At 56.0% G+C, this 115,343-nt stretch carries 98 protein-coding genes, 8 tRNA genes, 3 rRNA genes, 1 pseudogene and 1 riboswitch (2 of these 111 only partly in view); of the genes and pseudogenes, 75 read left to right on the top strand and 35 right to left on the bottom strand.

Going from position 1 to position 115,343, the window contains the following annotated elements:
- The 5 genes from hslU to priA form a co-directional block, all read right to left on the bottom strand.
- Nucleotides 1-798 carry the 5' portion of an HslU--HslV peptidase ATPase subunit gene (gene hslU, locus Electrica_RS24650; RefSeq protein WP_100685418.1) on the bottom strand. It extends 537 nt beyond the left edge of the window, so 798 of the gene's 1,335 nt are visible here — the first part of the coding sequence; it begins with the start codon at nucleotides 796-798; the stop codon falls past the left edge of the window.
- Nucleotides 799-807: 9 nt separating this feature from the next.
- Nucleotides 808-1,338, bottom strand: a complete 531-nt coding sequence (hslV, locus tag Electrica_RS24645) for an ATP-dependent protease subunit HslV (protein WP_100685417.1) — start codon at nucleotides 1,336-1,338, stop codon at nucleotides 808-810.
- 91 nt (nucleotides 1,339-1,429) lie between these two features.
- A complete protein-coding gene (ftsN, locus tag Electrica_RS24640) occupies nucleotides 1,430-2,422 on the bottom strand; it encodes a cell division protein FtsN (RefSeq protein WP_100685416.1) in 993 nt (330 codons plus the stop codon).
- 91 nt (nucleotides 2,423-2,513) lie between these two features.
- Nucleotides 2,514-3,542, bottom strand: a complete 1,029-nt coding sequence (gene cytR / locus Electrica_RS24635; protein WP_100685415.1) for a DNA-binding transcriptional regulator CytR — start codon at nucleotides 3,540-3,542, stop codon at nucleotides 2,514-2,516.
- Between the two features lie 151 nt (nucleotides 3,543-3,693).
- Nucleotides 3,694-5,889 carry a primosomal protein N' gene (gene priA / locus Electrica_RS24630; protein WP_142255793.1) on the bottom strand — a complete coding sequence of 732 codons (2,196 nt, stop codon included), beginning with the start codon at nucleotides 5,887-5,889 and terminating at the stop codon, nucleotides 3,694-3,696.
- 241 nt (nucleotides 5,890-6,130) lie between these two features.
- On the opposite strand from priA, the gene rpmE reads away from it, so the two are divergent.
- Nucleotides 6,131-6,346, top strand: coding sequence for a 50S ribosomal protein L31 (rpmE, locus tag Electrica_RS24625; protein ID WP_004869403.1), 216 nt, complete (start codon nucleotides 6,131-6,133; stop codon nucleotides 6,344-6,346).
- Nucleotides 6,347-6,471: 125 nt separating this feature from the next.
- Here the strand turns inward: rpmE and metJ are convergent, their stop codons facing one another.
- Complete coding sequence (gene metJ / locus Electrica_RS24620; RefSeq protein WP_004869405.1) at nucleotides 6,472-6,789, bottom strand: met regulon transcriptional regulator MetJ; 318 nt, start codon at nucleotides 6,787-6,789, stop codon at nucleotides 6,472-6,474.
- Nucleotides 6,790-7,056: 267 nt separating this feature from the next.
- Between metJ and metB the strand changes: the two genes are divergently transcribed.
- Nucleotides 7,057-8,217 (top strand): cystathionine gamma-synthase, encoded by a 1,161-nt coding sequence (metB, locus tag Electrica_RS24615; RefSeq protein ID WP_100685413.1) that lies wholly within the window; start codon nucleotides 7,057-7,059, stop codon nucleotides 8,215-8,217.
- A gap of 2 nt (nucleotides 8,218-8,219) precedes the next feature.
- On the top strand, nucleotides 8,220-10,652 hold the full coding sequence (locus Electrica_RS24610; RefSeq protein WP_100685412.1) for a bifunctional aspartate kinase/homoserine dehydrogenase II: 2,433 nt from the start codon (nucleotides 8,220-8,222) through the stop codon (nucleotides 10,650-10,652).
- 44 nt (nucleotides 10,653-10,696) lie between these two features.
- On the opposite strand, the pseudogene Electrica_RS24605 reads toward Electrica_RS24610, so the two are convergent.
- A pseudogene (locus tag Electrica_RS24605) lies at nucleotides 10,697-11,068 on the bottom strand (carboxymuconolactone decarboxylase family protein).
- Between the two features lie 90 nt (nucleotides 11,069-11,158).
- Between Electrica_RS24605 and Electrica_RS24600 the strand changes: the two are divergent.
- Nucleotides 11,159-12,058, top strand: coding sequence for a LysR family transcriptional regulator (locus Electrica_RS24600; RefSeq protein ID WP_142255792.1), 900 nt, complete (start codon nucleotides 11,159-11,161; stop codon nucleotides 12,056-12,058).
- Between the two features lie 167 nt (nucleotides 12,059-12,225).
- Nucleotides 12,226-13,116, top strand: coding sequence for a methylenetetrahydrofolate reductase (metF, locus tag Electrica_RS24595; protein WP_131050443.1), 891 nt, complete (start codon nucleotides 12,226-12,228; stop codon nucleotides 13,114-13,116).
- 30 nt (nucleotides 13,117-13,146) lie between these two features.
- Here metF and gldA read toward each other — a convergent pair whose 3' ends face one another.
- The 3 genes from gldA to Electrica_RS24580 form a co-directional block, all read right to left on the bottom strand.
- The gene (gene gldA, locus Electrica_RS24590) at nucleotides 13,147-14,250 is read right to left on the bottom strand and encodes a bifunctional L-1,2-propanediol dehydrogenase/glycerol dehydrogenase (protein ID WP_131050444.1); all 1,104 of its coding nucleotides are present in this window, start codon (nucleotides 14,248-14,250) and stop codon (nucleotides 13,147-13,149) included.
- 54 nt (nucleotides 14,251-14,304) lie between these two features.
- A complete protein-coding gene (fsa, locus tag Electrica_RS24585) occupies nucleotides 14,305-14,967 on the bottom strand; it encodes a fructose-6-phosphate aldolase (RefSeq protein ID WP_100685408.1) in 663 nt (220 codons plus the stop codon).
- Nucleotides 14,968-15,167: 200 nt separating this feature from the next.
- Nucleotides 15,168-16,019: a helix-turn-helix domain-containing protein gene (locus Electrica_RS24580; RefSeq protein WP_100685407.1), complete on the bottom strand. Its 852-nt coding sequence runs from the start codon at nucleotides 16,017-16,019 to the stop codon at nucleotides 15,168-15,170.
- Between the two features lie 151 nt (nucleotides 16,020-16,170).
- Here Electrica_RS24580 and zinT point away from each other — a divergent pair, with 151 nt between their 5' ends.
- On the top strand, nucleotides 16,171-16,821 hold the full coding sequence (gene zinT / locus Electrica_RS24575; RefSeq protein ID WP_142255791.1) for a metal-binding protein ZinT: 651 nt from the start codon (nucleotides 16,171-16,173) through the stop codon (nucleotides 16,819-16,821).
- A 104-nt stretch (nucleotides 16,822-16,925) separates the two neighbouring features.
- On the opposite strand, the gene ppc is transcribed toward zinT, so the two are convergent.
- The gene (gene ppc, locus Electrica_RS24570; protein ID WP_100685405.1) at nucleotides 16,926-19,577 is read right to left on the bottom strand and encodes a phosphoenolpyruvate carboxylase; all 2,652 of its coding nucleotides are present in this window, start codon (nucleotides 19,575-19,577) and stop codon (nucleotides 16,926-16,928) included.
- Between the two features lie 255 nt (nucleotides 19,578-19,832).
- A complete protein-coding gene (gene argE, locus Electrica_RS24565) occupies nucleotides 19,833-20,984 on the bottom strand; it encodes an acetylornithine deacetylase (protein ID WP_131050448.1) in 1,152 nt (383 codons plus the stop codon).
- Between the two features lie 178 nt (nucleotides 20,985-21,162).
- Between argE and argC the strand changes: the two genes are divergently transcribed.
- From argC to oxyR, 4 genes are all read left to right on the top strand, one after another.
- Nucleotides 21,163-22,167: an N-acetyl-gamma-glutamyl-phosphate reductase gene (argC, locus tag Electrica_RS24560; RefSeq protein WP_100685403.1), complete on the top strand. Its 1,005-nt coding sequence runs from the start codon at nucleotides 21,163-21,165 to the stop codon at nucleotides 22,165-22,167.
- Between the two features lie 6 nt (nucleotides 22,168-22,173).
- Nucleotides 22,174-22,950, top strand: coding sequence for an acetylglutamate kinase (argB, locus tag Electrica_RS24555; protein ID WP_100685402.1), 777 nt, complete (start codon nucleotides 22,174-22,176; stop codon nucleotides 22,948-22,950).
- 102 nt (nucleotides 22,951-23,052) lie between these two features.
- The gene (gene argH, locus Electrica_RS24550) at nucleotides 23,053-24,426 is read left to right on the top strand and encodes an argininosuccinate lyase (RefSeq protein WP_100685401.1); all 1,374 of its coding nucleotides are present in this window, start codon (nucleotides 23,053-23,055) and stop codon (nucleotides 24,424-24,426) included.
- Between the two features lie 277 nt (nucleotides 24,427-24,703).
- Nucleotides 24,704-25,621, top strand: coding sequence for a DNA-binding transcriptional regulator OxyR (gene oxyR / locus Electrica_RS24545; protein WP_004869452.1), 918 nt, complete (start codon nucleotides 24,704-24,706; stop codon nucleotides 25,619-25,621).
- On the opposite strand, the gene sthA is transcribed toward oxyR, so the two are convergent.
- Nucleotides 25,604-27,004: a Si-specific NAD(P)(+) transhydrogenase gene (gene sthA / locus Electrica_RS24540; protein ID WP_100685400.1), complete on the bottom strand. Its 1,401-nt coding sequence runs from the start codon at nucleotides 27,002-27,004 to the stop codon at nucleotides 25,604-25,606. The two genes, oxyR and sthA, sit on opposite strands and share 18 nt — an antisense overlap.
- Before the next feature lie 196 nt (nucleotides 27,005-27,200).
- On the opposite strand from sthA, the gene fabR reads away from it, so the two are divergent.
- Nucleotides 27,201-27,836: an HTH-type transcriptional repressor FabR gene (fabR, locus tag Electrica_RS24535; RefSeq protein ID WP_100685399.1), complete on the top strand. Its 636-nt coding sequence runs from the start codon at nucleotides 27,201-27,203 to the stop codon at nucleotides 27,834-27,836.
- Between the two features lie 15 nt (nucleotides 27,837-27,851).
- Entirely contained in the window at nucleotides 27,852-28,211 is a 360-nt protein-coding gene (locus tag Electrica_RS24530; RefSeq protein WP_100685398.1) for a YijD family membrane protein, read from the top strand.
- Between the two features lie 40 nt (nucleotides 28,212-28,251).
- Here Electrica_RS24530 and trmA read toward each other — a convergent pair whose 3' ends face one another.
- The gene (trmA, locus tag Electrica_RS24525) at nucleotides 28,252-29,352 is read right to left on the bottom strand and encodes a tRNA (uridine(54)-C5)-methyltransferase TrmA (RefSeq protein WP_100685397.1); all 1,101 of its coding nucleotides are present in this window, start codon (nucleotides 29,350-29,352) and stop codon (nucleotides 28,252-28,254) included.
- Nucleotides 29,353-29,467: 115 nt separating this feature from the next.
- A riboswitch (cobalamin riboswitch) is annotated at nucleotides 29,468-29,647 on the top strand.
- A 67-nt stretch (nucleotides 29,648-29,714) separates the two neighbouring features.
- On the opposite strand from trmA, the gene btuB reads away from it, so the two are divergent.
- The 9 genes from btuB (at nucleotide 29,715) to Electrica_RS24480 (ending at nucleotide 38,342) form a co-directional block, all read left to right on the top strand.
- Nucleotides 29,715-31,583: a TonB-dependent vitamin B12 receptor BtuB gene (gene btuB, locus Electrica_RS24520; protein WP_131050450.1), complete on the top strand. Its 1,869-nt coding sequence runs from the start codon at nucleotides 29,715-29,717 to the stop codon at nucleotides 31,581-31,583.
- Nucleotides 31,528-32,379, top strand: a complete 852-nt coding sequence (gene murI / locus Electrica_RS24515) for a glutamate racemase (protein ID WP_142255790.1) — start codon at nucleotides 31,528-31,530, stop codon at nucleotides 32,377-32,379. Before btuB ends, murI begins: the two co-directional genes overlap by 56 nt.
- Nucleotides 32,380-32,762: 383 nt before the next feature.
- Nucleotides 32,763-34,302, top strand: a 16S ribosomal RNA gene (locus tag Electrica_RS24510).
- 70 nt (nucleotides 34,303-34,372) lie between these two features.
- Nucleotides 34,373-34,449 (top strand) — tRNA-Ile (locus Electrica_RS24505).
- A 109-nt stretch (nucleotides 34,450-34,558) separates the two neighbouring features.
- A tRNA-Ala gene (locus Electrica_RS24500) sits at nucleotides 34,559-34,634 on the top strand.
- A 179-nt stretch (nucleotides 34,635-34,813) separates the two neighbouring features.
- Nucleotides 34,814-37,720, top strand: a 23S ribosomal RNA gene (locus Electrica_RS24495).
- A gap of 200 nt (nucleotides 37,721-37,920) precedes the next feature.
- A 5S ribosomal RNA gene (rrf, locus tag Electrica_RS24490) occupies nucleotides 37,921-38,036 on the top strand.
- The 16S, 23S and 5S rRNA genes sit together here with 4 tRNA genes alongside, the layout of an rRNA operon.
- 98 nt (nucleotides 38,037-38,134) lie before the next feature.
- Nucleotides 38,135-38,211, top strand: a tRNA-Asp gene (locus Electrica_RS24485).
- A 55-nt stretch (nucleotides 38,212-38,266) separates the two neighbouring features.
- A tRNA-Trp gene (locus Electrica_RS24480) sits at nucleotides 38,267-38,342 on the top strand.
- Between the two features lie 92 nt (nucleotides 38,343-38,434).
- Here Electrica_RS24480 and hdfR read toward each other — a convergent pair.
- Entirely contained in the window at nucleotides 38,435-39,256 is an 822-nt protein-coding gene (hdfR, locus tag Electrica_RS24475; protein ID WP_100686165.1) for an HTH-type transcriptional regulator HdfR, read from the bottom strand.
- 118 nt (nucleotides 39,257-39,374) lie between these two features.
- Here hdfR and Electrica_RS24470 point away from each other — a divergent pair, with 118 nt between their 5' ends.
- The gene (locus tag Electrica_RS24470; RefSeq protein ID WP_100686166.1) at nucleotides 39,375-39,713 is read left to right on the top strand and encodes a DUF413 domain-containing protein; all 339 of its coding nucleotides are present in this window, start codon (nucleotides 39,375-39,377) and stop codon (nucleotides 39,711-39,713) included.
- A 23-nt stretch (nucleotides 39,714-39,736) separates the two neighbouring features.
- On the opposite strand, the gene Electrica_RS24465 is transcribed toward Electrica_RS24470, so the two are convergent.
- Both Electrica_RS24465 and Electrica_RS24460 read right to left on the bottom strand, forming a co-directional pair.
- Nucleotides 39,737-41,257, bottom strand: coding sequence for a YifB family Mg chelatase-like AAA ATPase (locus tag Electrica_RS24465; RefSeq protein ID WP_142255789.1), 1,521 nt, complete (start codon nucleotides 41,255-41,257; stop codon nucleotides 39,737-39,739).
- Between the two features lie 21 nt (nucleotides 41,258-41,278).
- Entirely contained in the window at nucleotides 41,279-41,473 is a 195-nt protein-coding gene (locus Electrica_RS24460) for a hypothetical protein (protein WP_131050020.1), read from the bottom strand.
- Between the two features lie 148 nt (nucleotides 41,474-41,621).
- Between Electrica_RS24460 and ilvL the strand changes: the two genes are divergently transcribed.
- From ilvL to ilvA, 6 genes are all read left to right on the top strand, one after another.
- Nucleotides 41,622-41,720: an ilv operon leader peptide gene (gene ilvL, locus Electrica_RS24455; protein ID WP_071996002.1), complete on the top strand. Its 99-nt coding sequence runs from the start codon at nucleotides 41,622-41,624 to the stop codon at nucleotides 41,718-41,720.
- Between the two features lie 140 nt (nucleotides 41,721-41,860).
- A complete protein-coding gene (gene ilvG, locus Electrica_RS24450) occupies nucleotides 41,861-43,507 on the top strand; it encodes an acetolactate synthase 2 catalytic subunit (RefSeq protein WP_100686168.1) in 1,647 nt (548 codons plus the stop codon).
- Nucleotides 43,504-43,761 carry an acetolactate synthase 2 small subunit gene (ilvM, locus tag Electrica_RS24445; RefSeq protein ID WP_100686169.1) on the top strand — a complete coding sequence of 86 codons (258 nt, stop codon included), beginning with the start codon at nucleotides 43,504-43,506 and terminating at the stop codon, nucleotides 43,759-43,761. The genes ilvG and ilvM overlap by 4 nt, the downstream gene beginning before the upstream one ends.
- 16 nt (nucleotides 43,762-43,777) lie before the next feature.
- The gene (gene ilvE, locus Electrica_RS24440) at nucleotides 43,778-44,707 is read left to right on the top strand and encodes a branched-chain-amino-acid transaminase (RefSeq protein ID WP_100686170.1); all 930 of its coding nucleotides are present in this window, start codon (nucleotides 43,778-43,780) and stop codon (nucleotides 44,705-44,707) included.
- Between the two features lie 77 nt (nucleotides 44,708-44,784).
- Nucleotides 44,785-46,635 carry a dihydroxy-acid dehydratase gene (gene ilvD, locus Electrica_RS24435; protein ID WP_100686171.1) on the top strand — a complete coding sequence of 617 codons (1,851 nt, stop codon included), beginning with the start codon at nucleotides 44,785-44,787 and terminating at the stop codon, nucleotides 46,633-46,635.
- Between the two features lie 2 nt (nucleotides 46,636-46,637).
- Nucleotides 46,638-48,182 (top strand): threonine ammonia-lyase, biosynthetic, encoded by a 1,545-nt coding sequence (gene ilvA / locus Electrica_RS24430; protein ID WP_100686190.1) that lies wholly within the window; start codon nucleotides 46,638-46,640, stop codon nucleotides 48,180-48,182.
- A gap of 82 nt (nucleotides 48,183-48,264) precedes the next feature.
- Here ilvA and ilvY read toward each other — a convergent pair whose 3' ends face one another.
- Nucleotides 48,265-49,155, bottom strand: a complete 891-nt coding sequence (gene ilvY, locus Electrica_RS24425; protein WP_004869503.1) for an HTH-type transcriptional activator IlvY — start codon at nucleotides 49,153-49,155, stop codon at nucleotides 48,265-48,267.
- A 150-nt stretch (nucleotides 49,156-49,305) separates the two neighbouring features.
- On the opposite strand from ilvY, the gene ilvC reads away from it, so the two are divergent.
- Nucleotides 49,306-50,781 (top strand): ketol-acid reductoisomerase, encoded by a 1,476-nt coding sequence (ilvC, locus tag Electrica_RS24420; protein ID WP_100686172.1) that lies wholly within the window; start codon nucleotides 49,306-49,308, stop codon nucleotides 50,779-50,781.
- 125 nt (nucleotides 50,782-50,906) lie between these two features.
- Here the strand turns inward: ilvC and ppiC (Electrica_RS24415) are convergent, their stop codons facing one another.
- Nucleotides 50,907-51,188 carry a peptidylprolyl isomerase PpiC gene (gene ppiC, locus Electrica_RS24415; RefSeq protein WP_004869510.1) on the bottom strand — a complete coding sequence of 94 codons (282 nt, stop codon included), beginning with the start codon at nucleotides 51,186-51,188 and terminating at the stop codon, nucleotides 50,907-50,909.
- 50 nt (nucleotides 51,189-51,238) lie between these two features.
- The gene (ppiC, locus tag Electrica_RS24410) at nucleotides 51,239-51,520 is read right to left on the bottom strand and encodes a peptidylprolyl isomerase PpiC (protein WP_100686173.1); all 282 of its coding nucleotides are present in this window, start codon (nucleotides 51,518-51,520) and stop codon (nucleotides 51,239-51,241) included.
- A 112-nt stretch (nucleotides 51,521-51,632) separates the two neighbouring features.
- On the opposite strand from ppiC (Electrica_RS24410), the gene rep reads away from it, so the two are divergent.
- Nucleotides 51,633-53,654, top strand: coding sequence for a DNA helicase Rep (rep, locus tag Electrica_RS24405; protein ID WP_142255788.1), 2,022 nt, complete (start codon nucleotides 51,633-51,635; stop codon nucleotides 53,652-53,654).
- Between the two features lie 59 nt (nucleotides 53,655-53,713).
- Here rep and gppA read toward each other — a convergent pair whose 3' ends face one another.
- Nucleotides 53,714-55,198, bottom strand: a complete 1,485-nt coding sequence (gppA, locus tag Electrica_RS24400) for a guanosine-5'-triphosphate,3'-diphosphate diphosphatase (protein ID WP_100686175.1) — start codon at nucleotides 55,196-55,198, stop codon at nucleotides 53,714-53,716.
- Between the two features lie 8 nt (nucleotides 55,199-55,206).
- Nucleotides 55,207-56,472 (bottom strand): ATP-dependent RNA helicase RhlB, encoded by a 1,266-nt coding sequence (gene rhlB, locus Electrica_RS24395; protein WP_100686176.1) that lies wholly within the window; start codon nucleotides 56,470-56,472, stop codon nucleotides 55,207-55,209.
- 374 nt (nucleotides 56,473-56,846) lie between these two features.
- Between rhlB and trxA the strand changes: the two genes are divergently transcribed.
- The 17 genes from trxA to Electrica_RS24305 all read left to right on the top strand — a co-directional run bounded on the left by trxA (nucleotide 56,847) and on the right by Electrica_RS24305 (nucleotide 72,207).
- Nucleotides 56,847-57,176 (top strand): thioredoxin TrxA, encoded by a 330-nt coding sequence (gene trxA, locus Electrica_RS24390; protein WP_004869525.1) that lies wholly within the window; start codon nucleotides 56,847-56,849, stop codon nucleotides 57,174-57,176.
- 333 nt (nucleotides 57,177-57,509) lie between these two features.
- The gene (gene rho, locus Electrica_RS24380) at nucleotides 57,510-58,769 is read left to right on the top strand and encodes a transcription termination factor Rho (protein WP_002883293.1); all 1,260 of its coding nucleotides are present in this window, start codon (nucleotides 57,510-57,512) and stop codon (nucleotides 58,767-58,769) included.
- Nucleotides 58,770-59,009: 240 nt separating this feature from the next.
- The gene (gene wecA / locus Electrica_RS24375; RefSeq protein WP_100686178.1) at nucleotides 59,010-60,113 is read left to right on the top strand and encodes a UDP-N-acetylglucosamine--undecaprenyl-phosphate N-acetylglucosaminephosphotransferase; all 1,104 of its coding nucleotides are present in this window, start codon (nucleotides 59,010-59,012) and stop codon (nucleotides 60,111-60,113) included.
- 13 nt (nucleotides 60,114-60,126) lie between these two features.
- Complete coding sequence (gene wzzE, locus Electrica_RS24370) at nucleotides 60,127-61,173, top strand: ECA polysaccharide chain length modulation protein (RefSeq protein ID WP_142255787.1); 1,047 nt, start codon at nucleotides 60,127-60,129, stop codon at nucleotides 61,171-61,173.
- 56 nt (nucleotides 61,174-61,229) lie between these two features.
- Nucleotides 61,230-62,360, top strand: a complete 1,131-nt coding sequence (gene wecB, locus Electrica_RS24365; protein ID WP_100686180.1) for a non-hydrolyzing UDP-N-acetylglucosamine 2-epimerase — start codon at nucleotides 61,230-61,232, stop codon at nucleotides 62,358-62,360.
- On the top strand, nucleotides 62,357-63,619 hold the full coding sequence (wecC, locus tag Electrica_RS24360) for a UDP-N-acetyl-D-mannosamine dehydrogenase (RefSeq protein ID WP_142255786.1): 1,263 nt from the start codon (nucleotides 62,357-62,359) through the stop codon (nucleotides 63,617-63,619). The genes wecB and wecC overlap by 4 nt, the downstream gene beginning before the upstream one ends.
- A gap of 78 nt (nucleotides 63,620-63,697) precedes the next feature.
- Nucleotides 63,698-64,372 carry a dTDP-4-amino-4,6-dideoxy-D-galactose acyltransferase gene (rffC, locus tag Electrica_RS24355; protein WP_142255785.1) on the top strand — a complete coding sequence of 225 codons (675 nt, stop codon included), beginning with the start codon at nucleotides 63,698-63,700 and terminating at the stop codon, nucleotides 64,370-64,372.
- Nucleotides 64,373-64,376: 4 nt separating this feature from the next.
- On the top strand, nucleotides 64,377-65,507 hold the full coding sequence (gene rffA, locus Electrica_RS24350; protein ID WP_142255940.1) for a dTDP-4-amino-4,6-dideoxygalactose transaminase: 1,131 nt from the start codon (nucleotides 64,377-64,379) through the stop codon (nucleotides 65,505-65,507).
- A 1-nt stretch (nucleotide 65,508) separates the two neighbouring features.
- A complete protein-coding gene (gene wzxE / locus Electrica_RS24345) occupies nucleotides 65,509-66,759 on the top strand; it encodes a lipid III flippase WzxE (RefSeq protein WP_142255784.1) in 1,251 nt (416 codons plus the stop codon).
- On the top strand, nucleotides 66,756-67,835 hold the full coding sequence (locus tag Electrica_RS24340) for a TDP-N-acetylfucosamine:lipid II N-acetylfucosaminyltransferase (protein WP_142255783.1): 1,080 nt from the start codon (nucleotides 66,756-66,758) through the stop codon (nucleotides 67,833-67,835). Before wzxE ends, Electrica_RS24340 begins: the two co-directional genes overlap by 4 nt.
- On the top strand, nucleotides 67,832-69,178 hold the full coding sequence (wzyE, locus tag Electrica_RS24335) for an ECA oligosaccharide polymerase (RefSeq protein ID WP_142255782.1): 1,347 nt from the start codon (nucleotides 67,832-67,834) through the stop codon (nucleotides 69,176-69,178). Before Electrica_RS24340 ends, wzyE begins: the two co-directional genes overlap by 4 nt.
- Before the next feature lie 11 nt (nucleotides 69,179-69,189).
- Nucleotides 69,190-69,930 (top strand): lipopolysaccharide N-acetylmannosaminouronosyltransferase, encoded by a 741-nt coding sequence (gene wecG / locus Electrica_RS24330; protein WP_131050029.1) that lies wholly within the window; start codon nucleotides 69,190-69,192, stop codon nucleotides 69,928-69,930.
- Nucleotides 69,931-70,270: 340 nt separating this feature from the next.
- Nucleotides 70,271-71,656 carry a bifunctional threonine/serine APC transporter ThrP gene (thrP, locus tag Electrica_RS24325; RefSeq protein ID WP_142255781.1) on the top strand — a complete coding sequence of 462 codons (1,386 nt, stop codon included), beginning with the start codon at nucleotides 70,271-70,273 and terminating at the stop codon, nucleotides 71,654-71,656.
- A 102-nt stretch (nucleotides 71,657-71,758) separates the two neighbouring features.
- Nucleotides 71,759-71,835 (top strand) — tRNA-Arg (locus Electrica_RS24320).
- 67 nt (nucleotides 71,836-71,902) lie between these two features.
- Nucleotides 71,903-71,978, top strand: a tRNA-His gene (locus Electrica_RS24315).
- A gap of 21 nt (nucleotides 71,979-71,999) precedes the next feature.
- Nucleotides 72,000-72,085 (top strand) — tRNA-Leu (locus tag Electrica_RS24310).
- A 45-nt stretch (nucleotides 72,086-72,130) separates the two neighbouring features.
- Nucleotides 72,131-72,207, top strand: a tRNA-Pro gene (locus Electrica_RS24305).
- Nucleotides 72,208-72,735: 528 nt separating this feature from the next.
- On the opposite strand, the gene hemY is transcribed toward Electrica_RS24305, so the two are convergent.
- The 4 genes from hemY to hemC are packed head-to-tail and all read right to left on the bottom strand — an operon-like array spanning nucleotide 72,736 to nucleotide 76,829.
- A complete protein-coding gene (gene hemY / locus Electrica_RS24300) occupies nucleotides 72,736-73,932 on the bottom strand; it encodes a protoheme IX biogenesis protein HemY (RefSeq protein ID WP_100685948.1) in 1,197 nt (398 codons plus the stop codon).
- 3 nt (nucleotides 73,933-73,935) lie between these two features.
- Complete coding sequence (hemX, locus tag Electrica_RS24295) at nucleotides 73,936-75,129, bottom strand: uroporphyrinogen-III C-methyltransferase (RefSeq protein ID WP_142255780.1); 1,194 nt, start codon at nucleotides 75,127-75,129, stop codon at nucleotides 73,936-73,938.
- A 21-nt stretch (nucleotides 75,130-75,150) separates the two neighbouring features.
- Nucleotides 75,151-75,891, bottom strand: coding sequence for a uroporphyrinogen-III synthase (hemD, locus tag Electrica_RS24290; RefSeq protein ID WP_142255779.1), 741 nt, complete (start codon nucleotides 75,889-75,891; stop codon nucleotides 75,151-75,153).
- Nucleotides 75,888-76,829, bottom strand: a complete 942-nt coding sequence (gene hemC, locus Electrica_RS24285; protein WP_100685951.1) for a hydroxymethylbilane synthase — start codon at nucleotides 76,827-76,829, stop codon at nucleotides 75,888-75,890. Before hemC ends, hemD begins: the two co-directional genes overlap by 4 nt.
- A gap of 347 nt (nucleotides 76,830-77,176) precedes the next feature.
- Between hemC and cyaA the strand changes: the two genes are divergently transcribed.
- Nucleotides 77,177-79,729: a class I adenylate cyclase gene (gene cyaA, locus Electrica_RS24280; protein WP_142255778.1), complete on the top strand. Its 2,553-nt coding sequence runs from the start codon at nucleotides 77,177-77,179 to the stop codon at nucleotides 79,727-79,729.
- Nucleotides 79,730-79,805: 76 nt separating this feature from the next.
- Here cyaA and cyaY read toward each other — a convergent pair whose 3' ends face one another.
- Nucleotides 79,806-80,126 carry an iron donor protein CyaY gene (cyaY, locus tag Electrica_RS24275; protein WP_004869588.1) on the bottom strand — a complete coding sequence of 107 codons (321 nt, stop codon included), beginning with the start codon at nucleotides 80,124-80,126 and terminating at the stop codon, nucleotides 79,806-79,808.
- A 138-nt stretch (nucleotides 80,127-80,264) separates the two neighbouring features.
- Here cyaY and lptM point away from each other — a divergent pair, with 138 nt between their 5' ends.
- The 8 genes from lptM to corA all read left to right on the top strand — a co-directional run bounded on the left by lptM (nucleotide 80,265) and on the right by corA (nucleotide 87,192).
- Nucleotides 80,265-80,468 carry an LPS translocon maturation chaperone LptM gene (gene lptM, locus Electrica_RS24270; protein WP_100685954.1) on the top strand — a complete coding sequence of 68 codons (204 nt, stop codon included), beginning with the start codon at nucleotides 80,265-80,267 and terminating at the stop codon, nucleotides 80,466-80,468.
- Nucleotides 80,469-80,503: 35 nt separating this feature from the next.
- Nucleotides 80,504-81,328, top strand: coding sequence for a diaminopimelate epimerase (gene dapF, locus Electrica_RS24265; protein ID WP_100685955.1), 825 nt, complete (start codon nucleotides 80,504-80,506; stop codon nucleotides 81,326-81,328).
- Nucleotides 81,325-82,032, top strand: a complete 708-nt coding sequence (locus tag Electrica_RS24260; protein ID WP_142255777.1) for a DUF484 domain-containing protein — start codon at nucleotides 81,325-81,327, stop codon at nucleotides 82,030-82,032. The genes dapF and Electrica_RS24260 overlap by 4 nt, the downstream gene beginning before the upstream one ends.
- Nucleotides 82,029-82,931, top strand: coding sequence for a tyrosine recombinase XerC (gene xerC / locus Electrica_RS24255; protein WP_142255776.1), 903 nt, complete (start codon nucleotides 82,029-82,031; stop codon nucleotides 82,929-82,931). The genes Electrica_RS24260 and xerC overlap by 4 nt, the downstream gene beginning before the upstream one ends.
- A complete protein-coding gene (yigB, locus tag Electrica_RS24250; RefSeq protein WP_142255775.1) occupies nucleotides 82,931-83,647 on the top strand; it encodes a 5-amino-6-(5-phospho-D-ribitylamino)uracil phosphatase YigB in 717 nt (238 codons plus the stop codon). The genes xerC and yigB overlap by 1 nt, the downstream gene beginning before the upstream one ends.
- Before the next feature lie 78 nt (nucleotides 83,648-83,725).
- Nucleotides 83,726-85,888 (top strand): DNA helicase II, encoded by a 2,163-nt coding sequence (gene uvrD, locus Electrica_RS24245; RefSeq protein WP_131050035.1) that lies wholly within the window; start codon nucleotides 83,726-83,728, stop codon nucleotides 85,886-85,888.
- 148 nt (nucleotides 85,889-86,036) lie between these two features.
- On the top strand, nucleotides 86,037-86,093 hold the full coding sequence (gene ysgD, locus Electrica_RS29410; protein WP_407081267.1) for a YsgD/CorL family protein: 57 nt from the start codon (nucleotides 86,037-86,039) through the stop codon (nucleotides 86,091-86,093).
- A 148-nt stretch (nucleotides 86,094-86,241) separates the two neighbouring features.
- A complete protein-coding gene (corA, locus tag Electrica_RS24240; protein WP_100685959.1) occupies nucleotides 86,242-87,192 on the top strand; it encodes a magnesium/cobalt transporter CorA in 951 nt (316 codons plus the stop codon).
- 218 nt (nucleotides 87,193-87,410) lie between these two features.
- Here the strand turns inward: corA and rarD are convergent, their stop codons facing one another.
- Nucleotides 87,411-88,304: an EamA family transporter RarD gene (gene rarD / locus Electrica_RS24235; RefSeq protein WP_100685960.1), complete on the bottom strand. Its 894-nt coding sequence runs from the start codon at nucleotides 88,302-88,304 to the stop codon at nucleotides 87,411-87,413.
- Between the two features lie 49 nt (nucleotides 88,305-88,353).
- A complete protein-coding gene (gene yigI, locus Electrica_RS24230; protein WP_100685961.1) occupies nucleotides 88,354-88,818 on the bottom strand; it encodes an acyl-CoA thioesterase YigI in 465 nt (154 codons plus the stop codon).
- Nucleotides 88,819-88,974: 156 nt separating this feature from the next.
- On the opposite strand from yigI, the gene pldA reads away from it, so the two are divergent.
- From pldA to rhtC, 3 genes are all read left to right on the top strand, one after another.
- A complete protein-coding gene (gene pldA, locus Electrica_RS24225) occupies nucleotides 88,975-89,847 on the top strand; it encodes a phospholipase A (protein WP_142255774.1) in 873 nt (290 codons plus the stop codon).
- Nucleotides 89,848-89,914: 67 nt separating this feature from the next.
- Complete coding sequence (gene recQ / locus Electrica_RS24220) at nucleotides 89,915-91,741, top strand: ATP-dependent DNA helicase RecQ (protein ID WP_100685963.1); 1,827 nt, start codon at nucleotides 89,915-89,917, stop codon at nucleotides 91,739-91,741.
- A gap of 82 nt (nucleotides 91,742-91,823) precedes the next feature.
- A complete protein-coding gene (rhtC, locus tag Electrica_RS24215) occupies nucleotides 91,824-92,444 on the top strand; it encodes a threonine export protein RhtC (protein ID WP_141965670.1) in 621 nt (206 codons plus the stop codon).
- A 45-nt stretch (nucleotides 92,445-92,489) separates the two neighbouring features.
- On the opposite strand, the gene rhtB is transcribed toward rhtC, so the two are convergent.
- Nucleotides 92,490-93,110, bottom strand: a complete 621-nt coding sequence (gene rhtB, locus Electrica_RS24210) for a homoserine/homoserine lactone efflux protein (RefSeq protein WP_100685965.1) — start codon at nucleotides 93,108-93,110, stop codon at nucleotides 92,490-92,492.
- Between the two features lie 109 nt (nucleotides 93,111-93,219).
- Between rhtB and pldB the strand changes: the two genes are divergently transcribed.
- From pldB to Electrica_RS24195, 3 genes are all read left to right on the top strand, one after another.
- Nucleotides 93,220-94,212: a lysophospholipase L2 gene (pldB, locus tag Electrica_RS24205; RefSeq protein WP_131050038.1), complete on the top strand. Its 993-nt coding sequence runs from the start codon at nucleotides 93,220-93,222 to the stop codon at nucleotides 94,210-94,212.
- A gap of 66 nt (nucleotides 94,213-94,278) precedes the next feature.
- Entirely contained in the window at nucleotides 94,279-95,079 is an 801-nt protein-coding gene (gene yigL / locus Electrica_RS24200; RefSeq protein ID WP_100685967.1) for a sugar/pyridoxal phosphate phosphatase YigL, read from the top strand.
- Nucleotides 95,080-95,167: 88 nt separating this feature from the next.
- On the top strand, nucleotides 95,168-96,067 hold the full coding sequence (locus tag Electrica_RS24195) for a carboxylate/amino acid/amine transporter (protein ID WP_100685968.1): 900 nt from the start codon (nucleotides 95,168-95,170) through the stop codon (nucleotides 96,065-96,067).
- Here Electrica_RS24195 and metR read toward each other — a convergent pair.
- The gene (metR, locus tag Electrica_RS24190; RefSeq protein WP_141965668.1) at nucleotides 95,955-96,908 is read right to left on the bottom strand and encodes an HTH-type transcriptional regulator MetR; all 954 of its coding nucleotides are present in this window, start codon (nucleotides 96,906-96,908) and stop codon (nucleotides 95,955-95,957) included. The genes Electrica_RS24195 and metR overlap by 113 nt on opposite strands.
- Nucleotides 96,909-97,141: 233 nt before the next feature.
- On the opposite strand from metR, the gene metE reads away from it, so the two are divergent.
- Complete coding sequence (gene metE, locus Electrica_RS24185; RefSeq protein ID WP_141965666.1) at nucleotides 97,142-99,403, top strand: 5-methyltetrahydropteroyltriglutamate--homocysteine S-methyltransferase; 2,262 nt, start codon at nucleotides 97,142-97,144, stop codon at nucleotides 99,401-99,403.
- A gap of 154 nt (nucleotides 99,404-99,557) precedes the next feature.
- A complete protein-coding gene (locus Electrica_RS24180; RefSeq protein ID WP_131050044.1) occupies nucleotides 99,558-100,247 on the top strand; it encodes a transporter substrate-binding domain-containing protein in 690 nt (229 codons plus the stop codon).
- A gap of 4 nt (nucleotides 100,248-100,251) precedes the next feature.
- Here Electrica_RS24180 and Electrica_RS24175 read toward each other — a convergent pair whose 3' ends face one another.
- Complete coding sequence (locus Electrica_RS24175) at nucleotides 100,252-101,064, bottom strand: dienelactone hydrolase family protein (protein WP_100685972.1); 813 nt, start codon at nucleotides 101,062-101,064, stop codon at nucleotides 100,252-100,254.
- A gap of 266 nt (nucleotides 101,065-101,330) precedes the next feature.
- Here Electrica_RS24175 and udp point away from each other — a divergent pair, with 266 nt between their 5' ends.
- From udp to tatD, 9 genes are all read left to right on the top strand, one after another.
- Complete coding sequence (gene udp, locus Electrica_RS24170) at nucleotides 101,331-102,092, top strand: uridine phosphorylase (RefSeq protein WP_004869655.1); 762 nt, start codon at nucleotides 101,331-101,333, stop codon at nucleotides 102,090-102,092.
- A 139-nt stretch (nucleotides 102,093-102,231) separates the two neighbouring features.
- On the top strand, nucleotides 102,232-103,680 hold the full coding sequence (rmuC, locus tag Electrica_RS24165; protein WP_131050045.1) for a DNA recombination protein RmuC: 1,449 nt from the start codon (nucleotides 102,232-102,234) through the stop codon (nucleotides 103,678-103,680).
- A gap of 66 nt (nucleotides 103,681-103,746) precedes the next feature.
- Complete coding sequence (gene ubiE / locus Electrica_RS24160; RefSeq protein WP_100685974.1) at nucleotides 103,747-104,502, top strand: bifunctional demethylmenaquinone methyltransferase/2-methoxy-6-polyprenyl-1,4-benzoquinol methylase UbiE; 756 nt, start codon at nucleotides 103,747-103,749, stop codon at nucleotides 104,500-104,502.
- Nucleotides 104,503-104,515: 13 nt separating this feature from the next.
- Complete coding sequence (gene ubiJ / locus Electrica_RS24155) at nucleotides 104,516-105,121, top strand: ubiquinone biosynthesis protein UbiJ (protein WP_141965664.1); 606 nt, start codon at nucleotides 104,516-104,518, stop codon at nucleotides 105,119-105,121.
- Complete coding sequence (gene ubiB / locus Electrica_RS24150; protein ID WP_100685976.1) at nucleotides 105,118-106,758, top strand: ubiquinone biosynthesis regulatory protein kinase UbiB; 1,641 nt, start codon at nucleotides 105,118-105,120, stop codon at nucleotides 106,756-106,758. The genes ubiJ and ubiB overlap by 4 nt, the downstream gene beginning before the upstream one ends.
- 131 nt (nucleotides 106,759-106,889) lie before the next feature.
- Nucleotides 106,890-107,141: a Sec-independent protein translocase subunit TatA gene (tatA, locus tag Electrica_RS24145; RefSeq protein ID WP_100685977.1), complete on the top strand. Its 252-nt coding sequence runs from the start codon at nucleotides 106,890-106,892 to the stop codon at nucleotides 107,139-107,141.
- Between the two features lie 3 nt (nucleotides 107,142-107,144).
- Entirely contained in the window at nucleotides 107,145-107,687 is a 543-nt protein-coding gene (gene tatB, locus Electrica_RS24140) for a Sec-independent protein translocase protein TatB (RefSeq protein WP_131050047.1), read from the top strand.
- A 2-nt stretch (nucleotides 107,688-107,689) separates the two neighbouring features.
- Nucleotides 107,690-108,463: a Sec-independent protein translocase subunit TatC gene (gene tatC / locus Electrica_RS24135; protein ID WP_100685979.1), complete on the top strand. Its 774-nt coding sequence runs from the start codon at nucleotides 107,690-107,692 to the stop codon at nucleotides 108,461-108,463.
- Nucleotides 108,464-108,490: 27 nt separating this feature from the next.
- On the top strand, nucleotides 108,491-109,285 hold the full coding sequence (gene tatD, locus Electrica_RS24130; protein WP_167686287.1) for a 3'-5' ssDNA/RNA exonuclease TatD: 795 nt from the start codon (nucleotides 108,491-108,493) through the stop codon (nucleotides 109,283-109,285).
- An 8-nt stretch (nucleotides 109,286-109,293) separates the two neighbouring features.
- Here tatD and rfaH read toward each other — a convergent pair whose 3' ends face one another.
- The gene (gene rfaH, locus Electrica_RS24125) at nucleotides 109,294-109,782 is read right to left on the bottom strand and encodes a transcription/translation regulatory transformer protein RfaH (protein ID WP_131050049.1); all 489 of its coding nucleotides are present in this window, start codon (nucleotides 109,780-109,782) and stop codon (nucleotides 109,294-109,296) included.
- A gap of 177 nt (nucleotides 109,783-109,959) precedes the next feature.
- Here rfaH and ubiD point away from each other — a divergent pair, with 177 nt between their 5' ends.
- Together ubiD and fre are read left to right on the top strand one after the other, a co-directional pair.
- On the top strand, nucleotides 109,960-111,429 hold the full coding sequence (ubiD, locus tag Electrica_RS24120) for a 4-hydroxy-3-polyprenylbenzoate decarboxylase (protein ID WP_100685982.1): 1,470 nt from the start codon (nucleotides 109,960-109,962) through the stop codon (nucleotides 111,427-111,429).
- Nucleotides 111,430-111,484: 55 nt separating this feature from the next.
- Nucleotides 111,485-112,186 (top strand): NAD(P)H-flavin reductase, encoded by a 702-nt coding sequence (gene fre, locus Electrica_RS24115; RefSeq protein ID WP_004869682.1) that lies wholly within the window; start codon nucleotides 111,485-111,487, stop codon nucleotides 112,184-112,186.
- A gap of 205 nt (nucleotides 112,187-112,391) precedes the next feature.
- On the opposite strand, the gene fadA is transcribed toward fre, so the two are convergent.
- Entirely contained in the window at nucleotides 112,392-113,555 is a 1,164-nt protein-coding gene (gene fadA / locus Electrica_RS24110; protein WP_141965660.1) for an acetyl-CoA C-acyltransferase FadA, read from the bottom strand.
- A gap of 9 nt (nucleotides 113,556-113,564) precedes the next feature.
- Nucleotides 113,565-115,343 carry the 3' portion of a fatty acid oxidation complex subunit alpha FadB gene (gene fadB, locus Electrica_RS24105; protein WP_141965658.1) on the bottom strand. It continues 411 nt past the right edge of the window, so 1,779 of the gene's 2,190 nt are visible here — the last part of the coding sequence; its start codon lies beyond the right edge, outside the window — the gene reads right to left on this strand; the stop codon is at nucleotides 113,565-113,567.

Genomic DNA, 115,343 nt, shown 5'->3' with positions numbered 1-115,343 from the left:
GCCGCCGCGCTTACAGATTTTGTCGATCTCGTCGATAAACACGATACCGTGCTGTTCTACGGCGTCGATGGCATCTTGTTTGAGCTCTTCCGGGTTGACCAGCTTCGCCGCTTCTTCTTCAATCAGCAGCTTCATTGCGTCTTTGATTTTCAACTTGCGCGGTTTTTGCTTCTGGCCGCCCAGGTTCTGGAACATCGACTGCAGCTGGCTGGTCATCTCTTCCATGCCCGGAGGGGACATGATTTCCACGCCCATCGGCGCGGCGGCGAGATCGATCTCGATTTCTTTATCGTCGAGCTGGCCTTCACGCAATTTTTTGCGGAATGCCTGACGCGCAGCGGACGGTTCCTGAGTCTGTTCAGCCTGGCCCCAGTTGTTTTTTGCCGGCGGGATCAGCACATCAAGAATGCGCTCTTCCGCCAGTTCTTCCGCACGATAGCGATTTTTATCGATCGACTGCATGCGGACCATTTTGATCGCCGCATCGGTCAGGTCGCGGATAATCGAATCCACTTCTTTCCCGACATAGCCCACTTCGGTGAATTTTGTGGCTTCTACTTTGATGAACGGCGCGTTGGCCAGCTTCGCCAGACGACGGGCAATTTCCGTTTTACCCACACCGGTCGGACCGATCATCAGAATGTTTTTCGGCGTGACTTCGTGGCGCAGCTCTTCGTTCAGCTGCATACGGCGCCAGCGGTTACGCAGCGCGATAGCGACAGAACGCTTCGCCGCGTCCTGACCGATAATATGTTTGTCGAGTTCGCTGACAATTTCGCGTGGGGTCATTTCAGACATGGGAGATCCTTACGCTTTAGAGGATAATTCTTCGATGGTGTGGAAATGGTTGGTATAAATGCAGATATCACCTGCAATATTCAACGCCTTCTCTGCGATATCGCGTGCGCTCATCTCGGTATTTTCCAGCAGAGCGCGGGCAGCAGCCTGAGCGTAGGGACCACCGGAGCCAATAGCAATCAGGTCGTTTTCTGGCTGCACCACGTCACCGTTGCCGGTGATGATCAGCGAAGCGTTTTCGTCCGCCACGGCCAGCAGAGCTTCCAGTTTGCGCAGCATACGATCGGTACGCCAGTCCTTCGCCAGTTCCACGGCAGCTTTGACCAGGTGGCCCTGATGCATTTCCAGTTTACGTTCAAACAGTTCAAACAGCGTGAAGGCGTCGGCGGTGCCGCCGGCGAAGCCCGCGATCACTTTGTCGTTGTAGAGACGACGCACTTTTTTCACGTTACCTTTCATGACGGTATTGCCAAGCGTGGCCTGGCCATCACCGGCAATAACCACATGGCCGTTACGGCGAACACTAACTATTGTTGTCACGAGCAGACCCCTTGGTTACAAAAACGAAATAGGGGCCCCGCGCTTCACGCGGGGCAGAATGCAATTATAGATGGGGGGGATTTTTAGGGTTTCAACCCCTGGCGGCGAGACGAATGCAGTTTGCGTGTCCGGCCATCTTCAGGCGAGTGATCATATCGTTGGCGCTCTCTTTGCCTTTCAGCGGCCCAATCACCACGCGATTCCAGCCATTGTTGGTGGTAATGCGTGAGGAGAACCCTTCAAACGCCAGCTGGGCCCGCACGGTTTCCGCCTGTTCTGCGCCTTTAAAGGAGCCGCACTGAATCATCCAGCTACGATCGTCTTTCTTTTCCGCCGCCGCTTTCGGCGCCTCTTCAACGCGAGTGACCGGCGCAGCCGCCTGGGCTTTAGGCTGCGCGGCGGTGTGCGCAGGCGTCTGCAGCAGATCCTGGTACGGTTGCTGCGTCGAGGCGGTTTGTTTCGGCTGCTGTACCGGCTTTGGCTGCGGGGACGGCTGTTCAGCAACGCGCTGCTGCGCGCGCGGCTGTTGTTGCACCGGCGCCTGCTGCTGGGTTTGCGCCCACTGTTGTTGAGCCTGCTGCTGTTGTACCTGCTGTTGCGCCAGACGCTGACGCTGCAGCGTTTGCTGGCGCTGAGCCGGGGTTTGTTCGTTCCACGGCACCTCGGTCAACTGGGTCGGCTGCTGGCGCATATCCGCCTGCATTTGTGCCAGCAGCTGGCGCTGTTCATTGGTTAACTGCTCGGGTTTCATCACTTCCCCGCCAGCCGTCGGTTCAGTCGGCGCGCGTACACCTGGCTGGCGACTTTCCAGCTCTTTAATGTAGCGCCAGCGTTCTTCCGGTTTCGGCGGGAGGCCATTGCCTGCCGCCTGACGGTTTTGCAGCGCTTCCGCTTCTTCTTTTTTATGGTGCGTGATGAAGTACAGCCCACCGATAAAGGCCACCAGCACTGCCGCCGCGATCGCAACCATAGTGGGTGAAACCGCCGGAAGGCTGCTCTGTTTATTCCTTGAGCTTCGGGTATTACCCTTTTTGCGCCGCGAAGAAGCCGGTTGGCTGCGGCGTACATAATCTCGTTGTGCCACTATCGTTTCGCTGTTTTATTCGTTCGTCAGTCCGCCATGTTACTTAAGCGGCGGGCCTTTGACCAGAAGAGCAGGCCCGAAAGCCTGATGGTTATGCTCTGATTTTGCGTGTACTGCCGCGAACGATCAGTTCGCAGTCCAGCAATCGTGAACCGCTGTTCACATTATGACCATGTAGCTGATCCAAGAGCAGGAGCATTGCTTCGCGGCCAATATCAAAGCGCGGTTGCGCAACGGTCGTCAATGGCGGATCGCAAAATTCGGACAAAGAGATATTATCGAAACCGACAATCGACAGGTCGTCAGGTATCTTCAGGCCCCGGCGTTTTGCCAGCGACAGCGCACCCAGCGCCATGATATCGCTATGGCAGAAGACCGCGGTCGGCGGCACCGGCAGCGCCAGAAGCTGCTCCAGCGCGTTGGCCCCCGCTTCATAGGTAAAGTTACCGCGAGCGATATAGTGCGGATCGATGGTGATCCCGCTACGGCGCAGCGCCTGCACGTAGCCCTGGAGGCGATAGTGGCAGAGCGGCATCTCTTCCGGACCAGCGATACAGCCAATACGCTGGTGGCCCAGCTCGTGCAGATAATTCACGGCATTAAAGGCGGCAGTGAGGTTATCGATGTGCACCGTGGGCAGCTCCAGCTCCGGCGCAAATTCATTCGCCATCACCATCGGCGGCAGATTACGCTGTTCTTCCACCCCCGCGTCAAACGGCAGGCGGGAGCCCAGCAACAACATACCGTCGATCTGCTTGGTAATGATCAGGTCGATAAAGGTCTTTTCCTGCCGGTTCTGGTGGGCGCAGTCGCCGATCAGCACCAGATATCCCTGTTCCGCAGCGGTAATCTCAATGCCGCGGATAATCTCGCTGAAAAAGGGATCGCAAATATCCGGTACGATGACCAGAATTGTACGCGACTCGTTACGTTTCATATTGCGTCCGAGCGACTGCGGCAAATAGCCGACTTCAAGCGCCGCCTGCTCCACCCGGTTACGGGTAGTCTGAGAAACCTTATCGGGATTCATTAACGCTCGGGACACGGTTGCCGTTGAAACGTTAGCCTTCAGGGCGACATCTTTCATTGTGGCGGCAACCACCTGTTTTTTGGGCTTCACCTGTTTTCTCCTCGCTCACTGGCGCAGGCACTTCCTTTGTGTACTGACATCAGCAACATTTTTAGCAGATAGTCGATGTAGAGAGTTACAGAATTTTCATGAAAAACGTGATGGTTGTTAAATTTTTTCGATCCGTTTCGCAAGAGAAGGCTTAACCTTCAATAGGATCGACGTCCAGAACCCATTTTACCTTGCGCGCTTCCGGCAGCGTATTGATCAAGGCGAGCGTACCGCTGACGATATGCTGCAAGCGAACGCGCGAAGGGTGCTGGAGCAGAATTTGCCAGCGCCAGCGGCCCCCGCGCTTGGGCGCCAGCGCCGGAACCGGGCCCAGCACCCACAGTTTGTCATCGGTCAGCGGACTGGCCTGCAGTAAATTCCGCAACTGCTGCAGGAACAACGGCGCCTGCTGGTTGTTATGATCTTCGGCACGAATCAGGACATGGCTGGTCCACGGCGGCAGCTGCATGGTCTGCCGCTCTGCCAGCGCCTGTTCGGCAAAGGCGTCGTAGCCTTTATACAACAACGTTTGCAGCAGAGGATGTTCCGGGTGGTGGGTCTGCAAAATCACCTCGCCCTGTTTACCCGCGCGCCCTGCGCGGCCAGAGACCTGGGTATAGAGCTGAGCGAAGCGTTCGGCCGAGCGGAAATCGGCGGAAAACAGCGCGCCATCGACATCCAGCAGCGACACCAGGGTAACGTCCGGGAAATGATGACCTTTGGCCAGCATTTGGGTGCCGATCAGGATGCGTGCGCCGCCGCGATGGATATCGGAGAGGTGCTGTTCGAGCGCGCCTTTACGGCTGGTGGTATCCCGGTCGACGCGAGAAACCGGCACGCCGGGAAACAGCGGCGCCAGCGCCTGCTCCAGCTGCTCGGTGCCCAGCCCGACCGGCACCAGATGCGTTGAGCCGCAGGAGGGGCACTGGCGCGGGATCGGACGCTGGCTGTCGCAGTGGTGGCAGCGTAAATGATGCTGTGCCTGATGCAGGGTGTAGTAGCTGTCGCAGCGCGGACACTCTGCTATCCAGCCGCAGTCATGGCACAGCAGCGCCGGGGCGAAACCGCGGCGGTTTAAAAACAGAATCACCTGATTATCGGCCTGCAAATGCTGACGCATGCGGCCAATCAGCGCCGGGGAGAGTCCCGCCTGCAATTGCTGTCCTTTCAGGTCCAGAACATGCTGTTGCGCCGGACGGGCGTTACCCGCGCGCTTTGTCAGCTTCAGCTGGCGATATTTCCCCTGGCGGACATTGTATAACGTCTCCAGCGCCGGGGTTGCCGAGCCAAGAATAATCGGGATTTGCTCGCTATGGGCGCGCCACACCGCCAGATCGCGGGCGTGATAGCGCCAGCCTTCCTGTTGCTTATAGGAGCTGTCGTGTTCTTCATCGATGACGATCACGCCCAGGTTTTTGAATGGCGTGAACAGCGCGGAACGCGTGCCGATGACGATGGCTGCTTCGCCGTTTTTGGCCTTCAGCCACGCGGAAAGCCGTTCGCTGTCGTTGAGGCCGGAGTGCAGGACTTCAACCGGCGCGTTAAAACGCTGACGGAAACGGGCGATAGTTTGCGGCGTCAGGCCTATTTCCGGCACCATCACCAGCGCCTGTCGGCCTTGTGCCAGCACATTTTCCAGCACGCTGAGGTAAACTTCCGTTTTCCCGGAGCCGGTAATCCCCGCTAGCAGCCAGGTTGAAAAACGGTCCGATGCGCTGTGAATCGCCCCGACGGCAGTGGCCTGTTCGGTGTTGAGGCGCAGCCGTTCGCCGGGTACAGCAAAGTGGGTTCGCCAGTCGGTGAGGGCGGGCGCTTCGCTTGCCAGCTCGCAAAGCCCTTTCCCACGCAGAGCCTGCAGCGCCGCGTCGTTAAACGCCAGCTCCGCAACCTGGTGACGCCAGATCTTCCCCTGACGCAGCGCGGCCAGAGCCTGCTGCTGCTTCGGCGAGCGTTTGAGGCTGTTGATATCGACGGCCTGGCCCTGCTCGGTAGCGAACCAGTACCACTGCGGCGCCGCGCTGGCCGGTTTCCCCTGGCGAAGCATGATCGGCAGGGCGTGGAACAGCACATCGCCGATGGGATGGTGATAGTAGTCGGCTGCCCACAGCAGCAGTCGCCAGACGGTGGAAGAGAATACCGGCTCGGCATCCAGCGTGTCGATGACCGGCTTGAGCTCATCCAGCGGCAGCTCGCTGCGTTCGCTGACGGCGGTTACAATCCCGATACGCTCTTGCTTACCGAACGGCACGCGCACGCGGCAGCCCGCTTTGACCGGCATTCCCTCAGGTAGCAGGTAGTCAAAGGTACGGGGCAGCGGGACGGGCAGGGCAACGTGGGCGACGGGCATGTCATCTTCCTGACTTGAAATCTGGCCGGTTAGTATACACATTGTGATAAGGGCTCGCGGATCAGTTTGCATATGCTGGTCAAATTCTGTATGATTCGCCGCCTTTGGTGCGCTTCGTGCAGCATCAGAATCTATTACCCGGGGATTGCGTTTAGCGGAATTGCGCCGGGAAATTATTAACATCGCGTGGTGTCTGGCGTTAGGGCTGGAAGAGCGACGCGGCCTTAACTGAGGTTCTCCCATGAAAAAAGATATTCACCCGAAATACGAAGAAATTACTGCTTCTTGCTCTTGCGGTAATGTCATGAAAATCCGTTCTACCGTAGGTCACGACCTGAACCTCGACGTGTGCGGTAAATGCCACCCGTTCTACACTGGCAAGCAGCGTGATGTTGCGACCGGTGGCCGCGTTGACCGCTTCAACAAGCGCTTCAGCGTTCCAGGCACCAGCAAGTAAGTTGCCGGAAGAAAAAGCCGCCCACGGGCGGCTTTTTTTGTTTTTGTCGTTATGCCCGGTATGCAGATTCAGGGTGGGCAGAGACGAAAAAAAGGCGGAACATCGCTTCCGCCTTTTTTATTGTCTCAGTATTCCCACGTATCCGGGTCGATACCCATCTCGCGCATAATCTGTTTCGCCGCTTCCGGGATCTCATCGCTGCGCTCTTTACGCAGGTCTTCATCGTTGGGTAACGGTTGACCGGTAAATGCATGCAGGAACGCTTCACACAGCAGTTCGCTATTGGTGGCGTGGCGCAGGTTGTTGACCTGACGACGCGTGCGTTCATCGGTGAGGATCTTCAACACCTTCAGAGGAATGGATACCGTAATTTTTTTTACTTGCTCACTCTTCTTACCGTGCTCAGCGTATGGGCTGATATATTCGCCGCTCCATTCAGCCATGAGATACCTTTAATCCTCTAGTCATAAGTTAAGGGCCAGAACCCTGGGTCCAGGCCATAATTGCGCGTAGTTTACCGTAGCGGGGGCGTTCTGACATCCGATAAGCCCCAGCAGAGATGCGCTAATGCATATAATTTTAACGGCTATTCTCTATTTGCTCAATCTATACGCAAAGAAGTTTAGATGTCCAGATGTATTGACGTCTATTGTGACAATGATTACTCTGGTGCCTGACTTTTCACCGACTCAGCCCAGGAACTGCCCAACATGACGCGTAAACAGGCCACCATCGCAGTGCGTAGCGGTTTAAATGACGACGAACAATACGGTTGCGTTGTCCCGCCGATTCACCTTTCCAGTACCTACAACTTCATCGACTTTAATGAACCTCGTGCCCACGACTACTCCCGCCGCGGTAACCCTACCCGCGATGTGGTGCAGCGCGCGCTGGCGGAGCTGGAAGGGGGAGCGGGCGCCGTTCTGACCAATACCGGCATGTCGGCGATTCTGCTGGTGACGACCGTATTCCTGAAGCCTGGCGATCTGCTGGTGGCGCCTCACGACTGCTACGGCGGCAGCTATCGCCTGTTTGATAGCCTCGCGAAGCGCGGCTGCTACCGGGTACTGTTTGTCGATCAGAACGATGAGCAGGCGCTGAGCGCGGCCCTGGCAGAAAAACCGAAGCTGGTGTTAGTCGAAAGTCCAAGTAATCCATTGCTGCGCGTGGTGGATATTGCGAAAATCTGCACGCTGGCTCGTGAAGCGGGTGCGGTGAGCGTGGTGGATAACACCTTCCTGAGCCCGGCGTTGCAAAATCCGCTGGCGTTGGGAGCCGATCTGGTGCTGCATTCGTGCACAAAATACCTGAACGGACATTCTGACGTGGTGGCCGGTGTGGTGATTGCGAAAGATCCGGCTCTTGTCACCGAACTGGCATGGTGGGCGAATAATATCGGCGTGACCGGCAGCGCATTTGATAGCTACCTGCTGCTGCGTGGTTTACGTACGCTCTCTCCGCGTATGGAAGTCGCACAGCGCAATGCGCTGGCGATTGTCGACTATCTGAAAACCCAGCCGCTGGTGAAAAAACTGTATCATCCGTCTCTGCCGGAAAATCAGGGGCATGAGATTGCTGCCCGTCAGCAAAAAGGTTTTGGCGCGATGTTAAGCTTTGAGCTGAAGGGCGATGAGCAGACGTTGCGTCGTTTTCTGAGCGGATTATCGCTGTTTACGCTGGCCGAATCGCTGGGGGGCGTAGAAAGTCTGATTTCGCACGCTGCGACGATGACCCATGCAGGTATGGCGCCTGAGGCGCGCGCGGCGGCGGGGATTTCAGAAACGCTTCTGCGTATTTCGACCGGTATTGAAGATGGTGAAGATTTAATTGCCGACCTGGAAAATGGCTTCCGGGCGGCAAACGAGGAATAAACATGAGTGTGAATGCGCAGGCAGGGACGAAGGGTCGTCAGCTGCACAAATTTGGTGGGAGTAGTTTAGCGGATGCGAAATGTTACCTGCGCGTCGCGGGGATCATGACGGAATACTCGCAGGCCGGCGACATGATGGTTGTCTCCGCCGCGGGCAGCACCACCAACCAGCTGATTAGCTGGCTGAAGCTCAGCCAGACCGATCGCCTTTCTGCGCATCAGGTACAGCAGTCGCTGCGCCGTTATCATCAGGAGCTAATCGCCAGCCTGCTGTCGGCAGAAGCGGCGGATACGCTGATCGCGTCGTTTATTCACGATCTTGAGCGTCTCGCCGGCTTGCTGGATAGCGGTGTGACCGATGCGGTATACGCTGAAGTGGTCGGCCACGGCGAAGTGTGGTCCGCACGTCTGATGGCCGCAGTGCTTAACCAGCTGGGACTGGAAGCGGCATGGCTTGACGCGCGCAGCTTCCTGCGCGCCGAGCGCGCTGCGCAGCCGCAGGTGGATGAAGGTCTGTCTTATCCGCTGCTGCAACAGCTGATGGCGCAACATCCCAACAAACGTCTGGTGGTGACCGGCTTCATCTCGCGCAACAACGCCGGGGAAACCGTCCTGCTGGGGCGTAATGGTTCTGACTATTCCGCTACCCAGATTGGCGCCCTGGCCGGGGCGTCTCGCGTCACTATCTGGAGCGACGTGGCCGGGGTTTACAGCGCGGACCCGCGTAAGGTGAAGGATGCGTGCCTGCTGCCGCTGCTGCGCCTGGATGAAGCCAGCGAGCTGGCGCGTCTGGCGGCCCCGGTTCTGCACGCCCGTACCCTTCAGCCGGTCTCCGGTAGCGATATCGATCTGCAGCTCCGCTGTAGCTATACGCCTGAGCAAGGCTCCACGCGCATTGAGCGCGTGCTGGCGTCCGGTACCGGCGCACGTATTGTGACCAGCCATGATGATGTCTGCCTGATTGAGTTCCAGGTGCCCGCCGGGCAGGATTTCAAGCTGGCGCACAAGGAACTGGATCTTATCTTTAAACGCGCCCAGCTGCGCCCGCTGGCGGTGGGTGTGCATGCTGACCGTAAGCTGCTGCAGTTCTGCTACACCTCGGAAGTGGCCGACAGCGCGCTGCGCCTGCTCGATGAAGCCGGTCTGCCGGGCGAGCTGCGCCTGCGCCAGAAGCTGGCGCTGGTGGCGATGGTCGGGGCGGGCGTCAGCCGTAACCCGCTGCACTGCCACCGTTTCTGGCAGCAGCTGAAAGGGCAGCCGGTGGAATTTACCTGGCAGTCCGAAGAGGGAATTAGCCTGGTGGCGGTGCTGCGCGCAGGGCCGACGGAAAGCCTGATTCAGGGCCTGCATCAGTCCCTGTTTCGGGCAGAAAAGCGTATTGGCCTGGTCCTTTTTGGTAAAGGCAATATCGGTTCGCGCTGGCTGGAGCTGTTTGCCCGCGAACAGAGCACGCTCTCAGCCCGCACCGGCTTTGAGTTTGTCCTCGCCGGGGTGGTGGACAGCCGCCGCAGCCTGCTTAACTACGAGGGGCTGGATGCCAGCCGCGCGTTGGCCTTCTTCAACGATGAAGCCGTTGAGCAGGATGAAGAGTCGCTATTCCTGTGGATGCGCGCTCATCCCTATGATGATTTGGTGGTGTTGGACGTGACCGCCAGCGAGCAGCTGGCCGATCAGTACCTCGATTTTGCCAGCCATGGTTTCCACGTCATCAGCGCGAATAAGCTGGCCGGCGCCAGCAGCAGCGACAAATACCGTCAGATTCACGACGCGTTCGAGAAAACGGGTCGTCACTGGCTGTACAACGCCACCGTTGGTGCGGGTCTGCCGGTGAACCATACCGTGCGCGACCTGATTGACAGCGGCGATACCATTCTGGCGTTGAGCGGTATTTTCTCCGGCACCCTCTCCTGGCTGTTCCTGCAGTTTGACGGCACCGTACCGTTTACCGATCTGGTCGATCAGGCCTGGCAACAGGGGCTGACGGAGCCGGACCCGCGCGTTGATCTGGCGGGAAAAGATGTGATGCGTAAGCTGGTTATCCTTGCGCGCGAAGCCGGTTATGACATCGAGCCCGATCAGGTGCGCGTGGAATCGCTGGTGCCTGCGCACTGTGAAGAGGGCTCTGTGGATCACTTCTTTGAGAATGGCGAAGAGCTGAACGAACAGATGCTGCAGCGCCTGGAAGCCGCCCGCGAGCTGGGGCTGGTTCTGCGCTATGTGGCGCGTTTTGATGCCAACGGAAAAGCGCGGGTTGGCGTTGAAGCCGTCCGCGAGGAGCATCCGCTGGCGGCCCTGCTGCCGTGCGATAACGTTTTTGCCATCGAGAGCCGCTGGTACCGCGATAACCCGCTGGTCATCCGTGGACCGGGTGCCGGTCGCGATGTGACCGCTGGCGCCATTCAGTCGGATATTAACCGTCTGGCGCAACTGCTGTAACCCTGCCTCTGCCCGAGACCAGACCGGCGTCTGGTCTCGGAGTCTCACTGCGCCGCAAAAACTTCTTTGGCGGCGAACAGGCCATTTAAGGCCGCCGGGAATCCGGCATACACCGCCATCTGCATGATAACTTCGATAATCTCCTCCTACGACAGGCCGACGTGCAACCCGGCGGCAATATGCACTTTTAGCTGTGGCGCGGCGTTGCCCAGCGCCGTTAAGGCGGCAATGGTGGCGATTTCACGGCTGCGTAAATCGAGCCCCGGTCGGGCGTAAATATCGCCAAACGGGAATTCAATCAGGTAGCGGGCAAAGTCCGGGGCGATGGCCTGCAGGCTTTTAACGACGGCATCGCCGCCTTTGCCGTCAACGCGCTGCAACATGTCGAGGCCGGTGGTATAACGCTCTGATGTCATGATCTTTCCTCATAATGATGGTGTATTGGCAGGAAGGTTAGAGGCGTTAACCGGACTTGAGTAATACCCTTTTCGTGATACCTTTCAGGTATGACAAATTTACGTTTACAGACTCTTGATATCCGCCTGCTGCGCTATTTTGCCGTGGTGGCGGAAGAGAATAATATCAGTCGGGCGGCGCAGCGGTTGTTCATCTCGCAGCCGCCGCTGAGTCGCCATATCCGCCATCTGGAAACGCTGCTGGGCGTGACGCTCTTTGTCCGTCATACCAAAGGGCTGATTCTTACCGCAGAGGGTGAGCGGGTGCTGGAGCTTATTCGTCCGCTTCTGGCGCTGCAGGAGACGACGCTGAGCGCGCTAGGTCAGCTGTCCGACGATCGCCAGCAGCCTTTACGTCTGGGGCTGACGACCGCTTTTGAGCAGGGTATCTTTGCATCTCTGGAATCGGCGTTGAGCCGCAAGGTCAGTGCGCTCTCCCTCCTTCGCCGCGCTTCGCCCGCCCTGGCTCAGCAGGTGCGCAAAGGCAAGCTAAACGCCGCGCTGGTTGCGCTGCCGCTGAATGTCGATGGATTAACGCTTTCTCCTTTGCCCTGTCATGAATCGTTGATTGCGGCGCTACCCGCGTCATGGCCGGAATCTACGATTCCCCGGCTGGCTTTAGAAACCCTGAATCACCGACCGCTGTTTTGGTTCCGGCGCGAACGTAATCCGGCCTTTTTTGACGCAACCCGGCGTATTTTTGATCGTATTGGCTACGTGCCGGCGTATGTGGAGGAGCCCGCTGAGCATGACGTTCTGCTGGCGCGCATCGCACGCGGAGAAGGGATGATTTTGCTGCCAGCGTCATTTGCCGCAATACAGCGCCAGGGGGTGGTATTTCATCCGCTGGAGGGGACTCGCTTGCGTTTGTCGCTGGGATTAGTGACGCGGCCGGAAGATGACGCTTTGCGCGCGTGGTTGCTGCCGTTTATTGAGGAATCATTATCTTAGCGTGGAGTGAGATGAAATCATCTCATCTTCACTGAATATTCCTCACTCTTTACGCTGATTTTTCTATTGACGCCCGGGCACTTTTCCGTCATTTTTACATCTGGACGTCTAAACGTATAGAAGTTCGCAACACAACAAACAATAAAATGCGATTGATGAGGTAAGGTATGAGCTTTTTTCACGCCAATCAGCGGGAAGCCCTGAATCAGAGCCTGGCAGAAGTACAGGGCCAGATTAACGTGTCCTTTGAATTCTTCCCGCCGCGCACCAGTGAAATGGAGCAAACCTTGTGGAAGTCCATCGATCGCTTAAGCAGCCTGAAGCCAAAGTTTGTCTCGGTGACCTATGGCGCCAACTCCGGCGAGCGCGATCGCACCCATAGCATCATTAAGGGCATCAAGGAACGTACTGGTCTGGAAGCGGCGCCGCATCTGACCTGTATTGACGCCAGCCGCGATGAACTGCGCACGATCGCCGAAGACTACTGGAACAACGGTATTCGCCACATCGTTGCCCTGCGCGGCGACCTGCCGCCGGGCAGCGGTAAGCCCGATATGTATGCAGCGGACCTGGTGACGCTGTTGAAGGAGGTCGGAGATTTTGATATTTCCGTTGCGGCCTATCCTGAAGTTCACCCGGAAGCCAAAAGCGCGCAGGCCGATCTGCTGAACCTGAAGCGGAAAGTCGAAGCCGGCGCGAACCGCGCGATTACCCAGTTTTTCTTTGACGTCGAAAGCTATTTGCGTTTTCGCGATCGTTGCGTGTCTGCCGGGATCGATGTTGAAATTATTCCGGGCATCCTGCCGGTTTCTAACTTCAAACAGGCGAAAAAGTTTGCCGACATGACCAACGTGCGTATTCCAACGTGGATGTCAAAAATGTTTGAGGGTCTGGATAACGATGCGGAAACTCGCCAGCTGGTCGGTGCCAATATTGCGATGGACATGGTGAAAATTTTAAGCCGCGAAGGCGTGAAGGATTTCCACTTCTACACGCTGAACCGCGCCGAGATGAGCTACGCTATCTGCCACACCCTGGGCGTGCGCCCGGCGGTATAAAAAATGGCCCTCATCGAGGGCCATTATGCTTTATTCCCATTCATGCAGAAAACGCTGGCCGTACTGGTCAGCGACCCGTAATGCCGCGTAGACCTGGTCTGGCGTCGCGCCGCCGGGCATGTTGTGGATAGTTTCCCCTTCCGCGCAGGCCGCTTCGGCGACAATGCGCATTTTTTCGGCAATATCCCCTTTAATATCCAGCTGCGCCAGGGTGATCGGCAGGCCCACGCTGTGACATAACGCGGCGACGGTTTCTATCTCTTCCACCGGGGCATTTTCCAGCACCAGTTGCGTCAGCGTCCCGAAAGCGACTTTTTCACCGTGATAGTAGTGATGCGCGTCGGCAATGGCGGTGAGGCCGTTATGGATCGCATGCGCTGCCGCCAGACCGCCGCTTTCAAAGCCGACGCCGCTCAGATAGGTGTTGGCTTCGATAACCTTCTCCAGCGCCGGTGTGACGACGTGTTGCTCCGCCGCCAGCATCGCTTTTTCACCTTCTTCAAGCAGCGTGTTGTAGCACAGTTCAGCCAGCGCCAGCGCCGCCTGAGTGCATTTGCCTCCGGCCATGGTCGTAGCGCCGCTGCGTGAACAGGCGCGGGCTTCAAACCAGGTGGCGAGCGCATCGCCGATACCCGCTGCCAGCAGACGTGGCGGCGCGCCGGCGACGATTTGCGTATCGACAATCACCATGTTCGGGTTGTGCGGCAGCATCAGATAGCTGTCAAACTCTCCCTCGTCGGTATAGATAACCGAGAGCGCGCTGCAGGGGGCGTCCGTTGAGGCAATTGTCGGGGCAATCACCACCGGAAGATTCATAAAGTGGGCTAATGCTTTTGCGGTATCCAGCGTTTTTCCTCCGCCGATTCCCAGCACGGCATTGCAGCGAGCAGCGCCAGCGATATCGCGCAAGCGATTGATTTCATTATGCGAGCATTCACCGCCAAACGGCACGATTTCCGCAACCAGACCCGCATCGGTCAGGCTTTTACGCAGCTTTTCTGCGGCAAAACCCAGCACAAACTTGTCGCCAACAATGAGCCAGCGTTCGGCCAGCGGTTTGAGATAGTGGCCAAGGCGGGTGATAGCATTTGCGCCCTGAATATATTTGCCTGGGGATTGAATAATGCGATCCATTTCTATTCCTCCTGGTTGATCGTGGCGCCGTCCTCTGGCGACGCGATAATCGGGTTACAGGTTCAGATTGCCAAAAGCGTTATTCCAGTCTTGTTCAAATTTCTCTATGGCTGACTCTACCGCAGGGGTGCCGAGCATGTGTTGCGCGACGTCTAAGGGGAGGGTGATTGCTTCGCAGCCGGTCAGCAGGCAATCCAGCGCCTGACGCGGGGTTTTAAAGCTGGCGGCCAGCACTTTGCTTCCTGGCGCATGCTGCTCCAGCAGGGATTGCAGCTCCTGCACCATGCGAATCCCGTCTCCCCCCTGGGCATCGACGCGGTTGACGTAAGGGGCAACATATTTTGCGCCCGCCAGCGCTGCCAGCAGCCCCTGTGCGGCGCTATAGACCGCGGTACCCAGCGTCGGGATGCCTTCTTTTTTCAGTAATTTGATAGCGGCGAGGCCTTCAGCGGTGACCGGGATTTTAACCACGATGCCCGGAACGGCGTTACTCAGTCGTTTGGCTTCCGCCACCATGCCCTCAGCATCGCGGCTCATGGTCTGAGCAAACAGCGTTCCATCGGGTCCAATGGCCTTTTGCAGGCGCGGGAGAACATCCCAGACAGGCGTTTTGCCTGCGGCGATAATGCTCGGGTTGGTGGTCACGCCGGCCAGCGGATAGATGCGCGCCAGACGTTCAACTTCTGCGACGTTCGCGGTGTCCAGATAGAGTTCCATAGCCTTTCCTCAATGCTCAATTCAGTGATGTTGAGGTAAGGATACGGCTTCTCGTCGGCGGGTCGCCAGATGACAAATTTGCCAAAAACTGGATAAATGTACGCATTGCGGGTAAGGATGATTTAGATCACATTTTCCAGCTATATCTGGCAAAGCCGGGCAGGATTATCGTAAAAAAATTACAAAAATCTAGTTTCCGCTTAGCGCGGCTTCTCCGTCAACTGGCTGTGATACTGGCGGCGATACTCGGAGGGAGAACGCTCGGTATTCTTGCGAAACAGACGGCAGAAATAGTTGCTGTCGACAAAACCACAGGCGTGAGCGACATCTTTAATTTTCATGTCGTGGCCTTTTAACAGCATGCGGGCCTGCTCAAGGCGGATGTGATTCAGATACTCGTTGAACCCCATAGGCCCGCATTTCTGGAACAGATGGGAGAGATAGTTTGGCGAGAGATAAAATTCCTGCGCCACCGATTCGCGGGTTAACGGTTCGGCAAAACGAGCGTCGATATATTTGCGGATCGCCTCAAACAGCGCCTGGCTTCGGGAGGCGGTGTGCACCTGGCTGCCAAGCAGATCGGCGCAGTGGCTCAACAGGCTGATAACGATGTATCGCGCGGTGTGTTGTTCCTGCGGTTGCATCTGCATCTCACTGAGCGCCTGGAGCAGGAAGGAGCCCGTCCGGGGGCCGCGGCGCGGTACCTGAAGCTTATCCTCAACATTCAACGTACTGCCGTTCCAGCGCGTCAGGGTGAGCTCTAACTGTTGCTTGCCAAACACAATACTCAGGACGGTACAGGGCGACTGCCAACGGGGTGAATGCCATCCGCCGGCGGGAATAAACAGCACGTCGTGCCGGGACAGTACGGGCGGATCGGCTTTGATGCCGGCATCGTGAAGCTGCCCTTCAAGCATGACTTCGAGGCGTGGGAAATCAACCTTCTGCACGTGACCGGAAGCCGGGCGATGGTCACTGGCAAATCGGATCTGCCGGATCGTTGCCGGGATTTTGATTAACGCGTCGATGTGTTGGTTGAGATCGGTATCCATTCTTGCTCCGTAGAAGGCGCCACGTTTTTATCATACCGGACAGCGTGGAAAGGGTAAAAGTCAGAGGGCAGTGAGGGGGACGGTGTTGCAGATTGTGTGTGATATGTTATATCGTAACATATCATTGCAAATGATAACTCAGGAGAGAGTGATGACCAAAAAGATTTCTGCCCTTGCGCTGGGTGTTGGCATGCTGTTAGCCAGCGCTCAGACCTTTGCCCACGGCCACCATAGCCATGGCCCCGCGTTAACGGAAGCGGAGGTTAAGGCCAGCGAGGGTATTTTTGCCGATGCAGACGTTAAAGATCGGGCGCTAAGCGACTGGGACGGGATCTGGCAGTCGGTAAATCCGTATCTGCTGAATGGCGATTTGGATCCGGTACTGGAACAAAAAGCCAAAAAGGCGGGCGGCAAGAGCGTGACGGAATATCGGGAATATTATAAGAAGGGGTATGCCACCGACGTAGACCAGATTGGGATCGAAGATAACGTGATGGAGTTCCACGTTGGCAAGGCCGTTAATGCCTGTAAATACACCTATTCCGGCTATAAGATCCTGACCTATACTTCCGGCAAGAAGGGGGTGCGTTACCTGTTCGAATGCCAGCAGGCGGAGTCAAAAGCGCCGAAATTTGTTCAGTTCAGCGATCATACGATTGGACCGCGCAAATCACAGCATTTCCACATCTTTATGGGGAATGACTCGCAGGAGGCGCTGCTGAAAGAGATGGATAACTGGCCGACCTATTATCCTTATGCGCTGCATAAAGAGCAGATTGTCGACGAAATGCTGCACCATTAATAAAAATCCCCGGTCGCGTGACGCGGACCGGGGAAAGTGTAACCGGATAAAACGCTAACCGGTTTTTCCCGGCAAATATCGTCTTGCCGGGAACGGCTGATAAATTAGCCCGTGTTGCGCATCCCGGCGGCAACGCCCGCAATCGTGACCATCAGCGCTTGTTCAACGCGCGGATCCGGCTCTTTACCTTCGGCTTCCGCCAGACGCGAACGGTGCAGCAGTTCTGCCTGCAGGACGTTCAGCGGGTCGGTATAGATGTTACGCAGCTGGATAGACTCGGCTATCCACGGCAGATCGGCCATCAGATGCGAGTCGTTAGCAATCGCCAGCACGACGTTGATGTCGGCAGCCAGCAGCTTGCGCAGCTCCGTGCCCAGCGTCCACAGCTCCGGTTTCACCAGGCGCTGATCGTAGTACTCCGCCAGCCACAGGTCGGCTTTCGAGTAGACCATTTCCAGCATGCCGAGGCGGGTGGAGAAGAACGGCCAGTCGCGGCACATGGCTTCCAGTTCACTCTGCTTACCGCCCTCGACCACTTTCTGCAGCGCCGCGCCAGCGCCCAACCAGGCGGGCAGCATCAGGCGGTTTTGCGTCCAGGCGAAGATCCACGGAATCGCGCGCAGCGATTCGACGCCGCCGGTTGGACGACGTTTTGCCGGGCGTGAACCTAACGGCAGTTTACCCAGCTCCTGCTCCGGGGTTGCGGAGCGGAAGTAAGGTACGAAATCTTTATTTTCACGCACATAGCCACGGTACATTTTGCACGAGACATCGGACAGCTCGGCCATGATATCGCGCCACTCTGCTTTTGGCTCCGGCGGCGGCAGCAGGTTGGCTTCCAGAATTGCGCTGGTATAGAGCGACAGGCTGCTGATAGTGACTTCCGGCAAACCGTACTTAAAGCGAATCATCTCGCCCTGTTCGGTTACGCGCAGGCCACCTTTCAGGCTTCCCGGAGGCTGCGAAAGCAGCGCCGCGTGCGCCGGGGCGCCGCCACGACCGATAGAACCCCCGCGGCCGTGGAACAGCGTGAGTTCAATACCGGCTTTTTCGCAGGTTTTGATCAACGCATCCTGCGCCTGGTATTGCGCCCAGGAAGCGGCCATTACGCCGGCATCTTTTGCTGAGTCAGAATAGCCAATCATGACCATCTGTTTGCCCTGGATAAAGCCGCGATACCAGTCGATATTCAGCAACTGGGTCATGACGTCGTTGGCGTTGTTCAGGTCATCCAGGGTTTCGAACAGCGGCGCCACCGGCAGGGCGAAGCCGATACCGGCCTCTTTCAGCAGCAGATGCACCGCCAGCACGTCGGATGGCGTCTTCGCCATGGAGATCACGTAGGCGGCGATAGATCCGCGCGGCGCTTCGGCGATCACTTTGCAGGTATCGAGCACTTCGCGGGTTTCATTGCTTGGCTCCCAGTGACGCGGCAGCAGCGGACGTTTGGAGTTCAGCTCGCGGATCAGGAATGCCTGTTTGTCGGCTTCTGACCAGCTTTCGTAATCGCCAATACCAAGATAACGGGTCATCTCACCCAGCGCTTCGGTATGGCGGGTGCTTTCCTGGCGGATATCGATACGCACCAGCGGTACGCCAAACGATTTCACGCGGCGCAGGGTATCGAGCAGTTCGCCGTTGGCAATAATGCCCATGCCGCAGGCCTGCAGCGATTTATAGCAGGCGTAAAGCGGCTCCCACAGCTGTTCGTTCTGGGTAAGCAGGCCGGCAGGTTTTGGCAGCTTCTGCCCTTTCAGGCGAGCTTCGAGCCAGGCCTGCGTTTCCATCAGCTGGGTACGCATCTTTTTCATCAGATAGCGATACGGTTCCTGCTCGCCTTCCTTGCCAGCCAGCTCCCGCACCTCGTCGGTACACTCGACCATCGACAGTTCGGAAATCAGCAGTTGAATATCTTTCAGGAACAGGTCGGTTGCTTTCCAGCGGCTCAGCAGCAGCACGTGGCGGGTAATATCGGCGGTGACATTCGGGTTGCCGTCGCGGTCGCCGCCCATCCAGGAGGTGAAGCGTACCGGGACGAAGTCCACCGGCAGCTGATAACCGAGGTTCTCTTCCAACTGTTCGTTCAGCTCGCGCAGGTAGTTTGGTACACCTTCCCACAGGCTGTTTTCAACAACGGCAAAACCCCATTTTGCTTCGTCTACCGGCGTCGGGCGGTATTTGCGGATCTCATCCGTATGCCATGACTGGGCAATCAGCTGGCGCAGACGGCGCATCAGCTGGTGGTGCTCGTAGTCAGCGATATCTTTGTTATCAAGCTGCTTCAGGCAGTTGTTCACTTCCACCATTTTGTGGATAAGCGTACGACGGGTGATCTCGGTGGGGTGAGCGGTGAGTACCAGCTCCAGAGAGAGGGATTCCACCGCTTTTTTAATGGTGTCTTCGTTGAGATGAGGCTGTTCTTTAAGCTTTCTCAGGGTGCGGGCAATCACTTCCGGATTGCTGGCCGCTTCGCCGTTTGGCGAAATACTGTGGTATTGCTCAGCGGTGTTGGCCAGGTTCAGAAACTGACTGAAGGCGCGCGCGACCGGCAGCAGCTCGTCATTGGACAAGTTTTGCAGCGTGGTGAGCAATTCCTGGCGATTGGCTTCATTGCCGGCGCGAGAAGACTTTGACAATTTACGGATAGTTTCGACACGATCAAGAATGTTCTCTCCCAGAGCATCCTTGATGGTATCGCCTAGCACCTTACCGAGCATACTGACATTACTACGCAAAGCGGAATATTGTTCGTTCATGTTACCCCAGACACCCCATCTCATTTTATTTTGTTATACCCGGCACTCTGCAACGTTGAGCGGCGGATAAGCAGCCGTCTTTTATAAAGCCACGTAAAAACCCCCACGTCAATTGTTGCGAAATCGCTTCAGCAAACGAATAAATGGCGGCAATTTGCGAAATTTAACTCAGACGTCTTCTGATAAGTGTTGCTTATGGAAATGTGGGAAGAATCACCGTCCCGCCTCAGGAAAAGAGGCGGGATCCGCAGGCTTTCAATGCCAGCAGAAATGGTGGACAACCTGTGTAATCAGCTCCCGGGTCGGCTTGATAAAGCGGGTTTCCAGATATTCATCCGGCTGGTGGGCCTGATTAATGGAGCCAGGACCTAAAACCAGCGTCGGGCAGATTGTCTGGATAAACGGGGCTTCGGTGCAGTAGTTCACGACTTCAGTTTGTGCGCCGAGTAGCTTTTCCACGACCTGAACCAGCCGGTGGTCCGGCGGGCATTCATAACCCGGAATCGGCGGATGCAGCTCGGAGACGGTCAGGCGGCCCGGCCAGCGCTCGCTAACCGGCGCCAGCGCTTCATCCAGCAGTCCGTTGAGGTCGTTGAGCGTCATACCCGGAAGCGGGCGAATGTCCATATGCAGCTCGCAGCAGGCGCAGATGCGGTTTGACGCGTCGCCGCCATGGATAGCCCCGAGGTTGAGCGTCGGATACGGTACGGTGAAGGCAGCGTAGTGATAACGCTCTTTGAGCGAGTCGCGCAGCTGCATGATACGACCAATGGCATCGTGCATCAGCTCAATGGCGTTGACGCCGCGCGCCGGATCGCTGGAGTGGCCGGACTGCCCCTGGATACGAATGGCGTTGGACATATGGCCTTTGTGCGCGCGTACCGGCTGCAGAGAGGTCGGTTCGCCGATGATGGCGCAATCCGGGCGTAGCAGGGTCGTTTCGGCAAAGTAACGGGCGCCGGCCATGCTGGTCTCTTCATCGGCGGTCGCCAGGATGTAGAGCGGTTTTTTCAGCTTACTGACATCAACATCGCGCAGGGCATCCAGAATAAAGGCAAAAAAGCCTTTCATGTCGGCGGTGCCGAGGCCGTACAGCTTGTTTTCGTGCTCGGTGAGGGTAAAAGGATCGCGGGTCCAGCGGCCGTCATCAAAGGGAACGGTATCGGTATGTCCGGCAAGGAGCAGGCCGCCAGCGCCGTGGCCGGTACTGGCCAGCATATTAAATTTGTTGCGCGTATCCGGCACCGGCTGTACTTCGACATTGAAGCCAATTTCGCGGAACCAGCCGGCGAGTAAATTGATTAAAGTCTCATTACTTTGATCCAGCGCCTCTTCGGTCGCGCTGATGGAAGGTGTGGCGATCAATGCGCGGTAAATCTCGATAAAGGGCGGTAAATTGTTTTTCATTGTTGACACACCTCGGGTCGTGATAGTATCAATATTCATGCAGTATTTGTGAATAAAAATACATTATCGTTGAGCGTAAGAAAACCCATAAAATGTAGGGAAAGTGCTTACGGCTTAACAGGGTGAGGAAGAGAGATGCTTCCTGGGCAAATATGACGTAAGAAGGTGAAGAGCCCCGATGTTGAAGACGCTGATTGTGGGTGCCAGCGGTTATGCCGGCGCAGAGCTAGTGACCTATGTAAATCGCCATCCTCATATGACCATAACCGCTTTGACGGTCTCCGCGCAAAGCAATGATGCAGGGAAATTAATTTCCGATTTGCATCCGCAGCTGAAAGGCATTGTGGATTTACCGCTGCAGCCGATGTCAGATATCAGCGAATTTAGCGCCGGGGTGGATGTCGTCTTCCTCGCGACCGCCCATGAAGTGAGCCACGACCTGGCGCCGCAGTTCCTGGCCGCAGGCTGCGTGGTGTTCGACTTATCCGGCGCCTTCCGCGTCAACGACGGTGCGTTCTACGAAAAATATTACGGCTTTACGCATCAGCATCCGGCCCTGCTCGAGCAGGCGGTGTATGGCCTGGCGGAGTGGAGCGTCGACAAACTGAAAGAGGCGAATCTGGTTGCCGTACCGGGCTGCTATCCGACGGCGGCTCAGCTGTCGCTGAAGCCGTTGATCGATGCGGACCTGCTGGATCTTACCCAGTGGCCGGTGATCAACGCGACCAGCGGCGTCAGCGGTGCGGGTCGTAAGGCGGCCATCGGCAATAGCTTCTGTGAAGTCAGCCTGCAGCCGTATGGCGTGTTCAACCATCGCCACCACCCGGAAATCTCGACCCATCTTGGCGCAGAGGTGATTTTTACGCCTCATCTTGGCAACTTTAAACGTGGGATTCTGGAAACCATTACCTGCCGCCTGAAGCCAGGCGTCAGCAAAGAGCAGGTTGCCGGAGTGTTCCAGCAGGCGTATGCCGATAAGCCATTGGTCCGTTTATACGATAAAAGCGTGCCCGCATTGAAAAACGTCGTAGGTCTGCCATTCTGTGATATCGGTTTTGCGGTTCAGGACCAGCATATTATCGTGGTGGCGGCGGAAGATAACCTGCTGAAAGGCGCGGCGGCACAGGCAGTACAGTGCGCGAATATTCGTTTCGGCTTTGCTGAAACGCAGTCTCTTATTTAAGGTGTGATGATGAACCCATTAATTATCAAACTCGGCGGCGTTTTACTCGACAGCGAAGAAGCGCTGGAGCGTCTGTTTACCGCGCTGGTCAATTACCGTGAAACGCATCATCGCCCGCTGGTTATTGTGCACGGCGGCGGCTGTGTGGTGGATGAACTGATGAAGCAGCTCAACCTGCCGGTGAGCAAGAAAAACGGTCTGCGGGTGACGCCAGCGGATCAAATCGACATTATTACCGGCGCGCTGGCGGGAACCGCGAATAAGACGCTGCTGGCATGGGCGAAAAAACACCATCTTGCGTCCGTCGGCCTGTTCCTTGGCGATGGCGACAGCGTAAAGGTCACTCAGCTTGATGAAGAGCTGGGCCACGTTGGTCTGGCGCAGCCGGGATCGCCGGCGCTTATTAACACGCTGCTGGCGGGCGGCTACCTGCCGGTGGTCAGTTCAATCGGCGTGACCGATGCAGGACAGCTGATGAACGTCAATGCTGACCAGGCGGCCACTGCGCTGGCGGCGACGCTCGGCGCGGATCTGATTCTGCTTTCTGATGTCAGCGGTATTCTCGATGGCAAAGGCCAGCGTATCGCGGAAATGACCGCGGCGAAGGCGGAGCAGCTGATCGAACAAGGCATTATCACTGACGGCATGATCGTCAAGGTGAATGCCGCGCTGGATGCGGCGCGGGCGCTGGGCCGCCCGGTGGATATCGCCTCCTGGCGCCATGCGGAACAGCTGCCGGCATTGTTTAATGGCACGCCGATCGGCACGCGTATTCTGGCTTAATATTTCATGCCCGGCGGCGTATTGTTTGCCGGGTCTACAAGACTGTAGGTCGGGTTAGCGAAGCATCGCCCGGCAGAACTAAACGAATTTAAGGAAAGGGTTATGGCACTTTGGGGCGGACGTTTTACTCAGGCAGCAGATCAGCGGTTCAAGCAGTTCAACGACTCTTTGCGCTTCGACTATCGTCTGGCGGAGCAGGATATCGTTGGCTCTGTCGCCTGGTCTAAAGCGCTGGTGACGGTGGGCGTTCTGAGTGCCGCCGAGCAGCAGCAGCTGGAAGAGGCATTAAGCGTGCTGCTGGAAGAGGTGCGGGCGAATCCGCAGCAAATTCTTGCTAGCGATGCCGAAGATATTCACAGCTGGGTGGAAGGGAAACTGATCGACAAAGTGGGCCAGCTGGGTAAGAAATTGCATACCGGGCGTAGCCGTAACGACCAGGTGGCAACCGATCTGAAGCTGTGGTGTAAAGATACCGTCGCGGAGCTGCTCTTAGCAAATCGCCAGCTGCAAAGCGCGCTGGTGGATACGGCGCAGAACAACCAGGATGCCGTGATGCCGGGTTATACCCATCTGCAGCGCGCGCAGCCGGTGACGTTCGCCCACTGGTGTCTGGCCTACGTTGAGATGCTGGCGCGCGATGAAAGCCGTCTGCAGGATACCCTCAAGCGCCTGGACGTCAGCCCTCTGGGCTGCGGTGCGCTGGCGGGTACTGCTTATGATATCGATCGTGAGCAGCTGGCCGACTGGCTGGGTTTTGCCTCGGCGACCCGCAACAGCCTGGACAGCGTTTCTGATCGCGACCACGTACTGGAGCTGCTCTCCGATGCCTCGATTGGCATGGTTCACCTGTCGCGTTTCGCCGAAGACCTGATTTTCTTTAATACCGGTGAAGCCGGTTTTATTGAATTGTCCGATCGCGTCACCTCCGGTTCCTCGCTGATGCCGCAGAAAAAGAACCCGGATGCGCTCGAACTTATCCGCGGAAAATGCGGCCGCGTTCAGGGGGCCCTGACCGGGATGATGATGACTCTGAAAGGCCTGCCGCTGGCCTACAATAAAGATATGCAGGAAGACAAAGAAGGGCTGTTCGACGCGCTCGATACCTGGCTTGATTGTCTGCATATGGCGACGCTGGTGCTGGATGGCATTCAGGTTAAGCGTCCGCGTTGTGAAGAGGCGGCGCAGCAGGGTTACGCGAATGCAACTGAACTGGCGGATTATCTGGTTGCGAAAGGCGTCCCGTTCCGTGAAGCGCACCATATCGTCGGGGAAGCGGTTGTTGAGGCGATTGCCCAGGGTAAACCGCTGGAAGATCTGGCGCTGGCCGATCTGCAGAAGTTTAGCGGTGTGATTGCCGACGATGTCTATCCGATTCTGTCGCTGCAGTCTTGCCTCGATAAGCGCCTGGCAAAAGGCGGCGTCTCGCCGAAGCAGGTTGCCCAGGCGATTGCTGACGCCAAACAGCGTCTGGCGTAAACCTTCACTTTTCGCGGGTAAGACTCACGGGATCAGTGATAAAACAGGCTCGGGCTCTGCCCGGGCTTTTTTATGTAAAAAAAAAGCGGACACAAGGTCCGCAAAAGTTCACGTTGGCTTTAGTTGTCTGGTCAGGGAATGCGCTGAGGCAATGTCGTGATTTTCTGACTTTCGCCTCGTTTCTGGGTTTATTATTGAACAGAAAACTTGATAGGGATAATCGTTCGTTGCTATGCTATCTATCGCCATGAACTATCATGGCGACGGAGGATGAATAATGAATATTCGCGATCTTGAATACCTGGTTGCGCTAGCCGAGCACCGCCACTTCCGGCGCGCGGCGGACTCCTGCCACGTCAGCCAACCCACGCTTAGCGGACAAATCCGCAAGCTGGAGGATGAACTTGGGGTCATGTTGCTGGAGCGCACCAGCCGTAAGGTGCTGTTTACCCAGGCCGGACTGTTGCTGGTGGATCAGGCGCGTACCGTGTTACGCGAAGTCAAAGTGCTCAAGGAAATGGCAAGTCAACAGGGTGAGACCATGTCCGGGCCGCTGCATATAGGCCTGATTCCGACTATTGGCCCTTACCTGTTACCACAAATCATACCGATGCTGCACCAGACATTTCCAAAGCTGGAAATGTACCTGCATGAAGCGCAAACGCATCAGCTGCTGGCCCAACTGGACAGCGGCAAGCTTGACTGCGCGATCCTCGCGCTGGTGAAAGAGAGCGAGGCCTTTATCGAGGTACCGCTGTTTGACGAGCCGATGATGCTGGCAATCTACGAGGATCACCCGTGGGCAAATCGCGATCGTGTGCCGATGTCTGATTTGGCCGGGGAAAAGCTGCTGATGCTGGAAGATGGCCACTGCCTGCGCGATCAGGCGATGGGGTTCTGTTTTGAGGCCGGTGCGGATGAAGATACGCATTTCCGCGCGACCAGCCTCGAAACGCTGCGCAACATGGTGGCCGCAGGCAGCGGTATTACGCTGCTGCCTGCGTTAGCGGTGCCGCAGGAGAGAAAACGCGATGGCGTGGTCTATATCCCGTGCATTAAGCCGGAGCCGAGACGCACCATCGGGTTGGTGTATCGCCCCGGTTCACCGCTGCGCAGCCGCTACGAGCATCTGGCGGAGGCCATCCGCAGCACTATGGATGGCCATTTCGACAAAGCGTTAAAACAGGCGGTTTAAGCCATTTAACGCGGCGACCCGATAGGCTTCCGCCATGGTTGGGTAGTTAAAGGTGGTGTTGACGAAGTACTCAATGGTGTTGCCACCACCTTTTTGCTCCATAATCGCCTGGCCGATATGAATAATCTCGGCCGCGCGCTCGCCAAAGCAATGAATCCCAAGGATCTCTTTCGTTTCCCGATGGAACAGGATCTTCAGTGTGCCCACGCTCATGCCGACGATTTGCGCACGCGCCAGATGCTTAAACTGCGCGCGACCCACTTCGTACGGTACTTTCATGGCGGTCAGCTGCTGCTCCGTTTTACCGACGGAGCTGATTTCCGGGATGGTGTAGATACCGGTCGGGATATCCTCAATCAGATGGGCGGACGCCTCACCTTTAATCAGCGCCTGCGCGGCGATGCGACCCTGATCGTAAGCGGCTGATGCCAGACTTGGATAACCGATGACGTCGCCTACGGCATAGATATGCGGTAGCGCGGTCTGATACATGCTGTTGACCTTGAGCTGGCCGCGGCTATCGGTTTTCAGGCCAATATTTTCCAGCGCCAGAGAATCGGTGTTACCGGTACGCCCGTTGGCGTACAGCAGGCAATCTGCTTTCAGTTTTTTACCCGATTTCAAATGCATGATCACGCCGTCATCATGGCCTTCAATCTTCTCGTACTCTTCGTTGTGGCGAATAACCACGCCGCTGTTCCAGAAGTGATAGGAGAGGGAGTCGGACATCTCCTGATCGAGGAATGCCAGCAGACGATCGCGAGTGTTAATCAGGTCCACTTTGACTTCCATACCGCGGAAGATGGACGCGTATTCGCAGCCAATCACCCCGGCGCCGTAGATAATGACATGGCGGGGCTCGTGCTGCAGGCTGAGGATAGAATCGCTGTCGTAAAGGCGCGGGTGGGAAAAATCGACATCAGCCGGATGATATGGACGGGAGCCGCAGGCGATGACGAATTTCTCCGCGGTGACCGTTTCGACGGTACCGTCGTGACATTCCAGAGCGAGAGTGTGTTCATCAACAAAATGCGCGTTGCCCTGCAATATTTCGCAGTGGTTGCGCTCATAGAAACCCTGACGCATATGGGTTTGCTGGTTAATGACGCTGTCGGCATGGTTAAGAATGTCGGCGAAGGAAGAACGAAGAAGACGGGAATGGTCGCTGTAGAGGGGGTTTTGGTTAAACTCGATAATACGACTGACGGCATGGCGGAGGGCTTTCGACGGGATGGTACCCCAGTGGGTACAGCCGCCGCCGACGTTATGATAGCGTTCAATAACGGCGACGCGCGCGCCCTGCTTAACCAGTCCCATCGCAGCACCTTCACCGCCAGGGCCGGAACCAATCACTATTGCATCATAATCCCAAGAGTGTGACATGGCATTACTCACCTGTTTTATACATAAAATAAACACGATGATAACATTCGCCGGACTTTAACCCAATTATCGTTGTGCTTTTTTGCGGCATAAAAGCAGATTCGGCTCGTAAACAATCATTCACAAAGCTGGCTAGACCGATTAGTTTTAATCTCTGGTATAGTGCCAGCAGGTCTATTGGAAGGATTCAGACATCGTGATGGGCGTAAGAGCGCTACAAAAAGAGAAAACCCGACGTTCGTTGGTCGAAGCCGCATTCAGCCAGCTGAGCGCTGAGCGGAGTTTCGCCAGCTTGAGTTTGCGCGAAGTTGCGCGCGAGGCGGGGATTGCACCAACGTCCTTTTATCGCCACTTTCGCGATGTTGACGAACTCGGTCTGACGATGGTCGACGAGAGCGGGCTCATGCTACGTCAGCTGATGCGCCAGGCGCGGCAGCGTATCGCTAAAGGCGGCAGCGTGATTCGCACCTCTGTCTCCACATTCATGGAATTTATAGGTAATAACCCAAACGCTTTTCGCCTGTTGTTGCGGGAACGTTCCGGCACATCCGCGGCGTTTCGTGCCGCCGTGGCGCGTGAAATTCAACATTTTATCGCGGAACTTGCCGATTATTTAGAAATCGAAAACCATATGCCGCGCGCCTTTACCGAAGCGCAGGCTGAAGCTATGGTCACTATCGTTTTCAGCGCGGGCGCTGAGGCACTGGACATCAGTCCTGAACAACGCCGGCAGCTGGAAGAGCGACTGGTACTGCAGCTCAGAATGATCGCGAAAGGCGCGTATTACTGGTATCGCCGCGAACAAGAAAAAATGTCACATCATTCCGAATAACGTGAAGGACGAGCAATGAAACACTCAGTTCAAGATAAAGGTACGCTGCTGCTGGCGCTGATCGCTGGTTTATCCATTAATGGAACCTTCGCCGCGCTGTTCAGCTCGATTGTTCCCTTTTCCATCTTCCCGGTTCTGTCTCTGCTGCTGACCATTTACTGTCTGCATCAGCGCTATCAGAATCGCAGTATGCCCGTGGGGCTGCCTGGCCTGGCGGCTGCCTGCTTTATTCTCGGCGTTCTGCTGTATAGCACCGTGGTACGCGCGGAATATCCGGACATCGGCTCTAATTTCTTCCCGGCCGTGCTGTCGGTGATTACCGTGTTCTGGATCGGCTACCGGATTCGTAACCGGAAGGATGCGGCGGCAGAGTAAGCCTTGTGACCCGGCAACATTGCGTTGCCGGGTTTTGCGTTTACTTTTTCGTGAGCAGGACGCCGCATTCCATATGATGGGTGTACGGGAACTGATCGAACAGCGCCAGACGCGTGACGTCATGGGTCTGGCTTAAGGTTTCCAGATTCTGGCACAGGGTCTCCGGATTACAGGAAATGTACAGAATACGCGGGTACGCCTGCACCATCTTCTCGGTTTCGCTATCCAGCCCGCTGCGCGGCGGATCGACAAAAATCGTCTCGCACTGATAGCTTTTCAGGTCAATACCCTGCAGACGGTTAAACTCCCGTACGCCGTTCATGGCCTGCGTAAACTCTTCCGCCGCCATACGGATAATCTGCACGTTTTCAATATGGTTAGCCGCAATGTTGTACTGCGCTGCCGCGACCGACGGTTTAGCGATTTCCGTGGCCAGGACGCGATCGAAGTTGCGCGCCAGGGCCAGCGAGAAGTTACCATTGCCGCAGTACAGTTCCAGTAAATCCCCCGTCGCCTCTTTGGTGGCATCCAGCGCCCACTCCAGCATCTGAATATTCATGGCGGCGTTCGGCTGAGTGAAGCTGTTTTCTACCTGGCGATAGATCATTTCGCGGCCGGCAACCGGCAGACGCTCATCGATGTAATCTTGATCGAGCTCGATTTTGGTTTTGGTGGCCCGGCCAATCAGATGCACGTTGAGATTTTTCGCGCGCAGCGCATCGCGCAGGAGCCCGGCCTGCTGACGCCACTCGTCGTCGAGTTTTTTGTGGTACAGCAGCGATACCACGGCCTGATTGCTCATGGTCGTCAGATAATCGACCTGGAACAGTTTGTGACGCAGAACCGGGTTATCGCGCACGCCGTCAAGAATCTCGATCATCAGTTGATTGATGAGTTCGCTTGCCGCCGGGAAGCTATCGACGCGAATCCGGGATTTGGTCTGCTGGTCGAACATGATGTGGTACAGGTCGTCACCGTCATGCCACAAGCGGAATTCAGCACGCATACGATAATGACTCACCGGCGAACGAAACACCTCCGGAACCGGCGCGGCAAAAGGCACCATCATTTTTTGCAGACGGACGACTTTTTCTGCCAGCTGCGCTTCATATTGTTCGGTCGGAAGGTGTTCTGGGGTCATGATGCATCCTGAATAAAATAAGTACGCGGGGATTGTAGGGAAAGCGCAGGGGATGTCCAGCCCGGAGAAGAGATCAAATATAATTATAGAAGTCTGGACATCTATATGTTTCTAATTATAGCATTGTGTAACCGGTCCTGTGAGTTAAAAGGGAACCCAGTGTAAATCTGGGGCTGACGCGCAGCGGTAAGGAAGGTGGGATGAACGCATTGTGCAGACACTGCCGATATCAGGTGGGAAGTCCTCATCCATAACACGCCCCAAGCCCGAAGACCTGCCGGAATACGTCGCATTTGGTTTCTATCATCGCGTGCTACTGATGAAACCAGCGGCATCCTTTATATGTTACGGATGCTTTTACAATGATTAAAAAAGCTTCGCTGATGACGGCTCTCTCCGTCACGGCATTTTCTGGCTGGGCGCAAGACAGCAATTCAGACACGTTAGTGGTGACAGCAAATCGTTTTCAACAGCCGGTGAATACGGTTCTTGCACCGACCGATGTGGTAACCCGGGAAGATATCGATCGCTGGCAGGCGAAGGATTTAAATGACGTTATGCGTCGGCTGCCGGGGGTGGATATTGCCCAGAATGGGGGGATGGGACAGAACTCTTCTTTATTTATCCGCGGTACTGAAGCCAAACAGGTTCTGGTGCTGATTGATGGCGTACCCATGCCGCGCCCTGGTATTACTAACAACCCCGACCTCAACCAAATACCGCTTTCGCTGGTGCAGCGTGTGGAATACATTCGCGGTCCGCGTTCGGCCATTTACGGTTCCGGTGCGATGGGCGGCGTAATTAACGTTATCACCCATGCGGATAAAGAAGAATCGAAGGTTACTGCAGGCGTTGGTTCTGAAGGCTATCAACAATACGACGGTACGCTACGCCATCGTTTCGGCGATACGGTGGCGACGGTCGCCGGTTCCTATGAGGGCAATAAGGGCTTTAACGTTCAGCCTGATTCGACATGGTCTCACGATCAGGATCGCGATGGTTTCCGCAGTAAAGCGTTCTGGGGCGGTCTTGAGCATAAATTTAACGATAACCTGAACGGTTTCTTCCGCGGACGCAGCTATACCAATAATAGCGATTACGATCTGGGGAGTCCGCCATACAGTCCAGCCTACAGCGCAGATGAAGAGCAGCTCTATAACCAGAGCTGGGACACGGGCCTGACATTCAACTCCGGGATCTACTCTTCACAACTAATTGCCAGCTATCAGAAGGTCAAAGACTACAACTACAGCAGCATCTATGGCCGTTACAATGACGGTACGACGCTCGATCGGATGACCCAGCGTAATCTGCAGTGGGGCAATAACGTTATTGTTGGCCACGGTTCGGTGAGCGCCGGCGTCGACTGGCAACAGCAGCGGCTGACCTCGTCGGATACGGCCATATCGGATACCTACAAGCGTGATAACACCGGTCTGTATCTGACCGGTCAGCAGCAGTTTGGCGATGTTACGCTTGAAGCGTCCGGCCGTGAAGACCATGACGAGCAGTTTGGCTGGCACGGGACCTGGCAGACTACCGCTGGTTGGGAGTTTGTGGAAAACTATCGCGTGACCCTCGGTTATGGCACGGGCTTCCTCGCCCCTTCGCTGGGACAGCAGTTTGGTTCGACCCGCTTTGGTATCGGTTCAAACCCGAACCTCAAACCTGAAGAGTCCCAACAATGGGAAGCCGGGCTTGATGGTCTCACCGGTCCGCTGGACTGGCGCCTGTCTGCGTATCACTACAAGATCAGTAATCTGATTACCTATTACTCGGATCCTGTCACCTTTAAAGGTGAGTATGACAATATCAATGCCGCAACCATTAAAGGTGTTGAGTGGACCGGTAATATCGACACCGGCATTTTCAGCCACCGCGTCACGCTGCAGTATGTCGATCCGCGTAATGACGACAATGGTGAAGTCCTGGCCAGACGTTCTAAACGCCAGGCGAAGTACCAGCTGGACTGGACGATGTTCAACGTCGATATGGATGTATCGTGGCAGTATTACGGCAAGCGCTACGATAACAACACGTCTCAGTACAACAATACGCAGCGCATTTTGCCAAGCTACAGCACTGTTGATGTTTCTGCCGCGTATCCGATCACCGATCACCTGACAGTTCGTGGTAAAATAGCCAACCTGTTCGATAAAGATTACGAGACAGCTTATGGCTACCAAACTGCAGGACGAGAATACTACTTGTCTGGCAGCTACACCTTCTGATCCACGTCCCACCGTGCTGGTGTTTGACTCCGGCGTCGGTGGGTTGTCGGTTTATCATGAGATTCGGCAGCTTCTGCCGAATCTGCATTACATCTACGCTTTCGATAACGTTGCTTTTCCTTACGGGGAGAAGAGTGAAGAATTTATCGTTGAACGCGTGCTCGAAATTATCACTGCCGTTCAACAACGTTATCCGCTGGCGCTGGCCGTCATCGCCTGCAACACCGCCAGCACGGTCTCTCTTCCCGCCCTTCGTGAAAAATTCGCCTTTCCTGTTGTGGGCGTCGTCCCGGCGATTAAACCTGCGGCGCGTTTGACGGCGAATGGTGTCGTTGGTCTGCTGGCGACGCGTGGAACGGTCAAACGTCCCTACACGCGCGAGTTGATAAGCCGCTTTGCGAATGAATGTAAGATAGAAATGCTGGGTTCCGCTGAACTCGTTGAACTGGCGGAAGCGAAGCTGCACGGCGAAGCGGTCCCGCTGGAAGAGTTACGGCGTATTCTGCGCCCGTGGTTGCGAATGGCGGAGTCGCCGGATACGGTGGTGCTGGGCTGCACGCATTTCCCTCTCTTACAGGAAGAACTGCAACAGGTGCTGCCGGAAGGGACACGGATGATCGATTCAGGCGCTGCGATTGCTCGTCGTACCGTCTGGTTGCTGGAACATGAGGCACCAGATGCGAAATCCAGTGACCCGAATATTGCTTATTGCATGGCGTTGACGGCCGAAACTGAACAACTTTTGCCCGTTTTACGACGTTATGGTTTTGCGACGCTGGAAAAACTGCCACTTTAATCGCATTTTGCACAAAAAAGAGACGGTTGAAAAGTTTTTTTAAAACAGGGCTTGTCAACGTCTCAGAACTCCCTATAATGCGCCTCCACTGACACGGAACAACGGCTTACAGGCCGCCGGGTCAGCAGGGTTTCTGCGGAAATCCTGCCAGAGAAAAGCAAAAATAAATGCTTGACTCTGAATGAGGAAAACGTATTATACGGGACCTCGCGACAGAGCGCTAAGCGCCGTCGCAACTGCTCTTTAACAATTTATCAGACAATCTGTGTGGGCACTCAAAGTGACATGGATTCTTAACGTCCTCGGACGAAAAATGAATACCAAGTCTCAGTGAGTGAACATACGTAATTCATTACGAAGTTTAATTCATGAGCATCAAACTTAAATTGAAGAGTTTGATCATGGCTCAGATTGAACGCTGGCGGCAGGCCTAACACATGCAAGTCGAACGGTAGCACAGAGAGCTTGCTCTCGGGTGACGAGTGGCGGACGGGTGAGTAATGTCTGGGAAACTGCCTGATGGAGGGGGATAACTACTGGAAACGGTAGCTAATACCGCATAACGTCGCAAGACCAAAGTGGGGGACCTTCGGGCCTCATGCCATCAGATGTGCCCAGATGGGATTAGCTAGTAGGTGGGGTAACGGCTCACCTAGGCGACGATCCCTAGCTGGTCTGAGAGGATGACCAGCCACACTGGAACTGAGACACGGTCCAGACTCCTACGGGAGGCAGCAGTGGGGAATATTGCACAATGGGCGCAAGCCTGATGCAGCCATGCCGCGTGTATGAAGAAGGCCTTCGGGTTGTAAAGTACTTTCAGCGAGGAGGAAGGCGTTAAGGTTAATAACCTTAGCGATTGACGTTACTCGCAGAAGAAGCACCGGCTAACTCCGTGCCAGCAGCCGCGGTAATACGGAGGGTGCAAGCGTTAATCGGAATTACTGGGCGTAAAGCGCACGCAGGCGGTCTGTTAAGTCAGATGTGAAATCCCCGGGCTCAACCTGGGAACTGCATTTGAAACTGGCAGGCTTGAGTCTTGTAGAGGGGGGTAGAATTCCAGGTGTAGCGGTGAAATGCGTAGAGATCTGGAGGAATACCGGTGGCGAAGGCGGCCCCCTGGACAAAGACTGACGCTCAGGTGCGAAAGCGTGGGGAGCAAACAGGATTAGATACCCTGGTAGTCCACGCTGTAAACGATGTCGACTTGGAGGTTGTTCCCTTGAGGAGTGGCTTCCGGAGCTAACGCGTTAAGTCGACCGCCTGGGGAGTACGGCCGCAAGGTTAAAACTCAAATGAATTGACGGGGGCCCGCACAAGCGGTGGAGCATGTGGTTTAATTCGATGCAACGCGAAGAACCTTACCTACTCTTGACATCCAGAGAACTTAGCAGAGATGCTTTGGTGCCTTCGGGAACTCTGAGACAGGTGCTGCATGGCTGTCGTCAGCTCGTGTTGTGAAATGTTGGGTTAAGTCCCGCAACGAGCGCAACCCTTATCCTTTGTTGCCAGCGGTCCGGCCGGGAACTCAAAGGAGACTGCCAGTGATAAACTGGAGGAAGGTGGGGATGACGTCAAGTCATCATGGCCCTTACGAGTAGGGCTACACACGTGCTACAATGGCATATACAAAGAGAAGCGACCTCGCGAGAGCAAGCGGACCTCATAAAGTATGTCGTAGTCCGGATTGGAGTCTGCAACTCGACTCCATGAAGTCGGAATCGCTAGTAATCGTAGATCAGAATGCTACGGTGAATACGTTCCCGGGCCTTGTACACACCGCCCGTCACACCATGGGAGTGGGTTGCAAAAGAAGTAGGTAGCTTAACCTTCGGGAGGGCGCTTACCACTTTGTGATTCATGACTGGGGTGAAGTCGTAACAAGGTAACCGTAGGGGAACCTGCGGTTGGATCACCTCCTTACCTGAAAGAACCTGCCTTTGTAGTGCTCACACAGATTGTCTGATGAAAAAGTAGCAGTAAAAATCTCTGCAGGCTTGTAGCTCAGGTGGTTAGAGCGCACCCCTGATAAGGGTGAGGTCGGTGGTTCAAGTCCACTCAGGCCTACCAAATTCGCCTCCGTGCTGTGTTACGGCGATGCTCGCATACTTCAGTATGCTTCGCACCACCGCGCCTTGCCCGGAAACGAATTAGGATAGAGAGATTAGCATTTTACGATGGGGTTATAGCTCAGCTGGGAGAGCGCCTGCCTTGCACGCAGGAGGTCTGCGGTTCGATCCCGCATAGCTCCACCATCCTTTACTGCTGCACAACAAGAAAACTTCAGAGTGTACCTGAAAAGGTATGCTGCGAAGTTTTGCTCTTTAAAAATCTGGATCAAGCTGAAAATTGAAACGACACACATGTTATGTGTGTCCGAGTCTCTCAAATTTTCGCAACACGAGCTGTTTTACGAAACAGTTTCGGGTTGTGAGGTTAAGCGACTAAGCGTACACGGTGGATGCCCTGGCAGTCAGAGGCGATGAAGGACGTGCTAATCTGCGATAAGCGTCGGTAAGGTGATATGAACCGTTATAACCGGCGATTTCCGAATGGGGAAACCCAGTGCAATTCGTTGCACTATCGTTAAGTGAATACATAGCTTAACGAAGCGAACCGGGGGAACTGAAACATCTAAGTACCCCGAGGAAAAGAAATCAACCGAGATTCCCCCAGTAGCGGCGAGCGAACGGGGAGCAGCCCAGAACCTGAATCAGTTTGTGTGTTAGTGGAAGCGTCTGGAAAGTCGCAGGGTACAGGGTGATACTCCCGTACACTAAAATGCACAGGCTGTGAGTTCGAAGAGTAGGGCGGGACACGTGGTATCCTGTCTGAATATGGGGGGACCATCCTCCAAGGCTAAATACTCCTGACTGACCGATAGTGAACCAGTACCGTGAGGGAAAGGCGAAAAGAACCCCGGCGAGGGGAGTGAAAAAGAACCTGAAACCGTGTACGTACAAGCAGTGGGAGCCTCTTTATGGGGTGACTGCGTACCTTTTGTATAATGGGTCAGCGACTTATATTCTGTAGCAAGGTTAACCGCATAGGGGAGCCGCAGGGAAACCGAGTCTTAACTGGGCGTTAAGTTGCAGGGTATAGACCCGAAACCCGGTGATCTAGCCATGGGCAGGTTGAAGGTTGGGTAACACTAACTGGAGGACCGAACCGACTAATGTTGAAAAATTAGCGGATGACTTGTGGCTGGGGGTGAAAGGCCAATCAAACCGGGAGATAGCTGGTTCTCCCCGAAAGCTATTTAGGTAGCGCCTCGTGAATTCATCTTCGGGGGTAGAGCACTGTTTCGGCTAGGGGGTCATCCCGACTTACCAATCCGATGCAAACTACGAATACCGAAGAATGTTATCACGGGAGACACACGGCGGGTGCTAACGTCCGTCGTGAAGAGGGAAACAACCCAGACCGCCAGCTAAGGTCCCAAAGTCATGGTTAAGTGGGAAACGATGTGGGAAGGCACAGACAGCCAGGATGTTGGCTTAGAAGCAGCCATCATTTAAAGAAAGCGTAATAGCTCACTGGTCGAGTCGGCCTGCGCGGAAGATGTAACGGGGCTAAACCATGCACCGAAGCTGCGGCAGCGACGCGTATGCGTTGTTGGGTAGGGGAGCGTTCTGTAAGCCGTTGAAGGTGGCCTGTGAGGGTTGCTGGAGGTATCAGAAGTGCGAATGCTGACATAAGTAACGATAAAGCGGGTGAAAAGCCCGCTCGCCGGAAGACCAAGGGTTCCTGTCCAACGTTAATCGGGGCAGGGTGAGTCGACCCCTAAGGCGAGGCCGAAAGGCGTAGTCGATGGGAAACAGGTTAATATTCCTGTACTCGGTGTTACTGCGAAGGGGGGACGGAGAAGGCTATGTTGGCCGGGCGACGGTTGTCCCGGTTTAAGCATGTAGGCGGAGGTTCCAGGTAAATCCGGTACCTTATTAACGCTGAGGTGTGATGACGAGGCACTACGGTGCTGAAGTGACAAATGCCCTGCTTCCAGGAAAAGCCTCTAAGCATCAGGTAACATCAAATCGTACCCCAAACCGACACAGGTGGTCAGGTAGAGAATACCAAGGCGCTTGAGAGAACTCGGGTGAAGGAACTAGGCAAAATGGTGCCGTAACTTCGGGAGAAGGCACGCTGATGGTAGGTGAAGCGACTTGCTCGTGGAGCTGAACTCAGTCGAAGATACCAGCTGGCTGCAACTGTTTATTAAAAACACAGCACTGTGCAAACACGAAAGTGGACGTATACGGTGTGACGCCTGCCCGGTGCCGGAAGGTTAATTGATGGGGTTATCCGTAAGGAGAAGCTCTTGATCGAAGCCCCGGTAAACGGCGGCCGTAACTATAACGGTCCTAAGGTAGCGAAATTCCTTGTCGGGTAAGTTCCGACCTGCACGAATGGCGTAATGATGGCCAGGCTGTCTCCACCCGAGACTCAGTGAAATTGAACTCGCTGTGAAGATGCAGTGTACCCGCGGCAAGACGGAAAGACCCCGTGAACCTTTACTATAGCTTGACACTGAACACTGGTCCTTGATGTGTAGGATAGGTGGGAGGCTTTGAAGTGTGGACGCCAGTCTGCATGGAGCCGACCTTGAAATACCACCCTTTAATGGCTGGTGTTCTAACGTAGACCCGTCATCCGGGTTGCGGACAGTGTCTGGTGGGTAGTTTGACTGGGGCGGTCTCCTCCCAAAGAGTAACGGAGGAGCACGAAGGTTAGCTAATCCTGGTCGGACATCAGGAGGTTAGTGCAATGGCATAAGCTAGCTTGACTGCGAGCGTGACGGCGCGAGCAGGTGCGAAAGCAGGTCATAGTGATCCGGTGGTTCTGAATGGAAGGGCCATCGCTCAACGGATAAAAGGTACTCCGGGGATAACAGGCTGATACCGCCCAAGAGTTCATATCGACGGCGGTGTTTGGCACCTCGATGTCGGCTCATCACATCCTGGGGCTGAAGTAGGTCCCAAGGGTATGGCTGTTCGCCATTTAAAGTGGTACGCGAGCTGGGTTTAGAACGTCGTGAGACAGTTCGGTCCCTATCTGCCGTGGGCGCTGGAGAATTGAGGGGGGCTGCTCCTAGTACGAGAGGACCGGAGTGGACGCATCACTGGTGTTCGGGTTGTCATGCCAATGGCATTGCCCGGTAGCTAAATGCGGAAGAGATAAGTGCTGAAAGCATCTAAGCACGAAACTTGCCCCGAGATGAGTTCTCCCTGACTCCTTGAGAGTCCTGAAGGAACGTTGAAGACGACGACGTTGATAGGTCGGGTGTGTAAGCGTAGCGATACGTTGAGCTAACCGATACTAATGAACCGTGAGGCTTAACCTTACAACGCCGAAGCTGTTTTGGCGAAGAGACGAGATTGATTTTCAGCTTAGATTACAGATTAGCGAAAACGAAAGATTTTGCGCTGAGGCAAGGCGGCAAGCGAAGTAAAGGAAGGAGCATACAGGAGTATGTGACTGAGTTTACGAGCGAAGGCAACGCAGCATCAGAGTAAAAGATTCGTTTTGAGCACCAAGAATTTGCCTGGCGGCACTAGCGCGGTGGTCCCACCTGACCCCATGCCGAACTCAGAAGTGAAACGCCGTAGCGCCGATGGTAGTGTGGGGTCTCCCCATGTGAGAGTAGGGAACTGCCAGGCATCAAATTAAGAACGCAATCACAGCGATGTTGTGAGTGGTTCGACAGTTAAAGTAGTCAACCGGGGTGACAAGCGGTAGCAGTAAAACAGAATTCGGTGGAGCGGTAGTTCAGTCGGTTAGAATACCTGCCTGTCACGCAGGGGGTCGCGGGTTCGAGTCCCGTCCGTTCCGCCACTTATTAAAAGTTAAGCCTGCTAAGTCAATTAGCGGGCTTAATAGTAGGAAATTTAGGGGCGTAGCTCAGTTGGTAGAGCACCGGTCTCCAAAACCGGGTGTCGCGAGTTCGAGTCTCTCCGCCCCTGCCATATATAATCCTTTGCCCAGGCAAAGGATTTTTTTTGTCCGTTATTTTCCATCTCCAGAATTTCCCGGCATCCTCCGTCCCCGGAGGCGTGCATTATTCCAGTATGTTTGTCTTCAGTATTTCGCGGATCTGTACCTGTTTATCGCTGTTTTGTAGCCAGATAGCGTACAGGGGCCGAGATAGCGTTGTACTGTCCGTCACCGTATGCAGGCCGCTTTTATCCTTCGCCCAGCGTGTCGGCAGCCATGTGCAGCCATTTAGCGCGGCGAGTTGCTGACAGGCCAGTTCAGCAGAACTGGTTGTCAGCAGCGGAACATCATCACCGCCAATCAGTCCGACTTCATTTTGTTGGAAGTCCGGGCCCCATTCCAGGCGCAAATAATTCAATTCATTCTTCGTCTTAAATGGCGAGGCGCAGTAGAGTGCCAGGGTAAAATTACCGAGTAACTGGCTGCTTAATTCGTCCATTTTCGGCGATTCTGTTGTGATCAGTAGATCAAGCTGTCGTTCATGTAACTGTTTAACAAGCGATTGTCGCTGCGCAATCCGCGCTTCAAACTGCAGGTTACAGGGCTCTTTGTAGAGCTTCCCCAGCCATCCGTTAAGCATGCATTCCCACAAAGATGCGCTGCCGCCAATTGAGAATTCATTATGCCGGGAAGCGTTTGCAACCTCTTTTCGTGCCGCCTGCCAGGTGTTCATCAGGGTTTCGGCATACGGCAGGAGTTTATCGCCGGCTGACGTCAGGCGGATGTTATTGCGATGGCGGGTAAAAAGGTTAACGCCGAGCTGGTTTTCCAACTGACGAATACGAAAGCTGACGGCCGACTGCGTCAGATAAAGCGCCTCTGCTGCTCGTCCAAAGTGGCGAGTTCTGCTCACCTCAAGGAAAGTTTTGAGCAATTCCGTATCCACACTCTTCTCCGCAAAATTATTTGTCGTAATGATTTAAATCTTTTGTTTTACACTCTGTCAAGCGTAACTAATACTCCGCGCCATAAATAGCTCGGCCAAAGAATCAGGAGCGTGTAGGATGGCGGAAAGCTTTATGACGACTAATCGTTTTTTCGATAATAAACATTATCCGCGCGGGTTTTCCCGTCATGGTGATTTCACCATCAAAGAGGCACAACTGCTGGAACAGCATGGTTATGCCCTGAACGAACTGGAACTGGGTAAACGCGAACCTGTCACCGAAGATGAAAAACAATTTGTTTCGGTATGTCGTGGTGAACGTGAGCCAGCCACGGAAATGGAACGCGTCTGGCTTAAGTATATGGCGCGTATTAAGCGGCCTAAGCGTTTTCATACGCTGTCCGGGGGGAAACCGCAGGTTGAAGGCGCTGAAGATTACACCGAAAGCGATGATTAAGAAAAAGGGCGTAAGCCCTTTTTTTACGCCATGAGTTTTTGCAGATGGTTCAGCATTCTGTCTATCGCTCGATAGCCAAGGGCCTCCTGCAGGTGGCGGCGCTCAATACGGGATTCACCTCCTATGTCGGCGATGGTCCGGGCGACTTTCAGCAGACGCTGCCAGGCGCGGATAGAAAGCCCCAGCTGCGATAGCACCTGTTCCAGCCAGATAGCATCCTCTTTACTGAGCGGACACCAGATTTTCATTTCATTACTCTCCAGGTCGGCATTGAGTTTCTCCTGCCGGGCCAGTTGTTTGTCTCGGGCGGCGAGAACCCGCTTCCTCACGCTGGCGCTATTTTCCACGCCAGCGACGGCCTGGCTGAGCACGCCTGGAGGCGGGAGCGGAATTTCCAGCGAGAGATCGAACCGGTCGAGAAACGGCCCGGACAGGCGCCCCAGATAGCGTAAGGTTTGTTCCGGTGATGCACGATTATGATGACCCTGGTAATGCCCGGTTGGGCTGGGATTCATGGCCGCGATAAGCTGAAAATGTGCCGGGTAGTCAATTTTCGCACGCGTTCGTGAAATATGTATTTTCCCGGACTCTATCGGCTCCCGCAAAGCATCCAACACCCGACGTTCAAACTCCGGTAGTTCATCCAGAAATAGCACCCCGTTGTGTGCCAGCGAGATCTCTCCGGGGATCGGGATTGAACCGCCTCCAACCATGGCTGCGAGAGACGCGCTGTGATGTGGGCTGCGAAACGGCCTCCTGCGCCACTGTTTAGTGGCATGATGGCGATTCAACAGACTAAGGATGGCGGCGCTTTCGAGCGCCTCCTGATTGCTTAATGGCGGCAGAAGACCTGGCAGTCGGCTGGCAAGCATGGTTTTTCCTGTACCGGGAGGGCCAATCAACAGCAGGTTGTGACCCCCTGCGGCAACGATTTCCAACGCACGTTTTCCTTGCTGCTGGCCAATAACATCGCTCAGGTCAGGTAGAGGGTCATCAGGATGTTCTTCCTCCGGCAGGGAAGGGGTGAGCGCATGGCGTCCCTCGAGAAAAGCACACACTTCCTGAAGATGCCTGGCGACAAGGCACTCATGGCCCTCAATGAGCCCCACTTCCGCGGCGTTATCCTCGGCGACGATAATTTGTCGTCCGGCTTTTATCGCCTCCATTGCGCTGGAGATAGCGCCAGGAACGCCACGTAGCGCCCCTGTGAGCGCGAGCTCGCCGATAAACTCATATTGATTCAACCTGGACGCATCTAGCTGCTCTGAGGCGACCAGAAGCGCGAGAGCGATGGGGAGATCATATCGCCCGCCTTCTTTTGGCAAATCGGCAGGAGCCAGATTGATGGTGATCTTTTTGGCCGGGAACGTATAGCCGCTGTTAATTATTGCGCTGCGTACCCGGTCGCGAGCCTCTCTTACCGTGGTTTCAGGAAGCCCTACCATGGTTAACCCGGGAAGCCCGTCGCTGATATGAATTTCGATCGTAATAAGCGGGGCACTGATACCGAAAGCAGCCCGTGTGTAAATAATCGCGAGTGACATAATGCCTCCTGAGTACGGGCATTATGTCGGTTGAATAATGGTCAGTAAGCAGTAAAAAATATATTCTGCGCGGCATGTTCCAGCGAATATCGCCGGATAGCGTGACATTTCACTCATGGTGGAATCGGCATCGCAGGCGGTCAACATAGTGAAATAGGGTATTGGGGAAACTGCCGCATCGCCATAAAAAAGATCGATAAATTGAATTTTTTTCATTTTATATTTTTTCTATTAAAAACAAATGTTTTACAAAAAATTGTTAGCGCGATCAGTAAGTAATGTATAAAAAAATCTTGTGTTTATTGTCATATCTGTGGTAACTCTTTAGGCATTCCTTCGAACAAGAAGCCAGAAAGTACAGAAAATGACAGCCCTTCTACGAGTGATTAGCCTGGTCGTGATTAGCGTGGTGGTGATTATTATCCCACCGTGCGGGGCTGCACTTGGACGAGAAAAGGCTTAGAAATCAAGCCTTAACGAACTAAGACCCCCGCACCGAAAGGTCCGGGGGTTTTTTTATAACTTAAAAATGATAAGCGAGGAGCAGAGAATGACGAGTAGCATAAAATTCTGTTTCTCCCGAACTATGACGGGGAACTAACTATGAATGGGGCGCAGTGGGTAGTACATGCTTTGCGGACACAGGGGGTCGACACGGTTTTTGGCTATCCTGGTGGCGCGATTATGCCGGTTTACGATGCATTGTATGACGGCGGCGTGGAACACCTGTTGTGCCGCCACGAGCAAGGGGCGGCGATGGCCGCCATCGGCTATGCTCGTGCCACCGGCAAAACCGGCGTGTGTATCGCCACATCAGGTCCAGGCGCGACGAACCTGATCACCGGCCTGGCTGACGCGTTACTGGACTCTATCCCGGTTGTCGCCATCACCGGTCAGGTCGCGGCGCCGTTTATCGGTACCGATGCTTTCCAGGAAGTGGACGTCCTTGGTTTGTCTCTGGCTTGTACGAAACATAGTTTCCTCGTGCAGTCGCTGGAAGAACTGCCGCAAGTGATCGCTGAAGCTTTCCAGGTCGCAAACTCTGGCCGCCCAGGCCCGGTTCTGGTTGATATCCCAAAAGATATCCAGCTGGCGAAGGGCGAACTTGAACCGTATTTCTCAACGGTTGATAACGATATTGCCTTCCCTCACGCAGAAGTTGAGCAGGCGCTGCAGATGTTAGCCACCGCGCAAAAACCGATGCTGTACGTCGGCGGTGGTGTGGGTATGGCGCAGGCGGTTCCTGCTTTACGCGAATTTATCGCCGTGACACAAATGCCGGCTACCTGCACGCTGAAGGGGCTGGGGGCTGTTGATGCGGGCTATCCGTACTATCTGGGAATGCTGGGAATGCACGGCACCAAAGCGGCCAATCTGGCGGTACAGGAATGTGACCTGCTGATCGCCGTCGGCGCACGCTTCGATGACCGTGTCACCGGGAAACTGAACACCTTTGCTCCGCACGCCAGGGTTATCCATCTGGATATCGATCCGGCGGAGCTGAACAAGCTGCGTCAGGCGCATGTCGCCCTGGTGGGCGATCTGAATACGTTGCTGCCAGCGCTGCAGAAACCGCTGACTATCGACGCCTGGCGCCAGCATAATCAGGCGCTGCGTGACGAGCACGCATGGCGCTATGACCATCCGGGTGAGGGCATTTACGCGCCGCTGCTGCTCAAACAGCTCTCCGACCGTAAGCCGGTCGATAGCGTTGTCACAACCGACGTGGGTCAACATCAAATGTGGTCAGCGCAGCATATGACCTATACACGCCCTGAGAATTTTATTACCTCCAGCGGTTTGGGCACGATGGGTTTTGGCCTGCCTGCTGCGGTTGGCGCTCAGGTTGCCCGTCCGAACGATACCGTTATCTGTGTCTCCGGCGATGGCTCGTTCATGATGAACGTGCAGGAGCTGGGTACGGTGAAACGTAAACAGCTGCCGTTGAAGATCCTGTTACTGGATAACCAGCGTTTGGGCATGGTGCGTCAGTGGCAGCAGCTGTTTTTCGAGGAGCGCTATAGCGAAACCACCCTCACCGATAACCCCGATTTTGTCACGCTGGCCAGCGCTTTTGGCATTCCTGGTCAGCACATCACCCGTAAAGACCAGGTTGAAGCGGCTCTCGACACCATGCTTTCGAGCCAGGGGCCATACCTGCTTCATGTCTCAATCGATGAACTTGAGAACGTCTGGCCGTTGGTACCGCCCGGTGCCAGTAATGCAGAAATGCTGGAGAAATTATCATGATGCAACATCAGGTCGCTTTACAGGCTCGCTTCAACCCGGAAACCTTAGAACGCGTGCTGCGCGTGGTACGCCACCGCGGCTTTCAGGTTTGTTCGATGAATATGGAAACCACGGCAGATGCCGGCAACATAAATATTGAATTGACCGTTGCCAGTCAGCGGCCCGTCGAATTACTGTTTAGTCAATTAAGTAAGCTGGTCGACGTCGCCTGCGTCGAGATCCAGCAACCAACATCACAACAAATCCGCGCATAAGCGCAAGGGAAGAAAAATGACGACGAAAAAAGCTGATTACATTTGGTTCAACGGTGAGATGGTTCCGTGGGGAGAGGCGAAGGTTCACGTGATGTCTCACGCGCTTCACTACGGCACTTCCGTGTTTGAAGGCATCCGTTGCTACGACTCGCATAAAGGACCCGTGGTGTTCCGTCATCGCGAACATATGCAGCGTCTGCATGACTCAGCCAAAATCTATCGTTTTCCGGTCTCTCAAAGCATTGATGAGCTGATGGAAGCCTGCCGCGAAGTTATCCGCAAAAATAACCTGACCAGCGCTTATATTCGTCCACTGATCTTTGTTGGCGACGTCGGCATGGGCGTTAACCCGCCTGCGGGATACAGTACTGACGTGATCATCGCGGCGTTCCCGTGGGGAGCTTATCTTGGCGCTGAAGCGCTGGATCAGGGGATCGATGCGATGGTTTCTTCCTGGAACCGTGCCGCGCCCAACACCATCCCGACCGCCGCAAAAGCCGGTGGTAACTACCTCTCTTCCCTGCTGGTTGGCAGCGAAGCGCGCCGCCATGGTTATCAGGAAGGGATCGCGCTGGACGTCAACGGCTATATCTCCGAGGGCGCGGGTGAGAACCTGTTTGAAGTGAAAGATGGCGTGTTGTTCACTCCGCCATTTACCTCTTCTGCGCTGCCGGGCATTACCCGCGACGCGATCATTAAACTGGCAAAAGATCTGGATATTGAAGTCCGCGAGCAGGTGCTGTCCCGCGAATCTCTGTATCTGGCGGATGAAGTCTTTATGTCTGGTACTGCTGCGGAAATCACCCCGGTGCGCAGCGTTGACGGTATTCAGGTTGGCGAAGGTCGCTGCGGCCCGGTCACCAAACGTATTCAGCAAGCTTTCTTTGGCCTCTTCACCGGTGAAACCGAAGATAAATGGGGCTGGTTGGATCAGGTTAACCCGTAAATATATTCAAGCATAAGCATAAAAAAATGGGGCGGCACGCAGCGCCCCATGTCACAGAGACTGGGAGTAACTAAAGCATGCCTAAGTACCGTTCCGCCACCACCACTCATGGCCGTAATATGGCGGGTGCCCGCGCGCTGTGGCGCGCAACCGGGATGACCGATGCCGATTTCGGTAAGCCGATTATCGCCGTTGTTAACTCCTTCACCCAGTTCGTGCCGGGTCACGTACATCTGCGCGATCTGGGTAAGCTGGTTGCTGAGCAGATTGAAGCCTCAGGCGGCGTTGCCAAAGAATTCAACACCATCGCGGTGGATGATGGGATCGCTATGGGGCATGGGGGTATGCTTTATTCACTGCCATCCCGTGAACTGATCGCCGACTCGGTTGAGTACATGGTTAACGCGCACTGCGCCGATGCCATGGTCTGCATTTCCAACTGCGACAAAATCACCCCGGGGATGCTGATGGCGTCCTTACGCCTGAATATTCCGGTGATTTTTGTTTCCGGTGGCCCAATGGAAGCCGGGAAAACCAAGCTTTCTGACAAAATCATCAAACTCGACCTCGTCGATGCGATGATTCAGGGGGCGGATCCAAAAGTCTCCGACGAACAGAGCGATCGGGTCGAGCGTTCCGCCTGTCCGACCTGCGGTTCCTGTTCGGGGATGTTTACCGCTAACTCAATGAACTGCCTGACCGAAGCGCTGGGTCTGTCCCAGCCGGGTAACGGCTCTCTGCTGGCGACTCACGCCGACCGTAAGGAGCTGTTCCTTAACGCAGGGAAACGCATCGTTGAGCTGACTAAACGCTATTACGAGCAGGATGATGCGTCAGCGTTGCCGCGCAACATCGCCAGCAAAGCGGCGTTTGAAAACGCCATGACCCTGGATATCGCCATGGGCGGTTCGACGAATACCGTTCTGCACCTGTTAGCCGCTGCGCAGGAAGCGGAAATCGACTTCACTATGAGTGATATCGATAAGCTGTCCCGCAAGGTTCCGCAGCTGTGTAAGGTGGCGCCGAGCACGCAGAAGTACCATATGGAAGATGTGCACCGTGCGGGCGGCGTGCTGGGGATTCTTGGCGAGCTCGATCGCGCCGGGCTGCTGAACCGCGATGTGAAAAACATTCTCGGCCTGACGCTGCCGCAAACGCTTGAGCAATATGATGTCATGCTGACCAAAGATGACGCGGTGAAAAAAATGTTCCGCGCTGGCCCGGCGGGTATCCGGACGACCCAGGCTTTCTCGCAAGACTGCCGCTGGGATACGCTGGATGACGATCGTGCCGAAGGGTGTATCCGTTCGCTGGAGCATGCTTACAGCAAAGACGGCGGCCTGGCGGTTCTGTACGGCAACTTTGCGGAAAACGGTTGTATCGTTAAAACCGCAGGGGTGGATGACAGTATTCTGAAATTCACCGGCCCGGCGAAAGTTTACGAAAGCCAGGACGATGCGGTTGAGGCTATCCTCGGCGGTAAAATCGTTGCAGGCGACGTGGTGGTGATTCGCTATGAGGGGCCGAAAGGCGGGCCGGGGATGCAGGAAATGCTTTATCCGACCAGCTTCCTGAAGTCGATGGGCCTGGGTAAAGCCTGTGCGCTGATAACAGACGGCCGTTTCTCCGGCGGCACCTCGGGCCTGTCGATTGGTCACGTCTCACCGGAAGCGGCCAGCGGCGGCAATATTGCGATCATTGAAGACGGCGATATGATTGCCATTGATATTCCGAACCGGGGTATTCATCTGCAGCTGAGCGATGCCGAAATCGCCGCGCGTCGCGAAGCACAAGAGGCCCGCGGCGATCGCGCCTGGACGCCGAAAGCGCGTGAACGTCAGGTTTCCTTTGCACTCCGTGCGTATGCCAGCCTGGCAACCAGCGCCGATAAAGGCGCGGTGCGCGATAAATCGAAACTGGGGGGTTAATGATGGCTGAATCGCAACCCCTGTCTGCCGCCCCCGAAGGGGCGGAATATCTCAGGGCGGTGCTACGCGCGCCGGTCTATGAAGCGGCGCAGATTACGCCGTTGCAAAAAATGGAAAAAATCTCGTCGCGTCTTGATAACGTGATTCTGGTGAAGCGCGAAGATCGCCAGCCGGTTCATAGCTTCAAGCTGCGCGGGGCCTACGCAATGATGGCAGGCCTGACAGAAGAGCAAAAAGCGCAGGGGGTGATTACCGCTTCTGCGGGCAACCACGCCCAGGGAGTGGCGTTCTCGGCATCGCGTCTTGGCGTGAAGGCGCTGATCGTGATGCCGGTTGCCACGGCGGATATCAAAGTGGATGCCGTGCGTAACTTTGGCGGCGAGGTACTGCTGCACGGCGCTAATTTCGATGAAGCGAAAGCGAAAGCCATCGAGCTGGCGCAACAGCAGAACTTCACCTGGGTCCCGCCGTTTGATCACCCGATGGTGATTGCCGGGCAAGGCACCCTGGCGCTGGAGCTGCTACAGCAGGATGCGCACCTGGATCGCGTGTTTGTCCCGGTGGGTGGCGGTGGGCTCGCCGCAGGTGTAGCGGTGCTGATCAAGCAGCTGATGCCGCAGATCAAAGTGATTGCGGTGGAAGCGGAGGACTCCGCCTGTCTGAAAGCGGCGCTGGACGCCGGGCACCCGGTCGATCTGCCCCGTGTCGGGCTGTTTGCCGAAGGCGTGGCGGTGAAACGTATCGGTGACGAGACCTTCCGCCTCTGCAAGGAGTATCTTGACGATATTATCACCGTCGACAGCGATGCGATTTGCGCGGCGATGAAAGACCTGTTCGAAGATGTTCGCGCCGTGGCTGAACCGTCTGGCGCGCTGGCGCTGGCAGGAATGAAAAAGTATATCGCGCAGCATAACATCCGTGGCGAACGTCTGGCGCATATCCTGTCCGGTGCTAACGTCAATTTCCACGGTCTGCGCTACGTTTCCGAACGCTGCGAGCTGGGAGAGCAACGTGAAGCGCTGCTGGCGGTGACCATTCCGGAGGAGAAAGGCAGCTTCCTGAAGTTCTGTCAGCTGCTGGGCGGCCGTTCAGTGACCGAGTTCAACTACCGTTTTGCTGATGCCAAAGATGCCTGTATTTTTGTCGGGGTTCGTCTGAGCCGCGGTGTGGAAGAACGTAAAGAGATTCTGAGCCTGCTGCACGAAGGCGGCTATAGCGTTGTCGATCTTTCCGATGACGAAATGGCGAAACTTCATGTGCGCTATATGGTCGGCGGGCGGCCGTCAAAACCGCTGCAGGAGCGCCTGTTCAGCTTCGAATTTCCCGAATCGCCGGGAGCGCTGCTCAAGTTCCTGCATACGTTAGGCACCCACTGGAACATCTCGCTGTTCCACTACCGTAGCCACGGAACCGATTATGGTCGCGTGCTGGCGGCGTTCGAACTTGGCGATCATGAGCCGGATTTCGAAACCCGACTCCATGAGCTGGGTTACGACTGCCACGATGAAACCAACAACCCGGCGTTCAGGTTCTTTCTCGCGGGTTAACGCCTGATGGCGCTGCACTTACCCGACCTGCCATCAGATCACAGGCCGGGTAAGGCGTTTGCGCCGCCACCCGGCAAAAATATCAGTGGTTCGGCAAAATAGACCAGAAAGCATCAATAAGCGGCTCATACAGCCGCTTTTTTTGTGCGCACACGCCCAGCTCAAACGGCGTTTTCTCATCGCTGCGCTCCAGAATCATTACGCGATTGCGTACCGGTTCCGGACTGTTCTCCAGTACCACTTCCGGAATTAAGGCCACGCCGCAGCCGAGCGCGACCATCGACACCATCGCTTCATGGCCGCCGACGGTGGCGTAAATCGAGGGATTGCTGATTTTATGGCGGCGAAACCACAGTTCGATACGGCGACGCACCGGCCCTTGATCGGCCATGATAAACGGTACGGTTGACCAGTCGGGCTTCTCCTGGCTCACCTGGGTGCGCACCGGACAGGCTAATGCCGGGGCGATCAGCACCACCGCCAGGTTTTCCAGCATCGAAAACGCCACGGAGCCCGGTAGCGTTTCCGGCTTGCCGGCAATCGCCAGATCGGCCTCGCCGGTGACGACCTTCTCCATCGCATCGGCGGCATCGCCGGTGGAAAGCTTGATCTCCACCGAAGGGTGGGCAGCGCGGAAGCGATCGAGAATTGGCGGCAGGTGGCTGTAGGCTGCCGTCACCGAGCAGAAGATATGCAGCTCGCCGGAAAGCGAAGGACCTTGCTGATCGATGGCATGACGAAGCTGCTGGTACTGTAGCAGCGTCTGCTGCGCGAACAGGCGTAGCTCTTCGCCAGCCTCGGTCAGGGTGACGGTGCGATTATCGCGAACAAACAGCGGCTGCCCGAGATCTTCTTCCAGGCGTTGGATCTGGCGTGAAAGGGTGGAAGGGCTGACGTGCATCGCCCGCGCGCTGCGGCCAAAATGGCGGCTTTCAGCCAGATGCAGGAAGGTTTTCAGATCGCGTAAATCCACAGGCCGTACTCCACGATTTTATGTTGCATAAATTGCAACATGACGTTGTGAATATATCAATTTCCGCAATAAATTTCCTGTCATATAGTAAGTTCATTCTCGCAAAAGCGAACCGAACAATAAGACAGTACAACATCACGAGGTATCACCATGGCTAACTACTTTAATACACTGAATCTGCGCCAGCAGTTGGCGCAGCTGGGTAAATGTCGCTTTATGGGCCGCGATGAATTCGCCGATGGCGCGAGCTACCTTCAGGGTAAAAAAGTGGTCATTGTCGGCTGTGGCGCGCAGGGCCTGAACCAGGGTCTGAACATGCGTGATTCCGGCCTGGATATCTCCTATGCGCTGCGTAAAGAAGCGATTGCTGAAAAGCGCGCATCCTGGCGTAAAGCGACCGAAAACGGCTTCAAAGTCGGGACCTATGAAGAGCTGATCCCGCAGGCTGACCTGGTGGTTAACCTGACGCCGGACAAACAGCACTCCGACGTTGTGCGTTCCGTTCAGCCGCTGATGAAAGACGGCGCGGCGCTGGGCTATTCCCACGGCTTCAACATCGTCGAAGTAGGCGAGCAGATTCGTAAAGACATCACCGTGGTGATGGTGGCGCCGAAGTGCCCGGGTACCGAAGTCCGTGAAGAGTACAAACGTGGTTTCGGCGTACCGACGCTGATCGCGGTTCACCCGGAAAACGATCCGAAAGGCGAAGGCATGGCGATTGCTAAAGCCTGGGCCGCGGCAACCGGCGGTCACCGTGCGGGTGTTCTGGAGTCCTCTTTTGTTGCGGAAGTGAAATCTGACCTGATGGGCGAGCAGACTATCCTGTGCGGTATGCTGCAGGCTGGTTCTCTGCTGTGCTTTGACAAGCTGGTGGCTGAAGGTACCGATCCGGCTTACGCCGAAAAACTGATTCAGTTCGGCTGGGAAACCATTACCGAAGCGCTGAAACAGGGCGGTATCACCCTGATGATGGACCGTCTGTCCAACCCGGCGAAACTGCGTGCTTACGCGCTGTCCGAACAGCTGAAAGAGATCATGGCGCCGCTGTTCCAGAAACATATGGACGACATCATCTCCGGTGAATTCTCCTCCGGTATGATGGCTGACTGGGCCAACGACGATAAGAAACTGCTGACCTGGCGTGAAGAAACCGGTAAAACCGCGTTCGAAACCGCTCCGCAGTTTGAAGGTAAAATCGGCGAGCAGGAGTACTTCGATAAAGGCGTTCTGATGATCGCGATGGTGAAAGCGGGCGTTGAGCTGGCGTTTGAAACCATGGTGGATTCCGGCATCATCGAAGAGTCCGCTTACTACGAATCACTGCACGAACTGCCGCTGATCGCGAACACCATCGCGCGTAAGCGTCTGTACGAAATGAACGTGGTTATCTCCGATACCGCAGAATACGGTAACTACCTGTTCTCTTACGCTTGCGTACCGCTGCTGAAAGAGTTCATGACCACGCTGCAGACCGGCGACCTGGGTACAGCGATTGCCGAAGGCGCGGTAGACAACGCTCAGCTGCGTGACGTGAACGAAGCCGTTCGCAGCCACGCTATCGAGCAGGTTGGTAAGAAACTGCGCGGTTATATGACCGATATGAAACGTATTGCCGTAGCGGGTTAACCCGATTGTCGGGTGGCGCTCCGCTTACCCGACCTACAAAATACAAAACTGCAAGATGTAGGCCGGGTAAGGCGTAGCCGCCACCCGGCTTTTTATTGGTTCACGCTTAAGCGCGATGAACCTTTTTATTTGCGGTACAGGACTTTGATGATGTGGTAACCGAACTGCGTGTGCAGCGGGCCAGTCGGCTCCAGCTCAGGGCAGGAGAAGACGACCTTATCAAATGCCGGAACCATCTGGCCCTGTTTGAATTCGCCTAAATGACCGCCCTTTTTACCTGACGGACAGGTGGAGTGCTTCTTCGCCAGTTTCTCGAAGTCGGCGCCGTTTTTAATCTGCTCCAGCAGGTCGAGTGCCAGTTTCTCTTCTTTTACCAGAATGTGCATTGCTGCCGCTGTTTTAGCCATGATCGTGCCTTGATAGGTTGCGATAAATCAGGATGCAATATTAGCATGCGCTAGCGGCGATACAGCACCTTAATGATGTGGTAGCCGAACTTCGTTTTTACCGGCCCGTAGGGTTTCAGCAGCGGGCAGGTGAAGACCGCGTTATCAAACGGTCCGACCATCGTCCCCTGTTTGAACTCGCCTAAATCCCCGCCGTTACGCCCGGAGGGGCAGCGTGAATAACGCTTCGCCAGATGATCGAAGCTGATACCTCGCTCCAGTTTGGCGAGGATCTCCTGGGCCAGTTTTTCTTCTTTTACCAGGATATGCAGGGCGGCGGCTGACTTTGTCATTGTTTTGCTCTCTGGATTATCGGTGTTGCCAACACTTTACCATTAGCCGGTAAATCTCCCCCCGGCTTTCTGCTACAATCCCCACCCCGTTCGAAGATTGAGCAAAACTCCCATGCGTTTAAACCCTGGCCAACAACAAGCCGTCGAATTTGTAACCGGACCGTGCCTGGTGCTGGCGGGCGCCGGTTCCGGTAAGACCCGCGTTATCACCAATAAAATCGCGCACCTGATCCGCGGCTGCGGCTATCAGGCGCGCCATATTGCGGCGGTGACCTTTACCAACAAAGCGGCACGTGAAATGAAAGAACGTGTCGGGCAAACGCTGGGGCGTAAAGAGGCGCGGGGCCTGATGATTTCCACCTTCCATACCCTGGGACTGGATATTATTAAGCGTGAATACGCCGCGCTGGGGATGAAATCTAATTTTTCTCTGTTCGATGATACCGACCAGCTTGCGCTGCTCAAAGAGCTGACCGAAGGGCTGATCGACGACGATAAGGTCGTGTTGCAGCAGCTGATTTCGACGATCTCCAACTGGAAAAACGATCTGCAAACCCCGGCGCAGGCCGCGGCGGGCGCAAAGGGTGAACGGGATCGGATCTTTGCCCACTGCTACGGGCTTTATGATGCCCATATGAAAGCCTGCAACGTGCTGGATTTTGACGATCTTATCCTGTTGCCGACCCTGTTGTTGCAGCGCAACGCAGAGGTACGTGAACGTTGGCAGAATAAGATTCGCTATCTGCTGGTGGATGAATACCAGGATACCAACACCAGTCAGTATGAGATGGTGAAGCTGCTGGTGGGGCAGCGCGCGCGCTTTACCGTCGTCGGCGATGATGACCAGTCGATCTACTCCTGGCGCGGGGCACGGCCGCAGAATCTGGTGCTGCTGAGCCAGGATTTCCCGGCGCTGCAGGTGATCAAGCTGGAACAGAACTACCGTTCTTCCGGGCGCATACTGAAAGCCGCTAACATTCTGATCGCCAACAACCCGCACGTCTTCGAAAAACGTCTGTTTTCCGAGTTAGGGTATGGCGTAGAACTTAAAGTGCTTTCAGCGAACCACGAAGAGCATGAAGCGGAACGAGTGACCGGGGAACTGATCGCCCACCACTTTATCAATAAGACGCAATATAAAGATTACGCCATTCTCTATCGCGGCAACCATCAGTCGCGGGTCTTTGAAAAGATGCTGATGCAAAACCGCATCCCGTACAAAATTTCTGGCGGCACGTCGTTCTTCTCGCGGCCCGAGATTAAAGACCTGTTGGCCTATCTGCGCGTGCTGACCAACCCGGATGATGACAGCGCTTTCCTGCGTATCGTCAATACGCCAAAGCGCGAAATCGGCCCGGCTACCTTGCAAAAACTCGGCGAGTGGGCGATGACCCGGAACAAGAGTTTGTTCACCGCCAGCTTTGATATGGGTCTCAACCAGACGCTAACCGGTCGCGGCTATGATGCGCTTACCGGCTTTACACAATGGCTGGGTGAAATTCAGCGCCTGGCGGAGCGCGAACCGGTCGCCGCAGTACGCGATCTGATTCGTGGGGTGGATTATGAATCCTGGCTGTATGAGACCTCCCCAAGCCCGAAGGCCGCAGAAATGCGCATGAAAAACGTCAATCAGCTGTTCAGCTGGATGACGGAGATGTTGGAAGGCAGCGACATAGACGAGCCGATGACCCTGACCCAGGTGGTCACCCGTTTTACCCTGCGCGATATGATGGAGCGCGGCGAGTCCGATGAAGAGTCGGATCAGGTGCAGTTGATGACCCTGCATGCCTCGAAGGGGCTGGAGTTTCCTTACGTCTACCTGGTGGGCATGGAAGAGGGGCTGCTGCCGCACCAGAGTAGCCTCGATGAAGACAATGTGGATGAAGAGCGCCGCCTGGCGTACGTCGGAATTACCCGCGCGCAGAAAGAGCTGACCTTCACGCTGTGTAAAGAGCGCCGTCAGTACGGAGAGCTGGTGCGCCCGGAGCCCAGCCGTTTTCTGCTGGAACTGCCGCAGGATGATCTGATCTGGGAGCAGGAACGCAAAGTTATCTCACCGGAAGAGCGGATGCATAAAGGGCAGGCCAATGTCGCCAATATTCGGGCGATGCTGGCAAAAGCGAAAGGGAAATAGTTCGAGTGCGTATCCCCGGTGGCGCGCACCGGGGCGATTTTACGGAATATCAGGCGGAATTAAGCCACCTCAAGGGTCCAGTGGACATAGCTTTGCCACTGGCACTCCTGCTCCACCAACTCCCGACCCAGCGGATGATCTTCCAGCCACCCCTCCGGCAGCGTCAGCACCAGTTTCTCGCCTGCGACAGTCAGTGAAATGGCCGGCAGCAGATCGTCGCGACGGCGGCTGGCAAAGAGGATCGCCAGACGCAGCAGCCGACACAGGTGTTCCGCAACCCGTGGTTTCACCGCATTTTGCTGATGAAGAGAGGAGAGATCGATGGTGTTAGTCTGGTTGAGCAGCAGGGTTGCGAGCAGCTTTTTCTGCGCCGGCGTGAAGCCGGGGAGATCGAGGTTGCTCACCAGATAGGCGGCGTGCTGCGGGGCGCGTTTAAAATCGACGCTCAGACCAATTTCGTGCAGCTCGCAGGCGCTGGCGAGCAGTTCGCGGCTGAGCGATTCCAGCTCCCAGGCACCGTCCAGCTGATTCACCAGATGCGCTGCGAGTTGGGTTACGCGCTGGGCCTGCTCGGTGTCTATCATAAAGCGGCGTTGAATATTGCGCAGCGTACGGCTACGGATATCCTGATCGACGGACAGATGCAGCATGCCGTAAACCAGGCCTTCGCGGAGCGCGCCGCCCGCGAGGGTCATACACTGAATTTTCAGTTCGCTGAAGATGGCGATAAGTATGGCCAGCCCGCTGGGGAAAACCAGCGCTCGCTCTAAGGTTAAGCCTTCGATTTCCAGCTCTTCCAGGCGCCCGCACTGAATCGCACGCTGCTTGAGCTGCTGCAATTTAGCCAGGGTGATTCGCTCGTCCATCCCCTGCGCCATCATAATTTCCTGCAGGGCCTGAACGGTACCGGATGCGCCTACGCAAACTTTCCAGCCGTGGTAATTCAGGGTGTCAGTAATCGGACGCAGGACTTCCCGAGCCGCATTTTCTGCCAGATCGAAGTTTTCTTTTGTCAGGTTACGATCGGCGAAGTAGCGCTCCAGCCAGGTGACGCACCCCATCGACAGGCTAAAAAGAGAGGTGGTCTGTGCCCCCGTGCCAGTCACCAGTTCGGTACTGGCACCGCCGATATCGACAACCAGGCGCCGGTCTTCGCCGCCGGTCGTATGAGCAACGCCTTGATAAATCAGGCGGGCTTCTTCTTCACCGCTGATCACCTGCACCGGACAGCCGAGGATTTCCCGGGCCTTTGCCAAAAACGCATCGGCATTGACGGCCAGGCGCAGCGTGGCGGTCGCCACAACGCGAATTTGAACGGGTGGGATATCCTGCAGGCGTTCTGCAAACAGACGCAGGCACTGCCACCCACGCTCCATCGCTTCCGCGGAGAGCGTGTTATCGCTGTTCAGGCCAGCGGCCAGACGTACTTTGCGCTTGATGCGGCTGAGCGTCTGGATGCTCCCGGCCACCTCGCGTACAACCAACATATGAAAGCTATTAGAACCAAGATCGATAGCTGCATAAAGCGAGGTGGAACTGAGCATAGATTTATTTAACCTGAACGACGACGATTACGAGGCGGACCGCTGCGACGCGGGCCATTGCCAGTGCGCGGGCGCGTCAGGCGCAGCGGCTTAGGCAAATCTGTCATAAGTGCATCTGGATTGTACTTGCTGACCGGAATAGAGTGACCGGTGTAGGTCTCAATCGCCGGAAGATTCAGCGCGTACTCTTCGCAGGCCAGACTGATGGAGTGGCCGCTGGCGCCCGCGCGACCGGTACGGCCGATGCGGTGAACGTAATCTTCGCAGTCGTCCGGCAGGTCATAGTTAAAGACGTGCGTGACGGCCGGGATATGCAGACCACGCGCAGCAACGTCAGTCGCCACCAGAATGTCGATATCGCCACGGGTGAACTCTTCAAGGATCCGCAGGCGTTTTTTCTGGGCGACGTCGCCGGTCAGCAAGCCGACGCGATGACCGTCCGCCGCCAGGTGTCCCCAGATATCTTCGCAACGATGTTTAGTGTTGGCGAAAATAATGGCGCGATCCGGCCACTCTTCTTCCAGAAGCGTCTGTAACAGGCGCATTTTTTCTTCGTTGGAAGGGTAGAACAGCTCTTCTTTAATCCGGTGACCCGTTTTCTGTTCCGGCTCGACTTCAACATATTCGGCGTTGTTCATCTGTTCAAACGCCAGTTCGCGAACACGGTAAGAAAGGGTTGCGGAGAACAGCATATTCAGACGCTGATTGGTCGGCGGCATGCGACGGAACAGCCAGCGGATATCTTTAATAAAGCCGAGATCGTACATGCGATCGGCTTCATCCAGCACGACGACCTGAATCGCGCCAAGGTTAATGTGATTCTGTTTGGCGTAATCAATCAGACGACCAGTGGTGCCAATCAGAATGTCGACGCCGCTTTCCAGCACTTTCAGCTGCTTATCGTAGCCATCGCCGCCGTACGCCAGACCCAGCTTCAGGCCGGTGGCCGCAGCCAGCGGTTCTGCATCAGCGTGAATTTGTACCGCCAGCTCGCGCGTAGGAGCCATGATCAGCGCACGCGGTTGGTTTACCTGGCGGTCAGCGTTGGCCGGGTGAGAGAGAAGATAATGAAACGTTGACGTCAGGAACGCCATCGTTTTTCCGGTACCGGTTTGCGCCTGCCCGGCGACATCACGACCTTCCAGCGTTAGCGGAAGAGCGAGAGCCTGAATGGGCGTACAATTATGAAACCCTTTCTTTTCAAGGGCTTCAATCACTGCCGGGTGCAGGGCGAAGTCGGAAAACTTCTGTTCTGTTAAATGTGTTTTGCTCATAGTGTGGTAGAATATCAGCTAACTATTGCATTAAGAAAGCGTATCCGTTGAAATAACGTCAACCTTTCGTTGGCTATACGCGAAATGACTTAAGGTGCATCTACGGCAACCTGATGAATCCTCGAAAGCTTAGACTACTCAGCGCGTCGAGGTGGATTAATCTACCGGAAACGGTTTGAAGGCGGTTTGCTTTGGCTTCTGCAAGACGACATCCATGAGGGATCGGATCGCGCAGTGGCCAGTACATATGCCAGTACCCAGTACATATGCCAGTACATAGAGGCATCCTGAACAATAACGTGTATAACGTAGCATCGGCACGTCGTTGATGTCTGCGACACCAACACACCAGGCTTATTCCTGTGGAGTTAAATATGAGCGATAAAATTATTCACCTGACTGACGACAGTTTTGACACGGACGTACTCAAGGCTGACGGGCTAACCCTCGTCGATTTCTGGGCAGAGTGGTGCGGTCCGTGCAAAATGATCGCCCCGATTCTGGATGAGATCGCTGAAGAGTATCAGGGCAAACTGACCGTTGCTAAACTGAACATCGATCAGAACCCGGGTACTGCGCCGAAATACGGCATTCGCGGCATCCCGACTCTGCTGCTGTTTAAGAACGGCGAAGTCGCGGCAACTAAGGTTGGCGCGCTGTCTAAAGGCCAGCTGAAAGATTTCCTCGACGCCAACCTGGCGTAAGCAGTTTGCCATTCCGGCGTCCGGGTTCCTATTTTTAGCGGAACTCTGGACGCCCGGCCAGAGTCGTGCTAAGTTAACTTCAGACTTCGTTTTAAACATACCTTATTGTTTGAATCTTGTTTTACCCGAAGCGTCCCGCAGCAAATGCGCGAGAGGCTACAAATTCCGGGCTTTTCACTCATTCCGTTTTGTCGTTCCAGCTCTGCGTTCTTTCCTGTGACCAGGCAACGTACAGGCACGAGATGAAGGCCGTTAACAGGCATGGATGTTCCTGCCATACCATTCACAACATTAAGTTCGAGTTCTACCCCGAGTTTAAGAACCCACACCATTATGAATCTTACCGAATTAAAGAATACGCCGGTTTCTGAGCTGATTACTCTCGGCGAAAATATGGGGCTGGAAAACCTGGCCCGTATGCGTAAGCAGGATATTATTTTTGCCATCCTCAAGCAGCATTCGAAGAGTGGCGAAGATATCTTTGGCGATGGCGTACTGGAGATACTGCAGGATGGATTTGGTTTCCTCCGTTCCGCAGACAGCTCCTACCTCGCCGGTCCCGATGACATCTACGTATCCCCAAGCCAAATCCGCCGTTTCAACCTCCGCACTGGTGACACCATTTCCGGTAAGATTCGTCCTCCTAAAGAGGGTGAGCGTTACTTTGCGCTGTTGAAAGTTAACGAAGTTAACTACGACAAGCCGGAAAACGCGCGTAATAAGATCCTGTTCGAGAACCTGACGCCGCTGCACGCGAACTCACGTCTGCGTATGGAACGTGGTAACGGTTCAACCGAAGACTTAACCGCTCGCGTGCTGGATCTGGCCTCGCCGATCGGCCGCGGTCAGCGTGGTCTGATTGTTGCGCCGCCGAAAGCCGGTAAAACCATGCTGCTGCAGAATATCGCGCAGAGCATCGCGTACAACCATCCTGACTGCGTGCTGATGGTGCTGCTGATCGACGAACGTCCGGAAGAAGTGACCGAGATGCAGCGTCTGGTTAAAGGCGAAGTGGTTGCTTCCACCTTTGACGAACCTGCTTCCCGCCACGTTCAGGTTGCCGAGATGGTTATCGAGAAGGCGAAACGCCTGGTTGAGCACAAGAAAGACGTTATCATTCTGCTCGACTCCATTACCCGTCTGGCGCGTGCCTACAACACCGTTGTGCCGGCTTCCGGTAAAGTGTTGACCGGTGGTGTGGACGCTAACGCCCTGCATCGTCCGAAGCGTTTCTTCGGTGCCGCGCGTAACGTGGAAGAGGGCGGTAGCCTGACCATTATCGCCACCGCGCTGATTGATACCGGCTCCAAAATGGATGAAGTTATCTACGAAGAGTTTAAAGGCACCGGTAACATGGAGCTGCATCTCTCGCGTAAGATCGCGGAAAAACGCGTCTTCCCGGCTATCGACTACAACCGTTCCGGTACCCGTAAAGAAGAGCTGCTTACCACCCAGGAAGAGCTGCAGAAGATGTGGATCCTGCGTAAAATCATCCATCCGATGGGTGAGATTGACGCGATGGAGTTCCTCATCAACAAACTGGCGATGACCAAAACGAACGATGACTTCTTCGATATGATGAAACGCTCGTAAGTTAAAAAAAGCCCAAAAACGCCACGCAATCGCGTGGCGTTTTGTTTTTTGGGTTTGTATGATCCAGAAAGGGAAAAGGAAGCAGGGATTATCGTATGATGAGCGTACCACGCGAGGCAGTGATAATTTTAACAGACTAAAATCTATACAATAAATTTGTAATGTTCTGCTTTACCCCTTCAGGAGTTGAGACATCGTCGTTATACTTCCCGGATTAACCATGCTGAGAGCACATGTGTTGTGAATTTACTCACTGCTATTACTGAATTAATCAGTATTTTCTTATTCACTACCCTTTTTATATTTGTTGCCCGAAAAGCAGCGAAAAAAGTCGGGTTAGTGGATAAACCTAACTATCGAAAACGGCATCAGGGTTTGGTTCCGTTAGTGGGTGGCATCTCAGTTTATGCTGGCATTTGTTTTACTTTTGCCATCGCTGATTATTACATTCCCCATTCATTCTTATATCTGTCCTGCGCCGGCATCCTTGTGCTGGTCGGTGCGCTGGATGATCGGTTTGATATCAGTGTAAAAATTCGCGCGGTGATTCAGGCCGCCATTGCCATTGTCATGATGACGGCAGGGAACCTGCACCTGAGTAGCCTGGGCTATATTTTTGGTTCGTGGGAGCTGGTCCTCGGCCCCTTTGGCTTCTTCCTCACCCTTTTCGCCGTCTGGGCCGCGATTAACGCCTTTAATATGGTGGATGGTATCGACGGCCTGCTCGGCGGTCTGTCATCGGTCTCATTTGCGGCAACCGGCATTATTCTGTGGTTTGACGGTCAATACAGCCTGGCAATGTGGTGTTTTGCGATGATAGCCGCCATTCTGCCCTATATTTTACTTAACCTCGGCGTGCTTGGCCGTCGTTACAAAGTTTTTATGGGCGATGCCGGCAGTACCATGATTGGCTTCACCATCATCTGGATTCTGCTGGAAACGACCCAGGGCAAAACGCATCCCATTAGCCCGGTGACCGCCCTGTGGATTATTGCGATTCCGTTGATGGATATGGTGGCGATTATGTATCGTCGCCTGCGTAAAGGGATGAGCCCGTTCTCTCCGGATCGCCAGCATATTCATCATTTGATTATGCGTGCCGGGTTTACTTCCCGGCAGGCTTTCGTCCTGATCACGCTGGCGGCCGCGCTGCTGGCGCTGGTGGGCGTGGTGGCGGAATATACCCGTATCGTTCCTGAATGGGTGATGTTAATTCTCTTTTTGTTGGCCTTTTTCCTTTATGGCTACTGCATTAAACGCGCATGGAAAGTGGCGCGACTGGTTAAGCGCATCAGACGCAGAATACGGCGACACAGCGGCAATAAGCCAAAATTAACCAAGTAGAACTGGGGACGTGATGACTCAACCATTACCGGGAGCACAAGCAGTGAACGTTGAGAATGAACTGGATATTCGCGGGCTGTTTCGCGCCTTATGGGCAGGAAAAATCTGGATAGCCGGGATGGCCGTGCTATTTGCGCTGATCGTTCTGGTTTACGCCTTCTTTGCTCGCCAGGAGTGGAGCGCTACGGCGATAACCGATCGGCCAACCGTGAATATGCTGGGTGGTTACTATTCCCAACAGCAGTTCTTACGCAATCTGGATATTAAAGCCAATCTGGTTCCGGTCGACCAGCCGTCGGCGATGGAGCAAGCTTACAAAGAGTTCATCATGCAGCAGGGGTCCTGGGATACCCGCCGCGATTTTTGGTTGCAAACGGACTATTACAAACAGCGCCAGTCGGGCAATGCCCGTGCGGACGCTGCGCTGCTGGACGATTTGATTAACAACATTCAGTTCATGCCGGGCGACCCGGTAAAAAATGTTAACGACAGCGTGAAGCTGACGGCCGAGACCGCGCCGGATGCCAATAATCTGCTGCGTCAGTACGTGGCCTTCGCCAGCCAGCGTGCGGCAGGACATCTTAATGACGAGCTGAAAGGCGCCTGGGCGGCCCGCACCGTGCAGATGAAAGCGCAGGTGAAGCGCCAGGAAGAGGTGGCGCGCGAAATATTCAACCGTCGTACCCACAGCGTGGAAGAGGCGTTGAAAGTGGCGCAGCAGCACAACATCTCCCGCAGTGAAACCGATATCCCGGCCGATCAGCAGCCGGATTCCGAGCTGTTCTTGCTCGGCAGGCCAATGCTGCAGGCGCGACTGGAAAATTTGCAAGCGGTGGGGCCGGAATACGATCTCGACTATGACCAAAGCCGTGCCATGCTGAATACGCTCAACGTCGGACCGACATTAGATCCGCGTTTTCAGACTTACCGGTATTTGCGTACGCCGGAAGAACCGGTAAAACGCGATAGCCCGCGGCGCGTATTTCTGATGGTGATGTGGGGTATCGTGGGCGCGCTCATCGGCGCAGGCGTTGCATTATCGCGACGCAGAGTCCAGTGAATGCGGCCTGTGATGAAGAATTAATCAACTTCATCACCTAATCGAAGAGAATCGATGTGAAAGTACTAACGGTATTTGGCACCAGACCCGAAGCCATCAAAATGGCACCGCTGGTTCATGCGCTGGCAAAAGATCCTCACTTTGAGGCGAAAGTTTGCGTCACGGCGCAGCATCGGGAGATGCTCGACCAGGTGTTGAAGCTTTTTTCTATCGTGCCGGATTACGACCTCAATATTATGCAGCCAGGTCAGGGCCTGACGGAAATCACCTGTCGTATCCTCGAAGGGCTAAAACCGGTGCTGGAATCGTTTAAACCGGACGTTGTTCTGGTGCATGGCGATACCACAACGACGATGGCGGCAAGTCTGGCCGCGTTCTATCAGCGTATCCCGGTCGGGCACGTTGAAGCGGGGTTGCGAACCGGCGATCTGAGTTCACCGTGGCCGGAAGAGGGGAACCGTACGCTGACCGGACATCTGGCAACGTACCATTTTGCCCCGACAGAAACCTCGCGGCAGAACCTGCTGCGCGAAAATATCGCCGCTGACCACATCACGGTCACCGGCAACACGGTCATTGATGCGTTGTTCTGGGTTCGCGATCGGGTGCTGGGCGATGAGGCTCTGCGTAGCGAACTGATGCAGCGCTATCCTTTCCTGGCGAACGGCAAGAAGATGATTCTGGTCACCGGCCACCGGCGGGAAAGCTTTGGCCGCGGGTTTGAGCAAATTTGCCACGCGCTGGCGGAAATCGCCGCCAGCAATCCCGATGTCCAGATTGTCTATCCGGTGCATCTGAACCCGAACGTCAGCGAGCCGGTGAAACGTATTCTCGGTCATGTCGATAACGTCATGTTGATTGAGCCGCAGGATTATCTGCCGTTTGTCTGGTTGATGGATCGCGCCTGGCTGATCCTCACCGACTCCGGCGGTATTCAGGAGGAGGCACCCTCGCTAGGGAAGCCGGTACTGGTGATGCGTGAAATGACGGAGCGCCCAGAGGCGATTGCCGCAGGCACCGTGCGTCTGGTCGGGACCGACAGCCAGCGTATCGTCGCTGAAGTCACGCATCTGCTGCAGGATGATGCCGCGTATCAGGCAATGAGCCGGGCGCATAATCCCTACGGTGATGGTCAGGCATGTCGCCGTATTTTGTCCGCACTTAAAAATAATCAGGTAACGCTATGAGTTTTTCTACCATTTCAGTGATTGGCCTTGGATATATTGGCCTGCCAACCGCTGCCGCGTTCGCCTCCCGGCAAAAGCGGGTGGTCGGCGTTGATATCAATCAACATGCCGTGGAGACCATTAACCGTGGCGAGATTCATATCGTAGAGCCAGATCTGGCGAGCGTGGTCAAAACGGCGGTTGAGCAGGGCTATTTACGTGCGACGACCGAGCCAGTCGTGGCGGATGCGTACCTGATTGCCGTACCCACCCCGTTCAAAGATCTGCATGAGCCGGATATGGTCTTCGTCGAGTCGGCGGCAAAATCCATTGCGCCGGTACTGAAAAAGGGGGCGCTGGTGATTCTGGAGTCCACTTCTCCGGTTGGTTCGACGGAGCAAATGGCCGCCTGGCTCGCTGAAATGCGTCCGGACCTGAGCTTCCCGCAGCAGGCTGGCGAAGCGGCGGATGTCAATATTGCCTACTGCCCGGAGCGCGTGTTGCCGGGTCAGGTGATGGTCGAGCTGATTAAGAATGACCGCGTCATCGGCGGTATGTCGCCGGTTTGCTCCGCCCGCGCCAGCGAGCTGTATAAAATTTTCCTCGAAGGCGAATGCGTGGTCACCAACTCTCGCACCGCCGAGATGTGTAAGCTGACCGAAAACAGCTTCCGCGACGTGAATATTGCGTTCGCGAACGAGCTGTCGCTGATCTGCGCGGAGCAGGACATTAACGTCTGGGAGCTGATTCGCCTGGCAAATCGTCATCCGCGCGTCAATATCCTGCAACCGGGACCGGGCGTCGGGGGGCACTGTATCGCAGTCGACCCGTGGTTCATCGTGGCGCAAAACCCGCAGCAGGCGCGGTTGATTCGTACCGCCCGTGAGGTTAACGATCATAAGCCTGACTGGGTTATCGAGCAGGTCAAAGCCCGGGTGGCCGATTGTCTGGCCGCCAGTAATAAGCGCGCCAGCGAGTTGAAAATCGCCTGCTTTGGCCTGGCTTTTAAGCCGAATATCGACGATCTGCGCGAAAGCCCGGCGATGTCGATCGCCATGCAAATCGCCCGCTGGCACAGCGGTGAAACGCTGGTTGTGGAACCCAATATCCACCAGCTGCCGACCAAACTCAACGGTCTGTGCACGCTGGCCTTGCTGGATGACGCATTGGCGAACGCCGATGTGCTGGTGATGCTGGTTGACCATCGTCAGTTTAAAGCCATCAGCGGCGATAGCGTGACGCAGGATTATATTGTCGATACCAAAGGAGTGTGGCGGTGAGTACGGTTCTGGTCACCGGCGTAAACCTGTGTTTTATGCCAGCCTCTGGCCGTGACCAATCCAACCAGGACACCTTCCATGCCTCTCCACGCCAGTATTGAATCCCTGGAGTGGGAAAATCGTTTCTTCGGCATCCAGAGCGCGATTGTGCGCTTTCGCGATGACGCCCCGCCGCTGACTGCTCAGGCGCTGGCCGGCTGGTCGCGTTTGCAGGCGAAGATTGCGGCGGATGATAGCGTGCGGCTGGATGCGCTGCAGCAGCTGGGCTTCCAGCTCGTGGAAGGCGAAATCGATCTGGTGCTGCCGGTCGGTCAGCCTGCCGATACGGGCTGTGAAGTGGCCACGGCGGCAGAGATTCCACGCTTGCGCGAGCTGGCGGCGCAGGCCTTTGCGCAAAGTCGCTTCCGTGCGCCCTGGTATGCCGCAGATGCCAGCGGTCGTTTCTACGCCCAATGGATTGAAAACGCGGTGCGGGGGACCTTCGATAACCAGTGCCTGATTTTTCGCGCCGCGGATGGCGACATTCGCGCTTTTGTTTCTCTGCGACAGCTTAATGAAACGGATGCCCGAATCGGTCTGCTGGCCGGTCGCGGCGCGGGTGCTGAGCTGATGCAGGCCGCACGGCATTGGGCCGAACGTCGCGGACTTTCTACACTGCGGGTGGCAACCCAGATGGGGAACACTGCCGCGCTTAAACGTTATATTCTCAGCGGTGCGAATGTGGAAAACACCGCGTACTGGTTATACAGGTGACATGATGATTCCATTTAACGCACCGCCGGTGGTGGGAACCGAGCTTGATTATATGCAATCCGCGATGGACAGCGGAAAACTGTGCGGCGATGGCGGATTCACCCGCCGCTGCCAGCAGTGGATGGAGCAGCGGTTCGGGACGGCCAAAGCGCTGTTGACGCCTTCCTGCACCGCTTCGCTGGAAATGGCGGCGCTGCTGCTGGATATCCAGCCGGGCGATGAAGTGATTATGCCGAGCTATACCTTCGTCTCCACCGCCAACGCTTTTGTATTGCGCGGTGCGAAAATCGTCTTTGCCGATATTCGTCGCGATACGATGAACATTGATGAAACCAAAATTGAAGCGGCAATCACGGAGAAAACCCGCGCCATTGTGCCGGTACACTATGCTGGCGTGGCCTGCGAGATGGACACCATCATGGCCCTTGCCAGCGAGTACAATCTGTTCGTGGTGGAAGATGCCGCGCAGGGCGTGATGTCGACTTACAAAGGGCGAGCGCTGGGCACGATCGGCCATATCGGCTGTTTCAGTTTCCATGAAACCAAAAACTATACCGCCGGCGGTGAAGGTGGCGCGACGCTGATTAACGATCGCACGCTGATCGAGCGCGCGGAAATTATCCGCGAAAAAGGCACCAACCGTAGCCAGTTCTTCCGCGGGCTGGTGGATAAATACACCTGGCGCGATATCGGTTCCAGCTATCTGATGTCTGACCTGCAGGCGGCATACCTGTGGGCGCAGCTGGAAGCGGCGGAACAGATTAACCAGCAACGCTTAACGCTCTGGCAGCGCTATTACGATGCGCTGCTGCCGCTGGCACGGGCTGGTCGCATCGATTTGCCGGTGATTCCGGCCGACTGCGGACACAACGCGCATATGTTTTATATTAAGCTGCGCGATATTGACGATCGCAGTAACCTGATAGCCTGGCTAAAAGAGGCGGAAATTCTGGCGGTGTTCCACTACATTCCGCTGCATAGCTGCCCGGCAGGGGAGCACTTTGGCCAATTCCACGGTGACGATCGTCATACCACCCAGGAGAGCGAACGCCTGCTGCGCCTGCCGCTGTTCTATAACCTGTCGTCAGCCAATCAGCGTACGGTGATTAATTCGCTGCTGAGCTATTTCTCCTGATATGTCGCTGGCTAAAGCTTCACTGTGGACCGCCGCGTCCACGCTGGTCAAAATTGGCGCCGGACTGTTGGTGGTTAAACTGCTGGCGGTCTCCTTTGGCCCGGCAGGGGTGGGTCAGGCCGGTAACTTTCGCCAACTGGTGACCGTGCTTGGCGTGCTGGCGGGCGCCGGTATTTTCAACGGCGTCACCAAACTGGTCGCGCAGCATCATGACGATCGCCCGCAGCTGAATAAGGTCGTCGGTACCTCCTCTGCGATGGTGCTTGGCTTCTCAACGCTACTGGCGCTTATTTTTCTGCTGGCGGCCGCGCCGATAAGCCAGGGGCTGTTTGGTCATACGCACTATCAGGGGCTGGTGCGCCTTGTGGCGCTGGTGCAGATGGGCATCGCCTGGGCAAACCTGCTGCTGGCCTTGATGAAAGGTTTTCGCGATGCGGCGGGCAATGCCCTGTCGCTTATCGCCGGTAGCCTGATTGGCGTCGTGGCCTATTACGCCTGCTATCATTTCGCGGGCTACCAGGGGGCACTGCTCGGGCTGGCGCTGGTGCCGGCGCTGGTGGTGATCCCGGCGGCAATCGTGCTATGGCGGTGCGGGACGATCCCACTCAGCGCGCTGCGTCCGCGCTGGGATAACGCTCTCGCCGGGCAGCTTTCTAAGTTTACCCTGATGGCGCTGATTACCTCGGTGACGCTGCCGGTGGCTTACGTGATGATGCGTAACCTGCTGGCGGATCATTATGGCTGGGAGGCGGTAGGGATCTGGCAAGGGGTTAGCAGTATTTCCGATGCCTACCTGCAGTTTATCACCGCATCGTTTAGCGTGTACCTGCTGCCTACGCTCTCCCGATTGACGGCCAAACCGGACATTACCCGCGAGATCGGCAAATCATTAAAATTTGTTCTGCCGGCGGTGGCGGCGGCGAGCTTAACCGTCTGGCTACTGCGTGACTTCGCCATCTGGCTGCTGTTTTCCGACCGCTTTACGGCGATGCGCGACCTGTTTGCCTGGCAACTGGTGGGCGATGTGCTGAAGGTCGGCGCCTATGTTTATGGCTATCTGGTGATTGCAAAAGCGTCACTGCGTTTTTATATACTCACGGAAATCAGCCAGTTCACGCTGTTGACCGCATTCTCGCACTGGCTGATCCCGGCGCATGGCGCGATTGGCGCAGCGCAGGCGTATATGGCTACGTATATTGTTTATTTCGCCCTTTGTAGTGGCGTGTTTTTACTCTGGCGTAAACGGGCATGACAGCACTGATACATGTACTGGGATCGGATATCCCACACCACAACCAGACCGTTTTGCGGTTCTTTAACGACGAGCTGGCCGCCGATGACGAGCAGGCGCGTCGGTTTATGGTCGTCGGTGATGCAACAGGCGTCCGCGAAGCCTACCCGGCATTGTCTGTCACCTGTTATCCCGGGAAAAAATCCCTGGCGCAGGCGGCGATCGCGCTGGCAAAAGCCGATCGCCGACAGCGCTTTTTCTTCCACGGCCAGTTTAATACCGGGCTGTGGCTGGCGTTGCTGAGCGGGGGGATCCGTCCTGCCCAGTTTAACTGGCATATCTGGGGCGCCGATCTGTATGAAAATTCGTCCAGCCTGAAGTTTCGCCTGTTCTATCCGCTGCGACGGCTTGCCCAGAGTCGGGTCGGGCGCGTTTTTGCCACCCGGGGCGATCTCAGCTGGTTCGCCCGCCGCCATCCGCGCGTGCCCGGCGAGCTGCTCTATTTTCCGACGCGCATGGACCCGGCGCTCAATTCGCTGGCCGATAGCGCACCGCGCGCCGAGACGCTGACGATTCTGGTCGGGAACTCGGGCGACCGCAGCAATGAGCATATTGCGGCGCTGCGTGCTATCCATCAGCAATTTGGCGATACGGTAAACGTGATCGTGCCGATGGGGTATCCGGAAAACAATACGGATTATATTAACGAGGTCCGTGACGCGGGCGCGGCGCTCTTTAGCGCCGCACACCTGCAGATTCTCAGCGAGAAGCTGGCGTTTCATGATTATCTGAATCTGCTGCGCCGCTGCGATCTGGGCTATTTCCTGTTTGCTCGCCAGCAGGGCATCGGGACGCTGTGCTTATTAATTCAGGCGGGTATACCCTGTGTGTTGAACCGGGAAAATCCGTTCTGGCAGGATATGACGGAGCAGCATATTCCGGTACTGTTTACCGGCGATGCGCTGGATGTTGCCGTGGTGCGTGAAGCCCAGCGCCAGCTGGCAAGCGTGGATAAGAACCAGATTGCTTTCTTCCGGCCGAACTACCTGGCGGGCTGGCAGCGGGCATTGCAGATTGCCGCGGGGGTCAATGCATGACATTAATGCAATTTTGCGGGCTGCTGGTGGTCTGGCTGCTGTCAACGCTGTTTATCGCCACCGCGACATACTTTGAGTTTCGCCGCGTGCGCTTTAACTTTAATGTGTTCTTCTCATTGTTGTTTCTGCTGACCTTCTTCTTTGGCTTCCCGCTGACCAGTATCCTGGTGTTCCGCTTTGATGTCAGCGTTGCTCCGCCGGATGTGCTGTTGCAAACCCTGCTTATCTCAGTCTGTTTCTATGCGGTCTATTACGTGACCTATAAAACGCGCCTGCGCTCGGCCACGCACGACCGCCAGCGGCGGCCGCTATTTACGATGAACCGCGTGGAAACGCATCTGACATGGATCATTCTGCTGGGTGTGGCGCTGCTGTGCGTCGGGATTTTCTTTGCCCACAATGGCTTCCTGCTGTTTAAGCTCAACTCTTACAGCCAGATCTTCTCGGCCGAAGTCTCCGGCGTGGCGTTGAAGCGCTTTTTCTATTTCTTCATCCCGGCGATGCTGGTGGTCTATTTCCTGCGCCAGGATTATAAGGCGTGGATATTCTTCCTGCTCAGCACCGTGGCGTTTGGGCTGCTGACCTATGCCATCGTCGGCGGCACCCGAGCGAATATCATTATCGCTTTCGCCATTTTTCTGTTTATCGGCATTATTCGCGGCTGGATCAGTCTGTGGATGCTGGCGGCGGCGGGCGTTCTTGGCATCGTGGGAATGTTCTGGCTGGCGCTTAAGCGCTATGGCATGAACATCAGCGGCGATGAAGCGTTTTATACCTTCCTCTATCTGACCCGCGATACGTTTTCGCCGTGGGAGAATCTGGCGCTGCTGCTGCAAAACTACGACAAGATCGCCTTCCAGGGGCTGGCGCCGATGATCCGCGACTTCTACGTTTTTATCCCCAGCTGGATGTGGCACGGCCGCCCGACGATGGTGCTCAATACCGCCAACTACTTCACCTGGGAGGTGTTAAACAACCACTCGGGGCTGGCGATTTCACCGACGCTAATCGGTTCGCTGGTGGTGATGGGCGGCATTTGGTTTGTTCCTCTGGGCGCTGTCGCGGTAGGGCTTATTATTAAATGGTTCGACTGGCTGTACGACCTTGGCAATCGGGAAAGCAATCGCTACAAAGCGGCTATCCTGCATAGTTTCTGTTTCGGCGCTATCTTCAACATGATAGTGCTGGCGCGCGAGGGACTGGACTCGTTCGGCTCCCGCGTGGTGTTTTTCCTCGTGATCTTTGGTATCTGCTTGTTAGCGGCGAAATTGCTGTACTGGCTCCTGGACAGCGCAGGATTGATTCATAAGCGGGCTAAACCGCTTTCGCAACCGCAGGTCTGATAAGGATAAACATGACTGAGAACACTTCCGCGCCGCAGTACGCGTTGCGAGGGCTGCAACTCATTGGCTGGCGCGACATGCAGCATGCGCTCAATTACCTTTTTGCCGACGGCGAACTGCGCCAGGGAACGCTGGTGGCGATTAACGCCGAGAAAATGCTGGCGGTAGAAGATAACCCGGAAGTCCGAGCGCTGATTGAAGCCGCCGAGTTTAAATATGCCGATGGCATCAGCGTTGTGCGCTCGATACGCAAAAAATATCCGCGCGCCGAGGTATCCCGCGTTGCCGGTGCCGACCTCTGGGAAGCATTAATGGAGCGCGCTGGCGCTCAGGGGACGCCGGTATTCCTGATTGGCGGCAAGCCGGAAGTGCTGGCGGAAACGCAAGCGAAGCTGCGCGCGCGCTGGAACGTGAATATCGTTGGCAGCCAGGACGGCTATTTTACCCCTGACCAGCGCCAGCCGCTGTTTGAGCGGGTGCGAGAGAGCGGAGCGAAAATCGTCACCGTGGCGATGGGATCGCCGCGTCAGGAGATTCTGATGCGCGACTGTCGACGGGTTTATCCCGATGCGCTGTATATGGGCGTCGGCGGCACTTATGACGTCTTTACCGGCCACGTTCATCGGGCGCCGAAGTTCTGGCAGAACCTCGGCCTGGAGTGGTTTTACCGTCTGCTGTTGCAGCCGAGCCGGATTAAACGACAGCTCCACCTGCTGCGCTATTTACGTTGGCATTATTCCGGCAAGCTCTAATATTCCACTGCAATCAGGCGAGATTGCATACATATTCTGTGTAATGTCTTCATTCGCCTGATACTTTATTTGCCATTTCCGTAAAATTCATTAACCATTCGCATGCTTAATGCATGGCGGGCAGTATGTGCCGTCGTGCAAGCAGGGACATTTCCTTTCATTCATTAATAAAAATAACCGGTATATGGGCAAGACCATTCGCGGGTCGCGCCATGGCAAACCCGTCACTCTCCGGCGGCATGAAGCGCTGTGCTACGGCAAGGGGTGAGGTTAGCCATCAGGCGCGCCGTTCGAAGGACGAGGAACAAAAACCGGAAGCAGGGCAAACACAAGAGGTTATATGACAGAGAAAAAAGTGGAACTTCAGCGCGGACTGGAGGCCAGACATATTGAGCTCATCGCCCTTGGCGGGACGATTGGCGTGGGGTTGTTTATGGGGGCGGCGAGTACGCTGAAGTGGGCCGGTCCTTCGGTCCTGCTGGCGTATATTATTGCCGGTTTATTTGTCTTCTTTATCATGCGCTCGATGGGCGAAATGCTGTTCCTTGAGCCGGTGACCGGTTCGTTCGCCGTTTATGCGCACCGCTATATGAGCCCGTTTTTCGGCTATCTTACCGCCTGGTCATACTGGTTTATGTGGATGGCGGTCGGGATCTCGGAGATTACGGCCATTGGGGTGTACGTGCAGTTCTGGTTCCCGGATATGGCGCAGTGGATACCGGCGCTTATTGCCGTCGGGCTGGTGGCGCTGGCAAACCTGGCCGCAGTACGCCTGTATGGTGAGATAGAATTCTGGTTCGCGATGATTAAAGTCACCACCATTATTGTGATGATCGTCGTCGGGCTGGGCGTCATCTTCTTTGGTTTTGGCAATGGCGGGCACTCCATCGGATTTGGCAACCTGACCGAACATGGGGGCTTCTTCGCCGGCGGCTGGAAGGGGTTCCTGACGGCACTGTGTATCGTCGTGGCCTCCTATCAGGGCGTTGAACTTATCGGCATCACCGCCGGTGAAGCGAAGAACCCGCAGATCACGCTGCGCAGTGCGGTGGGCAAGGTCCTGTGGCGTATCCTGATTTTTTATGTGGGCGCAATTTTTGTGATTGTCACGATTTTCCCGTGGAATCAAATTGGCTCCGGCGGCAGTCCGTTCGTCCTGACCTTTGCGAAAATCGGTATTACGGCGGCAGCGGGTATTATCAACTTTGTGGTGCTGACGGCGGCGCTTTCCGGCTGTAATAGCGGGATGTACAGCTGCGGTCGTATGCTCTACGCGCTGGCGCGCAACCGGCAGCTGCCTGCGGCGATGGCAAAAGTTTCGCGCAATGGCGTACCGGCCGTGGGCGTCGCGCTGTCGATTCTGATTCTGCTGATTGGCTCCTGTCTGAACTATATTATTCCCAACCCGCAGCGAGTCTTCGTCTATGTCTACAGTGCCAGCGTACTGCCGGGCATGGTGCCGTGGTTTGTGATCCTGATTAGTCAGCTGCGTTTTCGCCGTGCGCATCAGGCGCAGATGGCCAGCCACCCGTTCCGCTCGCTGTTGTTCCCGTGGGCTAACTATTTTACGATGGCGTTTCTGGTTTGTGTGCTGATCGGCATGGGCTTCAATGACGACACCCGTATGTCGCTGTTCGTCGGGATACTTTTCCTGGCCCTCGTGACGCTTATTTATAAGGTGTTTGGTCTGGGTCGGCATGCAAATGTCGATAAAACGACGGAATAAACGCCAAAATGCACAAAGCGTGAGCAAACAGAAATTTTATTTAAAAAGGCACTAGACAGCGGGGGGGGAAGTCCGTATTATCCGACCCCGCAACGGCGCTAAGCGCCCGTAGCTCAGCTGGATAGAGCGCTGCCCTCCGGAGGCAGAGGTCTCAGGTTCGAATCCTGTCGGGCGCACCATTTAACCCGGTGCTTGAGCTGCGGTGGACTGTGAATTTAACAGGGCCGCGTGAAAAGATTTGCAGTGGTGGCTATAGCTCAGTTGGTAGAGCCCTGGATTGTGATTCCAGTTGTCGTGGGTTCGAATCCCATTAGCCACCCCATTATTGAAAGAGTTGTGAATTGCGAAGGTGGCGGAATTGGTAGACGCGCTAGCTTCAGGTGTTAGTGTCCTTAGGATGTGGGGGTTCGAGTCCCCCCCCTCGCACCACGACTTTTAAAATGAATTGAACTAAAAATTCAAAAAGCAGTACATCGGCGAGTAGCGCAGCTTGGTAGCGCAACTGGTTTGGGACCAGTGGGTCGGAGGTTCGAATCCTCTCTCGCCGACCAATTTTGAACCCCGCTTCGGCGGGGTTTTTTGTTTTCTGCCGCGCCACGACTATCTTATATCTCCCTGATCTTCCGAATAAAAAACCGCTATCCGCGCACACTGCGAACGCGTAATTTCGTACCCGGAATCCTCCCAATTTACTGTTGTGACAGATGCAATTTCCACGCAACCTGTGCGATAATAAACGGGTAGATGCTCATTCCATCTCTTATGTTCGCTTTCGGGCCTCATAAACTCCGGAATGATGCAGAGCCGTTTACGGTGCTTATCGTCCACTGACAGATGTCGCGCTTTTACGCACGATCTTCACGCTGCTGCGAAGCCGCTTGAGAGATACAGCGTATCGCCTCATCAAACACCATGGACATAACGTTGAGTGAAGCACCCAATTTGTTGTCAAACAGACCTGTTTTAACGCCTGCCCTGGTTTCAGTGCAGGCGTTTTTTTATGTCCGCGACGGGATGAGCAGAAGAGAGCTCAGAGAAGCGCGCTATCGCCTCTTGAAGAGGCGATAGCGGGAGGGAAGTTACGGCTGAGGATTGTTCTGTAGCGTTAACAGCAGGCCGTCACGGCGCATTAACGCCGCTTCTTCCGGCTGATGCATGCGGTCAAGCGTATCGGCCAGCCATGCGTAATCAAAGGCATCCGGACGCTGTTTCAGCGCAGCGCGAAACGCGATACTGGCCTCCTGCCATTCGCCGTGGCGCATCAGGGATTGCCCCAGGGTGCTCCACAGTAAAGGCCTGTCGCCGACCGATTTAATCTGCTGACGCAGCACTTTTTCCAGCTGCTCCGGATTATTGGTCTTCAGGCGCGGAATCAGCGTCACCAGGCGGTCATCATACTGCTTCTTCAGTCCGTCGATAATAATCTGCTGCGCGGTATCGTGATCGTCGCTCTCGATGAGCAGACTGGCCATCGCCACCTGCAGGGACACCTGGCTGCGAGTTTTGCGGTTCTGGTTTTGCCACCACTCACGTAATCCATCGCTTCCGCGGTCGGCCAGGGTTTGATCCATCAAGCCAATCCAGGCCTGCTGCTCCAGCGCGGCGCGGTGCTCTTCATCACTGACGTTGGCTTTTGCCATTGACGGCAGAATATCCAGCAGCGAATTCCATGCGCCGGTGCGGGTATAGGCCTGCTCGGCCAGGCGCAACACTTCCGGATGCCGCGGGGTAATCTCCAGCAGCTTATCAATGCCGTGGCGGGCCGCATGGTTTTCATTGCGGGCCAGCTGCAGGCGCACGCGCGCGATCTCGACCGGGATCAGGTCGTCTCCGGCCAGCTCCGTTGCGCGCTCCAGATGCTGATTCGCCCGGGCTTCATCACCACGCTGCTGGGCTGCTTCCGCCGCCAGCAGATAGTTCACCACCGGCTGCTCGGCGTGATCGGCGTTCTTCGCCATCAGCTTTTCAACCTGCTGATAGTCGCCTTCCGCCAGCTTCAGCAATGCCTGTTCGGTTTGCTTACGTGCGCGACGGCGTTTGCGGCCCACGAACCAGCCACGGGTATGGGCGCCGGTACGGAAAATACGGCGCAGCAGCCATTCAATCGCAAACAGTACCACCATGGTGAGGATCATGATGATCACCAGCCCGGTGACGCTGGTTTCGATGTTGTAGTTATCGGTCTGGATCAGAACGTAGCCCTGGTGTCCGGAGATAATCGGGCCGACAACGATCCCGGCGATCAGCAGTGCGAAGAGTAAGAGAATTTTCAGCATGCGTTACTCTCCTTGTGGCGCAGGCGCAGGCGCAGGCGCAGGGGCAGGTGCGGGAGCAGGGGGCGTCGGCGCGCTGCTCTGGGTGACGGCTGGCTGGGCCATCAGGTTGCGTACCCGCGTTTGCATCAGCTTCTCGAGAATGGCCTGACTTTGCAGATTTTCCGGCACGTTCATCGTGATGCTTTGCTGACTCAGTTTATCGACATCTTCCAGGAACGCCCTGGTCGTGGCATCTTCCGTGTCGTAATACGCGCGAACCCAGGTGGAAACATTATCCAGCGCTTGTTTGTATGTCTCTTCCTGATGGCGCGGTACCGCTTGCGCCGCAACCAGCAGACGGGAGCGAATATTTTCGCGCAGGTAGATATCCTGGTTTGGCGCCAGCAGCGGGACAGCGGTTTCGTCGCGGCGACGAATGGTAATAAAGCTGTCCATAAAGCTCTGCCAGCTCTTTTGCAGATTCACGCGCCATTCGCCGATGGAGCTGGACAGCTCTTCGCTGTCGGAATCCATCGGCGAGTCGTCGCTGTTATTGTCGGCGAGGCGCAGATTATCAATCTGGTTAGCAAGCTGGTTGACCTTGAGGATAATACCGTCGTAGTCGACCTGGCTGACGGCCGACAGCGACGCGATATCGTCGGTAATGGCGCGGCGGGCGCTAATCAGACTGGGATCGTTCATATCGGCGAGGCTGGCATCGGCGCTTTTTAACAGCGCCGCGGCGGTGGTGACATCCCGATCGCTCCACAGCTTACGCCCGGCCGATTTAACCAGAAAATCGGCCTGCGCCAGCAGCCAGGTTTTGGCATCGCTGCCGGAAATGACGGCCACTTTTTGCTGCACGTCTTCCAGCTGCTTCGCCAGCGTCTCCTGCTGATGTTTCGCTGCGGTTAGCTGGTCCGCCTGCTGCCTGATAATCCCTTCAAGCTCATTTTTTTGGCTTTCTTGCGCTTTTTGCAGCTCAGCCAGCCGATCGGCGAGCGCCGTGCTGGTCTCGTTCTGGCGCGATACTTGCTGTTTATTTAAACCAAACAGGCCGACGCCTGCGGCGAGGGCAATGGCGATAGCAACCGCGCTCAGAACGAGGCTGGTTTTATTGCCGCCGTTTTTCTTTCCGGTCTTCTCTGGCTGTGGCGCCTTGTCCACGGCCTCCCTGGTCTCTTCAACCACGGCGGATTGGTTTTGTTGTTCCGTCATTATGGCTTCCAATGTTGAGAGTTATTGTAATGCGCGTAGCAGCGCATCGTTGTCGGCGCTATCGGCAACCTGGATATCCTGCCAGCCCAATTCACGGGCCTGCCGGGCCAGGCGTTCACTGACAACTAAAATGCGACAGCGAAGGAGCCACCGTTCGCGATACCATTGGGGTATCAGCGCCCAAAGCTGTTGCAGCATCTCGCCGCTGGTCACGACCAGCGTAGTGACGCCGCTGGACTGCCAGCGCATTGCTTCTTCTGCGCCATCGTAATGCTTCGCACTACGTTGATAGCATTCACAAAAAGTAACGTCGGCGCCACGCTCGCGGAGCGTTTCACCTAATAATTCCCGCCCGCCGTTACCGCGAAGAAGAAGGGCTTTCTTCCCGGCAATGTTTTGTAATTCAGGTAATTGTAGCAAGACTTCGCTAATTTCCCGATCTAATGGGTAGCGAATGTTCTGCCCACTGACCGTATGCAGGGCCAGCGCCGTAGTGCGGCCAATCGCAAAATAGCCGGGTGCTTTCGGCCAGCGTTGGCCCAGTTGATGTAAGCGAGCATGGGCAAACTCTACCGCATGCTGCGAGAGCGCAAACAAAAGATCGCCTGCGGACAAGGCGGCCAGCTGGCCGCCTAGCGCAGGCAGTTCGCGTCCGGGCGTAAACTCAATGAGTGGAAAACTCCAGGCCACATGTCCTAACGCGCGCAGGCGGCTGACCAGTTCTTCACTTTTGGGCAACGGACGGGTGACCAGGATGCTCATCGCGGGGCTTCTCCTGCATAAACGGCGGCAAGAATGCCGCGGGCGCCGTTATCCAGCAGCTCTTCCGCCAGCGAGACGCCGAGACGCTCGGCATCTTCCGGCTGGCCGCGTCGTTCGCCGCGTACCACCTGCGAACCGTCCGGCGCGCCGACCAGCGCGCGCAGCCACAGCTCACCGTTAATCAACTCAGCATAGCTGCCGATCGGAACCTGACAGCCGCCTTCCAGCCGGGTATTCATCGCCCGTTCCGCGCGGACGCGAATGGCGGTTTCCGTATGATTCAGCGGTGCTAACAGCGTTTGCGTCCATTGATCGTCCAGGCGACATTCAATGCCGACCGCGCCCTGGCCGACCGCGGGCAGCGACTGCTCCGGCGTTAACGGCTGACGAATGCGCGACTCGAGGCCCAGACGTTTCAGCCCGGCGGCCGCAAGGATAATGGCGTCGTATTCGCCGCTATCGAGCTTGCCGAGGCGGGTGCCCACGTTACCGCGCAGAGAGCGGATCTCCAGATCGGGACGTTGGGCTGCCAGCTGGCACTGGCGACGTAAGCTTGAAGTGCCAACGATGCTGCCGTGCGGCAGCGCATCGATTGACGCATAGTGGTTAGACACGAAGGCATCGCGCGGATCTTCGCGCTCGCAAATCGTGACCAGCCCCAGTCCCTCGGGAAACTCGACGGGAACATCTTTCATGGAGTGCACGGCGATATCCGCGCGCCCTTGCATAATGGCCAGTTCTAACTCTTTGACAAACAAGCCCTTGCCGCCCACTTTGGCCAGCGGGGTATCAAGGAGCACGTCGCCGCGAGTGACCATCGGCACCAGTTCCACCGCCAGTCCAGGATGGCAGGACTCAAGGCGCTCTTTCACATAATGCGCCTGCCATAGCGCAAGTGGGCTTTGCCGTGTGGCAATTCTCAAAACTTTGTCTAACATGCTTGTTACCGTCATTGTCGACCACAAACTATCCTAACATTGTTGCCTTATGGATGTTAGTTTTGTGGGATTTGGGGGGCGGCTCTTTCTTTATTTGCGTTTGGTGCCATTGCGGTTGCCACAACCGTAGTGAGGAATTTACACGCAGTAAACGGTGCTACACTGGTATGTAGCGCATCTTTCTTTACGGTCAATGAGCAAGGTGTTAGATTGATCACGTTTTAAACCATTTGTCCGTCAGCAGCTCATCACAACCACACCGACGACAAATGGTGACGGTTTTTGTTGAAATACTGAAATCCTCCGTACTATTGTACGACGGGTTTTTGAACATCAGGCGATATGTCTTGTACCTCTATATTGAGACACTGAAACAGAGACTGGATGCCATCAACCAACTGCGCGTGGATCGCGCGCTTGCTGCCATGGGACCCGCTTTCCAGCAGGTTTACAGTCTACTGCCGACATTACTACATTATCATCACCCGTTGATGCCGGGTTACCTTGACGGTAACGTTCCCCGTGGCATTTGCCTCTACACGCCTGATGAAATCCAACGCCACTACCTTGACGAGTTAGAACTGCACCGCGGCATGCTGGCGCAAGAGCCGCCGAAAGGCGAACTGCCGATTACCGGCGTCTACTCGATGGGCAGTACCTCCTCCGTTGGCCAAAGCTGCTCTTCCGACCTGGATATCTGGGTTTGTCATCAGGCATGGCTTGATACCGAAGAGCGCCAGCTGTTGCAGCGCAAATGTAGCCTGCTGGAGAGCTGGGCGGCATCGCTGGGCGTTGAAGTCAGCTTCTTCCTGATTGACGAAAACCGCTTCCGCCATAACGAAAGCGGTAGCCTGGGCGGCGAAGACTGCGGGTCGACCCAGCATATTTTACTGCTCGATGAGTTCTACCGTACCGCCGTGCGTCTCGCCGGAAAACGTATTCTGTGGAATATGGTGCCGTGCGACGAAGAAGATCATTACGACGATTATGTGATGGGGCTCTACGCGCAGGGCGTACTGACGCCCAATGAGTGGCTCGATCTGGGCGGCCTGAGTTCGCTGTCGGCGGAAGAGTACTTTGGCGCCAGCCTGTGGCAGCTGTATAAAAGTATCGATTCGCCGTATAAAGCGGTGCTGAAAACGCTGCTGCTGGAAGCCTACTCCTGGGAGTACCCGAATAACCGCCTGCTGGCGAAAGACATAAAACAGCGTCTGCACGACGGAGAAATCGTCTCGTTTGGTCTCGACCCCTACTGCATGATGCTGGAGCGCGTGACCGCCTACCTGCAGGCGATTGAAGACGACACGCGCCTCGATCTGGTGCGGCGCTGTTTCTATCTCAAAGTGTGCGAAAAACTCAGCCGCGAGCGCGCCTGCGTGGGCTGGCGTCGTGAGGTGGTAAGCCACCTGGTGAAAGAGTGGGGCTGGGATGAAAAGCGTCTGATGATGCTCGACAACCGGGCGAACTGGAAGATTGACGAAGTACGCAAAGCGCACAACGAGCTGCTGGATGCGATGATGCAAAGCTATCGCAACCTGATCCGCTTTGCGCGGCGCAACAACCTCAGCGTGTCCGCCAGTCCGCAGGATATCGGCGTGCTGACCCGTAAGCTGTATGCGGCGTTTGAAGCGCTGCCGGGCAAGGTGACGCTGGTGAACCCGCAGATCTCTCCGGACCTCTCCGAGCCGAATCTGACCTTTATCCACGTGCCGCCTGGCCGTGCCAACCGTACCGGCTGGTATGTGTATAACCGCGCGCCGGATATGGAATCGATCATCAGCCATCAGCCGCTGGAATATAACCGTTATCTTAATAAGCTGGTGGCCTGGGCCTGGTTTAACGGCCTGCTGACGTCACGTACTCGCCTGTTTATTAAGGGCAACGGTATCGTCGATCTGGCGAAGCTACAGGAGATGGTCGCCGACGTTTCGCACCATTTCCCGCTGCGCCTGCCGTCGCCCACGCCGAAAGCGCTGTATAGTCCCTGCGAAATCCGCCACCTGGCGATTATCGTCAACCTCGAATATGACCCGACGGCGGCGTTCCGCAATCAGGTCGTGCATTTTGACTTCCGCAAGCTGGACGTCTTTAGCTTCGGCGAAGCGCAGAAGTGCTTAATCGGCAGCGTTGATCTGCTGTACCGCAACTCGTGGAACGAAGTGCGAACCCTGCACTTTAACGGCGAGCAGGCGATGATCGAAGCGCTGAAGACCATTCTGGGTAAAATGCACCAGGACGCCGCGCCGCCGGATAGCGTTGAAGTGTTCTGCTACAGTCAGCACCTGCGCGGACTTATCCGCACCCGCGTGCAGCAACTGGTCTCCGAATGCATTGAGCTGCGCCTCTCCAGTACCCGTCAGGATACCGGGCGCTTTAAGGCGCTGCGCGTGTCCGGGCAGACCTGGGGGCTGTTCTTCGAGCGGCTTAACGTGTCGGTGCAGAAGCTGGAGAACGCCATTGAATTCTACGGCGCTATCTCGCATAACAAGCTGCACGGTCTGTCGGTCCAGGTAGAAACCAACCATGTTAAGCTGCCGCCGGTAGTGGACGGATTTGCCAGCGAAGGGATTATTCAGTTCTTCTTTGAAGAGGCGGATAACGAGAGCGGATTTAATATCTATATTCTCGATGAGAGCAACCGCGCCGAGGTTTATCATCACTGTGAAGGCAGTAAAGAGGAGCTGGTGCGCGACGTGAGCCGCTTCTACTCTTCATCCCACGATCGTTTCACCTACGGCTCCAGTTTTATCAACTTTAACCTGCCGCAGTTCTATCAGATTGTCGACGTTGATGGCCGACACCAGGTGATTCCCTTCCGTAGCCAGGCGATTGGCGCCGTGACGGCGCCAGTGAATCAGGATGCCGCGGTGTCACCGATGCTGCAGCAGCACTATTCCTGATCGACATGCCTGAGTCGCCATTTCCCCCGGCGATGTGGCGCTTTCGCCGGGGCTTTGCTTTCCCGGTTACGCTGGCTTAGCGAAAACTCACCGCTTCACCGGCCTGCCGGGTCGCCGCCTGCTCCAGCAGATCCCAGAAAGTTTCACCGCTGCGATCGCACACCCACTCATCACCTTTAAGATCAAAATGGTAGCCGCCTTGTTTCGTGGCCAGCCACACCTGGTGCAGCGGCTCCTGACGGTTGATAATAATTTTGCTGCCGTTCTCGAAACTGAGGGTCAGCACGCCGCCGTTGATTTCACAGTCGATATCGCTATCGCCGTCCCGCTCGTCCAGACGCTCTTCGATGGTCATCCACAGGCTATCAGCCAGGCGATGGAATTCACTGTCGTTCATGGTTCTACCCTGCTTTTTTGAAGATGGCGGCAGTATAGCGCGAAACAAAAGCGCGCGCAGTCGGATGCTAAACGCTTGCTTTTACGTCTTCTCCTGCGATGATAGAAAGCAGAAAGAGTGAATCACGGGCAACTATCAATGAAAAACGTTTTTCCAGCGCTTGCCGTTTTATTGGCGATCTTTAGCCTGACCGGCTGTGGTCTGAAGGGACCGCTTTATTTCCCTCCGGCAGAAAAGACGGCTGCTCCGCCGACCAAACCGGTCAATAGCGGTATCCAGAGCTCGACGCCGGATCGTAACGATCGCGGCGATAGCGGCGGCCCGACCCAGGTAAACTATTAACGATAACGTTCTGTTCCGCGCAACTGGAGTAGATGATGCAGTTCTCTAAAATGCATGGCCTTGGCAACGACTTTATGGTCGTTGACGCGGTAACGCAGAATGTTTTTTTCTCACCGGAGCTGATTCGCCGCCTGGCGGATCGGCATCTGGGCGTCGGTTTCGATCAGCTGCTGGTTGTTGAACCGCCTTACGATCCGGATCTGGATTTCCATTATCGTATCTTCAACGCCGACGGCAGCGAAGTGTCGCAGTGCGGTAACGGCGCGCGCTGCTTTGCCCGATTTGTCCGCTTGAAAGGCCTGACCAATAAACGTGACATCCGCGTGAGCACGGCGAACGGTCGTATGGTATTAAGCGTAACGGAAGACGATCTGGTGCGCGTCAACATGGGGGAGCCGAACTTCGAGCCCTCTCAGGTGCCATTCCGCGCCAACAAAGCGGAAAAGACCTATATTATGCGCGCCGCCGAGCAGACAGTATTGTGCGGCGTGGTGTCGATGGGGAACCCGCACTGCGTCATTCAGGTCGATAATGTTGAAACCGCGACGGTGGAAACGCTTGGCCCGGTGATGGAAAGCCACGAACGCTTCCCGGAGCGCGCCAACATCGGCTTTATGCAGGTGGTCGAGCGCGATCGTATTCGTCTGCGCGTTTATGAACGCGGCGCCGGCGAAACTCAGGCCTGCGGCAGCGGCGCCTGTGCGGCGGTAGCCGTTGGTATCCAACAGGGACTGCTGGCCGAAGAAGTACGCGTGGAATTGCCAGGCGGGCGTCTTGATATCGCCTGGAAAGGCCCGGGCCAACCGTTGTTTATGACTGGCCCGGCGGCACATGTCTACGACGGATTTATTCACTTATGAAACAAGTCGGGGAAGAACAGCAGGAAATCACCGGCGCGCTGAATGACCGCGCGGTGGTGGACTATCTGTTGCAACATCCTGAATTTTTTATTCGTAATGCTGCACTGGTTGAGCACATGCGCGTTCCGCACCCGGTGCGCGGCTCGATCTCGCTGGTGGAATGGCACATGGTGCGGGCGCGTAACCATATCAACGTGCTGGAAGAGAACATGATGCTGTTGATGGAGCAGGCCACGGCAAATGAGAGTCTGTTCCAGCGTCTGCTGCATCTGCAGACGCGGCTGGCGGCGGCGGAAAGCCTTGATGAGATGCTGAACCGTTTTCATCGCTGGGCGCGCGAGATAGGGCTGGCGGGCGCGACGGTGCGCCTGTTTCCCGATAGCTGGCGGCTGGGCGCGCCGTCGAAATTCACTCATCTGGCGCTAAGCAGGCAGGCATTTGAGCCCATCCGCATTCAGCGTCTTGGGCAGGCTCGTCATTATCTCGGGCCGCTGCACGGGCCGGAACTGCTGGTGGTACTGCCGGAAGCGAAAGCTATCGGTTCGGTGGCGATGTCGCTGCTGGGCGGCGATGACGCCCCTGGCGTGATGCTGTTCAGCAGCCGCGATGCCCAGCATTATCAACAAGGCCAGGGAACGCAACTGCTGCAGGAAATTGCGTTAATGCTGCCGGGTCTGTTGGTGCGCTGGGTTGAACGCGCATGACCGACTCTCCCTTATTCGCCGCCGTTGACCGCTTTCTACGCTATCTGGGCGTGGAGCGTCAGCTGAGCCCGATTACGCTTCTGAACTACCGGCGTCAGCTTGATGCGCTGATAGCGCTCGCTGAACAGGCGGGGCTCAAAAGCTGGCTGCAGTGCGATGCCGCTCAGGTTCGTGGTCTGGCGGTTCGTAGCCGCAAACAGGGCCTGGGGCCGGCAAGCCTTGCGCTGCGGCTTTCCGCGTTGCGCAGTTTCTTTGACTGGCTGGTGGCGCAGGGCGAGCTGGCGGCGAACCCGGCGAAAGGCATCTCCGCCCCGAAAATTCCCCGTCACTTACCGAAAAATATCGATGTCGATGACGTCAACCGGTTGCTGGATATCGATCTTAACGATCCGCTGGCGGTACGCGACCGGGCGATGCTGGAGGTGATGTATGGCGCGGGTCTGCGTCTCTCCGAGCTGGTCAATCTTGATATTAAACACCTCGATCTGGAATCCGGGGAGGTGTGGGTGATGGGCAAAGGCAGCAAAGAACGCCGCCTGCCGATTGGGCGCAGCGCGGTGGCGTGGATCGAACACTGGCTCGATTTACGCGGTCTGTTTGGCACGGATGACGATGCGCTGTTTTTATCTAAACTGGGGAAACGTATTTCCGCGCGAAATGTGCAGAAGCGCTTTGCCGAATGGGGCATTAAGCAGGGGCTGAATAGCCACGTGCATCCGCATAAACTGCGCCACTCCTTTGCCACTCATATGCTGGAGTCGAGCGGCGATCTGCGCGGCGTACAGGAGCTGCTGGGTCATGCCAATCTCTCGACGACTCAAATCTATACCCATCTTGATTTTCAACACCTTGCCTCGGTGTATGATGCGGCGCATCCGCGCGCCAAACGGGGGAAATAATGCGTTTTTACCGACCGCTGGGCCAAATTTCTGCACTGACGTTTGACCTGGACGATACCCTTTACGATAACCGCCCGGTCATCGACCGGACGCTGCAGGAGTCGCTGGCCTTTGTGCGCAGCTACCATCCGTCACTGAGCCAGTTTGATGCGAACGAGCTGCAACAGCTGCGTCAGACGCTGCTCGAAACAGAACCGGAGATTTACCACGATGTGACCGAATGGCGGCGACGTGCGCTGGTGCTGGGGATGATGAATGCCGGGCTCTCTGCCGGGCAGGCTGCCGCGGGCGCGGATGCGGCAATGGCGAATTTTGCCCACTGGCGGAGTCTTATCGAGGTACCGCAGGAAACTCACGAGACGCTGGCCGCGCTGGCGGAGAAATGGCCGCTGGTGGCAGTGACCAACGGCAACGCGCAGCCGGAACTCTTTGGTTTGAGCAACTATTTCCGTTTTGTTCTGCGTGCCGGCCCGGACGGGCGTTCGAAACCCTTTGCCGATATGTATCACCTGGCGGCGGAGCGTCTTGATTTGCCGTTGGGACAGATACTTCACGTGGGCGATGATCTGACCACCGATGTGGCGGGCGCTATTCGCTGCGGCATGCAGGCCTGCTGGATCAAGCCGCAGGGGGCCGATCTGCTGCGCGCAACCGACAGCCGCCTGCTGCCGCACATTGAAATTTCACGGTTGGCATCTCTGACCTCGCTGATATAATCACCACTAGTTCTGTATATATTAACAGTATGCCCGGTAGACGATGCGTTGCCGGGCAGCTCATTTCCGGCGGTGCCAATGGACGTTTCTTACCTGCTCGACAGCCTCAATGATAAACAGCGTGAAGCCGTAGCCGCTTCACGCACCAATATGCTGGTTCTGGCGGGAGCGGGCAGCGGTAAGACGCGGGTTCTGGTACACCGTATTGCCTGGCTGCTGAGCGTGGAAAACTGCTCGCCGTATTCGATTATGGCGGTGACCTTTACCAACAAAGCGGCAGCGGAGATGCGCCATCGTATTGGCCAGCTGATGGGAACGACCCAGGGCGGCATGTGGGTCGGGACATTCCACGGGCTGGCGCATCGGCTGCTGCGGGCCCACCATCTGGATGCTAACCTGCCGCAAGATTTTCAAATCCTCGATAGCGAAGACCAGCTGCGTCTGCTGAAGCGTCTGATTAAGGCGATGAACCTCGACGAGAAGCAGTGGCCGCCGCGCCAGGCGATGTGGTACATCAACAGCCAGAAAGATGAAGGGCTGCGCCCGCACCATATTCAGAGCTACGGCAACCCGGTGGAACAGACCTGGCAGAAAGTGTATCAGGCCTATCAGGAAGCCTGCGATCGCGCCGGTCTGGTGGACTTTGCCGAACTGCTGCTGCGTGCGCACGAGCTGTGGCTTAATAAACCGCATATTCTCCAGCACTACCGCGAACGCTTCACCAACATCCTTGTGGATGAATTTCAGGATACCAACAACATCCAGTATGCCTGGATTCGCCTGCTGGCGGGCGATAGCGGCAAGGTGATGATTGTGGGGGATGATGACCAGTCGATCTACGGCTGGCGCGGCGCCCAGGTGGAGAATATTCAGCGTTTTCTCACCGATTTCCCCGGCGCGCAGACCATTCGCCTGGAGCAGAACTATCGCTCGACCAGCAACATCCTCAGCGCGGCCAACGCCCTGATTGAAAACAACAGCGGGCGTCTGGGCAAAAAACTGTGGACCGATGGTGCCGACGGCGAGCCTATCTCCCTCTACTGCGCGTTTAACGATCTTGATGAAGCGCGTTTTGTCGTCAATCGCATCAAAACCTGGCAGGAGAACGGCGGGGCGCTGGAGCAGTGCGCCATTCTCTACCGCAGCAACGCCCAGTCGCGCGTGCTGGAAGAGGCGCTGCTGCAGGCCAGCATGCCGTATCGTATCTATGGCGGCATGCGCTTCTTCGAACGCCAGGAGATTAAAGACGCGCTCTCTTACCTGCGCCTGATTGCCAATCGCAACGATGACGCGGCGTTTGAGCGCGTGGTCAATACGCCGACCCGCGGCATCGGCGATCGCACGCTGGACGTGGTTCGTCAAACGTCGCGCGACCGTCAGCTCACGCTGTGGCAGGCGTGCCGCGAACTGTTAAAAGACAAAGTCCTTGCCGGGCGCGCCGCCAGCGCGCTGCAACGCTTTATGGAGCTGATTGACGCCCTGGCGCAGGAAACGGCGGATATGCCGCTGCACGTGCAGACTGACCGGGTGATTAACGACTCCGGTCTGCGGATGATGTACGAGCAGGAAAAGGGCGAAAAAGGTCAAACCCGAATCGAAAACTTAGAGGAGCTGGTAACCGCAACGCGCCAGTTCAGCTACAACGATGAAGATGAAGATTTAATGCCGCTGCAGGCCTTCCTCTCTCACGCCGCGCTGGAAGCGGGTGAAGGGCAGGCGGATACCTGGCAGGATGCGGTGCAGCTGATGACCCTGCACTCGGCGAAAGGTCTGGAGTTCCCGCAGGTGTTTATCGTTGGCGTGGAAGAGGGGATGTTCCCGAGCCAGATGGCGCTGGATGAAGGTGGCCGGCTGGAGGAGGAGCGTCGTCTGGCTTACGTCGGCGTGACGCGCGCGATGCAGAAACTGACTCTCACCTATGCGGAAACCCGCCGTCTGTACGGCAAAGAGGTTTACCACCGCCCGTCGCGCTTTATCGGCGAGCTGCCGGAAGCCTGTGTGGAAGAGGTGCGCCTGCGCGCGACGGTGAGCCGTCCGGTCAGCCATCAGCGGATGGGCACGCCGCTGGCGGAAAACGATACCGGCTACAAACTGGGGCAGCGCGTACGCCATCCGAAGTTTGGCGAAGGCACCATTGTGAATCTGGAAGGCAGCGGCGAGCATAGCCGTTTGCAGGTCGCCTTCCAGGGGCAGGGTATTAAATGGTTAGTGGCGGCCTACGCTCGATTAGAAACAGTGTAACAGTAAGAAAAGTATCGTTTTTTTGTAATAATCTGCTAGCCTTATATGCTAAAGGGCAGGATTTGCTCTTTAGCGTTCCGTTGCGTGTTGACGCCGTTTTTGTGCTGGCGTAACATGCGCGCACGATTACGCTAAGAGGACATTCGCCTTGGACACACCCAGTAGACGCTGGCTCAACTTCCTGTCTGTCAGGAACAACTCCTAAGGCTATCCTCTTATGCTGATAGCCTTAGCGGTTGTCAGCGACCCGTCATACCCGTCGCTCTGAGTCAGGCTTAATGGTCTGAAACCCAAATTGTTTCTGTGTGCCCACCGAACTGTCCGATAATTTTTTTGCATTGGGAGTCCCGGTCATGCTGAGCGCATTTCAACTGGAAAATAATCGTTTAACACGCCTTGAAGCTGATGAGATCAAGCATCTTGCCAGTTCGGTGTGGGTCGATCTGGTCGAGCCCGACGACGACGAACGAAGCCGCGTGCAGACGGAATTGGGTCAGAACCTGGCAACGCGCCCGGAACTGGAAGATATCGAAGCATCGGCGCGTTTCTTCGAAGATGAAGACGGTTTACACATTCACTCCTTTTTCTTTTTTGAAGATGCGGAGGATCACGCCGGTAACTCCACCGTGGCATTTACGATTCGCGAAGGGCGCCTGTTTACCCTGCGCGAGCGTGAATTGCCGGCATTTCGCCTCTATCGCATGCGCGTTCGCAATCAGTCAATGGTTGATGGCAACGCCTATGAACTGCTGCTGGATCTGTTCGAAACCAAAATTGAGCAGCTGGCGGATGAAATCGAAAATATCTACAGCGATCTGGAAAAACTCAGCCGCGTGATCATGGAAGGTCGTCAAGGCGATGAGTACGATGACGCGCTCTCAACGCTTGCCGAGCAGGAAGATATCGGCTGGAAAGTCCGTCTGTGTCTGATGGATACCCAGCGCGCTCTGAACTTCCTGGTGCGCAAGGCGCGTTTACCTGCGGGACAGCTGGAGCAGGCGCGCGAGATCCTGCGAGATATCGAATCCCTGCTGCCGCACAACGAATCGCTGTTCCAGAAGGTCAACTTCCTGATGCAGGCGGCGATGGGCTTTATCAACATCGAGCAGAACCGCATCATCAAGATCTTCTCGGTGGTTTCCGTGGTGTTCCTGCCGCCGACGCTGGTGGCTTCCAGCTACGGGATGAACTTTGAGTTTATGCCGGAGCTGCACTGGAGCTTTGGTTACCCGGGGGCAATTGTCTTTATGATGCTTGCCGGCCTGGCGCCGTATCTCTACTTCAAGCGTAAAAACTGGCTGTAACAAGGTCTTTTTGCCCTGCTGAAAGACTGTTTAACCTTTTCCGCCGGGCGGCGGCTGATGCCTTGCCCGGCCTACAGAACTGTACCCTGCCTGGCTTACGGAACATCGCCCGTCATGCTGGTGGGAATTATCCGTAGGCCCGTGCAAGCGAAGCGCCGCCGGGCAGTTTCGGCAACGCGCACCTTGTCAGCAAACTGGAAGGTGCTGCGGTTTTTTCGTTATGCCCCGCGCGTTCTGCGTATTGTGTAAACCGCATCCATCACGAAAATCGCCAGCGCGACCCAGATAAAGCCAAAGGTCACCATCTTATCGGCCCCCGGCACCTCTCCGTAAAATAGCACCGCCAACAGGAACATCAGCGTCGGGCCGATATACTGGAAGAACCCCAGCGTGGAAAGGCGCAGGCGGGTGGCTGCCCCGGTAAAGCACAGCAGGGGAATGGTGGTGACAACGCCCGCCGCCATCAGCAACAGGTTCAGCGACCACGGGTTCTGCCCCATATGGCTGGTCGGGCTGTCGGCGATGGCAAACAGGTATATGGCGGCGACCGGCAGAAGCCACAGGGTTTCGACTAACATCCCGGTTTGCGCGTCGACGGCGATTTTTTTACGCAGCAGCCCGTAAAAGGCAAAGCTGAACGCCAGCCCAAGGCCGATAATCGGCAGCGAGCCAAAGGTCCACAGCTGTACCAGCACGCCGCAGGTGGCCAGCAGTACCGCCAGCCACTGCATCCGGCGAAAACGCTCGCCGAGGAAAATCATCCCCAGCACAATATTCACCAGTGGGTTAATGAAGTAGCCGAGACTGGCCTCCAGCATATGGTGGTTATTCACCGCCCAGATGAAGAGCAGCCAGTTGCCGCCAATCAGCACCGCCGACAGCGCCAGCAGGAAAATTTTACGCGGCATATGCAGCAGTTTTTTCACCTGTGGCCACTGGTGGCTGAGGCTGATTAACGCCAGCATAAAAAAGAATGACCAGATCACGCGATGGGTCAGGATTTCATCGGCGGGAACATAGTAGATAAGTTTGAAGTAGGCAGGTGCGATGCCCCAGATAAAATAGGCGGCGAGAGCCAGCATAATCCCCAGCCGCGTTTGTTTTGCATCCATCGGTAGAATCCGTTACGCCAAAACAACGATGTTACTTTATTTACCGCGATCAACCCACCATATACGTCGCCGTGGCGCTGGCGATATAGACCTGATCTTCGTTATGCAGCTCCACGCGGGCGACCGCGACCTTATTCCCGGCGCGTAATAGGCTGCTGGTGGCGGTAAAGTGCTCGCCGCGCCCAGGGCGCAGATAATCAACGCGCAGATCGATGGTCCCCATGCGCGACAGACGTTGGCGTAACTCTTCTTCGTTAATGGTGTCATGTCGGGTTAGCGTACTGCCTACGCACACCAGTCCTGCGGCTACATCCAGCGCGGAGGCGATGACCCCGCCATGCAGAATACTTTGCGCCCAGTTGCCAACCATCATCGGCTGGTTTTTAAAGCTGAGCTGAGCAAACTCTTTTTCGTAACGCTCCAGCTTCAGGCCTAAGGCGCGATTAAAAGGCATGTGGTAGACAAAGATTTCTCCCACCAGCTTAAGGGCGGCTTCGGCTGTGAGTTCAGACATGACAATTGTATCCATTCGTTAATGAAATGTTGATTTTATGCTTCTAAAACGGTGATTTCCACTTTCAGAACGGATAAGCGGGCGGAGAGCCCGTAAACAGGTAGAATGAATCCCGGATAAAACAGAAATAATAATCACTCATTCAGGAGAACTGTAATGCGTATCTTTTTGGCGTGGCTGTTGGCGCTTAGCGCGCTTCCGGCTGGCGTTTTGGCGCAGGATGCACCGGTTAGTCATCCCGTTCATGATACCCCTGCGGTACGCGGCAGCATTATCGCTAACCTGTTGCAGGATCATGACAATCCTTTCCTGCTGTATCCCTATGAGAGCAACTACCTGCTCTATTCGTGGAGTAGCGATATCAACAAGGAAGCAATCTCCAGCTATGACTGGGCGAAAAATGCCCGCAAGGACGAAGTGAAATTCCAGCTTAGCCTGGCGTTTCCGCTGTGGCGAGGGATCCTCGGCGAGAACTCGCTGCTCGGGGCTTCCTATACGCAGAAGTCCTGGTGGCAGCTCTCCAACAGCAAAGAGTCCGCGCCATTTCGTGAAACTAACTATGAACCGCAGCTGTTTTTGGGATTTGCTACGGATTATCAGTTTGCCGGCTGGACGTTGCGTGATGTCGAAATGGGTTACAACCACGACTCTAACGGCCGCTCGGATCCCACTTCCCGCAGCTGGAACCGCCTGTATGCCCGCATGATGGCGCAAAATGGCAACTGGCTGGTGGAGGTGAAGCCCTGGTATGTCATCGGCAGCACCAACGATAACCCGGATATCACGAAATATATGGGCTATTATCGCCTGAAAATCGGCTATCAGTTGGGCGATGCTATCCTCAGCGCCCAGGGGCAGTATAACTGGAATACCGGCTATGGCGGTGCGGAGCTTGGGGTGAGTTATCCGATAACCAAACATGTGCGTTTCTACACTCAGGTCTACAGCGGTTACGGCGAATCACTCATCGATTATAACTTTAACCAGACCCGGGTTGGCGTCGGGGTGATGCTCAACGATCTGTTTTAATCGTTGCACTCTGGCTCACTGGCGCTGAAAATAGCGCCTGTTTTCTTTTCAGGCAGACGGGGTCAACGTGGCGCAGGCGGAAGTATTGAATCAAACATTGCTGGCAAAGCAGGTTTTACAGGAAACCTTCGGCTACCAGCAGTTTCGCCCAGGCCAGGAAACCATTATCGATACGGCGCTGGGCGGGCGCGACTGCCTGGTCGTCATGCCGACCGGCGGCGGCAAATCGCTGTGCTATCAGGTGCCAGCGCTGGTGCTTGGCGGCCTGACGGTGGTGGTATCGCCGCTGATCTCGCTGATGAAAGATCAGGTCGACCAACTGCTGGCCAACGGCGTGGCCGCCGCCTGCCTTAACTCGACCCAGAGCCGCGAGCAGCAGCAGGAGGTCATGGCCGGCTGCCGCAGTGGGCAGATTCGTCTGCTGTATATCGCCCCCGAGCGCTTGATGCTGGATAATTTCCTTGAGCATCTCAGCCACTGGAACCTGGCAATGGTGGCGGTGGATGAAGCGCACTGTATTTCCCAGTGGGGGCATGATTTCCGTCCGGAATATGCCGCCCTGGGCCAACTGCGCCAGCGCGTGCCGCAGATTCCGTTTATGGCGTTAACCGCCACCGCCGATGACACCACCCGCCGGGATATCGTGCGTCTGCTGGGGCTGAACGACCCGCTGATTCAGGTCAGCAGCTTCGACCGCCCGAATATCCGCTACATGCTGATGGAGAAGTTTAAACCGCTCGATCAGCTGATGCGCTACGTGCAGGACCAGCGCGGCAAATCGGGCATTATCTACTGCAACAGCCGTTCGAAAGTGGAAGATACCGCCGCCCGTCTGCAAAGCCGCGGAATCAGCGCGGCGGCCTATCATGCCGGGCTGGAGAATGACATTCGTGCGGATGTGCAGGAGAAATTCCAGCGCGACGATCTGCAAATCGTGGTGGCCACGGTCGCTTTCGGCATGGGGATCAATAAACCCAACGTCCGCTTCGTGGTGCACTTCGACATTCCCCGTAATATTGAATCCTACTACCAGGAAACCGGTCGCGCCGGGCGCGATGGTCTGCCGGCGGAAGCGATGCTGTTTTACGATCCGGCCGACATGGCGTGGCTGCGTCGCTGTCTGGAGGAGAAGCCCGCCGGGCCGCTGCAGGACATTGAACGCCACAAGCTGAACGCAATGGGCGCGTTTGCCGAAGCGCAAACCTGTCGCCGTCTGGTGCTGCTCAACTATTTTGGCGAAGGGCGCCAGGAAGCGTGCGGCAACTGCGATATCTGCCTCGATCCGCCAAAACAGTATGACGGGTTAATGGACGCGCGTAAGGCGCTCTCGACCATTTACCGCGTGAACCAACGCTTCGGTATGGGCTACGTGGTGGAGGTCCTGCGCGGGGCCAATAATCAGCGTATCCGCGAGATGGCGCATGACAAGCTGCCGGTCTACGGCATCGGTCGGGAACAGAGCCATGAACACTGGGTCAGCGTGATTCGTCAGCTGATTCATCTTGGCCTGGTCACGCAAAATATCGCCCAGCATTCGGCGCTACAGCTGACCGAAGCCGCACGTCCAGTGCTGCGTGGCGAGGTTCCGCTGCAGCTCGCCGTTCCGCGTATCGTGGCGTTGAAGCCGAAGGCGATGCAAAAATCCTTCGGCGGCAATTATGACCGCAAGCTGTTCGCCAAGCTGCGCAAGTTGCGTAAAGCGATTGCCGATGAGGAAAATATCCCGCCGTACGTCGTCTTTAACGACGCGACGCTGATCGAAATGGCCGAACAGTCGCCGATAACCGCCGGTGAGATGCTGAGCGTGAACGGCGTCGGTACGCGAAAACTGGAGCGTTTCGGCAAAGAGTTTATGGCGCTGATCCGCGCGCACATTGATGGTGAAGATGAGTAGTCAGCCGGGTGAAAAAGTGTCAGGATAGTTTCGGTCTGCACTATATTCCTGCTAAATATTACCGATAGATTAGGGTTCAATCATGCTGATGCTTTTCCTCACCGTCGCGCTGGTGCATATCATTGCGCTGATGAGTCCAGGTCCGGACTTTTTCTTTGTTTCTCAGACCGCCGTTAGCCGTTCTCGTAAAGAGGCGATAATGGGCGTGCTGGGGATTACCTGTGGCGTGATGGTCTGGGCGGGCGTCGCGCTGCTTGGCCTGCACCTGATTATCGAGAAAATGGCCTGGCTGCATACCATTATCATGGTCGGTGGCGGCTTATACCTGTGCTGGATGGGCTATCAGATGCTGCGCGGTGCGCTGAAGAAAAGCGATGCGCCGGCGGCGGAGCCGCAGGTCGAGCTGGCCCGCAGCGGGCGCAGCTTCCTCAAAGGGCTGCTGACCAACCTCGCCAACCCTAAAGCGATTATCTATTTTGGTTCTGTCTTCTCACTGTTTGTCGGCGATAGCGTCGGCACGGGCGAGCGCTGGGGGATTTTCCTGCTGATCGTTCTGGAAACGCTGGTCTGGTTTACCATCGTGGCCAGCCTGTTCGCCTTACCGGCCATGCGTCGTGGTTACCAGCGGATGGCAAAATGGATCGACGGCATTGCCGGTACGCTGTTTGCCGGCTTCGGCATCCATCTGATCATTTCGCGCTAAGCGCGGATTTTCCCGGTTTGCTTAAGGCAAACCGGGCCTCTCCCGTCAGGCATGGCGTGCGGAAGCCAACAGCGCGCCTACCAGCATAAACAACGATCCGAAGATTTTGTTCAACGCCTTCATCTGTTTCGGCCCCTTAATCCACGCGGCAATACGCTGCGCCAGCGTCGCGTAGCCAATCATCACGATGATATCCACCACGATAGTGGTGACGCCGAGTACCAGATACTGCATGACCTGCGGTTGATGCGGCACGATAAACTGCGGGAACAGGGCCGCGAGAAAGACAATGCTTTTCGGGTTGGTCAGGTTGACGAAAACCGCGCGCTGGAACAGTTTTCCGCGCGTTTGCGCCTTTGCCAGGGTATTAAGATTGAGCGATCCCGCCGCGCGCCACTGCTGAATCCCCAGCCAGATAAGGTAAGCCGCCCCGGCCCACTTCAGCACTTCAAAGGCCAGCACCGAGCGGGAAAACAGCGTTCCCAGGCCGATACCAACGAGGATGATATGAATCGCCAGCCCGGTTTGTAATCCGGCAATCGAGGCCGCCGCGCCGCGGTAGCCGTGGTTGATCGAGGTCGTCATGGTATTGATGGCCCCGGAACCCGGCGACAGGCTGAGGATAATGGATGTCAGCAGATAGGCGAACCACCACTCGAACGTCATGAGAAACTCCCTGATTGTCTGTTTTTATGCCACAATACGCTATTGCGTAAGCATTGTGTGATACGCGATAAAAAAACGATTTTCAGTGGTTAACAGGGGTGTAAGCCCGATGTTTCGGCAGCAAAAGGATTGGGATACACGAGAAAACGCGTTTGCGGCTTTTACGATGGGGCCGCTCACCGATTTCTGGCATCAGCGGGAAGAGGCGGAATTCAGGGGCGTAGACGATGTCCCGGTCCGTTTTGTTCGCTTTTGCGCCAAAGATAACGACCGGGTCGTGGTCATCTGTCCGGGGCGTATTGAAAGCTACGTTAAATATGCCGAGCTGGCTTACGATCTTTTCCACAGCGGTTTTGACGTGATGATTATCGACCATCGCGGTCAGGGGCGATCCGGGCGAATATTGACCGACAGCCATCGCGGCCACGTAGTGCGCTTTAGCGATTATGTCGACGATCTGGCCGCGCTCTGGCAGCAGGAAGTTGCCCCCGGCCACTGGCGAAAACGGTTTATCCTTGCGCATTCGATGGGGGGCGCCATCGCGACGCTGTTTTTGCAGCGCCACCAACAACATTGCGACGCCATTGCGCTGTGCGCGCCCATGTTTGGGATCGTGATGCGTTTCCCGGACTGGATGGTGCGCCATATTCTCGATTGGGCTGAGGGCCATCAGCGCATTCGTGAAGAGTATGCGCTGGGTACCGGTCGCTGGCGGGCGCTGCCTTTTTCGGTCAACGTGCTGACGCACAGTCGCCAACGCTATCGCCGTAATCTGCGCTTCTATGCCGATGAACCGCAGCTACGCGTCGGCGGGCCAACCTACCACTGGGTGCGCGAGGGGATCCTCGCCGGGGAAGAAGCGCTGGCGGGCGTAGAGAAAGACACCACTCCCACATTGTTATTGCAGGCAGAAGAAGAACGTGTGGTCGATAACCGCATGCACGAACGCTACTGCGCACTCCGTGCCGCGGCAGGTCGGCCCTGCGAAGGTAATAAGCCGCTTGTCATCGAAGGGGCATACCATGAGATCCTTTTTGAAAAGGACGCTATGCGCTCAGTCGCGCTGAATGCCATCGTCGATTTTTTTGGTCGACATAATTAGAGCCTGATGGGCCTGGCTCTTAATCCGGCGAAACGCTCGTCGCTCTGCTTAGAGGTTAAAATTTTTATGTACCAGGTTGTTGCGTCTGACTTAGATGGCACGCTGCTTTCCCCCGATCACTACTTAACTCCCTACGCAAAAGAGACGCTGCAGCTGCTGACCGCGCGCGGGATCGATTTTGTCTTCGCAACCGGCCGTCATTACATTGATGTCGGTCAGATTCGCGATAATCTCGGCATTCAATCCTACATGATCACCTCCAACGGCGCGCGCGTACACGACGGCGAGGGAAAACAGATCTTTGCCCATAACCTTGACCGCGACATCGCAGCCGATCTGTTTGAAATGATGCGCAATGACCCGAAAGTGGTGACCAACGTCTACCGCGAAGACGAGTGGTATATGAACCGTCATCGCCCGGAAGAGATGCGTTTTTTCAAAGAAGCCGTGTTCAACTACAAGCTCTACGAAGCGGGCGAGCTTGATCCGGACGGGATCAGCAAAGTATTTTTCACTTGCGAAGATCATGAGCATCTGCTGCCGCTGGAGCAGGCGATCAACGCCCGCTGGGGCGATCGCGTGAACGTCAGCTTCTCCACGCTGACCTGCCTGGAAGTGATGGCCGGGGGCGTGTCGAAGGGGCATGCGCTGGAAGCGGTTGCTAAAATGCTGGGCTATCGCCTGCAAGACTGCATCGCTTTCGGCGATGGCATGAACGACGCAGAAATGCTGTCGATGGCGGGCAAAGGCTGCATCATGCAGAATGCTCACCAGCGGCTGAAAGACCTGCATCCGGATCTGGAGGTGATCGGCAGCAACGCTGACGATGCGGTGCCGCACTATTTGCGTAAGCTCTATCTCGCCTGATAAAGATTGACGACTGTTTGTTTACCGACCAGTTGTCAACCTGACTCTTCGCTACAATGAGTGCACTTCTTCCTGAGAGACATTCATTGTGGCGCTACTGATTATTACCACTATCCTGTGGGCTTTTTCCTTTAGCCTGATAGGCGAATACCTGGCAGGTAGCGTTGATAGCTACTTTTCCGTGCTCATGCGCGTGGGGCTGGCGGCGCTGGTGTTCCTGCCGTTTCTGCGTACCCGCGGGCAATCGCCGCGTACTATCGTGCTCTACATGCTGGTCGGCGCGATGCAGCTTGGCATCATGTACTTGCTGGCATTCCGCGCCTATGTGTACCTGACGGTTTCTGAATTCCTGCTGTTTACCGTTTTTACGCCGCTTTATATCACGCTGATTTACGATTTGCTGAGCGGACGCAAGCTCCGCTGGGGATATCTGCTGAGCGCGGGACTGGCGGTACTGGGCGCGGCGATTATTCGCTATGACAAAGTGAGCGATCATTTCTGGACCGGGCTGCTGCTGGTTCAGCTGTCGAACCTCAGTTTTGCTATCGGCATGGTGGGCTATAAGCGCCTGATGGAGTTGCGTCCGATGCCGCAGCACAACGCCTTTGCGTGGTTCTATATGGGGGCTTTCCTGGTGGCGGTAGCGGCCTGGTTTATGCTGGGCAATCCGCAGCGGTTGCCAACCACCACCCTACAGTGGGGCGTGCTGGTCTGGCTGGGCGTGGCGGCGTCGGGGCTGGGCTACTTTATGTGGAACTACGGGGCCACGCAGGTGGATGCCGGCACGCTGGGCATCATGAATAACGTGCACGTGCCAGCCGGGCTGCTGGTTAACCTTGCCATCTGGCAGGAGCAGCCCCACTGGCCGAGCTTTATTACAGGGGCTCTGGTGATCCTGGCCTCACTGTGGGTCCATCGCCGTTGGGTCGCTCCGCACTCCGGACAAAGGGCAAATGATCGCAAGCGTGATTCCGCGCTGAGCGAATAAACGCTTCGGTGACCGGCTGACGCTGTTCGCCGTCGCGTACCGCGGCGTACAATCGGCTCCACAGTCCTTCGCCCAGGGTTTTGGTGACCACCAGACCCTGGCGCTCAAAACTTTCCACCACCCAGTGCGGCAGGGCAGCGATGCCCATCCGCGCGGCGACCATCTGGATTAACAGCAGGGTATTATCAACGCTTTTGAGCTGCGGGCTGATACCGGCCGGCTGCAGGAAGTGGCGCCAGATATCCAGGCGACTGCGTTGAACCGGATAAATCAACAGCAGTTCCGACGCCAGATCTTCCGGCGCGATGCGCGTTTTCGCCGCCAGCGGATGCTCCGGCGCCAGCACCAGACGGACTTCATAATCAAACATTGGCGAATAGTGCAGGCCGCTACGCGGCAGGATATCGGACGTCATGACCAGGTCCAGCTCACTTTGCTGCAGGGCGGGCTGCGGGTCAAAGGTGACGCCAGACTGGAAATCCACTTCGACGTGCGGCCAGCGGGCGCGGAAACTCTCCAGCGCCGGAGTCAGCCATTGAATACAGCTATGACACTCGATAGCGATGCGCAGGCGGGTTTGCTGCGGCTCGTGGCAGTCCTGCAACGCACGGCTGATTTGCGGCAGAACCTGGTTTGCCAGTTGCAGCAGGATCTCCCCCTGCGGCGTGAAGCGCAGAGGCTGACTTTTACGTACAAACAAGCGGAAGCCAAGGCGCTGTTCCAGATCGCTGAACTGGTGAGACAAGGCGGACTGGGTTTGATGCAGTGCTGCCGCAGCGCCTGCCAGAGACCCGCTGTTCCGCAACGCCTGTAGCGTTTTCAGGTGTTTAATTTCGATCATGAAAGTCCTTCACTTCGGCATGAATAATTTGCGCTTGAGGAATATACAGTACCTGTCAATTATGGATGTGTAAACATCTGGATGGCTAAATCCTGTGTCTTTCGAATTTATGGTGCGTTGGCTGCGCTTGCTCACCCCGGTCACTTACATGAGTAAGCTCCCGGGAATGATCAAGTTTGCCGCCTTCCCTAAATCCGAAATCCTTCGGATTAAAAAATTATGAGGTCTTAAAAATGACAATTATTAATCACACCCTCGGTTTCCCCCGCGTTGGCCTGCGTCGGGAGTTGAAAAAAGCGCAAGAGAGCTACTGGGCGGGTAACTCGACCCGCGAAGAACTGCTGGCGGTGGGCCGCGAGCTGCGCGCCCGCCACTGGGGGCAGCAGCAGCAAGCGGGCGTTGACCTGCTGCCGGTGGGCGATTTCGCCTGGTACGACCATGTTCTGACCACCAGCCTGCTACTGGGTAACGTGCCGGCTCGTCATCAGAACAAAGATGGCTCGGTTGATATCGATACCCTGTTCCGCATTGGCCGCGGCCGTGCGCCGACCGGCGAACCGGCGGCAGCGGCAGAAATGACCAAATGGTTTAACACCAACTACCACTACATGGTGCCAGAGTTCACCAAAGGCCAGCAGTTTAAGCTGACCTGGACCCAGCTGCTGGATGAAGTGGACGAAGCGCTGGCGCTGGGTCATAAGATTAAACCCGTCCTGCTGGGACCGGTGACTTATCTGTGGCTCGGCAAAGTAAAAGGAGAACAGTTTGACCGCCTGAGTCTGCTGAACGACATTCTGCCGGTTTATCTGCAGGTGCTGGCAGAGCTGGCAAAACGCGGTATCGAGTGGGTGCAGATTGACGAGCCGGCTCTGGTGCTGGAGCTGCCGCAGGCGTGGCTGGATGCGTTTAAACCAGCGTATGACGCGCTCGCAGGTCAGGTTAAGCTGCTGCTGACCACCTACTTTGAAGGCATCACCGCTAACCTCGACACCATCACCGCGCTGCCGGTACAGGGCCTGCATGTTGACCTGGTTCACGGTAAAGATAATGTGGCCGATCTGCACCAGCGTCTGCCAGCCGACTGGCTGCTCTCTGCGGGCCTGATCAATGGCCGCAACGTCTGGCGCGCCGACCTGACGGAGAAGTATGCGCAAATTAAAGATATCGTCGGTAAGCGCGAATTGTGGGTTGCCTCTTCCTGTTCTCTGCTGCATAGCCCGATCGATCTGAGCGTGGAAACCCGCCTCGATGCGGAAGTGAAAAGCTGGTTCGCCTTCGCCCTGCAAAAATGTGCCGAGCTGGCCCTGCTGCGCGATGCGCTAAACAGCGGCGATACGGCGAAACTGGTGGAATGGAGCGCGCCGATTCAGGCTCGCCGCCACTCAACCCGCGTGCATAATGCCGCAGTGGAAAAACGCCTGGCGGCGATTACCGCACAGGACAGCCAGCGTAACAGCCCTTATGCAGAACGCGCCCAGGCGCAGCGCGCGCGCTTTAATCTGCCAGCGTGGCCGACCACGACCATCGGCTCTTTCCCACAAACTACCGAGATCCGCGGCCTGCGCCTGGACTTCAAAAAAGGCAACCTGGATGCGAACAACTACCGCACCGGTATCGCTGAACACATCAGGCAGGCGATTGTAGAGCAGGAACGTTTAGGGTTGGATGTTCTGGTTCACGGCGAAGCCGAGCGTAATGACATGGTGGAGTACTTCGGTGAACACCTCGACGGGTTCATCTTCACGCAAAATGGCTGGGTACAGAGCTACGGTTCCCGCTGCGTGAAGCCGCCGGTGGTTATCGGCGATGTCAGCCGCCCGGAAGCGATCACCGTTGAGTGGGCGAAGTTTGCCCAGTCGCTGACCGACAAACCGGTGAAAGGCATGCTGACCGGTCCGGTGACCATCCTGTGCTGGTCCTTCCCGCGTGAAGATGTCAGCCGCGAAACTATCGCTAAGCAGATTGCGCTGGCGCTGCGTGATGAAGTAGCGGATCTGGAGGCCGCCGGTATCGGTATCATCCAGATCGATGAACCGGCGCTGCGTGAAGGCCTGCCGCTCAAGCGTAGCGACTGGGATGCTTACCTGCGGTGGGGCGTGGAAGCCTTCCGGATCAATGCCGCGGTGGCGCGGGATGATACCCAGATCCACACCCATATGTGTTACTGCGAGTTCAACGACATCATGGATTCGATTGCCGCGCTGGATGCGGACGTGATTACCATCGAAACCTCGCGTTCTGACATGGAGCTGCTGGAGTCGTTTGAAGAGTTCGAATACCCGAATGAAATCGGGCCGGGCGTGTATGACATCCATTCACCGAACGTCCCGAGCGTGGAGTGGATTGAAGCGCTGCTGGCGAAAGCGGCGCAGCGTATCCCGGCGGAACGTCTGTGGGTTAACCCGGACTGCGGCCTGAAAACCCGCGGCTGGCCGGAAACCCGCGCCGCACTGGCCAATATGGTGAAAGCCGCGCAGAACCTGCGCCAGGCATAATTCTGTCACCCCCGTCCCGGAGGAGGCTCAGGCCTCCTCTTCTTTTGTCTTTTTTGTTCCGTACCGGCAAATGCACCGTTCAACCTGCGGAGTTTCCCTGTCTGGGCTACGCTTAGCTGCACTGAGCAAGCACTGATATTCCCGGGGGAGAATGATGACCAGGCTCGACGATCCGCAGCGGTCTTTATGTTTTGCTATTAATCTGGGGAACCCGGTTCTCGCCACGCTATTGCCGGATAACACCCCTGGCGGCATCACCGCCGAGTTAGCCAAAAAACTGGCCGCTGAATGCGGTTGCGAGGCGCGGTTTGTGACCTGGCCGACGGCCGGAAAAGTGGTTGAGGCGGCCCCACTGGATCAGTGGGATATTGCTTTCCTGGCAATTGATCCCGCGCGTGAAGACCAGCTGTGCTTCACCCCGCCCTATGTCACGATTGAAAGTTCATTGCTGGTCAGAAACGACAGCGATATCCACTCCGTACAAGAGATGGATCGCCCGGGCGTGACGATTAACGTCGGGAAAGGGGCGGCCTATGAACTGTATCTGATTCGAACGTTACGCCAGGCGACGATGCAGCAATACGCGACCTCCCAGGAGGCAATCCGCGCGTTTATCGCCGGGGAAGGGGATATGGTTGCCGGGATCCGTCAACCGCTTGCCAGCGTGGCGCGGGAATATCCGCAGTTTCACCTGTTGCCTGATAGCTTCAGCCAGATACAGCAAGCGATTTGCGTTCCCCGGAACAGGCTACAGCACTATGAATTTGTCTGTGGTTGCCTGGCGGCATGGATGAATGACGGAACGATCGCCGATATGATTAACCGCCATATCGGCAACCGTTAGCGGCTTACGCGCGCTTCCCGCCATACTGGGCAAACCACGCCAGCATGCGCTGCCAGCCGTCTTTGGCCGACTCTTCATGATAGCTGGCGCGATAATCGGCGTTAAAGGCGTGATCGGCTTGTGGGTAGACGATGATCTCCGCTTTGGCGTTGGCCGCGCGAAGCGCCTGGCGCATGGTTTCCACCGTATCCTGCGGAATGCTGGCGTCTTTGCCACCGTACAACCCCAGCACCGGCGCGTTGAGATCAACGGCGATATCCAGCGGATATTTCGCTGAGTTCAGGGTTTTCTGCCCGACCAGCTTCCCGTACCAGGCGACAGCGGCTTTCAGCTGCGGGTTGTGGGCGGCATAAAGCCAGGTAATGCGTCCACCCCAGCAGAAGCCGGTGATCAGCAGACGATGAGCATCGCCTCCGTGGCGTGCGGCCCAGCTGGCGACATGGTCGAGGTCGGCCAGCACCTGCGCATCCGGCACTTTGCTGACCAGTTCCTGGAACAGGGTGGGGATATCGGTATAGTCATTCGGATCGCCCTGGCGGAAGTAGAGCTCTGGTGCGATAGCCAGATACCCCTCCTGCGCCAGGCGGCGGCAAATGTCGCGGATATGTTCATGGACGCCGAAAATTTCCTGAACAACGATAACGACCGGGAGCAGGCCATCGGCATTCTTCGGACGAGCATGATACGCCGGCATGTGCTCTCCCTGGGTGGGGATCGACGTTTCGCCTGTGGTGATGCTCTCCTCCGAGGTATGAACGGCGGTAGAAGCGTGTGGTGTGGCTGCAGGCGCAAAGCCAGGTTGCTTGGTTGTGGTCATGGTATTCTCCGTACCCTTATTTATTAGCGCATCGATAACTATAGACGCTATCGACCGGACGTTAACAAAGCACAGTGCCTGAAACAGGCTATCTTTTGTTCAGACCCGCTGAATATAACTTGTTAATGTGACGACTATCACTTTTTGATGGAAAATCATTGCAATGATTTTTGTTCATGGTGATTTTTGTCACAAAATTAAGCAAATAGCTTCTGTACAGTACCGTTTTGCTTCTGCTGATAATTCGACCCACAGAGGAGTTTTTTATGTCTAAGTCTGATGTTTTTCATCTCGGCCTCACCAAAAACGATTTACAAGGGGCTACGCTGGCTATCGTCCCTGGCGATCCGGAGCGTGTGGAAAAGATCGCCGCGCTGATGGATAAGCCGGTCAAACTGGCATCTCATCGCGAATTTACTTCCTGGCGTGCTGAACTGGATGGCAAGTCGGTCATTGTCTGCTCTACCGGTATCGGCGGCCCGTCAACGTCCATTGCCGTTGAAGAACTGGCGCAACTGGGGATTCGGACCTTCCTGCGTATCGGCACCACCGGTGCTATCCAGCCACACATTAACGTTGGCGACGTGCTGGTCACCACCGCATCCGTACGTCTCGACGGCGCGAGTCTGCACTTTGCGCCGATGGAATACCCGGCGGTGGCTGACTTTGCCTGCACCACTGCGCTGGTGGAAGCGGCAAAATCGATCGGGGCGACCACCCATATCGGCGTGACCGCATCGTCTGACACCTTCTACCCAGGCCAGGAGCGCTACGACACCTTCTCCGGTCGCGTGGTCAGCCGTTTTAAAGGTTCTATGGAAGAGTGGCAGTCCATGGGAGTCATGAACTACGAGATGGAGTCAGCGACCCTGCTGACCATGTGCGCCAGCCAGGGGCTGCGTGCCGGGATGGTCGCCGGAGTTATCGTCAACCGTACCCAGCAGGAAATTCCGAACGCGGAAACCATGAAGCAAACCGAAAGCCACGCGGTAAAAATCGTCGTGGAAGCGGCTCGCCGCCTGCTGTAATTCCTCGCTTCTCACCCCAGGGCCGGATCTTCCGGCCTTTGTTTTTTGCGCGGCGCCTCGCAGGAAATCGCTTTTAAACTGGACGTTTATACAGCACAATTCTATTTTTGTGTCGTAAGCTGTTGCCGCAGGGGGCGTTGTGGATATCTCGATTGTGATAAGTGCCGTTGTGGCGCTGGCCGTAGGGCTGGTCGCAGGATGGCTGGCGACTAAAGCCAAAGCTGACCAGGTGCGCGCCGATCTTATCGAGGAGCGTCGCGAACTGGATATCGAACTCAGCGCCGCGCGCCAGCAGCTGGTGCAGGAGGCCCACTGGCGCGATGAATGCGAGCTGCTGAATAACGAACTGCGCAGCCTGCGCGACATCAATAGCTCTCTGGAGGCCGATCTCCGCGAAGTCACCACCCGCCTTGAATCTACCCGGATACACGCCGAGGATAAAATTCGTCAGATGGCGAACAGCGAACAGCGTCTGAGCGAACAGTTTGAAAACCTCGCAAACCGCATTTTCGAACACAGCAACCGGCGCGTTGAGGAGCAGAACCGGCAGAGTTTGCATGGCCTGCTGACGCCGCTGCGTGAACAACTGGACGGTTTCCGCCGCCAGGTGCAGGACAGTTTTGGCCAGGAGGCGCGTGAGCGGCATACCCTGGCTCATGAGATCCGCAATCTGCAGCAGCTGAACGCGCAGATGGCGCAGGAGGCGTTGAACCTGACCCGGGCGTTGAAAGGGGATAACAAAACGCAGGGTAACTGGGGCGAAGTGGTGTTAACCCGCGTGCTGGAAGCTTCCGGGTTACGCGAAGGATATGAATACCAGACCCAGGTCAGTATCGAAACGGAAAGTCGTTCGCGCATGCAGCCCGATGTGATCGTCCGCCTGCCGCAGGGGAAGGACGTGGTCATTGATGCCAAAATGACGCTGGTTGCCTACGAACGCTATTTTAATGCCGAAGACGACTATACCCGCGAGGCGGCGCTGCAGGAGCATATCGCCTCGGTACGTAACCATATTCGCCTGCTCGGGCGTAAAGATTATCAGCAGCTGCCGGGCCTGCGTTCGCTCGACTATGTGCTGATGTTTATTCCCGTGGAGCCGGCTTTCCTGCTGGCTATCGACCGTCAGCCTGAGCTTATCAGCGAAGCGCTGAAGAACAACATTATGCTGGTCAGCCCGACGACGCTGCTGGTGGCGCTGCGCACGATTGCCAATCTCTGGCGCTATGAACATCAAAGTCGCAATGCGCAGAAAATCGCTGAGCGCGCAGGTCGGCTGTACGACAAAATGCGATTGTTCGTTGATGATATGTCCGCCATCGGGCAGAGCCTGGATAAAGCCCAGGATAACTATCGTCAGGCGATGAAAAAGCTGGCTTCCGGGCGCGGGAATCTGCTGGTACAGGCAGAAGCGTTCCGCGGTCTTGGCGTTGAAGTGAAGCGCGGGATTAATCCTGATTTAGTCGATCGGGCAACGGCTCATGACGATGAGTATCGTTCTGAAGAAGACCAAAAAGCGCTTGAAGATAACGAATTTACCGCCGATCCGGCCGATGAGGTGATGCCCGGCGAGCCCGCTACGCCGCGTTGAAGCGTATGGGAAATGCGCTGAATCTGTTACACTCGGTGAACATTTTCTTGATAAGCAGGCATTAAGATGGTTGAGGATTCACAAGAAACGACGCACTTTGGTTTTCAGACGGTAGCCAAAGAGCAGAAGGCGGACATGGTGGCGCATGTATTCCATTCTGTGGCCGCAAAATATGATGTTATGAATGATCTGATGTCGTTCGGGATTCATCGTTTGTGGAAGCGTTTCACCATCGATTGCAGCGGCGTGCGCCGTGGACAGACCGTTCTGGATCTGGCCGGCGGCACCGGCGACCTGACGGCGAAGTTCTCTCGCCTGGTGGGTGAAACGGGTCGCGTCATGCTGGCGGATATCAACGACTCCATGCTGAAAATGGGGCGCGAAAAGCTGCGCAACATCGGTATCGTCGGCAATGTTGAATACATCCAGGCTAACGCGGAAGCGCTGCCGTTTGCCGACAACACTTTTGACTGCATCACGATTTCGTTTGGTCTGCGTAACGTCACCGATAAAGACAAAGCGCTGCGTTCAATGTATCGCGTCCTGAAGCCGGGCGGTCGTCTGCTGGTGCTGGAGTTCTCGAAACCGATTATTGAGCCACTCAGCAAAGCCTATGACGCCTACTCTTTCCACGTGCTGCCGCGCGTAGGGGAACTGGTTGCCAAAGACGGTGAAAGCTATCGCTACCTGGCGGAGTCTATTCGCATGCACCCGAATCAGGAGACCCTGAAGGCCATGATGCAGGACGCCGGTTTTGAAAGCGTCGACTACTACAACCTGACGGCTGGTATCGTTGCGTTGCACCGCGGTTATAAGTTCTGACAGGGGGGATCGCATGCCTTTCAAACCACTGGTTACCGCTGGCATTGAAACCGCTCTCAACACCTTTCTCTGGCGCGACAAAGCGTTAAAACCTGCTCGCCAGCGTCTGCTGGGGAAGGTGCTGCGTGTTGAGCTGAAGGAGCTATCGACGCCGGTTGTGCTGGTCTTCGGCGAGCGTCAGGTGGATGTGCTGGGGGACTGGGAAGGCGATGCCGACTGTACCGTCATTACCCGCCTCAGCGTGCTGCCCCAACTGCGCAACCGTCAACAGCTCACCGCGCTTATTCGCAGCGGTGACCTGGAAGTGCAGGGCGATCTGCAGGTGGTGCAGAACACGGTGGCGCTATGTGACCTGGCGGAATTCGATCCGGCTGAACTGCTGGCGCCTTACACCGGCGATATCGTTGCGGAAGGGATCAGCAAGGTCTTTCGTTCCGGAGCGCGCTTTCTGCGGCACGGCGCCCGGCGTCAGCAGCGCTATGTCGCTGAGGCGCTGACCGAAGAGTGGCGTATGGCGCCAGGGCCGCTGGAAATGGCCTGGTTTGGCGAAGAAACCGCGGCTGTAGAACGCGCGCTTTCCGCACTGGAAAAACGGCTGGAAACGCTGGAGGGCAAATGACGCCAGGAGAATTACGGCGCCTGTATCTTATTATCCGCACCTTTTTGAGCTATGGGCTTGATGAGCTCATTCCCAAAATGCGTATCACGTTGCCGCTGCGTATCGGGCGGCGAATGCTGTTCTGGATGCCGAATCGTCATAAAAACCAACCCCTCGGTGAACGTCTGCGTCTTGCGCTGCAGGAGCTGGGGCCGGTGTGGATCAAGTTCGGCCAGATGCTCTCCACCCGCCGCGATCTGTTCCCGCCGCAAATTGCCGATCAGCTCGCGCTACTGCAGGATCGCGTGGCTCCCTTCGATGGTCGGCTGGCGAAACAGCAGATCGAACAGGCGATGGGCGGCCTCCCCGTAGAGGCCTGGTTTGACGATTTCTCGATTGAACCGCTGGCATCGGCTTCTATCGCGCAGGTCCATACCGCACGGCTGAAAGAGAACGGCAAAGAGGTCGTTATCAAGGTGATCCGCCCGGACATTGTGCCGGTGATTAAAGCGGACATGAAACTTATCTATCGTCTTGCGCGCTGGGTGCCGCGTTTACTGCCCGACGGTCGCCGCCTGCGCCCGCAGGAAGTGGTTCGCGAATACGAAAAAACGCTGCTGGACGAACTCAATCTGTTACGCGAATCGGCTAACGCCATTCAGCTGCGGCGTAACTTTGAAGACAGCCCGATGCTGTATGTACCGGAGGTCTACTCCGATTACTGTAGCGAAAACATGATGGTCATGGAGCGGATTTACGGGATCCCGGTTTCCGACGTGGAGGCGCTGGAGGCGCAGGGCACGAACATGAAGCTGCTGGCGGAACGCGGCGTGCAGGTCTTTTTCACCCAGGTGTTCCGCGACAGCTTCTTCCACGCGGATATGCATCCGGGCAATATTTTTGTCAGCTACAACCATCCGGAGAACCCCCAGTACATCGGGATTGACTGCGGCATCGTGGGGTCGCTGAACAAAGAGGATAAGCGCTACCTGGCGGAAAACTTCATCGCCTTCTTCAACCGCGACTATCGTAAAGTCGCCGAGCTGCACGTGGATTCCGGCTGGGTTCCTGCGGATACCAATGTTGAAGAGTTCGAGTTTGCTATTCGCACCGTTTGCGAACCGATCTTCGAGAAGCCGCTGGCTGAGATCTCGTTTGGCCATGTGCTGTTGAACCTGTTCAACACCGCCCGGCGCTTTAATATGGAAGTGCAGCCGCAGCTGGTGTTGCTGCAGAAGACATTACTTTACGTAGAAGGGGTAGGCCGCCAGCTCTATCCTCAGTTAGACTTGTGGAAAACGGCGAAACCTTTCCTTGAGTCGTGGATTAAAGATCAGGTCGGCATTCCGGCGCTGGTGCGTGCGTTTAAAGAAAAAGCGCCGTTCTGGATCGAAAGAATGCCCGAAATACCTGAACTGGTGTACCAGACTTTGCAGCAGAGCAAGCAGCTGCAGACCAGCGTGGATAGCATTGCGCGCGACTTCCAGGTGCGACATGTTCGCCAGGGGCAGTCCCGTTATCTGTTTGGTATAGGTGCGGTTCTGTTACTGAGTGGTACGCTGTTATTTATCCACCGCCCGGAATGGGGCATGATGCCAGGCTGGCTGATGGCCGCTGGCGCGGTGTCCTGGCTGATTGGCTGGCGGAAAACGCACTGATGGCAAGCGCCTTGATCGCAGCGCATTCGTTTTTGCGCGAAATCATGCGAGCGGCCTGACAGAGAGGCGGCCCGCGGGATGACGTGTATAATGCGTCCTAATAATTCATCATCTGTCATAGAGGAACGTGTATGGGTGGTATCAGTATTTGGCAGTTATTAATTGTCGTCGTCATTGTGGTTCTGCTTTTCGGGACGAAAAAGCTGAGCTCGCTGGGATCAGATTTGGGGGCATCGATCAAAGGCTTTAAAAAAGCCATGAGCGATGATGAAAAACCTGAAAATTCTGCTCCGGATGCAGATTTCACGGCGAAATCGATCGCCGATAAGCCGGATGATGCGAAAAAAGACGAGACAAAACGCCACGACAAAGAGCAGGTGTAATTCGTGTTCGATATCGGTTTTAGTGAACTACTGCTGGTGTTCGTCATTGGCCTCATTGTCCTGGGGCCACAGCGACTGCCTGTAGCGGTAAAAACGGTGGCCAGCTGGATTCGCACGTTACGATCGCTGGCGGCTACCGTACAAAATGAGATCACTCAGGAACTAAAACTGCAGGAGTTCCAGGAAAGCCTGAAGAAAGTGGAAAAGGCGAGCCTGGAGAACCTGACGCCGGAGCTGAAAGCGTCAATGGATGAGCTGCGTGAAGCCGCTGAATCGATGAAACGCTCTTATACCGCCCATGATCCTGAGAAAGCGAGCGACGAAGCAAACACGATTCATAACCCGGTAGTGAAGGGTAGTGAAGCGCAGCGCCAGAATATTACGCCGGCGACGGCTGAACATCAGGCCAGTGCGCCTGTGCATGCGCCGGAAGAGAGTGTTGCTGAAGCCTCCCCCGCTACGCAGCCGGAGCCTCTCCCGGCCGCCAAAGAAAAAGTGGCCGTCACCGCTTCCGATTCCTCCCCTGCATCGAGTGATAAACCGTAAAAATGGGCGTAGAAGATACTCAACCGCTAATTTCGCATTTGATTGAGCTGCGTAAGCGCCTGATCAATAGCATCATCGCGATACTGGTCATTTTTCTGGCGTTAGTGTACTTCGCCAACGACATCTATCAGCTGGTTTCCGCACCGCTTATCCGGCAGATGCCGGTGGGTGCAACGATGATCGCCACCGACGTGGCTTCCCCTTTCTTTACACCGATCAAACTGACCTTCATGGTCTCGGTGATTCTGTCGGTGCCGGTTATTCTTTACCAGGTCTGGGCGTTTGTTGCCCCGGCGTTGTATAAGCATGAGCGTCGGCTGGTGATGCCGCTGCTGGTTTCCAGTACGCTGCTGTTCTATATCGGTATGGCCTTTGCCTATTTTGTCGTTTTCCCGCTGGCGTTTGGCTTCCTGACGCACGCGGCGCCGGAGGGCGTGCAGGTCTCGACGGATATTCGCAGCTATCTCGATTTCGTCATGGCGTTGTTTATCGCCTTTGGCGTTTCGTTTGAAGTGCCGGTTGCGATCGTGCTGCTGTGCTGGATGGGCGTCACGACCCCGGACGATTTGCGTAAGAAGCGCCCGTACGTACTGGTGGGGGCATTCGTCGTCGGTATGCTGCTGACGCCACCGGATGTCTTCTCGCAAACGCTGCTGGCGATTCCGATGTACTGCTTGTTTGAGATTGGGGTTTTCTTCGCGCGTTTCTATACCGGAAAACGTCTGACGCGTGACGAGGATGCCGCCGCTGAAGAAGCGGGCAGCAAAGAAGAGTAACCAGCCGCCCGTCAGGGCGGTTGTCATATTGGAGAAGCGATGTTTGATATCGGCGTCAATCTGACCAGTCCACAGTTTTCCCGCGATCGCGATGAGGTCGTGGCACGCGCTCAGGCGGCGGGCGTGACCGGCATGCTGTTCACCGGGACTAACCTGCATGAAAGCGAGCAGGCCCGGCAGCTGGCACATCGCTATACCCGCTGCTGGTCAACCGCCGGTGTGCATCCGCATGACAGCAGCAGCTGGACGGCGTCGGTGGCCGATTCCCTCTCTCAGCTGGCGCGCCAGCCGGAGGTTGTTGCTATCGGTGAATGTGGGCTGGACTTCAACCGCAACTTTTCAACCCCTCAGGAGCAAGAAGCCGCCTTCAGCGCGCAGCTGGCGCTGGCAGCCGAGCTGTCTATGCCGGTTTTTTTGCACTGCCGCGATGCCCATGAACGTTTTCTGACGCTCCTCACGCCCTGGCTGGATAAACTGCCTGGTGCGGTGCTGCACTGCTTCACCGGAACCCGCGAAGAAATGCGTGCCTGTGTGAACCACGGTTTGTATATTGGCATCACTGGCTGGGTCTGCGATGAGCGACGAGGGCTTGAGCTGCGCGAGCTGCTGCCGGATATCCCGGCACAACGCCTGTTGATTGAAACGGATGCCCCGTATCTGTTGCCCCGCGATCTTAGTCCGAAGCCCGCTTCCAGCCGGAACGAACCGGTATACCTGCCGCATATTGTGGCCAGTATTGCCGGATGGCGCGGGGAGGAGGCTCAGCGGCTGGAAGAGATCGCTGACGCGAATGTCAGAACGCTCTTTGGCATCCGTTTTTAAGCGTACCGTCAGATTTTATGAAAGTCGGTATTTTTGACGCTTTGCAGTACCTGTTTGTTAAGCAGATTCAGCAGCAGCATGGAGCGCGCTTCACCATCCGGTTCGCTAAAGATAGCCTGCAGGCCTTCAAACGCGCCGTCGGTAATCAAGACGAAGTCGCCTTCGTGCGGCGTTTCCGGGTCGGTGATACCTTCCGGCTTATAGATAGAGAGCTGGTGAATGACCGCGGACGGTACCGTGGCTGGCTGGGCGCCAAAACGAACGAAGCTGTTCACACCTCGCGTGGCGCTGATAGTCGTCGTGTGGATAATTTCCGGATCGAATTCGACAAACAGGTAATTGGGGAACAAAGGTTCACTCACCGTAGTGCGTTTGCCGCGGATGATTTTTTCCAGTGCGATCGTCGGCATCAGGCAATTCACTGCCTGTCGTTCGAGGTGTTCCTGGGCGCGCTGAAGCTGCCCACGTTTGCAATACAGTAAATACCAGGCTTGCATAATAACTCTTTCCACTCTATTAGCAGCAAGCATAACAAAAGCCTGGTGCGATCGCGAAAGCCAATATAAGTGAAATCAAAAATTCTATGTTCTTTCACTCTAATTTAACAAAAATACAGCATGGCGCTGGCGAACACCGTATAATCAGCCGCCTGTATAGAGGTTAATAATAACTCCATGAAATACCACGATCTACGCGACTTTCTGACATTGCTGGAGCAGCAGGGCGAACTGAAAAGAATATCCCTGCCGGTCGATCCGCACCTTGAGATCACCGAAATTGCCGATCGCACTTTACGTGCCGGCGGCCCGGCCCTGCTCTTCGAAAACCCGAAAGGCTACACCATGCCCGTGTTGTGCAATCTGTTTGGCACCCCGCGTCGCGTCGCCATGGGAATGGGGCAGGAGGATGTCAGCTCGCTGCGTGAAGTGGGTAAACTGTTGGCTTTTCTGAAAGAGCCGGAACCGCCGAAAGGCTTTCGCGATCTGTTCGATAAGCTGCCGCAGTTCAGGCAGGTATTGAATATGCCGACGAAGCGTCTGCGCGGAGCGCCTTGCCAGCAAAAAATCATTGAAGGCGACAGCGTTGATCTGACGCGTATTCCGATCATGACCTGCTGGCCGGAAGATGCTGCTCCGCTGATTACCTGGGGACTGACGGTTACGCGCGGTCCGCACAAAGAGCGGCAGAACCTGGGCATCTATCGCCAGCAGCTCATTGGTAAGAATAAGCTCATCATGCGCTGGCTCTCCCATCGCGGCGGCGCGCTGGATTTCCAGGAGTGGTGCGCGGCTCATCCGGGCGAACGTTTTCCGGTCTCCGTGGCGCTGGGCGCTGACCCGGCGACCATTCTTGGCGCCGTGACTCCGGTTCCCGATACGCTTTCAGAATATGCGTTTGCCGGCCTGCTACGCGGCACCAAAACCGAAGTGGTGAAGTGCGTTTCCAACGATCTTGAAGTACCGGCCAGCGCGGAAATTGTGCTGGAAGGGTATATTGAGCCCGGTGAAATGGCGCCGGAAGGGCCGTATGGCGATCATACCGGCTACTACAATGAAGTGGATAATTTCCCGGTATTTACGGTCACGCATATCACCCAGCGTGAAGATGCGATTTATCACTCAACGTATACCGGGCGCCCGCCAGATGAACCTGCGGTCCTGGGCGTCGCGCTGAATGAAGTCTTCGTACCGATCCTGCAAAAGCAGTTCCCGGAAATTGTTGATTTCTACCTGCCGCCGGAAGGGTGTTCCTATCGTCTGGCCGTGGTAACGATGAAGAAACAGTACGCTGGCCATGCAAAACGGGTGATGATGGGCGTCTGGTCGTTCCTGCGCCAGTTTATGTACACCAAGTTCGTGATCGTCTGCGATGATGACGTCAATGCGCGCGACTGGAACGACGTCATCTGGGCGATTACTACCCGTATGGACCCGGCTCGTGATACGGTACTGGTAGAAAATACGCCGATCGATTACCTGGATTTTGCCTCGCCGGTTTCCGGCCTGGGTTCAAAAATGGGGCTGGATGCCACAAATAAATGGCCAGGCGAAACCCAGCGTGAATGGGGTCGTCCTATTAAGAAAGATCCTGAGGTGACGGCACGTGTTGACGCCATCTGGGATGAGCTGGCTATCTTTAAATAACAGTAAGCGGGGCTAACGCCGCTGTTTTGCTCTATAGACCCGACAGAGGGGACGCATGACAACCTTAAGCTGTAAAGTGACCTCGGTGGAGGCAATTACCGATACCGTGTATCGCGTTCGATTAGTGCCGGAAGCGGCGTTTTCTTTCCGCGCTGGTCAATATTTGATGGTGGTAATGGACGAGCGCGACAAGCGTCCGTTCTCCATGGCTTCCACACCGGCGGAGCAGGAATGTATTGAACTGCATATTGGCGCCTCTGAGCTCAACCTGTATGCGATGGCGGTCATGGATCGCATTCTGAAAGAGCGCGAGATCGAGGTTGATATTCCGCATGGTGAAGCCTGGCTGCGTGAGGATGAAGATCGTCCGCTGATTCTTATCGCCGGAGGAACCGGGTTCTCCTATGTGCGTTCCATTCTGCTCACGGCGCTGGCCCGCAACCCGAACCGCGATATCGCAGTGTACTGGGGCGGTCGCGAAGCGAAACATCTCTACGATCTGGCTGAGCTGGAAGCGCTGAGCGTGGAACACCCGGGTCTGCGTGTTGAGCCGGTTGTGGAACAGCCGGAAGAAGAGTGGCGTGGGCGCTCTGGCACCGTGTTGACCGCGGTACTGCAGGACTACGGCACCCTGGCAGAGCATGATATTTATATTGCCGGCCGCTTCGAGATGGCAAAAATTGCCCGTGAGCTGTTCTGTAATGAGCGCAATGCCCGCGAAGATCGCCTGTTCGGCGATGCGTTTGCCTTTATCTGATTCTCACGCCCTTTTCTTCAGGGAGAGGGGCAGAGAACGACAGAAATAAAAAACCCGCCCCTGACAGGCGGGAAAAACGGCAACTAAACGCTTCTCTCTGCGCCAATGACGTCAATGGCGGTGAGATACCTCTGTAGGCCGGATAAGCGTTGCGCCCCGGGCAAAAGCCCGATGGCGCGTGGCTTATCCGGCCTGAGTTGTTGGTTTACACTCTCTCAAATACCGTGGCGATCCCCTGACCTAAACCAATACACATAGTGGCAAGACCGAACTGCGCGTCTTTGCGCTCCATCTGGTTAAGTAAGGTGGTACTGATGCGCGCGCCCGAGCAGCCAAGCGGGTGACCGAGGGCAATCGCGCCGCCGTTAAGATTGATCTTCTCGTCGATCTGCTCCATCAGGCCAAGATCTTTAATGCACGGCAGGATCTGCGCGGCAAACGCCTCGTTCATTTCAAAAACGTCGATATCGCTGGTAGTCAGTCCGGCCTTTTTCAGCGCCAGCTTCGATGCCGGTACCGGACCATAGCCCATAATCGATGGATCACAGCCGACCACCGCCATGGAGCGGACGCGAGCGCGCGGTTGCAGCCCCAGCTCGCGGGCGCGGCTTTCGCTCATTAATAACATGGCGGCTGCGCCGTCGGAGAGCGCGGATGAGGTACCTGCCGTGACGGTGCCGGTCACCGGGTCGAAGGCGGGCCTTAACGCCGCCAGCGCTTCCACGGTGGTTTCCGGGCGGATCACCTCGTCATAGTTAAATGACTTCAGCACGCCGTCGGCATCATGGCCGCCTGTCGGAATGATTTCCGCTTGAAATGCGCCGGACTGCGTTGCCGCCCATGCGCGAGCGTGGGAACGCGCGGCGAACTGGTCCTGCATCTCCCGGCTGATACCGTGCAGACGCGCCAGCATTTCGGCGGTCAGCCCCATCATCCCGGCGGCTTTTGCCACGTTACGGCTCAGACCCGGGTGAAAATCCACGCCGTGGCTCATCGGGACGTGGCCCATATGCTCGACGCCGCCAATCAGGCAGACGCTGGCGTCGCCGGTCATGATCATCCGCGCCGCATCGTGCAGCGCCTGCATCGATGAACCGCACAGGCGGTTGACCGTCGTCGCCGGTACCGAATGCGGGATCTCTGCGAGCAGCGCGGCGTTACGCGCAATGTTGAAACCTTGCTCCAGCGTTTGCTGTACGCAGCCCCAGTAGATATCGTCAATCGCGGCCGGATCAAGCGACGGGTTACGCGACAGCAGGCTACGCATCAGGTGCGCGGAGAGATCTTCCGCGCGCACGTGGCGAAAGGCGCCGCCCTTCGAACGGCCCATCGGGGTGCGAACTGCATCAACAATGACAACCTGTTCCATTGTGACTCCTTAAGCCGTTTTCAGAGCGCCCGCCGGGCGGGCTGGTTCTACCGGGGGATAATAGGGTTCGTTATGGCGTGCTTTATTACGCAGCCCTTCCGGCACTTCGTACAGCGGGCCGAGGTGTTGATACTGCTGCGCCATATTGAGATATTTTGCGCTGCCCTGGGTATCCAGCCAGCGGAATGCGCCGCCGTGGAACGGAGGGAAACCAAGACCATAAACCAGCGCCATATCCGCTTCCGCCGGGCTGGCGATAATGCCTTCCTCCAGGCAGCGGACCACTTCGTTGACCATCGGAATCATCATCCGGGCGATAATCTCATCGTCGCTGAACTCACGCTGTGGCTGGCTGACTTCCGCCAGCAGCGCGTCGACGGCCGGATCTTCTTCTTTCTTCGGTTTGCCTTTACTGTCTTCTTTATACCGCCAGAAGCCGAGAGCGTTTTTCTGGCCGAAACGGCTGGCGTCGAACAGCGCGTCGATCGCGTCGCGATAATCTTTCTGCATGCGCTGCGGGAAGCCGGCGGCCATTACCGCCTGCGCGTGGTGCGCGGTATCGATACCGACCACGTCGAGCAGGTATGCCGGGCCCATTGGCCAGCCGAACAGTTTCTCCATCACCTTATCGACTTTGCGGAAGTCCGCGCCGTCGCGAAGCAGTTGGCTGAATCCGGCAAAGTAGGGGAACAGCACGCGGTTGACGAAGAAGCCGGGGCAGTCGTTAACCACGATCGGCGTTTTGCCCATTTTGCTCGCCCAGGCCACGACTTTTGCGATGGTGTCATCTGAGGTTTTTTCCCCGCGAATCACTTCTACCAGCGGCATGCGATGCACCGGGTTAAAGAAGTGCATACCGCAGAAGTTTTCCGGCCGCTTCAGGACGCTGGCCAGCTCACCGATTGGAATCGTTGAGGTGTTAGAAGCCAGAACCGTATCCGGGCGGACTTTCTCTTCGGTTTCCGCCAGCACGGCCTTTTTCACTTTTGGGTTCTCGACGACGGCTTCGACCACGACATCTACGCGCTCAAAGCCAGCATAATCGAGGGTCGGGTGAATCGTGCCAATAACGCCAGCCAGCTTCAGCCCATCAATCTTGCCGCGCTCAAGCTGCTTGTTGAGCAGCTTAGCGGCTTCGTTCATGCCCAGCGTCAGCGATTTGTCGTTGATATCCTTCATAAGCACCGGCACGCCTTTCCAGGCGGACTGATAGGCGATACCGCCCCCCATGATCCCGGCACCCAGCACGGCGGCCTGTTTCGGCGTCTCAACGTTTTTGGTCAGCTTCTTCGCTTTGGCTTTGACGTACTGATCGTTAAGGAAGATACCAACCAGCGCGCGCGCCTCTTTGGTGTGCGCCAGCGGGACAAAGCTTTGGTTTTCCAGATTCAGGGCTTCTTCGCGGCCAAAACGCGCGGCCGCTTCGATGGTTTTTACCGCCGTCATCGGCGCCGGATAGTGCTTCCCGGCGGTCTGCGCCACCATGCCTTTGGCGATGGTGAAGCTCATGGCCGCTTCAATTTTACTGAGCTTCAATGGCTCCAGCTTCGGCTGGCGCTGCGCTTTCCAGTCCAGCTCGCCGTTAATGGCCTGACGCAGAATAGCAAGCGCGCCATCGCGCAGCTTCTCTGGTTTGACGATGCCATCGATGAGGCCGATTTTCAGCGCCTGATCGGCATCGACATCTTTGCCTGCGGCGATGATTTCCAGCGCGCTATCGGCGCCGAGCAGACGCGGCATGCGCACTGAGCCGCCGAAGCCCGGCATAATGCCCAGTTTGGTTTCCGG

This window comes from Klebsiella electrica (assembly GCF_006711645.1).
Classification (GTDB): Bacteria; Pseudomonadota; Gammaproteobacteria; order Enterobacterales; family Enterobacteriaceae; genus Klebsiella; species Klebsiella electrica.
The sequence above is the reverse complement of the archived record's forward strand: the minus strand, read 5'-3'. Positions and strand labels throughout refer to the sequence as shown.

Coding starts and splice junctions, on each gene's coding strand:
- Electrica_RS24460 (WP_131050020.1), bottom strand. CDS start 41,473: ATGAAAAAAATTCAATTTATCGATCTTTTTTATGGCGATGCGGCAGTT.
- metR (WP_141965668.1), bottom strand. CDS start 96,908: ATGATCGAAATTAAACACCTGAAAACGCTACAGGCGTTGCGGAACAGC.
- Electrica_RS24465 (WP_142255789.1), bottom strand. CDS start 41,257: ATGTCACTCGCGATTATTTACACACGGGCTGCTTTCGGTATCAGTGCC.
- dapF (WP_100685955.1), top strand. CDS start 80,504: ATGCAGTTCTCTAAAATGCATGGCCTTGGCAACGACTTTATGGTCGTT.
- ubiB (WP_100685976.1), top strand. CDS start 105,118: ATGACGCCAGGAGAATTACGGCGCCTGTATCTTATTATCCGCACCTTT.
- Electrica_RS24470 (WP_100686166.1), top strand. CDS start 39,375: ATGGCGGAAAGCTTTATGACGACTAATCGTTTTTTCGATAATAAACAT.
- Electrica_RS24340 (WP_142255783.1), top strand. CDS start 66,756: ATGACAGCACTGATACATGTACTGGGATCGGATATCCCACACCACAAC.
- rhtB (WP_100685965.1), bottom strand. CDS start 93,110: ATGACGTTCGAGTGGTGGTTCGCCTATCTGCTGACATCCATTATCCTC.
- hemC (WP_100685951.1), bottom strand. CDS start 76,829: ATGTTAGACAAAGTTTTGAGAATTGCCACACGGCAAAGCCCACTTGCG.
- pldA (WP_142255774.1), top strand. CDS start 88,975: ATGCGTATCTTTTTGGCGTGGCTGTTGGCGCTTAGCGCGCTTCCGGCT.
- wecG (WP_131050029.1), top strand. CDS start 69,190: ATGACTGAGAACACTTCCGCGCCGCAGTACGCGTTGCGAGGGCTGCAA.
- argC (WP_100685403.1), top strand. CDS start 21,163: ATGTTGAAGACGCTGATTGTGGGTGCCAGCGGTTATGCCGGCGCAGAG.
- tatC (WP_100685979.1), top strand. CDS start 107,690: ATGGGCGTAGAAGATACTCAACCGCTAATTTCGCATTTGATTGAGCTG.
- trxA (WP_004869525.1), top strand. CDS start 56,847: ATGAGCGATAAAATTATTCACCTGACTGACGACAGTTTTGACACGGAC.
- fsa (WP_100685408.1), bottom strand. CDS start 14,967: ATGGAACTCTATCTGGACACCGCGAACGTCGCAGAAGTTGAACGTCTG.
- yigL (WP_100685967.1), top strand. CDS start 94,279: ATGTACCAGGTTGTTGCGTCTGACTTAGATGGCACGCTGCTTTCCCCC.
- argE (WP_131050448.1), bottom strand. CDS start 20,984: ATGAAAAACAATTTACCGCCCTTTATCGAGATTTACCGCGCATTGATC.
- ilvA (WP_100686190.1), top strand. CDS start 46,638: ATGGCTGAATCGCAACCCCTGTCTGCCGCCCCCGAAGGGGCGGAATAT.
- rho (WP_002883293.1), top strand. CDS start 57,510: ATGAATCTTACCGAATTAAAGAATACGCCGGTTTCTGAGCTGATTACT.
- hemX (WP_142255780.1), bottom strand. CDS start 75,129: ATGACGGAACAACAAAACCAATCCGCCGTGGTTGAAGAGACCAGGGAG.
- Electrica_RS24580 (WP_100685407.1), bottom strand. CDS start 16,019: ATGGATACCGATCTCAACCAACACATCGACGCGTTAATCAAAATCCCG.
- rpmE (WP_004869403.1), top strand. CDS start 6,131: ATGAAAAAAGATATTCACCCGAAATACGAAGAAATTACTGCTTCTTGC.
- rffA (WP_142255940.1), top strand. CDS start 64,377: ATGATTCCATTTAACGCACCGCCGGTGGTGGGAACCGAGCTTGATTAT.
- Electrica_RS24260 (WP_142255777.1), top strand. CDS start 81,325: ATGAAACAAGTCGGGGAAGAACAGCAGGAAATCACCGGCGCGCTGAAT.
- wzxE (WP_142255784.1), top strand. CDS start 65,509: ATGTCGCTGGCTAAAGCTTCACTGTGGACCGCCGCGTCCACGCTGGTC.
- ppiC (WP_100686173.1), bottom strand. CDS start 51,520: ATGACAAAGTCAGCCGCCGCCCTGCATATCCTGGTAAAAGAAGAAAAA.
- ubiD (WP_100685982.1), top strand. CDS start 109,960: ATGAAATACCACGATCTACGCGACTTTCTGACATTGCTGGAGCAGCAG.
- metF (WP_131050443.1), top strand. CDS start 12,226: ATGAGCTTTTTTCACGCCAATCAGCGGGAAGCCCTGAATCAGAGCCTG.
- ubiE (WP_100685974.1), top strand. CDS start 103,747: ATGGTTGAGGATTCACAAGAAACGACGCACTTTGGTTTTCAGACGGTA.
- wecC (WP_142255786.1), top strand. CDS start 62,357: ATGAGTTTTTCTACCATTTCAGTGATTGGCCTTGGATATATTGGCCTG.
- yigB (WP_142255775.1), top strand. CDS start 82,931: ATGCGTTTTTACCGACCGCTGGGCCAAATTTCTGCACTGACGTTTGAC.
- fre (WP_004869682.1), top strand. CDS start 111,485: ATGACAACCTTAAGCTGTAAAGTGACCTCGGTGGAGGCAATTACCGAT.
- udp (WP_004869655.1), top strand. CDS start 101,331: ATGTCTAAGTCTGATGTTTTTCATCTCGGCCTCACCAAAAACGATTTA.
- fadA (WP_141965660.1), bottom strand. CDS start 113,555: ATGGAACAGGTTGTCATTGTTGATGCAGTTCGCACCCCGATGGGCCGT.
- metB (WP_100685413.1), top strand. CDS start 7,057: ATGACGCGTAAACAGGCCACCATCGCAGTGCGTAGCGGTTTAAATGAC.
- metE (WP_141965666.1), top strand. CDS start 97,142: ATGACAATTATTAATCACACCCTCGGTTTCCCCCGCGTTGGCCTGCGT.
- rhtC (WP_141965670.1), top strand. CDS start 91,824: ATGCTGATGCTTTTCCTCACCGTCGCGCTGGTGCATATCATTGCGCTG.
- sthA (WP_100685400.1), bottom strand. CDS start 27,004: ATGTCACACTCTTGGGATTATGATGCAATAGTGATTGGTTCCGGCCCT.
- cyaY (WP_004869588.1), bottom strand. CDS start 80,126: ATGAACGACAGTGAATTCCATCGCCTGGCTGATAGCCTGTGGATGACC.
- ppc (WP_100685405.1), bottom strand. CDS start 19,577: ATGAACGAACAATATTCCGCTTTGCGTAGTAATGTCAGTATGCTCGGT.
- ubiJ (WP_141965664.1), top strand. CDS start 104,516: ATGCCTTTCAAACCACTGGTTACCGCTGGCATTGAAACCGCTCTCAAC.
- Electrica_RS24600 (WP_142255792.1), top strand. CDS start 11,159: ATGACAAATTTACGTTTACAGACTCTTGATATCCGCCTGCTGCGCTAT.
- rarD (WP_100685960.1), bottom strand. CDS start 88,304: ATGGATGCAAAACAAACGCGGCTGGGGATTATGCTGGCTCTCGCCGCC.
- rep (WP_142255788.1), top strand. CDS start 51,633: ATGCGTTTAAACCCTGGCCAACAACAAGCCGTCGAATTTGTAACCGGA.
- rfaH (WP_131050049.1), bottom strand. CDS start 109,782: ATGCAAGCCTGGTATTTACTGTATTGCAAACGTGGGCAGCTTCAGCGC.
- thrP (WP_142255781.1), top strand. CDS start 70,271: ATGACAGAGAAAAAAGTGGAACTTCAGCGCGGACTGGAGGCCAGACAT.
- lptM (WP_100685954.1), top strand. CDS start 80,265: ATGAAAAACGTTTTTCCAGCGCTTGCCGTTTTATTGGCGATCTTTAGC.
- Electrica_RS24175 (WP_100685972.1), bottom strand. CDS start 101,064: ATGACCACAACCAAGCAACCTGGCTTTGCGCCTGCAGCCACACCACAC.
- Electrica_RS24180 (WP_131050044.1), top strand. CDS start 99,558: ATGACCAGGCTCGACGATCCGCAGCGGTCTTTATGTTTTGCTATTAAT.
- Electrica_RS24610 (WP_100685412.1), top strand. CDS start 8,220: ATGAGTGTGAATGCGCAGGCAGGGACGAAGGGTCGTCAGCTGCACAAA.
- argB (WP_100685402.1), top strand. CDS start 22,174: ATGATGAACCCATTAATTATCAAACTCGGCGGCGTTTTACTCGACAGC.
- uvrD (WP_131050035.1), top strand. CDS start 83,726: ATGGACGTTTCTTACCTGCTCGACAGCCTCAATGATAAACAGCGTGAA.
- wzyE (WP_142255782.1), top strand. CDS start 67,832: ATGACATTAATGCAATTTTGCGGGCTGCTGGTGGTCTGGCTGCTGTCA.
- xerC (WP_142255776.1), top strand. CDS start 82,029: ATGACCGACTCTCCCTTATTCGCCGCCGTTGACCGCTTTCTACGCTAT.
- ppiC (WP_004869510.1), bottom strand. CDS start 51,188: ATGGCTAAAACAGCGGCAGCAATGCACATTCTGGTAAAAGAAGAGAAA.
- tatA (WP_100685977.1), top strand. CDS start 106,890: ATGGGTGGTATCAGTATTTGGCAGTTATTAATTGTCGTCGTCATTGTG.
- priA (WP_142255793.1), bottom strand. CDS start 5,889: ATGCCCGTCGCCCACGTTGCCCTGCCCGTCCCGCTGCCCCGTACCTTT.
- pldB (WP_131050038.1), top strand. CDS start 93,220: ATGTTTCGGCAGCAAAAGGATTGGGATACACGAGAAAACGCGTTTGCG.
- ilvC (WP_100686172.1), top strand. CDS start 49,306: ATGGCTAACTACTTTAATACACTGAATCTGCGCCAGCAGTTGGCGCAG.
- oxyR (WP_004869452.1), top strand. CDS start 24,704: ATGAATATTCGCGATCTTGAATACCTGGTTGCGCTAGCCGAGCACCGC.
- ilvE (WP_100686170.1), top strand. CDS start 43,778: ATGACGACGAAAAAAGCTGATTACATTTGGTTCAACGGTGAGATGGTT.
- wzzE (WP_142255787.1), top strand. CDS start 60,127: ATGACTCAACCATTACCGGGAGCACAAGCAGTGAACGTTGAGAATGAA.
- btuB (WP_131050450.1), top strand. CDS start 29,715: ATGATTAAAAAAGCTTCGCTGATGACGGCTCTCTCCGTCACGGCATTT.
- yigI (WP_100685961.1), bottom strand. CDS start 88,818: ATGTCTGAACTCACAGCCGAAGCCGCCCTTAAGCTGGTGGGAGAAATC.
- murI (WP_142255790.1), top strand. CDS start 31,528: ATGGCTACCAAACTGCAGGACGAGAATACTACTTGTCTGGCAGCTACA.
- zinT (WP_142255791.1), top strand. CDS start 16,171: ATGACCAAAAAGATTTCTGCCCTTGCGCTGGGTGTTGGCATGCTGTTA.
- Electrica_RS24530 (WP_100685398.1), top strand. CDS start 27,852: ATGAAACACTCAGTTCAAGATAAAGGTACGCTGCTGCTGGCGCTGATC.
- rffC (WP_142255785.1), top strand. CDS start 63,698: ATGCCTCTCCACGCCAGTATTGAATCCCTGGAGTGGGAAAATCGTTTC.
- trmA (WP_100685397.1), bottom strand. CDS start 29,352: ATGACCCCAGAACACCTTCCGACCGAACAATATGAAGCGCAGCTGGCA.
- ilvL (WP_071996002.1), top strand. CDS start 41,622: ATGACAGCCCTTCTACGAGTGATTAGCCTGGTCGTGATTAGCGTGGTG.
- metJ (WP_004869405.1), bottom strand. CDS start 6,789: ATGGCTGAATGGAGCGGCGAATATATCAGCCCATACGCTGAGCACGGT.
- gppA (WP_100686175.1), bottom strand. CDS start 55,198: ATGCTCAGTTCCACCTCGCTTTATGCAGCTATCGATCTTGGTTCTAAT.
- hemY (WP_100685948.1), bottom strand. CDS start 73,932: ATGCTGAAAATTCTCTTACTCTTCGCACTGCTGATCGCCGGGATCGTT.
- rhlB (WP_100686176.1), bottom strand. CDS start 56,472: ATGAGCAAAACACATTTAACAGAACAGAAGTTTTCCGACTTCGCCCTG.
- ilvD (WP_100686171.1), top strand. CDS start 44,785: ATGCCTAAGTACCGTTCCGCCACCACCACTCATGGCCGTAATATGGCG.
- ilvM (WP_100686169.1), top strand. CDS start 43,504: ATGATGCAACATCAGGTCGCTTTACAGGCTCGCTTCAACCCGGAAACC.
- argH (WP_100685401.1), top strand. CDS start 23,053: ATGGCACTTTGGGGCGGACGTTTTACTCAGGCAGCAGATCAGCGGTTC.
- ilvG (WP_100686168.1), top strand. CDS start 41,861: ATGAATGGGGCGCAGTGGGTAGTACATGCTTTGCGGACACAGGGGGTC.
- corA (WP_100685959.1), top strand. CDS start 86,242: ATGCTGAGCGCATTTCAACTGGAAAATAATCGTTTAACACGCCTTGAA.
- hemD (WP_142255779.1), bottom strand. CDS start 75,891: ATGAGCATCCTGGTCACCCGTCCGTTGCCCAAAAGTGAAGAACTGGTC.
- gldA (WP_131050444.1), bottom strand. CDS start 14,250: ATGGATCGCATTATTCAATCCCCAGGCAAATATATTCAGGGCGCAAAT.